The 111,685-nt window shown below is 71.2% G+C and carries 101 protein-coding genes, 1 tRNA gene and 2 pseudogenes (2 of these 104 only partly in view); 52 read left to right on the forward strand and 52 right to left on the reverse strand.

What is annotated here, in order from left to right:
- Positions 1–629 carry the 3' portion of an SLATT domain-containing protein gene (locus ACIGA3_RS16855; protein WP_399715826.1) on the forward strand. 277 nt of this gene lie to the left of the window's left edge, so 629 of the gene's 906 nt are visible here — the last part of the coding sequence; its start codon lies beyond the left edge, outside the window; its stop codon occupies positions 627–629.
- 136 nt (positions 630–765) lie between these two features.
- Here ACIGA3_RS16855 and ACIGA3_RS16860 read toward each other — a convergent pair whose 3' ends face one another.
- Positions 766–1,161: a hypothetical protein gene (locus tag ACIGA3_RS16860; RefSeq protein WP_399715829.1), complete on the reverse strand. Its 396-nt coding sequence runs from the start codon at positions 1,159–1,161 to the stop codon at positions 766–768.
- Between the two features lie 543 nt (positions 1,162–1,704).
- Here ACIGA3_RS16860 and ACIGA3_RS16865 point away from each other — a divergent pair.
- Positions 1,705–3,090 (forward strand): aspartate aminotransferase family protein, encoded by a 1,386-nt coding sequence (locus tag ACIGA3_RS16865; protein ID WP_399715832.1) that lies wholly within the window; start codon positions 1,705–1,707, stop codon positions 3,088–3,090.
- 5 nt (positions 3,091–3,095) lie between these two features.
- Here the strand turns inward: ACIGA3_RS16865 and ACIGA3_RS16870 are convergent, their stop codons facing one another.
- Positions 3,096–4,565 carry an FAD-dependent monooxygenase gene (locus tag ACIGA3_RS16870; protein ID WP_399716656.1) on the reverse strand — a complete coding sequence of 490 codons (1,470 nt, stop codon included), beginning with the start codon at positions 4,563–4,565 and terminating at the stop codon, positions 3,096–3,098.
- Between the two features lie 62 nt (positions 4,566–4,627).
- On the opposite strand from ACIGA3_RS16870, the gene ACIGA3_RS16875 reads away from it, so the two are divergent.
- The 6 genes from ACIGA3_RS16875 to ACIGA3_RS16900 all read left to right on the forward strand — a co-directional run bounded on the left by ACIGA3_RS16875 (position 4,628) and on the right by ACIGA3_RS16900 (position 9,438).
- Positions 4,628–5,335 carry a TetR/AcrR family transcriptional regulator gene (locus ACIGA3_RS16875; protein WP_399715835.1) on the forward strand — a complete coding sequence of 236 codons (708 nt, stop codon included), beginning with the start codon at positions 4,628–4,630 and terminating at the stop codon, positions 5,333–5,335.
- A 152-nt stretch (positions 5,336–5,487) separates the two neighbouring features.
- Complete coding sequence (locus ACIGA3_RS16880) at positions 5,488–6,180, forward strand: GntR family transcriptional regulator (protein WP_399715838.1); 693 nt, start codon at positions 5,488–5,490, stop codon at positions 6,178–6,180.
- A gap of 340 nt (positions 6,181–6,520) precedes the next feature.
- Positions 6,521–7,045, forward strand: a complete 525-nt coding sequence (locus ACIGA3_RS16885) for an Imm1 family immunity protein (protein ID WP_399715841.1) — start codon at positions 6,521–6,523, stop codon at positions 7,043–7,045.
- Positions 7,046–7,645: 600 nt separating this feature from the next.
- Positions 7,646–7,936 (forward strand): hypothetical protein, encoded by a 291-nt coding sequence (locus ACIGA3_RS16890; RefSeq protein ID WP_399715844.1) that lies wholly within the window; start codon positions 7,646–7,648, stop codon positions 7,934–7,936.
- Between the two features lie 63 nt (positions 7,937–7,999).
- A complete protein-coding gene (locus ACIGA3_RS16895; protein ID WP_399716659.1) occupies positions 8,000–8,143 on the forward strand; it encodes an Imm1 family immunity protein in 144 nt (47 codons plus the stop codon).
- Between the two features lie 398 nt (positions 8,144–8,541).
- Positions 8,542–9,438 (forward strand): LysR family transcriptional regulator, encoded by an 897-nt coding sequence (locus tag ACIGA3_RS16900; RefSeq protein WP_399715847.1) that lies wholly within the window; start codon positions 8,542–8,544, stop codon positions 9,436–9,438.
- Between the two features lie 25 nt (positions 9,439–9,463).
- On the opposite strand, the gene ACIGA3_RS16905 is transcribed toward ACIGA3_RS16900, so the two are convergent.
- A complete protein-coding gene (locus ACIGA3_RS16905; RefSeq protein ID WP_399715849.1) occupies positions 9,464–10,234 on the reverse strand; it encodes an oxidoreductase in 771 nt (256 codons plus the stop codon).
- A 201-nt stretch (positions 10,235–10,435) separates the two neighbouring features.
- Here ACIGA3_RS16905 and ACIGA3_RS16910 point away from each other — a divergent pair, with 201 nt between their 5' ends.
- Positions 10,436–11,086 (forward strand): hypothetical protein, encoded by a 651-nt coding sequence (locus ACIGA3_RS16910; RefSeq protein ID WP_399715851.1) that lies wholly within the window; start codon positions 10,436–10,438, stop codon positions 11,084–11,086.
- Here ACIGA3_RS16910 and ACIGA3_RS16915 read toward each other — a convergent pair.
- Positions 11,079–11,507, reverse strand: a complete 429-nt coding sequence (locus ACIGA3_RS16915; protein WP_399715854.1) for a hypothetical protein — start codon at positions 11,505–11,507, stop codon at positions 11,079–11,081. The two genes, ACIGA3_RS16910 and ACIGA3_RS16915, sit on opposite strands and share 8 nt — an antisense overlap.
- Positions 11,508–11,631: 124 nt before the next feature.
- Between ACIGA3_RS16915 and ACIGA3_RS16920 the strand changes: the two genes are divergently transcribed.
- Together ACIGA3_RS16920 and ACIGA3_RS16925 are read left to right on the forward strand one after the other, a co-directional pair.
- Positions 11,632–12,471, forward strand: coding sequence for a Scr1 family TA system antitoxin-like transcriptional regulator (locus ACIGA3_RS16920; protein WP_399716661.1), 840 nt, complete (start codon positions 11,632–11,634; stop codon positions 12,469–12,471).
- Positions 12,468–12,710, forward strand: coding sequence for a DUF397 domain-containing protein (locus ACIGA3_RS16925; protein WP_399715857.1), 243 nt, complete (start codon positions 12,468–12,470; stop codon positions 12,708–12,710). Before ACIGA3_RS16920 ends, ACIGA3_RS16925 begins: the two co-directional genes overlap by 4 nt.
- Positions 12,711–12,971: 261 nt before the next feature.
- Here the strand turns inward: ACIGA3_RS16925 and ACIGA3_RS16930 are convergent, their stop codons facing one another.
- Positions 12,972–14,255, reverse strand: coding sequence for an adenylosuccinate synthase (locus tag ACIGA3_RS16930; protein WP_399715859.1), 1,284 nt, complete (start codon positions 14,253–14,255; stop codon positions 12,972–12,974).
- 186 nt (positions 14,256–14,441) lie between these two features.
- On the opposite strand from ACIGA3_RS16930, the gene ACIGA3_RS16935 reads away from it, so the two are divergent.
- Complete coding sequence (locus ACIGA3_RS16935; RefSeq protein ID WP_399715862.1) at positions 14,442–15,230, forward strand: diacylglycerol kinase family protein; 789 nt, start codon at positions 14,442–14,444, stop codon at positions 15,228–15,230.
- Between the two features lie 469 nt (positions 15,231–15,699).
- Positions 15,700–16,380, forward strand: coding sequence for a DUF4097 family beta strand repeat-containing protein (locus tag ACIGA3_RS16940; RefSeq protein WP_399715865.1), 681 nt, complete (start codon positions 15,700–15,702; stop codon positions 16,378–16,380).
- A gap of 7 nt (positions 16,381–16,387) precedes the next feature.
- On the opposite strand, the gene ACIGA3_RS16945 is transcribed toward ACIGA3_RS16940, so the two are convergent.
- Positions 16,388–16,513 carry a hypothetical protein gene (locus ACIGA3_RS16945; protein ID WP_399715867.1) on the reverse strand — a complete coding sequence of 42 codons (126 nt, stop codon included), beginning with the start codon at positions 16,511–16,513 and terminating at the stop codon, positions 16,388–16,390.
- A gap of 339 nt (positions 16,514–16,852) precedes the next feature.
- Between ACIGA3_RS16945 and ACIGA3_RS16950 the strand changes: the two genes are divergently transcribed.
- Together ACIGA3_RS16950 and ACIGA3_RS16955 are read left to right on the forward strand one after the other, a co-directional pair.
- On the forward strand, positions 16,853–17,314 hold the full coding sequence (locus ACIGA3_RS16950) for a glycine-rich domain-containing protein (protein ID WP_399715870.1): 462 nt from the start codon (positions 16,853–16,855) through the stop codon (positions 17,312–17,314).
- Positions 17,315–17,466: 152 nt separating this feature from the next.
- A complete protein-coding gene (locus ACIGA3_RS16955; RefSeq protein WP_399715872.1) occupies positions 17,467–18,159 on the forward strand; it encodes a class I SAM-dependent methyltransferase in 693 nt (230 codons plus the stop codon).
- On the opposite strand, the gene ACIGA3_RS16960 is transcribed toward ACIGA3_RS16955, so the two are convergent.
- A complete protein-coding gene (locus ACIGA3_RS16960; RefSeq protein ID WP_399715874.1) occupies positions 18,139–19,347 on the reverse strand; it encodes a cytochrome P450 in 1,209 nt (402 codons plus the stop codon). The two genes, ACIGA3_RS16955 and ACIGA3_RS16960, sit on opposite strands and share 21 nt — an antisense overlap.
- A 110-nt stretch (positions 19,348–19,457) precedes the next feature.
- Here ACIGA3_RS16960 and ACIGA3_RS16965 point away from each other — a divergent pair, with 110 nt between their 5' ends.
- Positions 19,458–19,682 (forward strand): hypothetical protein, encoded by a 225-nt coding sequence (locus tag ACIGA3_RS16965; RefSeq protein ID WP_399715875.1) that lies wholly within the window; start codon positions 19,458–19,460, stop codon positions 19,680–19,682.
- Positions 19,683–19,684: 2 nt separating this feature from the next.
- Here the strand turns inward: ACIGA3_RS16965 and ACIGA3_RS16970 are convergent, their stop codons facing one another.
- The 3 genes from ACIGA3_RS16970 to ACIGA3_RS16980 all read right to left on the reverse strand — a co-directional run bounded on the left by ACIGA3_RS16970 (position 19,685) and on the right by ACIGA3_RS16980 (position 22,809).
- Positions 19,685–20,578 carry an alpha/beta hydrolase gene (locus tag ACIGA3_RS16970; protein ID WP_399715877.1) on the reverse strand — a complete coding sequence of 298 codons (894 nt, stop codon included), beginning with the start codon at positions 20,576–20,578 and terminating at the stop codon, positions 19,685–19,687.
- Positions 20,579–20,762: 184 nt separating this feature from the next.
- Positions 20,763–21,956, reverse strand: a complete 1,194-nt coding sequence (gene kynU, locus ACIGA3_RS16975; RefSeq protein ID WP_399715879.1) for a kynureninase — start codon at positions 21,954–21,956, stop codon at positions 20,763–20,765.
- Entirely contained in the window at positions 21,949–22,809 is an 861-nt protein-coding gene (locus ACIGA3_RS16980; protein ID WP_389004048.1) for a tryptophan 2,3-dioxygenase family protein, read from the reverse strand. Before ACIGA3_RS16980 ends, kynU begins: the two co-directional genes overlap by 8 nt.
- A 326-nt stretch (positions 22,810–23,135) precedes the next feature.
- Here ACIGA3_RS16980 and ACIGA3_RS16985 point away from each other — a divergent pair, with 326 nt between their 5' ends.
- The gene (locus tag ACIGA3_RS16985; RefSeq protein ID WP_399715883.1) at positions 23,136–24,545 is read left to right on the forward strand and encodes a hypothetical protein; all 1,410 of its coding nucleotides are present in this window, start codon (positions 23,136–23,138) and stop codon (positions 24,543–24,545) included.
- Positions 24,546–24,583: 38 nt separating this feature from the next.
- Positions 24,584–25,003: a DUF3151 domain-containing protein gene (locus ACIGA3_RS16990; RefSeq protein ID WP_399715885.1), complete on the forward strand. Its 420-nt coding sequence runs from the start codon at positions 24,584–24,586 to the stop codon at positions 25,001–25,003.
- On the opposite strand, the gene ACIGA3_RS16995 is transcribed toward ACIGA3_RS16990, so the two are convergent.
- From ACIGA3_RS16995 to ACIGA3_RS17030, 8 genes are all read right to left on the reverse strand, one after another.
- Positions 24,993–26,486 (reverse strand): MFS transporter, encoded by a 1,494-nt coding sequence (locus ACIGA3_RS16995; RefSeq protein ID WP_399715888.1) that lies wholly within the window; start codon positions 26,484–26,486, stop codon positions 24,993–24,995. The two genes, ACIGA3_RS16990 and ACIGA3_RS16995, sit on opposite strands and share 11 nt — an antisense overlap.
- 85 nt (positions 26,487–26,571) lie before the next feature.
- The gene (gene fbaA, locus ACIGA3_RS17000; protein WP_399715891.1) at positions 26,572–27,594 is read right to left on the reverse strand and encodes a class II fructose-bisphosphate aldolase; all 1,023 of its coding nucleotides are present in this window, start codon (positions 27,592–27,594) and stop codon (positions 26,572–26,574) included.
- 150 nt (positions 27,595–27,744) lie between these two features.
- Positions 27,745–28,296, reverse strand: a complete 552-nt coding sequence (gene pyrE, locus ACIGA3_RS17005) for an orotate phosphoribosyltransferase (RefSeq protein ID WP_381098029.1) — start codon at positions 28,294–28,296, stop codon at positions 27,745–27,747.
- Between the two features lie 34 nt (positions 28,297–28,330).
- Positions 28,331–29,119: an aldose 1-epimerase gene (locus ACIGA3_RS17010; RefSeq protein ID WP_399715894.1), complete on the reverse strand. Its 789-nt coding sequence runs from the start codon at positions 29,117–29,119 to the stop codon at positions 28,331–28,333.
- Between the two features lie 51 nt (positions 29,120–29,170).
- Positions 29,171–29,959 (reverse strand): SRPBCC domain-containing protein, encoded by a 789-nt coding sequence (locus tag ACIGA3_RS17015; protein WP_399715896.1) that lies wholly within the window; start codon positions 29,957–29,959, stop codon positions 29,171–29,173.
- A 110-nt stretch (positions 29,960–30,069) separates the two neighbouring features.
- Positions 30,070–31,707: a polyamine aminopropyltransferase gene (locus ACIGA3_RS17020; RefSeq protein WP_399715898.1), complete on the reverse strand. Its 1,638-nt coding sequence runs from the start codon at positions 31,705–31,707 to the stop codon at positions 30,070–30,072.
- An 80-nt stretch (positions 31,708–31,787) separates the two neighbouring features.
- The gene (locus ACIGA3_RS17025) at positions 31,788–32,315 is read right to left on the reverse strand and encodes a DUF2617 family protein (protein WP_399715901.1); all 528 of its coding nucleotides are present in this window, start codon (positions 32,313–32,315) and stop codon (positions 31,788–31,790) included.
- Positions 32,316–32,707: 392 nt separating this feature from the next.
- On the reverse strand, positions 32,708–33,049 hold the full coding sequence (locus ACIGA3_RS17030; protein WP_399715904.1) for a hypothetical protein: 342 nt from the start codon (positions 33,047–33,049) through the stop codon (positions 32,708–32,710).
- Positions 33,050–33,374: 325 nt separating this feature from the next.
- On the opposite strand from ACIGA3_RS17030, the gene ACIGA3_RS17035 reads away from it, so the two are divergent.
- Together ACIGA3_RS17035 and ACIGA3_RS17040 are read left to right on the forward strand one after the other, a co-directional pair.
- Complete coding sequence (locus ACIGA3_RS17035) at positions 33,375–33,794, forward strand: hypothetical protein (protein ID WP_399715907.1); 420 nt, start codon at positions 33,375–33,377, stop codon at positions 33,792–33,794.
- A 218-nt stretch (positions 33,795–34,012) separates the two neighbouring features.
- A complete protein-coding gene (locus ACIGA3_RS17040) occupies positions 34,013–35,200 on the forward strand; it encodes a pyridoxal phosphate-dependent aminotransferase (protein ID WP_399715910.1) in 1,188 nt (395 codons plus the stop codon).
- Positions 35,201–35,267: 67 nt separating this feature from the next.
- On the opposite strand, the gene ACIGA3_RS17045 is transcribed toward ACIGA3_RS17040, so the two are convergent.
- From ACIGA3_RS17045 to clpB, 4 genes are all read right to left on the reverse strand, one after another.
- Entirely contained in the window at positions 35,268–35,798 is a 531-nt protein-coding gene (locus ACIGA3_RS17045; protein WP_389004029.1) for a YbjN domain-containing protein, read from the reverse strand.
- A 135-nt stretch (positions 35,799–35,933) separates the two neighbouring features.
- Entirely contained in the window at positions 35,934–36,524 is a 591-nt protein-coding gene (locus tag ACIGA3_RS17050) for an RloB family protein (RefSeq protein WP_399715913.1), read from the reverse strand.
- Entirely contained in the window at positions 36,449–37,807 is a 1,359-nt protein-coding gene (locus tag ACIGA3_RS17055; protein ID WP_399715916.1) for an ATP/GTP-binding protein, read from the reverse strand. The genes ACIGA3_RS17050 and ACIGA3_RS17055 overlap by 76 nt, the downstream gene beginning before the upstream one ends.
- A gap of 133 nt (positions 37,808–37,940) precedes the next feature.
- Positions 37,941–40,538: an ATP-dependent chaperone ClpB gene (gene clpB / locus ACIGA3_RS17060; RefSeq protein ID WP_399715918.1), complete on the reverse strand. Its 2,598-nt coding sequence runs from the start codon at positions 40,536–40,538 to the stop codon at positions 37,941–37,943.
- Between the two features lie 114 nt (positions 40,539–40,652).
- Here clpB and ACIGA3_RS17065 point away from each other — a divergent pair, with 114 nt between their 5' ends.
- Positions 40,653–41,066 carry a pyridoxamine 5'-phosphate oxidase family protein gene (locus ACIGA3_RS17065; protein ID WP_399715921.1) on the forward strand — a complete coding sequence of 138 codons (414 nt, stop codon included), beginning with the start codon at positions 40,653–40,655 and terminating at the stop codon, positions 41,064–41,066.
- 138 nt (positions 41,067–41,204) lie between these two features.
- Here the strand turns inward: ACIGA3_RS17065 and ACIGA3_RS17070 are convergent, their stop codons facing one another.
- Positions 41,205–41,540 (reverse strand): hypothetical protein, encoded by a 336-nt coding sequence (locus tag ACIGA3_RS17070; RefSeq protein WP_030816552.1) that lies wholly within the window; start codon positions 41,538–41,540, stop codon positions 41,205–41,207.
- A 349-nt stretch (positions 41,541–41,889) separates the two neighbouring features.
- On the opposite strand from ACIGA3_RS17070, the gene ACIGA3_RS17075 reads away from it, so the two are divergent.
- Positions 41,890–42,903 (forward strand): helix-turn-helix transcriptional regulator, encoded by a 1,014-nt coding sequence (locus tag ACIGA3_RS17075; protein WP_399715924.1) that lies wholly within the window; start codon positions 41,890–41,892, stop codon positions 42,901–42,903.
- Positions 42,904–42,912: 9 nt separating this feature from the next.
- Here ACIGA3_RS17075 and ACIGA3_RS17080 read toward each other — a convergent pair whose 3' ends face one another.
- The 6 genes from ACIGA3_RS17080 to dnaK all read right to left on the reverse strand — a co-directional run bounded on the left by ACIGA3_RS17080 (position 42,913) and on the right by dnaK (position 49,801).
- On the reverse strand, positions 42,913–43,941 hold the full coding sequence (locus tag ACIGA3_RS17080) for a LuxR C-terminal-related transcriptional regulator (RefSeq protein ID WP_399715927.1): 1,029 nt from the start codon (positions 43,939–43,941) through the stop codon (positions 42,913–42,915).
- A gap of 219 nt (positions 43,942–44,160) precedes the next feature.
- Positions 44,161–45,267 (reverse strand): sugar ABC transporter substrate-binding protein, encoded by a 1,107-nt coding sequence (locus ACIGA3_RS17085; protein WP_399715930.1) that lies wholly within the window; start codon positions 45,265–45,267, stop codon positions 44,161–44,163.
- Positions 45,268–45,603: 336 nt separating this feature from the next.
- Positions 45,604–46,062, reverse strand: coding sequence for a heat shock protein transcriptional repressor HspR (locus ACIGA3_RS17090; protein ID WP_399715932.1), 459 nt, complete (start codon positions 46,060–46,062; stop codon positions 45,604–45,606).
- 5 nt (positions 46,063–46,067) lie between these two features.
- The gene (dnaJ, locus tag ACIGA3_RS17095; protein WP_399715935.1) at positions 46,068–47,252 is read right to left on the reverse strand and encodes a molecular chaperone DnaJ; all 1,185 of its coding nucleotides are present in this window, start codon (positions 47,250–47,252) and stop codon (positions 46,068–46,070) included.
- A gap of 45 nt (positions 47,253–47,297) precedes the next feature.
- Positions 47,298–47,948, reverse strand: a complete 651-nt coding sequence (grpE, locus tag ACIGA3_RS17100; protein WP_399715938.1) for a nucleotide exchange factor GrpE — start codon at positions 47,946–47,948, stop codon at positions 47,298–47,300.
- Positions 47,945–49,801, reverse strand: coding sequence for a molecular chaperone DnaK (gene dnaK, locus ACIGA3_RS17105; protein WP_399715940.1), 1,857 nt, complete (start codon positions 49,799–49,801; stop codon positions 47,945–47,947). The genes grpE and dnaK overlap by 4 nt, the downstream gene beginning before the upstream one ends.
- A 293-nt stretch (positions 49,802–50,094) precedes the next feature.
- Between dnaK and ACIGA3_RS17110 the strand changes: the two genes are divergently transcribed.
- Complete coding sequence (locus tag ACIGA3_RS17110) at positions 50,095–52,377, forward strand: (Fe-S)-binding protein (RefSeq protein WP_399715943.1); 2,283 nt, start codon at positions 50,095–50,097, stop codon at positions 52,375–52,377.
- Between the two features lie 258 nt (positions 52,378–52,635).
- Positions 52,636–53,391 carry a hypothetical protein gene (locus tag ACIGA3_RS17115; RefSeq protein ID WP_399715946.1) on the forward strand — a complete coding sequence of 252 codons (756 nt, stop codon included), beginning with the start codon at positions 52,636–52,638 and terminating at the stop codon, positions 53,389–53,391.
- 82 nt (positions 53,392–53,473) lie between these two features.
- On the opposite strand, the gene ACIGA3_RS17120 is transcribed toward ACIGA3_RS17115, so the two are convergent.
- On the reverse strand, positions 53,474–53,800 hold the full coding sequence (locus ACIGA3_RS17120; protein WP_399715949.1) for an antibiotic biosynthesis monooxygenase family protein: 327 nt from the start codon (positions 53,798–53,800) through the stop codon (positions 53,474–53,476).
- Between the two features lie 200 nt (positions 53,801–54,000).
- Here ACIGA3_RS17120 and ACIGA3_RS17125 point away from each other — a divergent pair, with 200 nt between their 5' ends.
- Complete coding sequence (locus ACIGA3_RS17125; RefSeq protein WP_399715952.1) at positions 54,001–54,936, forward strand: YIP1 family protein; 936 nt, start codon at positions 54,001–54,003, stop codon at positions 54,934–54,936.
- A 70-nt stretch (positions 54,937–55,006) separates the two neighbouring features.
- Here ACIGA3_RS17125 and ACIGA3_RS17130 read toward each other — a convergent pair whose 3' ends face one another.
- The 3 genes from ACIGA3_RS17130 to ACIGA3_RS17140 all read right to left on the reverse strand — a co-directional run bounded on the left by ACIGA3_RS17130 (position 55,007) and on the right by ACIGA3_RS17140 (position 56,337).
- On the reverse strand, positions 55,007–55,504 hold the full coding sequence (locus ACIGA3_RS17130; protein ID WP_393594093.1) for a phosphoribosyltransferase: 498 nt from the start codon (positions 55,502–55,504) through the stop codon (positions 55,007–55,009).
- Positions 55,505–55,517: 13 nt separating this feature from the next.
- Positions 55,518–56,093: a dCTP deaminase gene (gene dcd / locus ACIGA3_RS17135; protein ID WP_399715955.1), complete on the reverse strand. Its 576-nt coding sequence runs from the start codon at positions 56,091–56,093 to the stop codon at positions 55,518–55,520.
- Positions 56,094–56,178: 85 nt separating this feature from the next.
- Positions 56,179–56,337, reverse strand: a complete 159-nt coding sequence (locus tag ACIGA3_RS17140; RefSeq protein ID WP_399715958.1) for a hypothetical protein — start codon at positions 56,335–56,337, stop codon at positions 56,179–56,181.
- A gap of 218 nt (positions 56,338–56,555) precedes the next feature.
- Here ACIGA3_RS17140 and ACIGA3_RS17145 point away from each other — a divergent pair.
- Positions 56,556–56,629, forward strand: a tRNA-Gly gene (locus ACIGA3_RS17145).
- Between the two features lie 148 nt (positions 56,630–56,777).
- Positions 56,778–57,395, forward strand: a complete 618-nt coding sequence (locus ACIGA3_RS17150; RefSeq protein ID WP_399715961.1) for an SUKH-4 family immunity protein — start codon at positions 56,778–56,780, stop codon at positions 57,393–57,395.
- 39 nt (positions 57,396–57,434) lie between these two features.
- Here the strand turns inward: ACIGA3_RS17150 and ACIGA3_RS17155 are convergent, their stop codons facing one another.
- Entirely contained in the window at positions 57,435–57,878 is a 444-nt protein-coding gene (locus ACIGA3_RS17155) for a PIN domain-containing protein (RefSeq protein ID WP_399715964.1), read from the reverse strand.
- Complete coding sequence (locus ACIGA3_RS17160) at positions 57,875–58,141, reverse strand: CopG family transcriptional regulator (RefSeq protein WP_399715967.1); 267 nt, start codon at positions 58,139–58,141, stop codon at positions 57,875–57,877. The genes ACIGA3_RS17155 and ACIGA3_RS17160 overlap by 4 nt, the downstream gene beginning before the upstream one ends.
- Before the next feature lie 371 nt (positions 58,142–58,512).
- On the opposite strand from ACIGA3_RS17160, the gene ACIGA3_RS17165 reads away from it, so the two are divergent.
- The 3 genes and pseudogenes from ACIGA3_RS17165 to ACIGA3_RS17175 all read left to right on the forward strand — a co-directional run bounded on the left by ACIGA3_RS17165 (position 58,513) and on the right by ACIGA3_RS17175 (position 62,392).
- Positions 58,513–58,578, forward strand: coding sequence for a hypothetical protein (locus ACIGA3_RS17165; protein WP_399716664.1), 66 nt, complete (start codon positions 58,513–58,515; stop codon positions 58,576–58,578).
- Positions 58,563–58,997, forward strand: a pseudogene (locus tag ACIGA3_RS17170) (LuxR C-terminal-related transcriptional regulator); the annotation flags it as partial. The gene ACIGA3_RS17165 and the pseudogene ACIGA3_RS17170, both read left to right, overlap by 16 nt.
- Positions 58,998–59,161: 164 nt before the next feature.
- Positions 59,162–62,392, forward strand: coding sequence for an FG-GAP-like repeat-containing protein (locus ACIGA3_RS17175; protein WP_399715969.1), 3,231 nt, complete (start codon positions 59,162–59,164; stop codon positions 62,390–62,392).
- A 69-nt stretch (positions 62,393–62,461) separates the two neighbouring features.
- Here ACIGA3_RS17175 and ACIGA3_RS17180 read toward each other — a convergent pair whose 3' ends face one another.
- Positions 62,462–63,616 carry a helix-turn-helix domain-containing protein gene (locus ACIGA3_RS17180; RefSeq protein ID WP_399715972.1) on the reverse strand — a complete coding sequence of 385 codons (1,155 nt, stop codon included), beginning with the start codon at positions 63,614–63,616 and terminating at the stop codon, positions 62,462–62,464.
- Between the two features lie 226 nt (positions 63,617–63,842).
- Between ACIGA3_RS17180 and ACIGA3_RS17185 the strand changes: the two genes are divergently transcribed.
- From ACIGA3_RS17185 to ACIGA3_RS17195, 3 genes are all read left to right on the forward strand, one after another.
- Positions 63,843–64,385: a DUF4232 domain-containing protein gene (locus ACIGA3_RS17185; RefSeq protein ID WP_399715975.1), complete on the forward strand. Its 543-nt coding sequence runs from the start codon at positions 63,843–63,845 to the stop codon at positions 64,383–64,385.
- A gap of 138 nt (positions 64,386–64,523) precedes the next feature.
- Positions 64,524–65,282 carry a polysaccharide deacetylase family protein gene (locus tag ACIGA3_RS17190; RefSeq protein ID WP_399715978.1) on the forward strand — a complete coding sequence of 253 codons (759 nt, stop codon included), beginning with the start codon at positions 64,524–64,526 and terminating at the stop codon, positions 65,280–65,282.
- Between the two features lie 93 nt (positions 65,283–65,375).
- Complete coding sequence (locus ACIGA3_RS17195) at positions 65,376–68,435, forward strand: FG-GAP-like repeat-containing protein (RefSeq protein WP_399715980.1); 3,060 nt, start codon at positions 65,376–65,378, stop codon at positions 68,433–68,435.
- Between the two features lie 81 nt (positions 68,436–68,516).
- Here ACIGA3_RS17195 and ACIGA3_RS17200 read toward each other — a convergent pair whose 3' ends face one another.
- Positions 68,517–69,887 (reverse strand): phosphatase PAP2 family protein, encoded by a 1,371-nt coding sequence (locus ACIGA3_RS17200; RefSeq protein ID WP_399715983.1) that lies wholly within the window; start codon positions 69,885–69,887, stop codon positions 68,517–68,519.
- Between the two features lie 248 nt (positions 69,888–70,135).
- On the reverse strand, positions 70,136–70,399 hold the full coding sequence (locus ACIGA3_RS17205) for a hypothetical protein (RefSeq protein ID WP_399715986.1): 264 nt from the start codon (positions 70,397–70,399) through the stop codon (positions 70,136–70,138).
- Between the two features lie 513 nt (positions 70,400–70,912).
- On the opposite strand from ACIGA3_RS17205, the gene ACIGA3_RS17210 reads away from it, so the two are divergent.
- The 4 genes from ACIGA3_RS17210 (at position 70,913) to ACIGA3_RS17225 (ending at position 75,218) form a co-directional block, all read left to right on the forward strand.
- Positions 70,913–72,652, forward strand: coding sequence for a SpoIIE family protein phosphatase (locus tag ACIGA3_RS17210; protein ID WP_399715989.1), 1,740 nt, complete (start codon positions 70,913–70,915; stop codon positions 72,650–72,652).
- 155 nt (positions 72,653–72,807) lie between these two features.
- Positions 72,808–73,011: a cold-shock protein gene (locus ACIGA3_RS17215; RefSeq protein ID WP_161148376.1), complete on the forward strand. Its 204-nt coding sequence runs from the start codon at positions 72,808–72,810 to the stop codon at positions 73,009–73,011.
- Between the two features lie 178 nt (positions 73,012–73,189).
- Entirely contained in the window at positions 73,190–74,644 is a 1,455-nt protein-coding gene (locus ACIGA3_RS17220; protein WP_399715992.1) for a DEAD/DEAH box helicase, read from the forward strand.
- 259 nt (positions 74,645–74,903) lie between these two features.
- Positions 74,904–75,218, forward strand: coding sequence for an SCO5918 family protein (locus ACIGA3_RS17225; protein WP_399715993.1), 315 nt, complete (start codon positions 74,904–74,906; stop codon positions 75,216–75,218).
- Between the two features lie 166 nt (positions 75,219–75,384).
- Here the strand turns inward: ACIGA3_RS17225 and ACIGA3_RS17230 are convergent, their stop codons facing one another.
- Both ACIGA3_RS17230 and ACIGA3_RS17235 read right to left on the reverse strand, forming a co-directional pair.
- On the reverse strand, positions 75,385–76,443 hold the full coding sequence (locus tag ACIGA3_RS17230) for an LPXTG cell wall anchor domain-containing protein (RefSeq protein WP_399715995.1): 1,059 nt from the start codon (positions 76,441–76,443) through the stop codon (positions 75,385–75,387).
- 195 nt (positions 76,444–76,638) lie between these two features.
- Positions 76,639–77,505, reverse strand: a complete 867-nt coding sequence (locus tag ACIGA3_RS17235) for a PhzF family phenazine biosynthesis isomerase (protein WP_399715997.1) — start codon at positions 77,503–77,505, stop codon at positions 76,639–76,641.
- Between the two features lie 92 nt (positions 77,506–77,597).
- Here ACIGA3_RS17235 and ACIGA3_RS17240 point away from each other — a divergent pair, with 92 nt between their 5' ends.
- A complete protein-coding gene (locus ACIGA3_RS17240; RefSeq protein WP_399716000.1) occupies positions 77,598–78,488 on the forward strand; it encodes a LysR family transcriptional regulator in 891 nt (296 codons plus the stop codon).
- 39 nt (positions 78,489–78,527) lie between these two features.
- On the opposite strand, the gene ACIGA3_RS17245 is transcribed toward ACIGA3_RS17240, so the two are convergent.
- Positions 78,528–80,516, reverse strand: coding sequence for a TerD family protein (locus ACIGA3_RS17245; protein ID WP_399716003.1), 1,989 nt, complete (start codon positions 80,514–80,516; stop codon positions 78,528–78,530).
- 281 nt (positions 80,517–80,797) lie between these two features.
- Here ACIGA3_RS17245 and ACIGA3_RS17250 point away from each other — a divergent pair, with 281 nt between their 5' ends.
- A complete protein-coding gene (locus tag ACIGA3_RS17250) occupies positions 80,798–81,559 on the forward strand; it encodes a GltA (RefSeq protein ID WP_399716005.1) in 762 nt (253 codons plus the stop codon).
- Between the two features lie 84 nt (positions 81,560–81,643).
- On the opposite strand, the gene ACIGA3_RS17255 is transcribed toward ACIGA3_RS17250, so the two are convergent.
- From ACIGA3_RS17255 to ACIGA3_RS17270, 4 genes are all read right to left on the reverse strand, one after another.
- The gene (locus ACIGA3_RS17255) at positions 81,644–83,725 is read right to left on the reverse strand and encodes an ATP-binding protein (protein WP_399716007.1); all 2,082 of its coding nucleotides are present in this window, start codon (positions 83,723–83,725) and stop codon (positions 81,644–81,646) included.
- A 246-nt stretch (positions 83,726–83,971) separates the two neighbouring features.
- A complete protein-coding gene (locus tag ACIGA3_RS17260; RefSeq protein WP_399716010.1) occupies positions 83,972–84,991 on the reverse strand; it encodes an MIP/aquaporin family protein in 1,020 nt (339 codons plus the stop codon).
- 216 nt (positions 84,992–85,207) lie between these two features.
- Positions 85,208–85,627: a hypothetical protein gene (locus ACIGA3_RS17265; protein ID WP_399716013.1), complete on the reverse strand. Its 420-nt coding sequence runs from the start codon at positions 85,625–85,627 to the stop codon at positions 85,208–85,210.
- A gap of 132 nt (positions 85,628–85,759) precedes the next feature.
- Positions 85,760–86,446 carry a DUF6445 family protein gene (locus ACIGA3_RS17270; protein WP_399716015.1) on the reverse strand — a complete coding sequence of 229 codons (687 nt, stop codon included), beginning with the start codon at positions 86,444–86,446 and terminating at the stop codon, positions 85,760–85,762.
- A gap of 279 nt (positions 86,447–86,725) precedes the next feature.
- Between ACIGA3_RS17270 and ACIGA3_RS17275 the strand changes: the two genes are divergently transcribed.
- The gene (locus ACIGA3_RS17275) at positions 86,726–87,472 is read left to right on the forward strand and encodes a DUF4142 domain-containing protein (RefSeq protein WP_399716017.1); all 747 of its coding nucleotides are present in this window, start codon (positions 86,726–86,728) and stop codon (positions 87,470–87,472) included.
- On the opposite strand, the gene ACIGA3_RS17280 is transcribed toward ACIGA3_RS17275, so the two are convergent.
- Complete coding sequence (locus ACIGA3_RS17280) at positions 87,469–89,115, reverse strand: glycoside hydrolase family 13 protein (protein WP_399716019.1); 1,647 nt, start codon at positions 89,113–89,115, stop codon at positions 87,469–87,471. The two genes, ACIGA3_RS17275 and ACIGA3_RS17280, sit on opposite strands and share 4 nt — an antisense overlap.
- A 76-nt stretch (positions 89,116–89,191) precedes the next feature.
- A complete protein-coding gene (locus ACIGA3_RS17285) occupies positions 89,192–90,157 on the reverse strand; it encodes a nucleoside hydrolase (RefSeq protein WP_399716022.1) in 966 nt (321 codons plus the stop codon).
- Positions 90,158–90,340: 183 nt separating this feature from the next.
- Here ACIGA3_RS17285 and ACIGA3_RS17290 point away from each other — a divergent pair, with 183 nt between their 5' ends.
- Positions 90,341–91,129: a hypothetical protein gene (locus tag ACIGA3_RS17290; RefSeq protein WP_399716025.1), complete on the forward strand. Its 789-nt coding sequence runs from the start codon at positions 90,341–90,343 to the stop codon at positions 91,127–91,129.
- A gap of 27 nt (positions 91,130–91,156) precedes the next feature.
- On the opposite strand, the gene ACIGA3_RS17295 is transcribed toward ACIGA3_RS17290, so the two are convergent.
- Positions 91,157–92,500, reverse strand: coding sequence for a tetratricopeptide repeat protein (locus ACIGA3_RS17295; protein ID WP_399716028.1), 1,344 nt, complete (start codon positions 92,498–92,500; stop codon positions 91,157–91,159).
- Between the two features lie 110 nt (positions 92,501–92,610).
- Between ACIGA3_RS17295 and ACIGA3_RS17300 the strand changes: the two genes are divergently transcribed.
- The 3 genes and pseudogenes from ACIGA3_RS17300 to ACIGA3_RS17310 form a co-directional block, all read left to right on the forward strand.
- On the forward strand, positions 92,611–92,814 hold the full coding sequence (locus ACIGA3_RS17300; protein ID WP_399716031.1) for a hypothetical protein: 204 nt from the start codon (positions 92,611–92,613) through the stop codon (positions 92,812–92,814).
- Positions 92,815–93,131: 317 nt separating this feature from the next.
- On the forward strand, positions 93,132–94,679 hold the full coding sequence (locus ACIGA3_RS17305; RefSeq protein WP_399716034.1) for an LCP family protein: 1,548 nt from the start codon (positions 93,132–93,134) through the stop codon (positions 94,677–94,679).
- 44 nt (positions 94,680–94,723) lie between these two features.
- Positions 94,724–94,999 (forward strand): annotated as a pseudogene (locus tag ACIGA3_RS17310) (SUMF1/EgtB/PvdO family nonheme iron enzyme); the annotation flags it as partial.
- A gap of 44 nt (positions 95,000–95,043) precedes the next feature.
- Here the strand turns inward: ACIGA3_RS17310 and ACIGA3_RS17315 are convergent.
- Positions 95,044–96,093 carry a hypothetical protein gene (locus ACIGA3_RS17315; RefSeq protein WP_399716037.1) on the reverse strand — a complete coding sequence of 350 codons (1,050 nt, stop codon included), beginning with the start codon at positions 96,091–96,093 and terminating at the stop codon, positions 95,044–95,046.
- A gap of 77 nt (positions 96,094–96,170) precedes the next feature.
- A complete protein-coding gene (locus ACIGA3_RS17320) occupies positions 96,171–97,355 on the reverse strand; it encodes a PP2C family protein-serine/threonine phosphatase (RefSeq protein WP_399716666.1) in 1,185 nt (394 codons plus the stop codon).
- Positions 97,356–97,565: 210 nt separating this feature from the next.
- Here ACIGA3_RS17320 and ACIGA3_RS17325 point away from each other — a divergent pair, with 210 nt between their 5' ends.
- From ACIGA3_RS17325 to ACIGA3_RS17355, 7 genes are all read left to right on the forward strand, one after another.
- Positions 97,566–98,033, forward strand: a complete 468-nt coding sequence (locus ACIGA3_RS17325) for a hypothetical protein (protein WP_399716039.1) — start codon at positions 97,566–97,568, stop codon at positions 98,031–98,033.
- Positions 98,034–98,100: 67 nt separating this feature from the next.
- On the forward strand, positions 98,101–99,021 hold the full coding sequence (locus ACIGA3_RS17330) for a hypothetical protein (protein ID WP_399716042.1): 921 nt from the start codon (positions 98,101–98,103) through the stop codon (positions 99,019–99,021).
- Between the two features lie 253 nt (positions 99,022–99,274).
- Positions 99,275–101,212 carry an FUSC family protein gene (locus tag ACIGA3_RS17335; protein ID WP_399716044.1) on the forward strand — a complete coding sequence of 646 codons (1,938 nt, stop codon included), beginning with the start codon at positions 99,275–99,277 and terminating at the stop codon, positions 101,210–101,212.
- A 71-nt stretch (positions 101,213–101,283) separates the two neighbouring features.
- A complete protein-coding gene (locus ACIGA3_RS17340; protein ID WP_399716046.1) occupies positions 101,284–103,563 on the forward strand; it encodes a VWA domain-containing protein in 2,280 nt (759 codons plus the stop codon).
- A 119-nt stretch (positions 103,564–103,682) separates the two neighbouring features.
- On the forward strand, positions 103,683–105,398 hold the full coding sequence (gene metG, locus ACIGA3_RS17345) for a methionine--tRNA ligase (protein WP_399716048.1): 1,716 nt from the start codon (positions 103,683–103,685) through the stop codon (positions 105,396–105,398).
- A 186-nt stretch (positions 105,399–105,584) separates the two neighbouring features.
- Complete coding sequence (locus ACIGA3_RS17350; protein WP_399716051.1) at positions 105,585–105,755, forward strand: hypothetical protein; 171 nt, start codon at positions 105,585–105,587, stop codon at positions 105,753–105,755.
- Positions 105,756–105,786: 31 nt separating this feature from the next.
- Positions 105,787–106,467, forward strand: a complete 681-nt coding sequence (locus tag ACIGA3_RS17355) for a hypothetical protein (protein WP_399716054.1) — start codon at positions 105,787–105,789, stop codon at positions 106,465–106,467.
- Positions 106,468–106,527: 60 nt separating this feature from the next.
- On the opposite strand, the gene aspS is transcribed toward ACIGA3_RS17355, so the two are convergent.
- Positions 106,528–108,291 (reverse strand): aspartate--tRNA ligase, encoded by a 1,764-nt coding sequence (gene aspS, locus ACIGA3_RS17360; RefSeq protein WP_399716056.1) that lies wholly within the window; start codon positions 108,289–108,291, stop codon positions 106,528–106,530.
- 171 nt (positions 108,292–108,462) lie between these two features.
- Here aspS and ACIGA3_RS17365 point away from each other — a divergent pair, with 171 nt between their 5' ends.
- Positions 108,463–110,646: a SpoIIE family protein phosphatase gene (locus ACIGA3_RS17365; RefSeq protein ID WP_399716058.1), complete on the forward strand. Its 2,184-nt coding sequence runs from the start codon at positions 108,463–108,465 to the stop codon at positions 110,644–110,646.
- On the opposite strand, the gene ACIGA3_RS17370 is transcribed toward ACIGA3_RS17365, so the two are convergent.
- On the reverse strand, positions 110,643–111,685 hold the 3' portion of the coding sequence (locus ACIGA3_RS17370) for an AI-2E family transporter (protein WP_399716061.1). 1 nt of this gene lie beyond the right edge of the window; only the last 1,043 of its 1,044 coding nucleotides appear in the window; only part of the start codon is in view: it crosses the right edge, with 2 bases visible at positions 111,684–111,685; the stop codon is at positions 110,643–110,645. The genes ACIGA3_RS17365 and ACIGA3_RS17370 overlap by 4 nt on opposite strands.

Raw genomic sequence — 111,685 nt, forward strand, 5'->3', positions numbered from 1 at the left:
GGGGGGAGCCCGCGGAGCGGCTGGACGAGTTGTACCGGTGGGTGGAGCGGGGGGCGCTGCGTACGGCGGACTGGTATCTCGCGGACCGGGTGTGGCGCCGCCGGGCGGCACGGGGCCTGCGGGGCGGTACGGCGGCGGGGGTGGTGGTCGGGGCGGCGCTCCCCCTGCTGGACGCGACCGGCGCGGTGTCGGGGTGCGCGCCCTGGGGCTACCTGGCGCTGCTGCTGGGGGCGGCGTGCGCCGGCGTGGACCGTTGCTTCGGGCTGACCTCTGGCTGGATGCGGGACCTGGGCACGGCGCAGGCGGTCCAACGGCGTCTGCAGGCACTCCAGTTCGACTGGGCGTCGGAGAGCGCGCGTGAGGTGCTGGGTCCTGCGGAGGGCACCTCGGGAGAGGCGGCGGAACGGTGCCTGGCCATCCTGCGCCGCTTCTCGGAGGACGTGACGGAGCTGGTCCGTACGGAGACGACGGACTGGATGCAGGAGTTCCGCAAGGGCCACCCCCCGGTGTCCTCACCCCCGCCCCTCCAACCCGCCCGCCCGGACCCCACCCCCGTCTCCCGCTACTTGTCCCCACCCCCCGGCACCCGCCCCAACATGCCCCGCCAACGCCCTCCGGACCCCCGCTAGCGGCTCCGCCGGGGGGCGACGTACGGGATTGGTGTCGCCCGGTGGGACGTAGCGGTCGGTCTCGGTGTGGGGGTCGAGCCGTCGGATCTTCCCGGGCGCCGCTTCACCTGTCGGGAGACGCGGACGGAGTACGGCGTCATTCAGTCCTGCTTCCGACCGGGCTGACGCGGCTGTATGTCACGGCTTCCGCACCGGCCGGCCCCGTTCGCTTCAGGCGGCCGTCCGGGAGGAGGGTGAGGGTGGTGGGGATGTCGGGGGCGCAGGAGGAGAGGGGGGCTCCGGAGGTCACCGTGGCGGCGGTGAGCCGCAACTTGCCCTCGGCGCCCGGTTTCCGGGCCAGGGACGCGGCGAACACGCAGTGCTGGACGGCCCCGTCCGCGACCAAGGTGAGTACGCGCTCGCCGACCCGCCCCTGGGCCAGGGTGAGCCGGTGCGTGCCTGCCCCGTCGACACGGGCTTCCCACCTGCCGAGGTAGCGCTCCGGAACGTCCCCTCCAGTGGAGCCGGGCGCAACGGTCGCCGTGTCCGACACCCCGCCACCCCGTAGCAACGTGTACAGGGTCCCCCCGGCCCCCAGGGCGACGACCAGCGCGACCACGACGAGCAACCACGTCGACCGCCGGTCCCGCGCACCCCCCTCCGCCTCGGCCCCGACCGGCTGCGGATGCCCATGGGCAGCGACCGCCCACCCCCGCCCGTCCCCCACAGCCGCATGCTCCCGCCCCCCGCCGGCACCACCCGCATCCGCATCCGCATCCGCATCCGCATCCGCATCCGCCGAGGGTTGCACGGGTGGAAGCGCGGACCCGGCCGGAGGCCGAGTGCCCGCACCCGCGCCCGCGCCGAACACCCAGTCCCAGTCCTCCCCCGGCCCCAACTCCCGCATCCCACAACCGCCTTCCCCCGAAGCGCGCCAACGGCCCGAGGATAGTGCGGGCATACGGGACAGGGCTGCACCCCGCCTGACATCCCGCGAAACACGTCCCCACTCACGACAACCTGTCGCGCATCCCGCCCCCGCCCGCAACAGACCGCCGATGTCGCCGGCCCGCCCGCACCCCCTACCCTCACCCGCATGACGCCTCAGCCGAACCCGGAGCAGACCCCCACCCCCGACCCCGAGACCGGCGCCGCCGTGAAGGCCGCCGACCGGGCGCACGTGTTCCACTCCTGGTCCGCGCAGGACCTGATCGACCCGCTGGCCGTCGCGGGCGCGGAGGGCTCGTACTTCTGGGACTACGACGGCAAGCGGTATCTGGACTTCACCAGCGGGCTGGTGTTCACGAACATCGGCTACCAGCACCCGGAGGTCGTCGCCGCGATCCAGGAGCAGGCGGGGCGGATGACGACGTTCGCGCCGGCGTTCGCGGTGGAGGCCCGGTCGGAGGCGGCGCGGCTGATCGCGGAGCGTACGCCGGGCGACCTGGACAAGATCTTCTTCACCAACGCGGGCGCGGACGCGGTGGAGCACGCGACGCGGATGGCGCGGCTGCACACCGGCCGGCCCAAGGTGCTGTCGGCGTACCGGTCGTACCACGGCGGCACCCAGCAGGCGGTGAACCTCACCGGCGACCCGCGCCGCTGGCCGTCGGACAACGGCAGCGCGGGCGTGGTCCACTTCTGGGCGCCCTTCCTGTACCGCTCCCGCTTCTACGCGGAGACGGAGGAGCAGGAGTGCGCGCGGGCGCTGGAGCACCTGGAGACGACGATTCGCTTCGAGGGGCCCGGCACGATCGCGGCGGTCATCCTGGAGACGATCCCCGGTACGGCCGGGATCATGGTGCCCCCGCCGGGTTACCTCGCCGGGGTCCGCGAGATCTGCGACCGCCATGGCATCGTGTTCGTCCTGGACGAGGTGATGGCCGGGTTCGGCCGGACCGGCGAGTGGTTCGCGGCGGACCTGTCGGGGGTCGTCCCGGATCTGATGACCTTCGCCAAGGGCGTGAACTCGGGGTACGTCCCCCTAGGGGGTGTCGCCATCTCCGGGGCCATCGCGGAGACCTTCGCGAAGCGCCCGTACCCCGGCGGCCTGACGTACTCCGGGCACCCGCTGGCCTGCGCGGCGGCGGTCGCCACGATCAACGTCATGGCCCGCGAGGGCATCGTGGAGAACGCGAAGCGCCTCGGCGAGACGGTCCTCGGCCCCGCCCTGGCCACCCTCGCCGAGCGCCACCCCAGCGTGGGCGAGGTACGCGGTACGGGCATGTTCTGGGCCCTGGAGCTGGTCAAGAACCGCGAGACCCGCGAACCCCTGGTCCCCTACAACGCCGCCGGTGAGGCCAACGCCCCCATGGCCGCGTTCGCCGCCACCGCGAAGAAGAACGGCATCTGGCCCTTCGTGAACATGAACCGCACCCACGTGGTCCCGCCCTGCAACATCACCGAGCCCGAACTGAAGGAGGGCTTGGCAGCGCTGGACGCCGCGCTGGCCACGGCGGACGAATACACCACGTCTGGCTGACCAGGTCAGAACCCTTCCCCAGCCCACTGGCGGAGGGCTGGTTCCAGGCCGACGGGGTCGGTGGTGTCGGAGGCCCACGCCACCACCCCGTCCGGCCGGACCAGCACCCCCGAGACCCCCGCGCTGTCGTCCCGGACCACCCGCGCCCGGCCCTTCGCCAGGTTGGCGAACGAGCCCTCCGGCGTGCGGTCCAGGAGGAGGAAGCCGCCCTCGTGGGCGTGGTCGGCCAGGCGGGTGCCGTTGCTCAGAACCACGTCGGGGACGTAGCGGCCCGTCCACGGGTGGGTGCCCGGCAAGGGCACCCGTTGCGTCACGCCCGCGATCTGCTTCACCGCGTACGTCGTGCCGTCCCGCGTGGCCAGCAGGTCCGCCAACACCCCCCGCAGCGCCCCCGACTTGGGGTCGCCCCGCAGGATGCCGATCTGGGCCCGTGTCCAGTCCAGGACCCACGCGCCCACCGGACGGCGTTCGGCGTCGTAGGTGTCGAGCAGGGCGTCCGGGGACCGGCCGGAGATCACCGCCGCCAGCTTCCAGCCCAGGTTCACCGCGTCCCCCACTCCCAGGTTCAGGCCCTGGCCGCCGAAGGGAGGGTGGACGTGGGCCGCGTCGCCCGCCAGCAGGACGCGGCCCGCGCGGTACGTCGACGCCTGGCGGGTGTTGTCCGTCCAGCGGGTCGGGGTGGCGCGCAACCCCGTCAACGTGACGTCGGTGCCCGAGACCCGGCGAAGGCTCGCCCGGACGTCCGCGAGGGTGACCGGGGCCGCGCGGTCGGCCGGTCCGCCGTCGAACTCGACGGTGGCGACGCGGCCGGGCTGGGGGCCGTAGCGGTAGACGCCGTGGGGCGACCACGACCAGCCGTCGGCCAGTTTCTCCGGGTCGGCGATGTCGACGACCGCCTGGTAGCCGGTGATCTCGGGGGCGGTGCCGGGGAAGGCGATGCCCGCGAGGCGGCGTACGGCGCTGTGGCCGCCGTCGCAGCCGACGAGCCAACCGGTGCGCAGCGGGCCGGAGCTGGTGCCGACGAGGACACCTTCACCGGTGTCCTCCAGCGCGGTCACCTCCACACCGCGCCGCACCAGAACCCCGAGCCGTTCGGCGTGCCCGGCGAGCAGCGCCTCCAGCCGCGGCTGGGGCACCATCCGCGCCCCGTCCACAGCGGTGTGGGCGGCCAGCTCGGGGTCCGCCCAGTCCACCAGGCCGGGATCGAGGGGCATCCCCGCGAAGTGCCCGGTGAAGCGGAAGCCGCCGGAAGATCCCAGCGTCTCCCGCTGGATCTGCTCGACGGCGGGCAGCAGCCCCCGCCGGTCCAGCGCCTCGGCCGTCGGCACGTTGATCGACTGCGCCTTCATCGCCGGGTCGGGCGAGTCCCGCCGTTCGAGTACCTGTACCGAGATCCCGGCGAGCGCCAGCTCGGCGGCGAGAGCAAGCCCCACCGGGCCGGCGCCGACCACGGTCACATCCACGTCCACATCCATATCCGCGTTCACGAACAGTGTTCTATGTACGAACATCGTTCGTGTCAAGTTATAGTGATCCCGTGAACGCGAGAGAGCGCCGCACGGCACGCCACCAGCCGCCGTCCCCCGAAGAGGCCAGGCCCCGCCGCCGCAAGGACCCGATCACCGTGGAGCAGGTGGTCGACACCGCGCTCGGCATCATCGCCACGGAGGGCTACGACGCCCTGACCATGCGCCGCCTGTCCGCCGCCCTGGACACCGGCCCCGCCTCGCTCTACGCCCACGTGGTCAACAAGGCCGACCTGGACGAGCTGCTCATCGGCCGCCTGTGCGCGAGGCTCGCCCTCCCCGAGCCCGACCCGGCGGCCTGGCGGGAGCAGATCAGGGGCGTCTGCGAGGAGCTGCGCGACCAGTACCTGAAGTACCCCGGCATCTCCCGCGCCGCGCTCGCCATGGCCCCCACCGACCTGGAGGCCCTCCGCGTCAGCGAGGGCATGCTCGCGCTCCTGCTCACGGCCGGCATCGCCCCCCAGCGCGCCGCCTGGGCCATCGACGCGCTGCTGCTGTACGTGGCCGCCTACTGCCTGGAACTCTCCGTGGCGCACCGCAGGGCCGAACAGGGCGACGCCGTCTGGCCCGCCGACCGCGACGAACTGGTACGCCGGATCACGGCCCTCCCCGCCGCCTCCTTCCCGCACACGACCCGCCACGCGGCCGAGCTGACCTCGGGCACGGGTCACGACCGGTTCGACTTCACGGTGGGCCTGATGATCGACGGCCTCGCCTAAAGCAACTCACACACCATCCCCCCACACATAAAGGGCACCGGGGCTGATGCCCGGCAGGGTTGAACGCGTAAGGTGACGTGCTCGTAAGGGGTAGTGGAAATAGGCACGTACGTACGAGACCGGCCCCATTGGTGTGAGGAGAACCCGGGACGATGCCCGGCTACGGCGCTGTGACGCGCAGTACCTTGCGGCAGCAGATCGCCGACGCGCTGCGTGACGAGGTGCTGGCCGGGCGGCTGCTGCCGGGGCGGGCGTTCACCGTGAAGGAGATCGCGGACCAGTACGGGGTGTCCGCGACGCCCGTACGGGAGGCCCTGGTCGACCTGTCGGCGCAGGCCCTGCTGGAGGCCGACCACCACCGGGGTTTCCGGGTGCCGGAGTACTCCCTCGCCGACTACCGGGGCATGATCGAGGCCCGTTCACTGGTCACCGAGGGCATGTTCCACGTGCTCAGCCAGGGGCACTCCGCCTTCGCGCACCCCGACGACCCGAACACCGCCGCCGCGCTGGCGACCGTGCGGCGCCGGGGCGAGGAGGCCCAGCGGGCGAACTCGGCGGGCGACCTCACCGTGCTCATCGGCTACGACCTCCGCTTCTGGCGCGAGCTGAGCGTGCTGTTCGGCAACCCCTACCTCGCCGAGTTCCTGCACCGCCTCCGCGTCCGCTCCTGGGTCTGCGCGGTCCAGCACCTCCGCCGCCTCCCCGAGGTACGCGGCCGCCTGTGGGCCGGCCACATAGACCTGGTCGACGCCCTGTCGAACCACGACCCCGAGGCCGCCCGCGACATCGTTGCCGCGGCCAACGCCCACGCGTTGGAGATGGTCGAACAACTCGCGGACGGCTAGGCCCACTTCCGGCGTGAGCGCGGTACCTCTCCGTAAGTTCCGTGCAGAAGGTGCCCCACCGTGAACGCGGTCTGGGCCCACAGGCACTACCGGCTGGCCGGGACCGACGGAAGCAGCAGGGGCCACTCCGAAACTCGGCGTGGCCCACCAGAAAGAAGCTGTCTCTCTGGAGACCCACGATGCCACGGCCTTTGCGGACCCGAGAACCGTATTGCCGCTCGCTTCCCTAAGGTTAGCAATCGAAGAGTACTGCCTTACTGAACCGAGATTCCGGCCGGAAGCTATCCCGCGTATCCTGTCGGGAGGTTAGTAAGGTCTTGCACGGAAGAAGGTAGCGATAGTGGCGCTCAAAGTACTCGGAGACGAGCCGATATACCTGGAGACCGAACGTGAGATGCGCCAATATCTCGACTCGATCTTTTCCAAAGGCTCGCACTCCGAATCCCTTGCGAACGTCGACTTCCAAATCGTGCAGAACACATCGGCCGACAGGGTCGCCCGCAATATTATATCGGCTCCAGATAACGTACTCTCAATCGGAATCGACCACTGCACGGGATACGGAGGTATCCTCTGGTACTGCGACGGCGAGATGATCGATCGAGTAGCAGAATCCTCCGGCACTGACGTCGCGAGAAACGCCTGGGTTTCATTGAACGAGAATCCTCCGAAAACAGATCCACGGGTCCTCTCCGATCCCTCGTGCCCTAGTTTTTTCGACAGAGTCAGCGCACTGCCGCTATTGGTCGTTCGCTTGACAGTCGAAGACTATTTCCGCGAAGGAAGTGGATTTAGACCGAGGCTGATCCAATGGACGAAGGGACACTTCACGGGCGAACTTTATACACAAACGGAAGGAGCGTAACAACACCGGTACTACACTTGAGGTTAGACTGTTTATGTGGTGGGAACAAGAAATCCCGGCGGAATCGAATCGGCCGCAGTGGAGCTGGTGCCCGCTTGAAAGCGTAGGCCCATTGCGGTTCGGCCAGAGTGTCCATGAGGTGGCTGAAGCTCTAGGGAAGCCGATTAGCGGATGGGGACCTAAGTCGCAGTGGGCTCCTTTTTCTTCTCTGGGTATTGACACCTATTATTCTCTGGAAACTGAAAAGCTGGCCGCAGTCGCTATCGACCCCTTCTGCGGACCTCAGGTCTCGTACGATGGAACACGTCTAGTGAGCCGGCTTCCTTCGGAGCTCAATCCGTGGATTGAAAAGACCGCAGAATCCCTCAAGGATACGCCTCAGGGCCTGAACGGCCTGCGCGTCGGCCTGAATGGTGAAGTTGGCCTTCCCGGCCTAGGTCTTGTTTTGCGTTGCCAGCAAAATGGTGATTACGCACGAACTCGCCCCGTTTTCGTCGCACCCGAATGGGCGGAATCTTGCACAGATAGCTGGGAAGGGTCTATCCCCCAAAGGGAATGGGGCGTTTACTGAGCCTCTTCCATCCTGTACTGAAGGGTGAAATGGTCATCGAGTACTGGGTAAACGGCACGATGAACCGCGTATCCGGACTGGGCGAAGTCGATGCCGTCGTTGCGGGGGTGTTGGGCAAGCTTGAGTCAGAGAGGTCGGTTCCCATCGGGTTCGACCCTGGTTCGACCGCCACCTTCCACGTTTTCGATCTCCCCTCGGAGTCACTCCTTCCCGACCAGGCCGAAAATTCGCTCACTGTCGGATTGAATCGGGCAACAGGCTTTGGGGGAATGATCTGGTGGGGTGAGGAAATTCCAGAAGACCCGGAACAATTCTTCTAGGTAACCAAAGGCAGAGTCGTCCCAGAATGCGATCCTCGCGTAACTGCCGACCCTGGGTACCCGCTGTGGTACCAGCATAGGAGCGTAGTTCCGTCTGCTGACGTGAAGGCGGCTATTTTGGAGTTCTGCCACAACAATGGCAGACGGCCAACGAATGTTGGGTGGGAACCCAGCACTCCGAGCGGTCAGCCGTTGCGGCCCGAATAGGCTGCTATCAATGTTGGCGCAAGATCCGCTCAGGGAGGCAGGGGCGAGCGGTGTCGGCCGTCGCCGGGGGCCGTGCTCCAGCTCGGCCCCCGAGCGAAAGATCGCCTTGTACGCGCACCTGCTCTTGAGGTCGGTGGTCCTGCGGCCGGAGTAGAGCCTGCCGCCCCCGGTAGCGACCGTCTCCGTGGTGATCGTCACCGAGCCCAGCGCCTTCATGGTGCGGTCGGCCGAGTCGAGCAGCTGCCCGGCCGGTCAGGCTAGTACCTCACCGTCTGTCACAGCGGGCGCTGACCGAATTCACGCCCGCACGGTCGCCAGGTCGGGGACCGACCGGGGAATCCGGGAAGCCGCGCGGGAGTTGCCCCGAGGGTGCTGACCCCACGGAGGGACGGGAGTCGATGAGTCTGCGGCAGTTCGAGTATGCGTTGGCTGTTGCCGAGGAGGGGTCCGTCACGGCGGCGGCGGAGCGGTTGCGAGTGGCTCAGCCGTCGATGTCTCAGCAGATCCGGGGGCTGGAGCGGGATCTCGGGGTGGAGTTGTTCGCGCGGACTCCGAGCGGGCTGACGCCCACCGTGGTCGGGCGGGCCTTTCTGCGAGAGGCGCAGGCCGCCGTGAAAGCGGCGCGTCGGGCTACGGCGACCGCGCGGGCCGGTGCGGCCGAGCTGGTCGGGGAGGTGACCGTCGCCGTGCAGATGGGCTTCGGCACACGGCAGCTTCCCGAGGCGCTCGGCGCGCTGCGCCGCCGCTTCCCCCGGCTGGAGGTCACCCTCTCCGAGGAGCCCAGCTCCGCCGAGCTGGACCGGCTGTGCCGCCGGGGCGTGCTGGACCTCGCCCTGATGGCGAAGTGCGACCGGACACCCGCCGACGCCCACCGCCTCGGGGAGGAGGAGTTCATCGTGGTGCTGCCCGCCAATAGTCCGCAACTCGCCCACCCCCGTATCGAGTTGCGCCACCTCAAAGGCGAGCCCTGGGTCCGGTTCGACCGGGACAGCGCGCTCGACGGCGTCCTCGTGGAGGCCCTGCGGGAGACCGACCCGGACCCCGACACCGTCGCCCGCGTCTCCCAGACCGCGACCGCCGTCCGCTGGGCCGCCCAGGGACTCGGCGCCACCCTCGTCCCCGCCTCGGCGGTCCCCCCGGGCCACGAGCATCTCGCGCGCCCGGTGTCCCCCGCCGTGTCCCACCCCGTCATCGCCGTGGTCCGGCACCCGGCGGGCCCGGCGGAGACGGCCCTGCTGGAATTCCTCCGCCAGGAGAACTGGGGCGGGCCGAATTCCCCCGCACCGGCCCCCTGACCGGAATTCACAGCACCTTTTTCACTCAGCCCCTCCGAAATTCCCCGCCGTCGATGACGAAATTGCTCCCGGTCACCCAGCTCGCCTGGTCGGACGCCAGGAACAGGACGGCCCGCGCGATGTCGTCGGGCAGCCCGTCGCGCCCGAGCGGTACGAGGGACTCGGCCCCGGCCTGCGTCGGGTCCAGCCGGGCCCACTGCTCCCGCGTGGCCTCGCCGCCCGGCGTGGAGACCCGGCCCGGCGTGACCGTGTTGACCCGCACCCCGGCAGGGGCCAGCTCGGCGGCCAGACCCCTGCTGTAGTTCTCCAGCGCCGCCTTCGCCGCCGTGTAGTGCAGGAACGGCGGGAAGGCGACGGGCACGGCGGCCGAGGAGATGTGCACGATCACCCCGGAACCCCGCTCCCGCATGGCTGGTGCCAGCAGCGAGTCCAGCCGCACCGAGGCCAGGAGGTTCAGGTTCAGCGCGTCCAGCCACTCCTCGTCGGGGATGGCGGTGGCGGACGCGTGCGGCTGAGCCCCGCCCGCGTTGTGGACCAGGATGTCCAGCCCGCCGAGCACATCCACAGCCGCCGCCGCGAGGTCCTCCGCGCCCCGCCGGCTCCGCACGTCGGCAGCGACGAAGCTCGCCCCCTCCGGCACCGTGCCGGACGACGAGCGCGCGGTGGTGAGCACCTCGGCGCCCGCGTCCAGGAGCCGGTGCACGATGCCCGCCCCGATGCCCCGGGAACCCCCGGTGACCAGGGCCCGCTTTCCCTTGAGTTCCGGTGTTCCCGTTCCGTTCTGGGTGGTGGCCATTTCTGCGGTCCTCTCCTCGGACAATTCACGGCGGACTTCTCTTCGAGTCGCTTCACCGTAGGTCCGGAAAAGAAGAGGAAGCAAAGACCTAATAGCAGCAGGGGGCATAGGGCTTTCCTATGCCCCGCCGTACGGACTACGCTTCCTGGTCCACCCGTGTGCGAGGGGCACCCCCGTACCGGACGATGCGAGGAGTTTTTCTTGGCCTGTGACCTGTGGCTGGTGCCGCTCGTGGATGTGCTGTGCCATACGCCGGACAACCCGTTCGCCGAGGAACTCGCGGTCTACAACAACGCGTTGGCCGCCGCCGGGCTCCCCCCGGTCCCGGTCTACCAGTACATGCCGGGGCTCAACGGCGAGGTCGCCCCGGTGGCCGGATTCGACTACGACGCCCTGCACTTCCTGCGCCGCGCCCACCTCCTCCAGCTCTGCGGCCTCCCCGTCACCCCTGTGGGGGAACTGGGCGGCGATTACGAGCAGTTGCTCGAAATGTTCGAGTCAACCGCCCAGCAGTCCCACCTGGTCTGGCACTACGACCACGCCGGCGCCTACGTCCCCCTGGACTTCCCCCAGCCCCTCTCCAGCGACGAACTCCTCGCCGGTGGAGGGCCCCTGGGCTCCTCGCACGCCCTGCTGCGCGAGCTGGAGCAGGTCGCCCCGGCCATCGGTATCGACCCGGCCAACCCGCCCGCCGCCCCGGCGCCCCCCTCGGCCCCCACCGAGCTGGAGGAGCCCGCCGGCCCCGCGCCCTACGACCCGAGCCCCTTCGCCCGTGAACGGCATGTCTGGCTCGGCCTGCACGCCGCCGCCACCCGTTCCCTCGCCCAGGGCTCGATGATCGTCTTCAGTTGAGCCCCTCGCACGGCGGCCCCTGGTCCCCGTCGAGCAGCGCCGTCCGCAGCAGCAGCGTGTGCACGAACCGGTCCGGCGCGGTCGGCGGGAACCGCCACCCCAGCGGCCACGTCTGCCCGTCCAGCGCGGGCACCGGGATGTAGCTGACGCGGTACGGGCCGCTGGTCAGCCGGGTGACCTCGGCGGGCCAGGCGTGGTGCGCCGTACTCCCCGGCGCGACGAGGAAGTAGACGCACCTCCGCCCGCTCCCCGACTCCACCACCGGCCCCGGATCACCCCCGGTCATCCGCGCCATCCGGTCCGCGATCTCCCGCCCCCGGTCCCCGTCCAGCCGGACCGCGTCGAACTGCACCCCGGCCTTGCGGAGTTGGATACCCATGGCGGGAACCCACTGGATGCCCGCGTGACTTTGCGTATTCATGCAATCAGTTTCGGCAGGCGAGGCTACGGTTTCCATGACTCTCCGTCGACTCATCGGAACGGTCGGCAGTCGGGGGCAGTCGTTGAAGACCGGTTGAGTTCGGTTGAGTCCAGGGGTGATCGCAATGGCGCGAGCGGCGAACAAGGCAGCGGCGAGCGGGACGGCGCGGATGATCGCCGCCTTCGCGAAGGCCCGGCGTGAACAGATGGGGCTGACCCAGGAAGAACTGGGCCGCCTCATCGGCTACACCGCGTCCGCGATCAGCGCGATGGAGACGTGCGCGCAGCCCGCCAGCGACAAGATGCTGATGGAACTGGAGCGGGTGCTCGGGGATGGCATGGGCATCTTCGAGATGGCCCGCAAGTTCATCCTGATGGACAAGTACCCGGCGCAGTTCCAGGACTTCGCGCTGATGGAGGCGGAGGCTGTCACGCTGTCCTCCTACCAGACCTACGTGATCGACGGTCTGTTCCAGACGCCGGACTACGCACGTGCGCTGATCGGCGGCAGCTTTCCCAAGCTCACCGACCCGAAGCTGGAGGAGTTGGTCGAGGCCCGCATCGCTCGGAGGGCCCTCTTCGATCGCGACCCGGCCGCCATGATCGAGCTGATCCTCGACGAGTCCGCGTTGAGGCGGCCGTTCGGTAGCTGGGAGATCCAGCGAGAGCAGTTGCGCTCACTCGCCGAGGACGCCGATAGGGACAACGTCAGCGTTCAAGTGCTGTCTTATGACCGGGGGTTGAAGGGTAGTCACGCCGGGGCAGCGGGAAACATGGTGCTGGTGGAGACGATGGAGCACCACCACGTTGTGTACCTGGAGAACCAGGAGCAGAGTCAGTTGGTGAGCGACCCAGCAACTGTGGCGCAACTCAGCCACCGGTATGCGAAGATCCGCACACAGGCTCTGAGCCCGGAGGACTCGGTGAGCCTCATTCGAAAGTTGGCGGGAGAAGAGCGAACATGACCAGCACCCTGCGGTGGTTCAAGTCGAGCTACAGCGACAGCACCGGTGGCCATTGCGTCGAAACCGCATACACCTGGCGCAAGTCCTCGTACAGCGACAGCCAAGGCGGCCAGTGCGTCGAAGTTGCCTCCTGCCCCGACACCATCCACGTCCGCGACTCCAAGCAGAGCAACGGCCCCCTCCTCGCCGTGACGCCCACCGCGTGGACCGCCTTCCTCACGGACGCCCGACAAGGCTGATCTCCGGCGGCCACAGCACCCCCGTACCCACCAACAGGGACGGGCCGAGGTGGAGCGGGCAGACCGGCAACGGTGACCGGTTGTGCCGCCCGACCTCGAACACCGCGGGGTCCCCGCACTCGGACACCTCGCCGTAAGGCCCCCCGCACGTTTCCCGGTCGCTGCTCATACAAGTGATTCCACCGCGCCGGACAGCGGAACGCCCGCCGAGCGCGCCCATAGGGCGGACCGGCGGGCGTACCCACGTACAGACCGTGCGGCCTAGAGGAACGAGTTGATCTCGATCGTCTCGTCGCGGCCCGGGCCGACACCGATCGCGGAGATCGGCGCGCCGGACATCTCCTCCAGCGCCTTCACGTAGTTCTGCGCGTTCTTCGGCAGGTCGGAGAAGGACTTCGCCTTGGTGATGTCCTCGGACCAGCCCGGCAGGGTCTCGTAGATCGGCTTCGCGTGGTGGAAGTCGGTCTGGGAGTAGGGGAGTTCCTCGACGCGCTTGCCGTCGATCTCGTAGGCGACACAGACGGGGATCTCGTCCCAGCCGGTGAGCACGTCGAGCTTGGTGAGGAAGAAGTCGGTGAGGCCGTTGACGCGGGTGGCGTAACGGGCGATCACCGCGTCGAACCAGCCGCAGCGACGGTCGCGGCCGGTGGTGACACCGCGCTCGCCACCGATGCGGCGCAGCGCCTCGCCGTCCTCGTCGAACAGCTCGGTCGGGAACGGACCGGCGCCGACACGCGTGGTGTACGCCTTGAGGATGCCGATGACACGGCTGATCTTCGTCGGGCCGACGCCCGCGCCGGTGCAGGCGCCTCCGGCGGTCGGGTTGGAGGAGGTGACGAAGGGGTACGTGCCGTGGTCGATGTCGAGCAGGGTGCCCTGACCGCCCTCGAACAGCACGACCTTGTCGTCCTCCAGGGCCTGGTTGAGGACCAGGACGGTGTCGGCGACGTAGGGGCGCAGCTTCTCGGCGTAGCCCAGCAGCTCCTCGACCACCTGGTCGGCGGCGATGGCGCGGCGGTTGTACAGCTTGGTGAGGACCTGGTTCTTGACGTCGAGCGCGGCCTCCACCTTCTGCTCGAGGATCGACTCGTCGTAGAGGTCCTGGACCCGGATGCCGACGCGGTTGATCTTGTCGGCGTAGGTCGGGCCGATGCCGCGGCCGGTGGTGCCGATCTTCCGCTTGCCGAGGAAGCGCTCCGCCACCTTGTCCATGCTGACGTGGTACGGCGTGATGATGTGCGCGTTACCGCTGAGCAGGAGCTTCGACGTGTCGACGCCGCGCTCGTCCAGACCGCTCAGCTCGGAGAGCAGGACCGAGGGATCGACGACGACACCGTTGCCGATGACCGGCGTACAGGTGGGAGAGAGGATTCCGGAGGGGAGGAGGTGGAGCGCGTACTTCTGGTCGCCCACGACGACCGTGTGGCCGGCGTTGTTGCCGCCCTGATAGCGCACTACATAGTCCACCGAGCCACCGAGCAGGTCGGTCGCCTTCCCCTTGCCTTCGTCACCCCACTGAGCACCGAGCAGCACAAGTGCGGGCACGCGCGTACACCCCTTCCGGGCGGGGCATGTCCATGGTCGGGGTGTGGGCGTACGCCGCTTACCCGCGACCGCCTTTGGCCGCACGACCGTCGGACCGGATGCCCCGGAATAGACGAAGCCCCTGGCGCAATAGCGCAAGGGGCTCTTGCACAAAGATGCTACCCGAGGAAGCGAGGCAGGACCGAGGTGGCGACTTCCGCGACGTCCGATCAGCTCCTTGTGATCATCGATCCGATGGCCCGGCACACGGACGGGGAGTCCGTGCGGATAGCGAAAGACGTGCTCAGCGCGGGTGCGGCGGCGAAGGTGTGCCTGCCGGACGGGCCGGAGGAATTCGCCCGCGCGCTCGGCAGAAGGGGGTCGCGGCGGCTGGTGGTCGTCGGGGACGATCGAGCACTTGTTCGAGCGGTGGGGTGGCTGCACCGGAACCGTGAGCTGGCCGGATGCGCGCTGTCCGTGGTGCCGGTCGGCTCGGCGGGGCTGGCCCGCTCCCTGGGGGTGCCGGGTGGGCCGGTCGCCTCCGCGCGGGCGGTGCTGGACGGGGTGTCCCGGCAGCTGGACCTGCTGGTGGACGACAGCGACGGCGTCGTGCTCGGCTCGCTGGGCATACCGCCCGCGTCCGTCCCCGCCGAGCCGGTGGGTGTGGGTGCCCGCCCCTGGCTGCGCACCCTGGTCCGCACCCTCGCCGTCCGCCCGGCCCGGCTCCGGGTCGAGATCGACGGCGTCACGGTGATCGACCTCGACCGCCCGGTGGAGTCGGTCTCGGTCACCCCGGGCACGCGGGGCGTCGCGGAGGTCGAGATCCGCCCGGTGTCTTTGGGCGCCGAGTCCACCCCTCTCCGCTCCTGCGGCCGCACGGTCACGGTGACGGGCGAGGACTTCCACTACCGAGCCGACGCGGACACCTCCGGCCCGGTGCGGAGGCGGACTTGGCGGGTGGCGGAGGGGGCTTGGGGGCTGGTGGTGCCGGGTTAGGGCCTGTCCGGCGGATCAGGGTGCGGGTAACCGACGGTGCGGATCGACCAAGGTGAGCGGGGGCTGGTACGTCCAGGTGCAAGGCGGAGGAGGGGTACAGGAACGGGGCGGACCCGATGGTGTGCCCGTCGGGCAGGGCGGGCGTCAACTGCTGGCACACCAGCCCCATCACCCGGTGGTAGTAACCCCTCGACCACGGCGGCAAGACGATGTTCCCCTTGATGATCTCGGCCTTGTAGCCGACAGGCACGACGAGGTCGTCGAGGTCGCTCAGCAACGCCTCGAAGTTCCGGGGTCCGGTGCCGCCTATCGTCGGTCGCTCAGTCATCAACGTCATGATGCGCCCTCCCTGTGACCCGGACCAGTCACGACGGTTTCCGTCATTTTGGGCGTCGGGATCAAGCCGTTCCTCCTCGCCGTCAGGCGGTAGCTGCTACCTGTGAGGGGCAGGCTGAACCAAGGGGGAAGCATGAACGCGAAGCTGTTGGTGGCCGGGGTGGCCGTAGCCATGGCGGGGGCGGCGCTCGGAGGCTGCGCCATTCAGGACAAGTCGGCGACGTCCCAGTACGGGATCGACGCGAAGGTGACCGCGCTGAGCGTGACGACGAAGGGCGGCAACATCGACGTCGTAGCCGGCGACGGCACCGGCGCCCGCGTCACGGAGAAGATCCGCTACGCCGACGACAAGCCCCGCACCGAGCACTCCGTGAGCGACGGCCGCCTCACCCTGACCGCCCCGAGCTGCGACGACTGCGGGGTGAACTACACCGTCTCCGTGCCCCCCGGCACGACCCTGACCCTGGACACGGAGGGCGGCAACATCACCGTCCGGGAGGTCGACGGGGAGATGAAGGCGCGGACGGGCGGGGGAAACGTACGCGTGACCGACGCGGCCCCGAAGACCCTCTCCGCCCAGACCGACGGCGGAAACATCGAAGCGTCCCTGACGAAACCCCCGTCCACCCTGAGCGCGGAAACCGGCGGCGGCAACGTGACGGTGAGCCTCCCCCGCACCCCCTACGCGGTGGACGCCACGACGGACGGCGGCCGGAACACCATCTCGGTCCCCACGGACCCGTCCTCCCCGCACCACGTGACCATCCGCACCGGCGGCGGAAACATCAAGGTCAACCTGGCGCCGGACTCGTAGGGGTGAACTAGGAGAGCGCCGCGGGCGCCGTCTCGTACCCGGCGAGGTACAGCCGAAGCCGAGTCACATCCTCGGCCTCCACGAACACCCGCTGCCCCCACCACTCCCCCAGCCGCGCCGCCACCTCGACCAACCGCCGCCGCTCCTCAGGCGAATGAGCCGGATACCGCACCCACCCCCGCTCAGAAATCACATTGCCAAGCTCCCTGAACAAAAGCTCCCGATAACGCCGTTCCTCGTCATCGGTGAGCAAAGCTCCAGAATCCTCAGAACTTGGCACCTGAACATCGTGAATCTCCCGCACTGCCCCACACTCCACAATTCCCGAACCTCACCGAATTCCCCGAGACCCTACCGCCCCACTACACCGACCGCCCTCTGTACACAAACGCTCCGTAGCGGCACGGTTACCCCAGCGGACATTGCTCCCGGCGGCATCCGGCAGCGGCATCCGGCAGATTCGGAGGGCACCATGGCAACAGCGTGGGTCACCCGCGACCCCGAGCACGACGAGCCCACCCGCGACCCGCGGGACTACGTGACGCCGGAGGTGTGGGACCGCGAGGTCACGCTCCTCATGCGCGACAACCCGTTCGACAAGGTGATGGCCGAGCGCCTGTTCGCCGCCGCCATCTCCTACCTCATCACCGCCATGGAGAAGTGGGGCCAGGGCCTGGAGATGTGCTGCGGCCGGATCGTGGACATCGCCGTCCACACGTTCATCCTGGACACCCGCAACTACCGGGAGTTCTGCGCCCGCCACTTCAACGGCGGCTTCCTGGAGCACATCCCGGAGATCGCCTTCAAGCACGACGGCTCAGTCGAGCGCACCGCGCACATCATCGCCGACAACGGCTTCCCCGTGGACTGGTCGTTGTGGGAGGCCGACTACGCCAAGTGCGGTCCATGCAGGCCCGGTTCGGATTGTCACTGACCCGGTAGGGTCCAACAGGCCCGAGACCGCCATCGGACGGCCTCGGGCCTTTTTGCGCGCATATGTGACAGCTTTCGGCCTTCCGGGGTCGGCGCGGGAGGCAGCCGGGTAGCTTGGCGGCTCCGGAAACGCTCCCGCCCCGGAGGCCCCATATGAGCAGCGCCGCCCCCACGACCCCGGCCGAGTACTGGGACAAGTACCGGCCGCACCGGGGTGAGGGGGAGCAACCCCGGCCGGGAGCCGAGCGCTTCGAGTGGACCGGGGTGCCTGGGCAGGGGCCCGGTGCCGAGGTGCTGGGGGAGCCGGGGAGCGCGCTCGATCTGGGGCCGGCCGAGGGGGAGAACGCGGCCTTCCTCGCGCGAAACGGCGTACGGGTGACGGGCGTTGACTTCTCGGCCGCCCAGGTGGCCCGCGCCCGGCGGTTCTGGTCCGACCTCCCGGGGCTGGAGTTCGTGCACGCCGAGGTCTGCGCGTTCCTCGCCACCGACTCCCGGCAGTGGGACGCCATCTACTCGACCTGGGGTGCGGTCTGGTTCACCGACCCCGACACCCTCTTCCCCCTCATCGCCCAACGCCTCGCGCCAGGCGGCGTGTTCGCCTTCTCCCACCGCGAGCCAGTCGTGGGGCAGTACGGCGCACAGGAGATGGGTGGGCGATGGCTGGAAGGCCGTTCCGCCGAACTCGTCGTCCATCGGTGGCAGTTCACCGCCCCCCAGTGGGCCGACCTCCTCAAGCGCCACGGCTTCCTCGACGTACAGGCCGAGGTGGTCCCCGGCCGGGAGCCAGGGGAGCTGGGCACGCTGGTCGTTCGGGGGAGCCGGCCCTCAGGCGACGGTCACCTTTAGTTCCCGCAAGCCCCGCATCACGAAGCCCGGCTTGCGGGGTGGGTCCGCTGCCAGGGTCAGGGTGGGGGCGAGAGTGAGCAGCGCCTCCATGGAGGCCCCCAGTTCCAGGCGGGCCAGGGCGGCGCCGATGCAGTAGTGGGTGCCCGCGCTGAAGGAGATGTGGGGGTTGTCCCTGCGGGTGAGGTCCAACCCCGTCGGGTCGTCGAAGACACGCTCGTCGTGGTTCGCCGAGCCGAAGAGGAGGGCCAGTTCGGCGCCTCGGGGGATCGTCGTGCCGGCGAACTCGATGTCGTCCAGGACCCAGCGTTCGAAGAGCTGGAGAGGGGTGTCGTAGCGGAGCAACTCCTCGACCGCCGTGGGGATGAGGGTGTGGTCGGCACGGAGGGCGGCCAGCTGGGCCGGGTGGTGGAAGAGGGCCAGCCAGCCGTTCGTCGTGGCGTTCACCGTCGCCTCGTGGCCCGCGTTCAACAGGAGTACCGCCGTGGAGATCATCTCCTGCTCGGTGAGGCGGTCGCCCTCGTCGTGGGCCAGGATCAGCGCCGAGATCAGGTCGTCCGCAGGGTGCGCACGGCGCTCCGCGATCAGCCCCCGCAGGTACTCCGAGAACTCCACCGACGCCCGCACCGCGCGCCGCGCCACCTCCGGGGACGGGTTCAGCTCGTACATCCCGCAGATGTCCGCCGACCAGGGGCGCAGCGGCGCCCGGTCCGACTCCGGGATGCCCAGCAGTTCCGCGATCACCGCGACCGGGAGGGGCTCCGCCAGGTCGGCCAGGAGGTCACCGCCGCCCGCCGCGACCAGGTCGCCGACGAGGGCGTCCGCCAGCCCGTGCACGTACCCCCGCAGCCGCTCCACCGTGCGCGGGGTGAACGCCTTCGAGACCAGGCGCCGGATGCGGGTGTGGTCCGGCGGCTCCAGGTCGAGCATGCCGTGGTCGTTGAGCGTGTGGAACGGCTCGTGCTCCGGCGGAGGCACACTCCGGCCGAACTCCTCGTGCGTGAAGCGGTGTTGGTACGTGCGCCCCAGCCGCCGGTCCCGCAGGAGCGCCGACACGTCGGCGTGGTGCGGCACCAGCCACTGGTCCGTCGGCTCGTACCGGATCACCCGGCCGCGCGCCCGCAGCTCGGCGTAGGCCGGGTAGGGGTCGGCGAGGAACTCCGGTGACCAGGGGTCGAAGGTGGTGCCCATGGGGGGACGCTAGTCCGTGCGGGCACCAACGGGGTAGATGACATGTGTCATCCCCAGGACGTGCCCCTCGGCACTGCCCGCGCGTCCCCTCGCCTTCCTAGGCTCGACCCATGTTCAAATCCCGCAAACCCGGACAGGACGACGCCTGGGAAGGCGTCGTCACCGACAAGTCCCGAGGCATGCTCGACGGCGCGAACATGTACCACTTCGTCGAACTCCGCCTGATGGACGGCGAGTCCACGAAGGTACGGATCGGCCGCCGCCTCTGGAAGGACGTGGCCGTCGGCGACCGCCTCGTCAAGCGGCCCGGCACCTCCGACCCGGTCAAGGAGTAGCCCTACCAGGCCAGTTGGGAGATCTCCTCCGCCACCACCGCGCAGGCGTCCGCCGCCGGGTCGATCAGCGGGAAGTGGCCCACGTCCTCCAGCAGCGTGATCCCCACGACCTCGCCCGACCTGGCCGCCGCGTCGGCGTACGACTCCGCCACCCCGTAGGGGACATCCCGGTCGGTGCGGCCCTGGACCAGGGTGGTGGCGATGCCGGTGGGGAGGAGGAGAGCGGGGTCCGCGTAAGGGGCACGCTCCGCGAACAGGTGTTGCCCGCCCAGGAGTTGGACACCCGCACCGTCGCACACCTCCAGCTTCGCCACCATCGTCAGGTCGGCGGCCGGGGCCAGCGCGACGACCCCGCGCAGGGGAGCCGGGCGGTCGGTGCGCCAGGGCGAGTCGGCGGGCAGTACGTGCCGGGCCGCGGCCCACAGCGCGAGGTGGCCGCCCGCCGAGTGACCGGTGAGGACGATGCGCCGGGCGTCCGCGCGCGGCAGCGCCTCGCGGGCCAGCTCCGGCAGCGCGTCCAGCGCGGCGGCGACGTCGTCGAAGGTCTCCGGCCAGCGGCCCGCCGGGGGTACGGGCGCCGGCTCCGCACCCGTGTTCTGCGCCGGGATGTCGGGCCCGCCGCGCCGGTACTCCACGTTGGCCACGGCGAACCCGCGCCGCGCCAGGAAGTCCGCGAACGGCGTGATGTGCCGCCGGTCGTACCGCGCCCGCCACGCCCCGCCGTGCAGGACGACGACCAGCGGCGCGGACGCCGTCCCGGTGCGCGGCGCGTAGAAGTCGATCACCTGGTCGGGGTGGTCCCCGTAAGGGGCGCTGGCGTCGGGGTCGACGGGCGGATGGGAGAACGCCGACTCCTCCTCGGCGGCGGCGCGGGCTGCTGCTGCGTCCTCCGGCATGCTCCAACCTTCCAGCTGCGTAACGGGTTTGGCGGACCAGGGCCAGGGTGGGGAATCGGCCGTTGGCCGGGACGGTATCAGGCCCGTGACGTGCGCGGACACGGGGATGTCACGCAGGGTGAGGGAAAAGGGGGCTGTGCGGAGTTTGTACTCCGCACAGCCCCCCGGCGTCCCGCGCGAGCGTCTACGCCAGCACTTCTCCGAGCACCCGCGCCGCCCGCTCCGCGTCCGCGAAACCGACGTACAGCGGGGTGAAGCCGAAGCGGAGCACGTCCGGGTGGCGGAAGTCGCCCACCACGCCCCGGTCGATCAGCCGCTTCATCACCTCACCGGCGTCCGCGCAGCGCAGCGCCACCTGACTGCCCCGCTCCTCGTGCCGCAGCGGCGTCACGCACTCCACCCGGCCGGGCTCGGTGTACGCCGTCACGCAGTCCAGGAAGAAGTCCGTCAGGGCCAGCGACTTCGCCCGTACCGCGTCCACCGAGACCCCGTCCCACACGTCCAGCGCCGCTTCGAGCGCCAGCATGGAGAGGATGTCCGGGGTGCCGACCCGCCCGCGCCGCGCGCCCGGCACCGGGGTGTACTCGGGGTTCATCCCGAAGGGTTCGGCGTGCGAGTTCCAGCCCGGCAGGGGCGAGTCGAAACGGTCCTGGAGGTCGCGGCGGACGTACAGGTACGCGGGCGAACCGGGGCCACCGTTCAGGTACTTGTAGGTGCAGCCGACCGCGAGGTCCACGCCGTGCTCGTCCAGTCCGACCGGGAGAGCGCCCGCGCTGTGGCACAGGTCCCAGACGACCAGCGCGCCGGCGTCGTGCACGGCGGCCGTGAGTGCGGGCAGGTCGTGCAGGCGGCCGGTGCGGTAGTCGACGTGGTTCAGCAGGACCGCCGCCGTGCGCGGGCCGAGGGCGGCCGGGATCTCGGCCGGGGTCAGCGGGCGCAGCTCGCAACCCGTCATCCGGGCCGCCGACTCGGCGATGTACCCGTCCGTGGGGAATGTCGTCGCGTCGACCAGGATCTCGTCCCGGCCCTCCCCCGCCATCCGGACGGCGGCCACAAGTGCCTTGTACACGTTGACACTTGTCGAGTCGCCCACGACAACCTGGCCCGGACCGGCGCCGATCAGCGGTGCGATCCGGTCCCCGATCCGCTCCGGTGCGGTCCACCAGCCCGACTCGTCCCAGGAGCGGATGCGCAACTCGCCCCACTGGCGGGCCAGTACGTCCCGCATCCGGTCGGGAACGTGCGCGGGGAGAGCGCCGAGCGAGTTGCCGTCCAGGTAGACGCCCTCGTCGAGGACGAACCGGTCGCGCAGCCCGGCCAGTCCGTCGGCCGCGTCCAACTCCTTGGCGCGCAGCGCCAGTTCCGTACGGTCAGACATGGGACCTCGCCGTCCACAGCTCAGGGAACACGTTCTTGCGGGCCCGCTTCTCCAGCCAGGCCACTCCGGCGGAGCCGCCGGTGCCGGCCTTGGCTCCCATCGCGCGGCGGGTCGCCACCAGGTGGTCGTTGCGCCATCGCCACACCAGCTCGGCCACGTCGGTGAGCGCTTCCCCGAGCCGGGCGAGATCGGTGTCGGGGTCACCGGAGTACACGGCCGTCCAGGCGGCCTCGACCGCGTCGGCGGGCTCGTACCGCTGGGACAGGTCCCGGTTCAGCACCTCGGCCGGGATCGCGTGGCCCCGGCGGGCGAGCAGGCGTACCGCCTCGTCGTACAGGCTCGGCTCGCACAGCGCCTTCTCCAGCTCGGCGTACGTGCGCGGGGTGCCCCGGTGCGGGACGAGCATCGACGCGGACTTCTCGCCGAGCAGGAACTCCATGCGGCGGTACATCGCCGACTGGAACCCCGACCCTTCCCCCAGGGCGGAGCGGTAGGAGTTGAACTGGGCCGGGGTGAGCTGGGCCAGCGGGCGCCAGGAGGCGTTCAGCGCGTCCAGCTCGCGTACGGAACGCTTCAGCGCGGCGACGGCGGTGGGCACGTCGTCCGAGCGGAGCGCCTTCGCGGCGGTCTCCCACTCGTGGGTGATCACCGTGAACCACAGCTCCATGACCTGGGTCGTGACCAGGAAGACCATCTCTCCGGGGTCGTCGGAGAGGGTGTGCTGGAGGTGGGTGAGCACATCGGCGCGGACGTAGTCCTCGTACGGCGTCGTACCGGCGAAGTCGAGATGCGGGGTCTCGGGCTCAGCGGCCTCTTCGGCGGCCTGGGAAGGGGGGTGAGCCTGGTGGGACATCGCTGTCTCCTGCTTTGAACTCCGGGTAGCGGTCCGCCCCTGCCGATGCCGGCACGGGGGCCCCGGTCCCCACCCGGAATCCTCCGCAATTGCATGGGATACGGCAAGGCGGGACGGATCTCCAGTCACGGTTGCGGCGCCGGACTGACCGCAAAAGACCATTCTCTTCCCGATTGAGATCACCTATGGTCACGGACGGGGCGTGAGCACCGGTCGGTGTCATGGGGGCACGGGGGGCTGCGGGTTCACGCGTACACGGGGGAGGGGTACGGGCGATGCCGCGCGCGGGGCTTGCCGTGCCGCCCCGTAGGGGTGGACCCCGATGGATGCCCCTGTGGGTGCTTCCGGTGCTGTGGACCGTGGGGCTCGGGCTGTGGGGGCTGTCGCGGCGGCACAGCGTGTGGCGGGACGAGGCGGCGACCTGGCAGGTGGCCCGACGCTCGACGGCCGAGATCTGGCAGCTGCTCGGGCAGGTCGACGCCGTGCACGGCCTGTACTACCTGCTGATGCACGCCCTCTTCACCTGCTTCGGCCCCGGCACCACGACCCTCCGCCTCCCCTCCGTACTGGCCATGGCCCTCGCGGCGGCCTGCGTGACGGTCATCGGACAGCGCCTGGCCGGGCCCTGGGCCGGGCTGGGCGCGGGCATGACCCTCGGGCTGCTCCCGGCCGTGCAGTTCTACCTCCAGGAGGGGCGGCCGTACGCGCTGGTCATGGCGGGGGCGGCGGTCTCGACGCTGCTGCTGGTGGGGCTGCTGGAGCGTCCCGCTCCCTGGCGGTGGGCCGCGTACGGCGGGACGGTCCTGCTGTGCGGGCTGCTGAACTGGCTCTCGCTGCTGGTGCTCGTCGCGCACGCGGTGACGCTGTGCTGGACGCGCGCCCGGCGGGGTACATGGGTCCGCTGGGCGGTGGCTGCGGCGGGCGCCGTTTCCGGGACGGCACCGCTGATCCTCTTCAGCCGGGGCCAGTCCGAGCAGATCTCCTGGATACCGCCCCTGACCTGGCACATGCTGATCGGCCCGGCGATCCTGCTGGCGATCGGTTCCCTGGGGGCCCTACTGGACCGCCCCCGGCCGGGTGGGCCCTCGGTCGCGTCGGTGGGCCTCCCCCTACTGGCGGTCCCCCTCCTCGCCCTGACAGGGATCTCCCTGATCAAGCCCCTGTTCCTGGACCGCTACATCCTCTTCGGCCAGCTCGGCCTGGCCCTGCTGATCGGCACGGCGCTGGGGCGGGCGATCGGCGCCGCGCGCCCCCGCTCCCCCCGGGCAGCGAGGCTGATCCTCCCGCTGGTGCTGGCAGCGGCAACCGCCTCCCTCCTCCCCTACTCCCTGGCCAAACGCTCCCCCAGCAGCCGCGTGGACGACGTGCTGTCGGCCGCCGACCGCGTCCATCGCCTGAAGCACCCCGGCGACGCGGTCCTCTTCATCCCGGCCGCCCGCCGCGACACGGCACTGGTGTCCCCGGACGCCTTCACGGGCCTGCGGGACATAGCCCTGGCCGAGGCCCCGGTGGCCTCGGGCACCCTGAAGGGCGTGGAGGCGGACCCGCCCGCCATAACGGCCGCGATCCCGCACTGCGCCCGAATCCTGCTGGTCACAGACGCGCCAGGAGTGGCAAAGCCGGCCTCGGCCCGCCGGGACAAGGCCAAGAAGGCCGCCCTGCGCAGGTACTTCACCCCGGTCGCGGACGAGACGGTGCGGGGCCGCCGGGTGACGGTGTACGAACGCCTCCCGTAGCCCGGCCGGGACCCGTCCCCTAGTGGCAGACTTCAGCCATGACTACGCACAAGAACCTGCTCGGCGGCCCGGACCCGACGCAGCTGCCCGAGAACGAAGAGGCGTACCGCCTGCTGAGCGAGGACTCGGCGGCCCCGGCCGAGGTCGTGGCGAAGTACCCCACGTTCTCCCTGGCCTGGGCGATGCTCGCCGACGACGCCTTCGAGGGCGGCCGCGTGGTCGAGTCGTACGCCTACGCCCGCACCGGCTACCACCGCGGCCTCGACGCCCTGCGCCGCGCCGGCTGGAAGGGCCACGGCCCCATCCCCTGGTCCCACCGCCCCAACCGAGGCTTCCTCCGCTGCCTCGCCGCCCTCGCCCGCGCGGCCGACGCCATCAACGAGAAGGAAGAGGCGGACCGCTGCTGGCAGTTCCTGCAGGACAGCAGCGAGGAAGCGTACGAGGAGCTCAAGCGCTAGGTGCCGCTCGGCCGGGAGCTGCCTCCCGGCCGACCGCCCCCTGCTCCAGCGGCGGAGTCGTCAGGCTGCAATGCGTCCGGCACTCCGGGTGGGGGCAGTTCGGGGTGGGGCGGTGGCGGATCTGGGTGAAGGCGAGGATCGCGCCCAGGACGAGGACCGCCGCGCAGATCGGCATCGCCTTGTCGAAGGAGCTGTTGAAGGATGCCGGGGCCCGGTAGGCGTCCGGGCCCATGTCCGTCAGGAGCGGGAGGGCCGCCACCGCCACCAGGCCCGCCGCCCTCGCCGCCGCGTTGTTGATGCCGCTGGCCAGGCCCGCGCGGGCGGTGTCGACCGAGGCGAGAACCGTCGCGGTCAGGGGCGCCACCAGGGTGACCATGCCGGTACCCATGACCAGGAGAGCCGGCAGGACGTCCGTCAGGTAGTTCGCGTCCGGGCCCACCCGCAGCATCAGCAGCATCGCCGCCGCGCACAGGAGCGGCCCCACCGTCAGGGGGAGGCGGGGACCCGTACGGTCCGCGAGGGCGCCTGAGCGGGACGAGAAGAGCAGCATCAGGATCGTGGGCGGCAGCAGGGCCGTACCGGCGGCCAGCGGGGAGTAACCGGCCACCACCTGGAGCTGGAGCGCGGTGAGGAAGAAGAAGCCGCCGAACGCCGCGTACACGCACAGCGTGACCAGGTTGACCGCGGTGAACTGCCGCGAGGCGAAGATGTCCGGCGGGAGCATCGGGTTCGGCCGGTGCCGCTCGACGTACACGAAGGCCACCGCCGCCGCCACGCCCGCCACCGCCGTCACCCACACCGCGACGGACGCCGACCGCGCCTCGATCAGCGCGTACGTCAGCAGCGCCAGCGACGCCGCGCCCAGTACCGCGCCGAGCACGTCGAACCGCCCGCGCGCGGGCCCCCCGTCCGACTCCGGTACGTGCCGCAGCGCCACCGGTACGCAGACCAGCGCGAGCGGCACGTTCAGCAGGAACACCCAGCGCCAGCCCGGCCCCTCCACCAGCCAGCCGCCCAGGAACGGCCCGATCGCCGCGCCGACCCCGCCGAACCCGGACCACATCCCCACCGCGCGGCTGCGGTCGTCGGGATGGAAGGACGCCTGGATCAGCGCGAGCGACCCCGGCGTGAGCAGCGCCCCGCCCACCCCCTGGAGGGCCCGCGCGACGATCAGCACGTTCGGGTCAGGAGCCAGCCCGCACATCAGCGAGGCCGCCGCGAACCACACCACCCCGATGACGAACACCCGGCGCCGCCCGTACCGGTCGCCCAGCGAACCGCCCAGCAGGATCAGCCCGGCCAGCGTCACCATGTACGCGTTGACCGTCCACTGGAGCGCGGCGAGGCTCGCGTCCAGATCGCGGCCGATGCGCGGCAGCGCCACGTTGACGACGGTCGAGTCCAGCAGGGCCATGCTGGAGCCGAGCACGGTGGTCAGCAGAATCCACCGGCCCTTGGGGGAGGCCACCCGGATGTCGGGCATGCCCCCAGGTATACCCCGGATACCCGTAGGGGGCCCGGCCCCTGGGAATCAGGGTGCCGGGCCCCCTACGGGAGACCACCGAGGGTCACTTCATCTTGTTGCCCGCCGACCGCAGGTTGTTCGCGGCGACGACGACACGCGCCGCCATGCCCGCCTCGGCCAGCTTGCCCCAGGTGCGCGGGTCGTACTGCTTCTTGTCACCGACCTCGCCGTCGACCTTCAGCACACCGTCGTAGTGACGGAACATGTGGTCGGCGACCGGACGGGTGAAGGCGTACTGGGTGTCCGTGTCGATGTTCATCTTCACGACGCCGTTCTCCAGCGCGGTACGGATCTCCTCCTCGGAGGAACCGGAACCGCCGTGGAAGACGAAGTCGAACGGCGACTGCTTGCCGAACTTAGCGGCCACGCCGTCGTTCAGCTCCTTCAGCAGCTCCGGGCGGAGCACGACGTTGCCCGGCTTGTACACGCCGTGCACGTTGCCGAAGGACGCGGCCAGCAGGTAGCGGCCCTTCTCACCCAGGCCGAGCGCCTCGACGGTCCGGATCGCGTCGTCGACCGTGGTGTAGAGGGAGTCGTTGATCTCGTGCGTGACGCCGTCCTCCTCACCGCCGGTCGGGGTGATCTCGACCTCCAGCACGATGTTCGCGCGGCGGGCCTGCTCCAGCAGTTCCTGGGCGATCGACAGGTTGTCGGCGAGGGTCTCGGCGGAGCCGTCCCACATGTGCGACTGGAACAGCGGGTTGCGGCCGGCCTTCACCCGCTCCTCGGACAGCGTGAGCAGCGGACGTACGTAGCCGTCCAGCTTGTCCTTGGGGCAGTGGTCGGTGTGCAGCGCGATGTTGACCGGGTACTTCTCGGCGAGGATGTGCGCGTACTCCGCGAGGGCGACCGCGCCGGTCACCATGTCCTTGCTGTACTGGCCGCCGAGGAACTCCGCGCCGCCGGTCGAGATCTGGACGATGCCGTCGCTCTCCGCCTCCGCGAAGCCGCGCAGCGCCGCGTTCAGGGTCTGGCTCGACGTGACGTTGATGGCCGGGTAGGCGAACTTGCCCGCCTTCGCCCGGTCGAGCATCTCGTTGTAGACCTCGGGAGTTGCGATGGGCATCTGTCCGCTCCTCGTGTTGCGGGTTGGCGTTCTGCGTTATGCGGCCCTGACCTGGACCCTGGGGGCGACGTCAGCGTCGGCCCCATCTTTCCAGACCGGCCCTGCCGGACGGCCTGGCGGCCGGGGAGAAGTCCAGCCCCAAGCGGACCGTCAGTCCAGACCCAGTTCATCCTTCGAGAAGGCGAACCGGTACGGAACGCCCGCCCCGGCCTCGATCTTCTCCGCCGCGCCGGTCGCCCGGTCCACGATCGTGGCGACCCCGACGACCTCGGCGCCGGCCTCCCGCACCGCCTCGACGGCCGTCAGCGGCGAACCGCCGGTGGTGGACGTGTCCTCGACGACCAGCACCCGGCGGCCCGCGATGTCCGGCCCCTCCACCCGGCGCTGGAGGCCGTGCGCCTTCGCGGCCTTGCGGACCACGAACGCGTCCAGCTTCTGTCCGCGCGCGGCCGCCGCGTGCAGCATGGCGGCGGCCACCGGGTCGGCGCCCATGGTCAGACCGCCCACCGCGTCGAAGTCCAGGTCGGCGGTGAGGTCCAGCAGCACCTGGCCGACCAGCGGGGCGGCCTCGCCGTCCAGGGTGATGCGGCGCAGGTCGACGTAGTAGTCGGCCTCCAGACCCGAGGAGAGGGTCACCTTGCCGTGCACCACGGCCTTGTCCTTGATCTGCTGGAGCAGTTCGCCACGTGTGCCTGACGGCATTACTTCGTTTGCGTCCGTCGTCATACCGCCCAGCTTAGAGGCGGCGCCAGCTCCAGGTCGTGGACGCCTCCAGCGGCTCCAGCGGGGTGACCAGGCGCTGCGCGGTGTTCAGCCCGTTGGGCGGGCCGGTCTGCGGCTCGACGCACACGGCGGCGTCCTGCTCGTCGTAGACGACGGCCCACTGCTCCCGGCTGGCCACCTTCAGCTCCAGCTGTCCGGGCCAGGTCAGACGCACGTCGACACCGTCGGGCATGCCGAAGCAGTCGTCCCAGGGGCCGGGCCGCGGCTCGACGCGGTTGCCGGTGGGCAGGTGGTCGTCGCCGCGCTCCTCCTGCCAGGCGGGATGGAAGTCGATCCGCACGTCCTCGCCGCCCAGGTTCCGGTTGAACCAGGGGTGCCAGCCGATCTGCGCCGGGAACGAATCCTCGTACGTCTCCACGGACATGGTCAGCGTCAGACTGTCCTCACCGAGGCTGACGACCTGCGTGATCCTGCCGGAATGCGGCCAGGGGTCGGTCAGTTCGTACGTGAGGACCGCCTCGTCCGCCGACTTGCGCGCGGTGCGCCAGGCGCCGTCGCGGGCGGTGCCGTGGATGGCGTGCGGCGGGGAGTTGAGCGGCATCTGCCGTACGACCCCGCCGTCCAGGAACTGTCCGTCCCTGATCCGTCCGCACCAGGGGACCATCGGGAAACACCCGAACCGCTCCCCCTGCCGCAGCAGCTCGGTGCCCCCGACCAGCAGCCCGCCGATCCGCCCCCCGTTACCGGGCAGCACCCGTACCTCCGCGTCACCCGCGGCCAACGTGATCTCTCCGTTACTCACGGAACGACCCTACTGGTCCCTCCGGGGGCGGGGCGGGGCGGTGGGGGTTGCTCAGTGGCGCTTGCGCAGGGCCCGGGCCACCACGATCGCCGAGGCCACGGCCACCGCCGCCGCCGGGGCGGCCCAGCGGAGGGCCGGGTTGGCGGTGATGGTCTGGGGGGCGGGGACGGGGGCGTAGCGGCCGCGCGGCGGGGCGTGGTCGACCTCCTCCGCGCTGCGGCCGATCATCGTCCGGCGGGCGTGGGCGGCCTCGGCGGGGGGCTCGGCACGGACCTCCAGACCGTCGGGGACGGTGTCGGGGATGTCGGCCTGCGCCTCGGGGTCGAGGGAGGGCGGGGGGACTTCGGCTTCGAAGACGGTGGGGGGCGGGGCGGAGTCGGGGGCGGCGTCGGCCTCGGGGGTGCTGGTGGCTTCCGGGGGGGAGCCCGCCGCCAGGGTTTCCAGGGTGCGGGTCAGGAGGCGGCTGGCCGCCGTCGTCACCGCGTCGCCGGGGAGTTCGGCGAGGCGGCCGTCCGCCTTGGCGGTGCCGCCCACGGTGACCGTCGTACCGCCCTCGGTGGTGGCGAGGCTCAGGGTGAGGGCGAGGGTGACCGTGCCGGTGCCCCGGGACTCGGTGCCGTCACCGCGCACCGCGTACGTACCGTCGGCCCGCGCGCTCACCGCGAGCGTCCCCCGGTAGGTGACGGAGTGACCGCCGACCCGCAGTTTCAGCCGCCCGGCGACGGGTTCCGCCCCGGCGTCCTGCTGGAGTCCCGGCACCGCGCGGGCCACCCTCACGGCATCCGCGAGGGCCTCCCTGAGCCGGTCGGCCGGAACCGGAACGAAGACCTGGAGCTCCATGTTGGCCGAGCCTACCCAGTAGGGGCCGGAATTCACCCGCCCTCGGGCCGAACGGGGAGACCTGCCCCTTAGGCGTGCCCGCGGGCCCGTTGCGAAAGTCCCGTAGGGGTTCAGTACCGGGGATGGGCCAGGGTCGACGGGGGCAGGCCGGGGACGCGGGTGATCCGGGCCGCCGCCACGTCCGCTCTCAGGTCCGGCTCGGTCAGGGTGCGGGGCCGGGTCCCGTAGGGGTCGAGCCGGGGAAGGGGGGCCCTCGGGCCCGGTGCCGCCAGGAGGAACCCCCAGTCGTGGGGGCTTCCGGAGGAGCCCGCCGAGCGGTCGGGGCCGGTGGCGAAGCCCGAGTCGTGGCCCAGGACGCGGTAGGGGGTCGACGAGAAACCCGCCGCGCGCAACGTCTCCGCGACCGTCCAGAAGACGCGGGGGCGCGCGGTCACCGGCCCGGCATGCACGGCGAGGCGTCCGCCGGGGGCGATGACGCGGCGGGCGAGGCCGTAGAACTCCTGGGAGTACAGCTTGGTGCTCGCCGTGATGCCGGGGTCGGGCAGGTCCGCGAGGACCACGTCGTACCGCCCGGCCGGCGCCCGCCGCAGCCAGCTCAGCGCGTCCGCCGTGGTGACGTGCACGCGCGGGTCGTCGTACGCGTGGGCGTTGAGGGCGGAGAGGCCGGGGTCGCGGCGGGCCAGGCGGACGAGGCCGGCGTCCAGTTCGACCACGTCCACCCGCGAGACCCCCTTGTGCCGCAGCACCTCCCGCGCGGCCAGCCCGTCCCCGCCGCCGAGGATCAGCACCCGCCGGTGCGGGCCGGACAGCGCGGGGTGGACCAGCGCCTCGTGGTAGCGCCGCTCGTCCCGGCCGCCGACGCGCAGCCGCCCGTCCAGGAAGAGATCGAGCGGCTTGCCGTCCGTACCCCCGGCGAGGACCACCTCCTGTACGTCCGTCTGCGCGGCCACCCGCACGTCCGGCCCGTACACGGCGCGCCGGGCGGCCGCCTCGAAGTCACCGGCGAGCGCGGCGGCCGAGGCGAGCACCCCGAGCACCGCCAGCCCGGCGGCGAGCAGCGTCCAGCGGGCGCGCCGGGTCAGATCGCGGCGGAACAGCCCGAGCACCAGCGCGCTCCCGGCGACCACGTTCACCGACCCGGTGAGCAGGGCGCCGGTCAACTGGCCCAGGAACGGCAGCAGTACGAAGGGGAAGGCCAATCCGCCGACCAGTGCGCCCACATAGTCGGCGGCGAACAGGTCGGCCACCGCGCCGCCCGCGTCCTGGCGCCGGATGCGCTGGATCAGCTCCATCAGCAACGGCACCTCGGCACCCACCAACAGGCCGATGGCGAGGGAGAAGCCGACCAGCAGACAGCGCGGGCCGTCCGCCCACACCCCGCCCCAGCCACCGGTCCACGCGAACACCGCGTACAACGCCATCGCGCTGCACCCGCCGACCAGCGCGAGCGCGGTCTCGATCGCGCCGAAGCCCACGGCCGCGTGCCAGCGCAGCCGTTTGGCGGCGAGCGAGCCGATGCCCATGGCGAACACCATCACCGACAGCACCACGGACGCCTGGGTGACCGAGTCACCGATCAAGTACGAGGCGAAGGCGACGAGTTCGAGTTCGTACACCAGCCCGCAGGCCGCGCAGACGAAGACGCACGCGAGCACCAGGAACCGCCCGGTACCGGGCTCGACGGGCAGCCGCGCGGGCTCGGTCCAGGGCGGGGCACCCGAGGACACGGGGGCGTGCGAATCGATCACGCTGCGACGTTACGTCACCACAGCGGGACGCTTCGTCACCCACACGTGTGGAAACTCCCTGTCAGGCTGGCCCTGTTGGTTTACCAGGCACCCCGCCCGGCCGGGACCCGGACCCCGACGCGGGTGCGGGTCGCCACCAACTGGCCGTCCTGCGGGTACGCGTGCCAGGTGCGCCAGCGCACCTGGCCCTCGTGCCGCTGGGCGAGCATCGCGGTGAAGGCGTGCGGGCTGCCGGGGAACACCCCGGCGAGTCCGTGCGGATGGTCGGAGACGAGCGCCAGCAACTCCTGGGCGCGGCCCGCGAAGGAGCCCGGCGTGAGCATCTCCACCCGCGCCGCGAACTCGTACTCCCAGTCGCCGACCCGCTTGGCGACGCCGAGGGGAAGCGGGGTGCTGGAGCCGGTGATGCACGCCACCGTCTCCGAACAACTGCCCCGGCCCTCCTCCAGAAGGACCTGGTGGGAGGCGCCGAGCAGTCTCAACTGCAACTTCGCCCCGCTCAGTTCGAGATCGAGGGTGGCCAGGGCCGGGAGTGGTTCGCGGCCGAGGGCCCAGGCGAGGTCGGCAGCGCGCGTATCGGTGTAGGACGTTTGCAGGGTCGTGAGCATGGATCGGCTCCGCTAACACACGAGGAGAGGGGTGGTCCGGCGCACCTCGGTGACACCGGGCGATTCGGCCAGGTCGGCCCGGCTGGCGAAGCGGTGTCCATCGGACGTCCGAGGGCTTGAGGTGGTGTTTTAGAGGGAATCACGAACACTGGCCGTGCCACAGCGTTTTTACCCAAGTTCGGAGGGTTTCCATCCCTCAGAGGGCTCCACAGCTCAACTGTTCAACTACGGCGTACGCCAGGCGCGGAGCACTGGGCTCCGCCCCCGGTGTGCGCCCCGGCCGCAACCCCGGCGAGATTTCGTCACCTCCGGCCGCGCGGCCCCGGCTGGATTCCGCCGGTGCACGCCCCCCTGGGGCACGCCCGTAGGGGTCGTGCCCCAGGGACCTGGGATCAGTTGCCGCCCCCGCAGCCCCCGCCACCCCCGCAGGACGAGCCGCCGCCGCACGAGGACCCGCCGCCGCAGGACGAGTGGCCGCCCCCGCAGGACGAATGCCCGGAGTGCCCGCCGCCCCCGCCGTGGTGCCCCCCGGAGGACCCGGAGTCCCCACCCCAGACCCACCAGCTGGACCCGCTGTCGTACGACCCCGAGGACGACGACGAACCGGACCTGCCGCGCAGCGAACGCGCCGTCCCGGCCGAGACCCGCTGCCGCCCCCACCTGCGCCGGCGCCGCGTCCGCAGCGCGGCCGCGCCGACCAGGACCACCACGACGAGGATGATGCCGATGACCATGGCGTCCCCCCCTCCTTCCGTTCCCCCGAAGCGACCCCCCGTGGGCGCCCCGTCCGTACCCACGCATCGCGCGGTGACCGGGGGATGCCCGCCCGCGGAGAACGCCAAAGCCGATTTGAGGAAGTTCTGAGGGTCTATCACCAAAAGGGCCCTGACCTACATGGATCAGCAGGGTCAGTGGCCATTGGAGACTCCCACGCATATGGCGACAAATTGACCAGCTAGCTCAATTCTTCCTCAGAAGAACAGGAATTCGGTTGTCGTAATTTTTTGAAGTCCTACCGTGTACCGCACTGGTTCTTTCGGATCAACGGGTGGAGAACGAATGAAAAAGTCCTCGGCGATCAAGGCTGCGATCACCACGGCGTTCGCCGCAGCACTGGCGTTCAGCATCGTCACGCCGGCGCAGGCCACGACCACCAAATGGTGCACCCTCATGCAGGGCACTGCGGGTTACGGGTGTTTTTACTCGGATGGCGACAAGTTCGCGGTCCAGGACTACATCGCCGACGGTAAGCGCGTAATTCTCTGGTGGACCCTCATCAATGGCCCGCAGGAGGGCAGGTCGGGGTCCTGCACCGACGCCGATGGTGCCGCCAATGGATTCACCTGGTGCGACTACGACTTCCCCGAGGGCAGCAACTATGCGGTGACGTTCGCGACGACAGCTCGCGATGGAGCGAACGGAAAAGATGAGCACCCGAACAACCCTCTGATCATCGGGTACGTCTCCGGGCACGCCTGACCAACCCTTCGGGTCGGAGATCAAACGATCCCACTCGATAAAGGCATTCCCACCGCATTCCTGACACAGGCTGAAGAGACCATCCCGCCGGGCGGGGTGGTCTCTTCAGCGTTGCTCCCGACGACGGCTGACCCCCTGCTCAGAGGCGGTGCGCCGCGTTCCGTCACGGGGCTCGAACCCCATGGGCAAGTTGAGGAAGTCCAGAGCTTGGGCGGAGGATGGCCCGCATGACCTCCAGCGCACGTCCGTACCTCAACCGCCGGCTCGCCGAGTTCGGGACGACCATCTTCGCCGAGATGTCCGCCCTGGCCACGGCCACCGGCGCGATCAACCTCGGCCAGGGCTTCCCCGACACGGACGGCCCCGAGGAGATCAGGGAGGCGGCGGTACGGGCGCTGCGTGACGGCCGCGGCAACCAGTACCCGCCGGGGCCGGGCGTGCCGGAGCTGCGCCACGCGATCACCGCGCACCAGCGGCGCCGGTACGGGCTGGCGTACGACCCCGACACCGAGGTCCTGGTCACGGCGGGCGCCACGGAGGCCATCGCGGCGACCCTGCTCGCGCTGGTGGAGCCTGGCGACGAGGTGGTGGCGCTGGAGCCGTACTACGACTCGTACGCGGCGAGCATCGCCATGGCGGGCGGGCGGCGCGTACCGGTGACGCTGCGCCCGGCGGAGGGCCGCTTCCGGCTGGACCTGGACGAGCTGCGCGCGGCCGTCACCGACCGGACCCGGCTGCTGCTGATCAACACCCCGCACAACCCGACCGGCACGGTCCTGACCCGCGATGAGCTGGCCGCCATCGCCGAGCTGGCGGTGGAGCGCGACCTGCTGGTGGTGACGGACGAGGTCTACGAGCACCTGGTCTTCGACGACGCCGAACACCTCCCGCTCGCGAGCTTCCCCGGCATGCGCGACCGCACGGTGACGATCGGCTCGGCCGGCAAGACCTTCTCGTTCACCGGCTGGAAGGTCGGCTGGGTGACGGCGGCTCCCGCCCTGGTCAGCGCGGTCCGCTCGGCGAAGCAGTACCTCACCTACGTCTCCGCGGGCCCCTTCCAGTACGCGGTCGCCGAGGCCCTGGCGCTGCCCGACTCCTACTTCGACGGCTTCCGCCGCGACATGCTCGCCCGCCGCGACATCCTCGCCACGGGCCTCGCGGAAGCGGGCTTCGGCGTCTTCCGCCCCGCGGGCACCTACTTCATCACCACCGACATCCGCCCCCTCGGCGAGAAGGACGGCTTCGCCTTCTGCCGCGCCCTCCCCGAACGCGCGGGCGTCGTCGCCATCCCGAACGCCGTCTTCTACGACGACCGGGAAGCGGGCGCCCCGTTCGTCCGCTTCGCGTTCTGCAAGAAGCCGGAGCTGCTCCAGGAGGCCACCGACCGCCTGCGCCGCCTGGCCTGACACGGCTGAGGGCCGGGGCGGCGAAACGCGCGCCCCGGCCCTCAGCCGTCGTTCGGTCCGGCGTGGACTACTCCACGTCCCCGCCCGAGTCCTCGGCGTCGTCGATCTCCTGCTCGAGGCCGAGCTGCTCGGCGAGCCACTTGTCGAACTCGATGGCCGCGCGGACCCAGCTCACCGTGGAGGAGACGAAGTGGTTGAGGTCGACGCCCGTGCCGATCAGCATCTGGGCCTCGCCAATGAGGCGGACCGTGCCGTCGTCGTGGGTGTGGGTGTAGACCTTGGGCCACAGGGTGCGACGGTTCCAGTCGTCGATGGACTCCAGCAGCCGCGCCTTCTCCTCGATCTGGTGCGGGCGGTCGTAGAAGGTCCGCACCGAGAAGACGCGCTGCTCGTCCTCCCCACGGAACATGAAGTACGTGCGGAACTGCTCCCAGGGCGCCGCGAGGTCGCCCTCCTCGTCCACGACGTACTTCAGCTCCATCTGGTCCAGGAGCTGCTTCACGAGGTCCTGATCCGGGAGGACGGGGCCCGCCGGTTCCTGCGGCTGCTGCTCGGGCTGGCCCCCGAAGTTCGGAATCGAGGACGGGTCGATGCTCACCGTGGTTTTCCCTTCGTACGGAATTCCGCCATCCTCCCCCAGAGGGGGAGGTCCGTGGCAAGCCCCGACGCGGCCTGTCAGCCACGGGCGGACATGCCTGCGCCGTACGGGGCTCTCAGCGGCGAGTACCCACCCTCAGCGCTCTTCCATCCGCTCCACGAGCTGCCATACACCGGTCGACGGATTCCGGGTGTAGTCCTCACCGGTGGAGTCCAGCTTCCGGGCACGCTCCACCGCGTCGGTCCGGCCGTCTCGGTACACGGCGAAGTCGATGCGCGTCTTGTCGTACTCCGGCACGTGCTTGCGCAAGATCGGCAGCAGGTCCTTGTACGTCGCCGCGTGGGCCGTGTGCGCGGCGAAATGGAGGAGCAGCCACAGCTCGAAGCACGGATGGGAGACCGCCACCCGGATGCCCGCGCGGCGCGCGGCGGTCACGGCCGCCGCCACGTCCGGGAACTGGTCCACGTCGAAGACGCACCAGACCTCGTCGAAGCTGTCCTTACCGAGGCTGCGCTGAGTCTTGGCATAGCTGACCAACTGCGTAGGGGAGCACGCCTTGCCCCGCACGACGACGGACACGGCGGGATTCCGCAACTGTTCGCGCAGCCCCTGGAAGTACTGGCGCTCGGTCTCCTTGCTGCCGCAGACGATCAGGAGCGTGCGCGCCGAGCGCCGGACGGGACCGCGGCGGCGGCCCGATCCCTCACGCGGAAACGGCCTTGCCACGTGCCCCCCCAGTACTGCTTGACCATGTCCTCGAAGGCTCCGTCGGGCAGCAGTGGCACAGCGCCGTAGCTTCCCGCCAGATACCGCCGCTCGAAGTTCTCCCCCTTGCGCGGCTTGAAGTCACTGAGCGGATACAGCTCGGAGGCTCCGGTCGCCGCGTCCTTCTCCACGAACCAGATCTGGTCGCGGCGCAGCACCTCTTCACCGAGCATGGTGCCAAGGAGTGAGGCATCGTGCGTCGTGAACATCAACTGAGCTCCGAGCGGATTCAGTTGAGTGCTCTGGAAGAGCTTGACGAGCTTGGCGGTCAGCAGGGGGTGCAAGCTGACATCGATCTCGTCGATCCACAGTTGCGAGCCACGGCCGATCGCGAGCAGCGCCCAGGTGACCAGGGTGAGCCAGGTCTTTGTTCCGGCAGACTCGTCTTCGGCCGTCAGCAGGAACTCCTCGTCTCCGACCCGGTGGACGAATCGAAGCGACTTGCTCACGGACCGCATGAGCAATGCCGTCACCTCGTCGTCGAGGCCCTCCTGAGTCTGCCGTCGCATGAACTCGTGGGCGTAGCGCTGGAGTCCTGGATCATCGTCCTGGCTAGGCCGCACGCCATGCACTCCGAGATCCGCGGCCGCCAGCAGCTCCTCGGCCCGCGCGATACCCACCCTCTCGAAAAAGTCGAACACTTCCGCGGTGATGGAGCCGGCCGTCGGCAGCGCCTGCCGTGTCTCGTCATCGACAACCGTGACCCACTGCAGGGCCTCCCACACAGCGCCCAGCACCTTGTGTCCTGACTGTGCGGCGGCGGACAGATACAGGCTGTTGCCCCGCATGATCCGCTCGGCTGCCGCGCGCTCTCCGGTGAGCGAGGCTCCGAACGCCACCGCACCGCCCTTGCGCTCGAAGAGGACACGCTTTCGGGCCTTCGGATAGGAGTAGAGCCATTCCTCCTCGATGGCCCGGTCACCGGCGCTGAAGCCGTATACGTGGCGGACGCCGTCGATCAGCAGGTCCACCGCATAGCTCGACGGTTCGCGCCTGCTGTCGTGATCCAGGAGGAAGGGACGACGCTTGACCGGCTCGTCCGGCAGCCACCGGGCCTGCGAATCACGCACGGCGCCCAGGAAGAACTGGTACGCCTTCATCACCGTCGACTTGCCGGAGGCATTGGCGCCGTAGATCGCGGCCACGGGCAGTGCGGGGCGGTCGGCGTCATAGGCGGGGACCAGGTTCAGCTCCTGGGAATCGCGCAGCGAGCCATGATTAGCCACCCTGAAACTCAGAAGCACGCTACGACCCCCACTTCCCACTTTGTGAACAAGTGAATCTCTCATCAACCGCTGAGCAAAGGCTAGCCTCCGGTTTTCCATGCGGAAAGGCCCGCCACCCAAATGGGGAGACGGGCCTTTGGACATCATCCAGTCAGAGCGACTTTCCCGTCGCCGGACCCACCTTCAGGCCCTCTTCCGCGCGGTCCACGCGGATCGTGTCGCCGTCCTTGATCTCGCCGGAGAGGATCTCCTTGGCGAGGCGGTCGCCGATGGCCGTCTGGACCAGGCGGCGCAGGGGGCGGGCGCCGTACGCCGGGTCGTTGCCCTCCTCCGCGAGCCACGCCAGGGCCTCGGGGGTGACGTCCAGCGTGAGGCGCCGCTCCGCCAGGCGCCGGCCGAGCCGGTCGATCTGGAGGCGGGCGATCCGGGCCAGCTCCTCCTCGTTCAGCGCGGAGAACACCACCAGGTCGTCCAGCCGGTTCAGGAACTCCGGCTTGAACGAGGCCCGCACCACGTCCAGCACCCGCTGCCGCTTCTCCGCCTCGTCCAGCGCCGGGTCGACCAGGTACTGGCTGCCCAGGTTGGAAGTGAGCACCAGGATGGTGTTGCGGAAGTCGACCGTGCGGCCCTGGCCGTCCGTCAGACGGCCGTCGTCCAGCACCTGGAGCAGGATGTCGAAGACCTCGGGGTGCGCCTTCTCCACCTCGTCCAGCAGCACCACGCTGTACGGGCGCCGCCGCACGGCCTCGGTGAGCTGGCCGCCCTCCTCGTACCCCACGTAGCCGGGAGGCGCGCCGACCAGGCGGGCCACGCTGTGCTTCTCGCCGTACTCCGACATGTCGATGCGGATCATGGCCCGCTCGTCGTCGAAGAGGAAGTCCGCGAGCGCCTTGGCCAGTTCGGTCTTGCCGACGCCGGTCGGGCCGAGGAAGAGGAAGGAGCCGCTGGGCCGGTCCGGGTCGGCGACCCCGGCACGCGAGCGCCGCACCGCGTCGGAGACGGCCTGTACGGCCTCGCTCTGGCCGATGAGCCGCTTGCCCAGCTCGTCCTCCATGCGCAGCAGTTTCTGCGTCTCGCCCTCCAGCAGGCGGCCGGCCGGGATGCCGGTCCAGGCGGCGACGACGTCCGCGATGTCGTCGGAGCCGACCTCCTCCTTGACCATGGTGTCCCGCGCGGCCTCCTCCTCGGCCTCGGAGGCGGCCTCCAGCTCCTTCTCCAGCTCCGGGATCTGCCCGTACAGCAGCTTGGAGGCGGTGTCGAAGTCGCCGTCGCGCTGGGCGCGTTCGGCCTGGCCGCGCAGGTCGTCCAGGCGCTCCTTCAGCTCACCGACGCGGTTGAGGGACTGCTTCTCCTTCTCCCAGCGGGCGGTGAGCCCGCGCAGCTCCTCCTCCTTGTCGGCGAGGTCGCGGCGCAGCCGCTCCAGGCGCTCGCGGGAGGCCGGGTCGGTCTCCTTGCCGATCGCCAGCTCCTCCATCCGCAGCCGGTCGACGCCGCGCTGGAGTTCGTCGATCTCGACGGGTGAGGAGTCGATCTCCATGCGCAGCCGGGACGCGGCCTCGTCCACGAGGTCGATCGCCTTGTCGGGCAGGAAGCGGGAGGTGATGTACCGGTCGGACAGGGTCGCGGCGGCCACCAGCGCGCTGTCCGCGATCTGCACCTTGTGGTGCGCCTCGTACCGCCCCTTCAGACCGCGCAGGATGGCGATGGTGTCCTCGACGCTCGGCTCGGCCACCAGCACCTGCTGGAAGCGCCGCTCCAGCGCGGGGTCCTTCTCGATCCGCTCGCGGTACTCGTCCAGCGTGGTCGCGCCGACCATGCGCAGCTCGCCGCGGGCCAGCATCGGCTTGAGCATGTTGCCCGCGTCCATCGCGGAGTCGCCCCCGGCGCCCGCGCCGACGACCGTGTGCAGCTCGTCGATGAAGGTGATGATCTGCCCGTCGGAGTCCTTGATCTCCGAGAGCACGGCCTTGAGCCGCTCCTCGAACTCACCGCGGTACTTCGCGCCCGCGACCATCGCGCCGAGGTCCAGGGAGACCAGCCGCTTGTCCTTCAGGGACTCCGGCACATCGCCCTTGACGATGCGCTGGGCCAGCCCCTCGACCACGGCGGTCTTGCCCACGCCCGGCTCACCGATGAGGACGGGGTTGTTCTTGGTGCGGCGGCTCAGCACCTGCACGACCCGGCGGATCTCCTGGTCCCGGCCGATGACCGGGTCGAGGCGGCCCTCACGGGCGGCGGCGGTGAAGTCGGTGCCGAACTTCTCCAGGGCCTTGTACTGACCCTCGGGGTCGGCGGTGGTCACGCGGCGTCCTCCTCTGGCCTTCTGAAAGGCGTCTTGCAGCTTCTTGGCGGTGGCTCCCTGCTTCTGGAGCACTTCCCCGGCGGCGCCGCCCTTCGCGGCGAGGCCGGTCAACAGGTGTTCGGTGGAGAGGTAGTCGTCCCCGAGTTCCCCGGCGCGCTCGTCCGCGTCCGCGAGGACGGCGAGCAGCTCCCGGCTGGGCTGCGGGGGCGCGACGGTGGAGCCGGTCACGCTGGGCAGCGCGGCGAGGACGCGCTCGGCACCGGCGCGCACGGCGGCCGGATCGGCTCCGACCGCGGTGAGCAGGTCGGTGATGTTCTCGTTGTCCTGCCCCGCGAGCAGCGCCAGCAACAGGTGAGCGGGCGTCAGATCCGGATGCCCCTCCGTCACGGCCCGCTGGCTTGCGGCGTTGATCGCGTCCCGGCTCCTGTTGGTCAGCTCGGCGTCCACGTGCGTGTTCTCCTCCTCCACACTGCTCCACTGATGACTTAACCAGTGTACACAAACTTGAGTCGGGTGCACTCAATTAAGCGGCGGGAACTTCAGGTTGGCTAGGTTTCAGCCATGGCCTCATATTCCGTGGACCTGGACACACCGGATGATTCGTACGTCGCCTTCTGGCGGGAGCGGCATCTGAGCACGCTCACCACCCTGCGCCCGGACGGCAGCCCGCACGTGGTGCCGGTCTGCGTGACCTGGGACCCGGAGGCCGGGATCGCCCGCGTCATCACCAGCGGCACCAGCACGAAGGCGGCGCTCGTGCGCGCGGCCGGGGCCGAGGGGGCACGGGTGGCGGTGTGCCAGGTCGACGGCCGGCGCTGGGCCACGCTGGAGGGCCGGGCGCGGGTGCGCGAGGACCGGGAGTCGGTCGCGGAGGCGGAGCGGCGCTTCACCGAGCGGTACGGCCGGGCCCCCAGGGAGAACCCCCTGCGGGTCGCCATCGAGATCGAGGTGGAACGCGCGCTCGGGCGCGGCTGAAGAGTTTCGGCCACGTGGCCGGATAGCCGATACCCCGAAATATGCGCAGAAACTGCAGCGGCGTCACCGTGTTCAGGTCACGGTGACGCCGCTGCGGGGGGAAGCGCCTGAGCGATCTTTTACGACGGGGGAATCGCGTCAGGCACTGCGGGGGGTGGCAGTTGTGGTCCTGAGGTCGGCGACCTCGGGCTCCGCGAGACGGTGGTCCCGCTGGTCGAGATTGACGAAGATCATGCCGTACCGGACGGCACACCGCACCGGCTGCGGCGCACCACGGGGCTTGCGCAGACAGCGGTACGCCCGTACGTCCTCGTCCTCGTCCCGGGTGACCACGACCGGTTCGCCGAACACCGTCACCATCAACGAGTCGCCGCTGTGGGGGATGGCGGTGACCAGATCGATGAAGTGCCAGCCGGAACGGTAGGCGGTGGCCATCTCACGACGGAAGGAGCGGTCGTCGGGAGGCGTGGTCATGGTGATCAGTCCCACCGCGTGTCGAGCGGGGCGACGTCCCACCTCGTATCCGCCGGCGTGCTGTCCCACCTGGTGTCCAGCGGGGCGGTGTCCCACCTGGTGTCCTGAACGCCCGCCGCTGTCACGGTCCCCCCGGCACCCGGCTCGTGCACGCTCGCCGCACCGGAGAGGCCCGCCAGAGTTCCGACGGCCGCAACGGCGGAGAGAGCGGCAACAAGCGCCGAGCGAAGCATTCTGTTACGCATGGTCGGCTTCGTCCTCACTTGAAAGTCCCCTCTTCCCCCGTCGAGTTAGACGATGGCTCATTCAGGCACATCATCGCCACACGATCGGTGCATCATGTTCCTGCATGTTCAGGACCCTGGGGGGTGGAGATTTGGTAACAAACGGGACAGAGGCGACACATCCCCACGCGGTGACCGAGATGTGCGCGGAAGGAAGCCGCCTCTACGCGAGTGCCCTGCGCACCGGCCGCATCCCGCGCGCGGACGCCGAAGCGGCCCCGTGCCTGATGGAGTTCGCCCTGCTCCACCCCGACCCCGACGACCCCGGCTGGCTGCGGCCCGTGGCGCCGGCCGTCGCGCTGGCCCAGCGGCTGAGCCCCATCGAGCGGGAGATCGCCGATCGGCGGCGCCGGTCCATCGTGCTGTCCGAGATCTTCGAACCCTTCATGACGCTGAGCGCGCGTGAGGACGCCCCGACCCACGCCATCACCGTCCTGGAGGGCCTGGACCGCATCAACGCGGCCCTGGACCTGGCGACCGGCCAGTGCCGCACCGAGGTGCTCACCGTGCAGCCTGGTGGGCGCCGCAGCCCCGAGAACCGCCTCCTGGAGGCGCTGGAGCGCGACCAGCCGCTCATCGAGCGCGGGGTGCGCATCCGGACCCTGTACCAGCACACCGCCCGCTACAGCGCCGACCGGCTCGCCTACGTGGACCGCTTCGCCGACGGCAAGGCGGAGTACCGCACCATCGACGAACTGGTCGAGCGGCTGATCATCTGCGACGAGACGGTGGCCTTCATCCCGGTCCGCGATGACCGCCAGGTCGCCCTGGAGCTGCGCCACCCCGGCCTGGTGCGCTACCTCGTCAAGGTCTTCGAGTTCATGTGGAGCCGCGCGGTCCCGCTGAGCGCCGGCACGCCCTACGAGACCGCACCGGACGGCATCACCGACATCCAGCACTCCATCGCCAAGCTCCTGGTGGAGGGCCATGTCGACGAGGCGATCGCGCGCCGCCTCGGGATGAACGTCCGCACCTGCCGGGCCCACATCGCCAAGCTGGCCACCGCGCTGGGCAGCGGCAGCCGGGCCCAGCTCGGCTACCTCATCGCCCGCTCCGGCATCCTCAACGAGGAGGAATGAGCGCGTAGTTCAGGGTGCGTGTACACCGCCCGCGGGCGCCGGAGCCGGTCCGTGCGACGGGCCGTCCAGCCCCACCTGGGCCATGCGGACGCCGAGTTGGGTACGGCTGGTCGCGCCCAGGGTCTCCGAGAGCCGGGCTATGTGCGCGCGGCAGGTGCGCACGCTGATGCCGAGCCGCTCGGCGATCACCGCGTCCTGGTGGCCCTCGGCGAGCAGCGCGGCGATGGCGCGTTCACGGTGCGAGATGCCTTCGATGCCGGTGTCGGGCAGCGGGGCGGTGAGCGGGATCGCCAGTCGCCACAGCCGCTCGAAGACGGTCACCAGGTACTCCACCAGCGCCGGGTGGCGCAGCTCCAGGGCCATGGTGCGGTCGGTGTTGGCGGGGATGAAGGCGACGGTGCGGTCGAAGAGGATGAGCCGGTCGATGACCTCGTCCAGGGTGCGGGCCTCCACCGCGTCGCCCATCAGCTCCAGGTAGTTGAGCAACCCCTGCCCGTGCCGGGCGACATGCGTGTACAGGTCGCGCATCCGCACGCCCCGGCCGCGCAGTTCCAGCGCCCGGTGCAGTCCCTCGGTCAGCTCGGCCTCGCGCCGGATGCCGCCGGGCTGCACGGTGAGCACCTCGGTCGCGCATGCCTCGGTCGCCTCGTCCATCGCGGCCTGGATACGGGTGAGCCCGTCCAGCACCCGGATCGCGGTGCCTTCACCCTGCGGGGCGAGGTCGGGCAGTTGACGGCCGAGCCCGGCGTACCAGTCGAACGCGGCGACCGCCGAGCCCATCCGGCGCTGGCTCTGGGTGACCTCGTCGTAGACCCCGCGCAGCAGCCGGGTCATCACCTCCTGCGGGGAGGTGGGGACCAGCCAGTCCATGTCGTCGGGGTCGGGGTGCAGCAGGGCCAGCTCCAGCAGGCAGGGCACCGGCTCGGCTTCGGCGCGCGGCACCCGGCCCCGGCGTACGGCGCGGGAGTACACGCGGTCCCCCGGCGCGCACAGCCGGTCGGCACCATGGGGATGTCTCTGCGTCGCGTGCCCGGCCATCGCCCATTCCACCCCCGGTCGCCGCCACTTCGCAGCGCAACTATGCGCGGCCCCGCCCGCCTCCGCAACACGGCTCCCCGCGCCCCGCGGGCCGCGAAACACCGGTATGCCCGGATCGTTGGGGGCCGCCGGGGCGCGAAAAAGGGAGGTGGCCCCGCCGTCACCGGGGCCGCCTCCCTCACCTGCCTCGGGGCCGTGCCCCGACCGCGCCGCGCGGTGTCAGCGCAGGCCGACGGCCGCGCAGGCCGCCTTGTAGCCGGCCGTGCAGATCTCGTCGACCGAGTAGATGCCGTCCGCGACGACCGTGTCCTTGATCTTGCTCTTGGTCAGCGCGCTCACCTGGACCAGCTTGGCCGGGATCTGCTTGTCGGTGGGGCTGTCGATGCGGTCCTGGGTGAGGGCGTCGAACTGGATGTCCTTGCCCTGCACCTTGGCGACGGCCATCTGGGCCGCGGCCTCGGCCTCGTCCGGGTAGGACTTGTAGACGCTCATGTACTGCTCGCCCGCCAGGATGCGCTGCACGGCGTCGAGTTCGGCGTCCTGACCGGTGATCGGGGGCATGGTGGTGACACCGGCGTTCTTGAGGGCCTTGATGACCCCGGCCGCCATGCCGTCGTTGGCGGAGTAGACGGCCGCGATGTTCGCCTTGCCTATCTTGCCGATCGCCTCGGTCATGTTGGCCTCGGCGTTCTCCGGCTTCCAGTCCTTGGTGTCGAAGCTGTCCGCGATCGTCACCTTGCCGTTCAGCTCGGAGAACGCACCCTCCTTGAACTGCTTGGCGTTGGGGTCGGTGGGCGAGCCGTTCATCATCACGATCTTGTCGGAGAGCCCGGCGCCCGAGCCCAGCCGCTCCAGCAGGGAGCGGCCCTGCACCTCGCCGACCAGCTCGTTGTCGAAGGAGATGTACGCGTCGATCGGGCCCTCGGCCAGCCGGTCGTAGGCGATGACCGGGATGCCCGCGTCCTTGGCCTTCTTCACCGTCGACGCGATGGCGTGCGAGTCGACCGCGTCCAGCAGGATGACGTTGACCTTCTCGTCGATCATCCGCTGCATCTGGTCGGCCTGCTGGCCGGCGTCCGCGTCGGCGTTGGCGTACTCGACCTTCCCCTTCTTGTGGGTCAGTTCGGACACCTTGCTCTTGATGATCGGGTAGTCGAACTTGTCGTAGCGGGTGTTGGCCTTCTCCGGGAGCAGCAGGCCGACGGTGACCTGGTCGCCCATGGTGGGGCTCGCGCTCGCGTCGTCACCCGCCGAGTTCAGGACGCCGCAGCCGGCGAGCGGGAGGACCATCGTGGAGACGGCCACGGACATGGCGATACGACGCATTCGAGGGCTCACTTCAGGTGCGTTCCGACGGGGTGCTGCGTGCGACCCAGGTGTCTGAAAAGACAACGCGGAGGCGCCCCATGGCGTCAAGCAAAACAACTTAACGAGATGGCAACACCACGCTGCGTTCAGCCGGTGAAGACCTGGCGGAGCCTTGCGCAACCCTCTGTAAACACGCTTCACACCCTCCCCGCCCGACCCACGTGTTACGTACACACTGTCGAATGAAGTCAGCCAGCCTGTGAACGCCGCTGTGAACGCTCCCGTGAACGACCGAGGGGCCGGGAGGCGTTGTGCCTCCCGGCCCCTTCGAGGGTGCTCGCCGGACGCGTCCGGTCAGTCCGCGGACTGCTGCCGCTTGGGCCGCCACACCACCAGCGCGCTGGTCTGCTGGACCTCCTGGTACGGGACCAGGTCGCGGCGGTAGGAGGCGTGCACGGCGGCCTCGCGCTGACGCATCGTCGCCGCCGCGCCGTCCAGGGCCGACTCCAGCTCTGCCACCCGGGACTGGAGCGCGACGACCTGGTTCTCCAGCTCGATGATGCGCTTGATGCCGGCCAGGTTGATGCCCTCGTCCTGCGACAACTGCTGCACCTGGCGGAGCAGTTCGATGTCACGGGCCGAATAGCGCCGCCCGCGCCCCGCCGTGCGGTCCGGGGAGACCAGACCGAGGCGGTCGTACTGCCGGAGCGTCTGCGGATGGAGTCCGGAGAGCTGCGCGGCGACCGAGATGACGTAGACCGGGGTCTCCTCGGTCAGCTCGTACGGGTTGCGCCGACGACCGGGTGTGTCCATCGGGCTCATTCTCCCTTCGCGGCCTCGAACAGCTCCGCCCGCGGGTCCTCGTCCGCGGTCGCCTCTCGATACGCCTCGAGCGCGTCACGAGCCTTCCCCGAGAGGTCCTTCGGGACACTCACCTCCACGGTGATCAGCAGATCACCATGGCTGCCGTCCTTGCGCGCCGCGCCCTTGCCCCGCGCCCGCATGGTGCGGCCGTTGGGCGTGCCGGGCGGCAGCTTCAGGGTGACCGGGGACCCGCCGAGGGTGGGTACCCGCACCTCGCCGCCGAGGGCTGCCTCGGCGAACGTCACCGGGACGGTGACGGTGAGGTTGTCACCCTTGCGGCCGAACACCTTGTGCTCGCCCACATGGACGGTGACGTACAGGTCGCCCGCCGGGCCGCCGCGCTCGCCGGGCGCGCCCTTGCCGCGCAGCCGGATGCGCTGCCCGTCGGTGACGCCCGCCGGGATGCGGACCTGCATGGTGCGCGAGGACTTGGCCCGGCCGCTGCCGCTGCACTCCATGCAGGGGTGCTCGGCGATCAGGCCGCGGCCCTTGCAGTCGGGGCACGGGTCGGTGAGCGAGAAGCCGCCGCCCGAGCCCCGCGCGACCTGTCCGGTGCCGACGCAGGTCGGGCACACACGCGGCGTGCCGTTCTTGTCGCCGGTGCCCGAACACGCCTTGCAGGGCGCCTGCGAGGTCATCCGGAGCGGTACGGTCGCGCCCTCGATCGCCTCGGTGAAGCTGAGCGTCACCTCGGTGTCGACGTCCTGCCCCCGGCGCGGCTGGGTACGGGTGGTACCCGCGCCGCCCCGGTTGAACAGGCCGCCGAAGACATCGCCGATGCCGCCGCCGAAGCTGCCGCTCTGCGCGCCGCCCGCCCCGCCGGCGCCGCCGAAGAGGTCGCCGAGGTCGAAGTTGAACTGCCCGCCGCCCGCCGCGCCCGGCCCCGGCCGGAAACCGCCGTTGCCGAACAGGGCGCGCGCCTCGTCGTACTCCTTGCGCTTCTTGGGGTCGCCGAGGACGTCGTTCGCCTCGGAGATCTCCTTGAAGCGCTCCTCGGCGCGGGTGTTGCCCTTGTTGGCGTCCGGGTGGAACTCGCGGGCGAGCTTCCGGTACGCCTTCTTGATCTCCGCCTCGGTGGCGTCCTTGGGGACGCCGAGGACCTTGTAGAAGTCCTTCTCGATGAAGTCCTTGGTGCTCATCCCCGACGTCCCTCCTTCCGGTACTGCGTGATCTGCGTGATTACGTCAGCCCTCCTCCGGGCCACCGTTCTCCTTGTCGTCGGCCGCGCTCTCCTCGGCCTCCTCCGCCTGGACGGTCTGCGCGCCGGGCTGCGGCTCGGCGACGGCCACCCGCGCGGGGCGGATGGTGCGCTCACCGATGCGGTAACCGGGCTGGAGGATGGCCACGCACGTCGTCTCGGTGACGTCGGGCGCGTAGGAGTGCATCAGGGCTTCATGGATCGTCGGGTCGAAGGGCTCGCCCTCCTTGCCGAACTGCATGAGGCCCATCTTGGCCGCGACGGACTCCATCGACTCGGCCACCGACTTGAAGCCGCCGACCAGTTCGCCGTGTTCCCGCGCGCGGCCGATGTCGTCCAGCACGGGCAGCAGCTCGGTCAGGAGGTTCGCGACGGCGACCTCCTTGACCGCGATGCGGTCGCGCTCGACGCGGCGGCGGTAGTTCTGGAACTCGGCCTGGAGGCGCTGGAGGTCCGCCGTGCGCTCACCGAGCGCCGTGCGTGCCTGGTCCAGCTGGGCCACCAGGGCCACGTCTGCACTTGCGTCCCCAGCCGGGGCCGCCCCCTCCTCGGAGGCGGCCTGCGGCTCGGCGTCGTCGGGGTTCGCGCCGGAGGGGACGTCGGGCTTCTCCTCGAAGCCCGGAGTCTCCTCCGTCACGCGGCACCGTCCTTGCGCTCGTCGTCGACGATCTCGGCGTCCACGACGTCGTCGTCCTTGGCGTCACCGGCGTCGGCGGAAGGACCGCCGGCGGCCTGGGCGCCCTGGGCGTCGGCGTACATGGCCTGGCCGAGCTTCTGCGAGACGGCGGCGACCTTCTCGGTGGCGGTGCGGATCTCGGCGGAGTTGTCGCCCTCGGCGGACTCGCCCTTGAGCTTCTCCTTCAGCTCCGCGACAGCCTCTTCGACCTCGGTCTTGATCTCGCCGGGGACCTTGTCCTCGTTGTCCTTGAGGAACTTCTCCGTCTGGTAGACGAGCTGCTCGCCCTGGTTGCGGGTCTCGGCGGCCTCGCGGCGGGCGTGGTCCTCCTCCGCGTACTTCTCGGCCTCCTGGCGCATGCGGTCGACCTCGTCCTTCGGCAGCGAGGAGCCACCGGTGACGGTCATCTTCTGCTCCTTGCCCGTGCCCAGGTCCTTCGCGGTCACGTGCATGATGCCGTTGGCGTCGATGTCGAAGGCGACCTCGATCTGCGGGACGCCACGCGGGGCCGGCGGCAGACCGGTCAGCTCGAACATCCCGAGCTTCTTGTTGTACGCCGCGATCTCGCGCTCGCCCTGGTAGACCTGGATCTGCACGGAGGGCTGGTTGTCCTCGGCGGTGGTGAAGATCTCGGACCGCTTGGTCGGGATCGTCGTGTTCCGCTCGATGAGCTTGGTCATGATGCCGCCCTTGGTCTCGATACCGAGGGACAGCGGGGTGACGTCGAGGAGCAGGACGTCCTTGACCTCGCCCTTGAGAACACCGGCCTGGAGGGCGGCACCGATGGCGACGACCTCGTCCGGGTTCACGCCCTTGTTGGCCTCGTTGCCACCGGTCAGCTCCTTGACGAGCTCGGCGACGGCCGGCATACGGGTGGAGCCACCGACGAGAACGACGTGGTCGATCTCGGACAGCTGGATGCCCGCGTCCTTGATGACGTTGTGGAACGGCGTCTTGCAGCGCTCCAGCAGGTCGGCGGTCAGCTGCTGGAACTGGGCGCGGGTGAGCTTCTCGTCCAGGTGCAGCGGGCCCTCGGCGGACGCCGTGATGTAGGGCAGGTTGATCGAGGTCTCCGTGGAGGACGACAGCTCGATCTTGGCCTTCTCGGCGGCCTCGCGGAGGCGCTGGAGGGCCATCTTGTCCTTGGCGAGGTCCACGCCGTGGCCGGCCTTGAACTGCTGGACCAGGTAGTCGACGACGCGCTGGTCCCAGTCGTCACCACCGAGGTGGTTGTCACCGTTGGTGGCCTTCACCTCGACGACGCCGTCACCGATCTCCAGCAGCGAGACGTCGAAGGTGCCGCCACCGAGGTCGAAGACCAGGATGGTCTGGTCGTCCTTGTCGAGGCCGTACGCGAGAGCGGCGGCGGTCGGCTCGTTGACGATGCGCAGGACGTTCAGACCCGCGATCTCACCGGCTTCCTTGGTGGCCTGACGCTCGGAGTCGTTGAAGTACGCCGGGACGGTGATGACCGCGTCGGCCACCTTCTCGCCCAGGTACGCCTCGGCGTCGCGCTTCAGCTTCTGCAGGATGAAGGCGCTCATCTGCTGCGGGTTGAAGCTCTTGCCGTCGAGCTCGATCTTCCAGTCCGTGCCCATGTGGCGCTTCACGGAACGGATGGTCCGGTCCACGTTCGTGACCGCCTGGCGCTTGGCGACCTCGCCGACGAGCACCTCACCGTTCTTCGCGAAGGCGACGACGGACGGCGTGGTCCGGGCACCCTCGGCGTTGGTGATGACGGTGGGCTCGCCGCCCTCCAGAACGCTGACGACGGAGTTAGTCGTGCCCAGGTCGATGCCGACCGCACGTGCCATGGTTGATTCCTCCAGAGAACTTGAGTGGGACTGGCTCAAGTGTGCCACTCCGGCTGCGGTGAGTCAACAGACATGAGTCAACCGGGCTCAACTCTTATATGGCTCTTATATGCAAGGAGCGCGAGGAGCCGGGTGAACGAGGCTGAGCCAGACTCCGCCGTCCCGGCGAAGGTAACCCTCAGCGACTCACGTCACCCCGCACCCGCCTGCATCCCGCAGGAAGATGGGGGTAGTCTCAGACGGACTGCATAAGTTACCGCTTAGTAATTTCGAGGCCGCCTCAGGAGCCCCTCATGCAACTCGCCGCGATCATCGTGTCGCTGGTCCTGACCGTGGTCGGTGTCGCGCTGCTCGCCCGGGCCATCGGACAGTTCGTCCGGTACTTCAAGCTGGGCCAGCCCGTCCCCGCCGGTACCCGGACCGACAACCCGTACCAGCGCAGCGTGACCCTGGTGCGGGAGTTCCTCGGCCACACCCGGATGAACCGGTGGGGCATCGTCGGAGTGGCCCACTGGTTCGTGGCCGTCGGCTTCCTGACGCTGCCGCCGACCCTGGCCCAGGCGTTCGGCCAGCTCTTCAAGGCCGACTGGACGCTGCCCTTCATCGGCGACTTCCTGCCCTTCGAGCTGTACATCGAGTTCATCGGCGTCATGACCGTCCTCGGCATCGCCGTGCTCATGGTCATCCGGCTGCTCAGCCTGCCCTCCCGGCCGGGCCGCAAGTCCCGCTTCGCCGGCTCCAAGGCCGGCCAGGCGTACTTCGTCGAGTACGTCATCCTCACCATCGGCCTGGCGATCTACACCCTGCGCGGCCTCGAGGGCGCCCTGCACGGCGTCGATCACTACGAGGCGGCCTACTTCGCCTCCTACCCGCTGGTCCTCGCCTTCAAGACGCTGAGCGTCACCACCCTGCAGAACCTGGTCTACCTGGTCGCCATGATCAAGATCGGGACCTCGTTCATCTGGATGATCGTGGTCTCGCTCAACACCAACATGGGTGTGGCCTGGCACCGCTTCCTGGCGTTCCCGAACATCTGGTTCAAGCGGGACGCGGACGGCGGTGTCGCCCTGGGCGCGCTCCAGCCGATGACCTCCGGCGGCAAGCCGATCGACTTCACCGACCCCGGTGACGACGACGTCTTCGGCGTCTCCCAGGTGGAGCAGTTCTCCTGGAAGGGCCTGCTGGACTTCTCCACCTGCACCGAGTGCGGCCGCTGCCAGTCGCAGTGCCCCGCGTGGAACACCGGCAAGCCGCTCTCCCCGAAGCTGATGATCATGTCGCTGCGGGACCACGCCCACGCCAAGGCGCCGTACCTGCTCGCAGGTGGCGGCAAGACCATGGAGGGCGAGGAGAAGGCGTCCGAGGAGCAGCTGGCCGGCGTGCCCGCCGCGGCTCTCGCGGAGGCCGAGCGCCCGCTGATCGGCACCGCCGAGGAGAACGGCGTCATCGACCCGGACGTCCTGTGGTCCTGCACCACCTGCGGCGCCTGCGTCGAGCAGTGCCCGGTCGACATCGAGCACGTCGACCACATCGTCGACATGCGCCGCTACCAGGTGATGATCGAGTCCGCGTTCCCGTCCGAGGCGGGCACGATGCTCAAGAACCTGGAGAAGAAGGGCAACCCCTGGGGCCTGGCGAAGAAGCAGCGCCTGGAGTGGACCAAGGAGGTCGACTTCGAGATCCCGGTCGTCGGCAGGGACATCGAGGACCTCTCCGAGGTCGAGTACCTCTACTGGGTCGGCTGCGCCGGTGCCCTGGAGGACCGCGCCAAGAAGACGACCAAGGCGTTCGCCGAGCTGCTGCACATCGCGGGCGTCAAGTTCGCCATCATGGGCGGCGACGAGAAGTGCACCGGTGACTCCGCCCGCCGCCTCGGCAACGAGCCCCTGTTCCAGGAGCTCGGCATGGAGAACGTCATGTCCCTCAACGCCGCCTTCGGCGAGGAGATGGACGAGGACGGCAAGGTCGTGCCCGAGTCGGCGAAGCCCAGGTCGGCCAAGAAGATCGTCGCCACCTGCCCGCACTGCCTCAACACGCTCGGCAACGAGTACCCGCAGCTCGGCGGCGACTACGAGGTCGTCCACCACACCCAGCTGCTCCAGCACCTGGTGGACGAGGGCAAGCTGATCCCCGTCACCCCGGTCGAGGGCATCATCACGTACCACGACCCCTGCTACCTGGGCCGGCACAACAAGATCTACACGCCTCCGCGCGAGATCATCGGCAAGGTCCCGGGCCTCAGGAACGAGGAGATGCACCGCCACAAGGAGCGCGGCTTCTGCTGTGGCGCCGGTGGCGCGCGGATGTGGATGGAGGAGCGGATCGGCAAGCGCATCAACAACGAGCGCGTCGACGAGGCCCTCTCCCTCAACCCCGACATCGTCTCCACCGCCTGCCCGTTCTGCCTGGTCATGCTGACCGACTCGGTCAACGGCAAGAAGAACGACGGCAAGGCCAAGGAGTCCATCCAGGTCGTGGACGTCGCCCAGCTCCTGCTGGACTCCGTCCGGACCCCGGTGGACCCGGCGGACGACGACGAGCCCGCGACCGAGCCGGAGCCCGAGCCGGTGAAGTAGCCGGCCGCACGACGAGACGGTGCCCCCTGACCACTGGTCAGGGGGCACCGCCGTTTCTCCGTGGCTTACACCGGCAGCGCGCCGGGGCGGCGGACGCCCGCCGGGAAAACACCCGTACAGCACACACCCGGACGGCATATGCAGATCCTATATGCCCCTTTATCTCCCTATACGTTGAGAGTGCCGCGCCGGCCGAGGAGCCGGCGCGCGCCTCGTCTCGACACGAATCAGGGAGTGAGTGTGAAAGCTCGCTTTGGCGTGAGCCGCGCAAAGGCGCTCACGATCGCCGCACTGTCCGCCCTCGCCGCCACGGCCCTCCAGGTACCGGCCTCGGCCGCCGGCGGTGGAACCGGCAGCGCGGACCACTGGGGCGTCATCACCCGCAACACCATCGGCTCACCGGTGGCCGCGCTGCGCGAGGGCCCCTACGGCTCGTTCGGCGTCACCGGCGCCGCCGCCCGGCCGCCCTTCGGCACCGGAAGCCTCGGCATCGAGGTGGCGGACAACTCCACCTCGCTGACCCCGCCCAGCGAGAAGGTGGACTTCGGCAACGAGGTCGACTTCTACGGCAACCCGGTGCTCGGCCTCACCCAGGTCGGCTTCCGCGTCTTCCAGACCGGCGAGAACGTCACGTACGGCGGCAACCGGAACCTGCCCAACATCAAGTTCGAGATCAACCCGAACGTCGCCGCCCACCCCGGTGACACCTACTCCACGCTGGTGTGGGTCCCCGGCCCGGTCACCACGACCAACCGCTGGAGCGGCTACCTGGACGCGACCACGACCGGCACCTGGTTCCTGACGGGCGGCGAGACCGCCTGCACACAGGCCGCTCCCTGCACGTTCGCCCAGGTCAAGGCATCGCTGAACGACGGCGGCGCGGCACCGGTCATCTACACGGCCGCGGTCGGCAAGGGCCGCGACCACCTGTGGACCGGCGCGGTGGACGGCCTGCGTATCAACAGGAACATCTACGACTTCGAGGCCGGCGGGGTGAGGGTCCGCCGCGCCTGACCGGGCGCGCCCGGACCACGCGACGGCGCCCCCCGCTCCCGTACTCGGGGCAGGGGGCGCCGTCGCGTGCGCGGGGCGGGTGTCAGGCGTGCTTCGGGGCGGCCTGCTGGACCACGTCGAAGGACCACAGGGTGGAGCCGCTGGCCGCGGGCTTCGGCCGCTCGCCGCCCTCGCCGCCGCCCTGGTGGGCGGCCTTCATCGGACCCTCCATCCATGCCTGGAACGACTCCTCGTCGCGCCAGCGGGTGTAGACGAGGTACTGCTCGGTGCCCTCGACCGGCCGCAGCAGCTCGAACCACTCGAAACCGTCGGAGTTCTCCACGGCGTGCGCCCGCGAGGCGAAGCGCTTCTCCAGCATCTCCCGCTGCTCGTCGGGAACGGTCAGCACATTGATCTTCACTACGCTCATGCCCCCATCCTGCCCCCCACGGCCCGGCGATGCCCCATGGGCACGAACGCCCCCTCTGCTCCGCGTCCTCACCGAAACCCCTGCCCGCCCCCTGTCTTCCCCCTGACGGTCCCTTAGGGGATGTCACAGGATGGCCGCAATGCCGGGCCCGAACCCCTGGGCCCGGCACGCGGACGGCCGGGAGCAGGTACGTTCGACGGGTGGCTGGATTCAGGATGGGACGCGGGGACCGGGACAACCGCACCGCGCAAGGACAGCAGGCGCACGCGCCCCAGGGACCGTCGTACGGCGGCCAGGCCCCGCACCCCGGGCAGCGGGGGCCCGGCTACGGCTACCCGCAGGGCCAGCAGGGCTACCCCCGTCCGGGGCACCCGCAAGGGAACCCGCAGGGGCACGGTTACGGGTACCCGGGGCCGGTGAACGACGGGCCGGAGTACTTCGGCGACCACGGGCACGCGCCTCAGGGCGGTGGGCACGACCCGTACGCGGCGAACCAGCCGGGCCACACCCAGGCGTTCTCCATCGACGAAGCGTCCGCCTACAACCAGGGCGAGACCTACCACGCGGGCTCGGCCGCCCCGGCGGGCCCGTCCGGCCCGCCGCTGCACTGGAAGAAACTGCTGAAGGGGATCATCCTCTCCCCCGACCCGACCTTCCTGCGCATGCGGGACTACACGATGTGGGGCCCCGCCCTGATCGTGACGTTCCTCTACGGCATGCTCGCCGTCTTCGGCTTCGACGGCGCCCGCGCGGACGTGATCGGCGCGACGCTCACCAACGCGATCCCGATCGTGCTGGTCACGTCGGTGGCGATGGTGCTGAGCGCGTTCGTCCTGGGCGTGGTCACCCACACCCTGGCCCGCCAGCTCGGCGGCGACGGCGCCTGGCAGCCCACGGTCGCCCTGTCCATGCTGATCATGTCGCTGACGGATGCCCCGCGCCTGGTCGTCGCCATGTTCGCCGGCGGCGACGCGAGCTTCGTCCAGGTCATCGGCTGGATCACCTGGCTCGCCGCGGGCGCCCTGCTCACCCTGATGGTCTCCCGCTCCCACGACCTGCCCTGGCCGAAGGCGCTGGGCGCGTCCGCGATCCAGCTGATCGCGCTGCTGTCGATCGTGAAGCTGGGGACGTTCTGACCAGCTCCTGACGTGAGAAAGGGCCCCCGGAGCTCGATGCTCCGGGGGCCCTTTCCTGTGCGGGGTGCTCTCAGGCGTCCAGGACCTGCCCGGTCCGGCGCACGACGGGCGGCTCGACACTCCACGGGAAGTTGATCCAGTCCTCGGTGCGCTTCCAGACGTACTCGCACTTCACCAGGGAGTGGGACTTCTCGTAGATGACGGCGGAGCGGACCTCGGCGACGGTGTCGAGGCAGAAGTCGCGCACCAGCTTGAGCGTCTTGCCGGTGTCGGCGACGTCGTCGGTGATGAGCACCTTCTTGTCGGAGAAGTCGATCGCGGCCGGGACGGGCGCCAGCATCACCGGCATGTCGAGCGTGGTGCCGACGCCGGTGTAGAACTCCACGTTCACCAGGTGGATGTTCTTGCAGTCCAGGGCGTAGGCCAGGCCGCCGGCCACGAAGACGCCGCCGCGCGCGATGCTGAGCACGATGTCGGGCTCGTAGCCGTCGTCCGCGATGGTCTGCGCCAGCTCGCGGACGGCTGTGCCGAAGCGCTCGTAGGTGAGGTTCTCCCGCACGTCACTCATATCTTCGTCGTCCTCATACCTGGGTCCGGTGGAAGTTCAGGAAGGACCGCGAGGCGGTCGGGCCGCGCTGGCCCTGGTAGCGGGAGCCGTAGCGCTCGCTGCCGTAGGGGTGCTCGGCGGGCGAGGACAGCCGGAACATGCACAGCTGGCCGATCTTCATACCGGGCCAGAGCTTGATCGGCAGGGTGGCGAGGTTGGACAGCTCCAGGGTCACATGACCGCTGAAGCCGGGGTCGATGAACCCGGCGGTGGAGTGGGTGACCAGGCCGAGCCGGCCGAGGGAGCTCTTGCCCTCCAGGCGGGAGGCGAGGTCGTCGGGCAGCGAGATGACCTCGTACGTGCTCGCCAGCACGAACTCACCGGGGTGCAGGATGAACGGCTCGTCGCCCTCGGGCTCCACGAGCCGGGTGAGGTCCGCCTGCTCGACCGAGGGGTCGATGTGCGGGTACCGGTGGTTCTCGAACACCCGGAAGTAACGGTCCAGCCGTACGTCGATGCTCGAGGGCTGAACCATGGATTCGTCGAAGGGATCGATCCGGACCCGCCCGGCGTCGATCTCGGCCCGGATGTCCTTGTCTGAGAGAAGCACGTCCCGAGGATACGCAAGGGGCGCGGACCGCCGACAATCGTGACGAGTCCGCGCCCCTTGTACTGCTGTGCCTACCGCTTCCGCGTCACCGCTTTTGCAGGGCGACCGGCACCACGCTGCGCAGCCGGGCGCAGCGCGGACACCGGACGAGCCGGCCGGGGCCGAGCCGCTCGGCCTGCTGCATCGGGAACGAAGCGGCGCTGAAGACGTGTCCGTCCGCGCAGCGGACGACGGTGCGTTCCATCAAGTCCCTCAAGTCCCTTCCCCAGGAGCCGCGTCGGGCTCGCTCCCCCGACGCCGAAAGGCACATTACGGGATCAAAGAGACGACCTTCCAGGCGGCACTCCGGGGCGCCCGACGCCCCCACCGTACCCCCGGCCCACCCCTCCCCGACTCGACCATGGGGTACAGTGAGCGGGCGTTCAGACACCGACTGCACCCTGGTCGATATGTCCGTATTGCGCGGGTGTAGTTTAATGGTAGAACATCAGCTTCCCAAGCTGAGAGCGCGAGTTCGATTCTCGTCACCCGCTCCACGAAACCCCCAGGTCAGTGACCCGGGGGTTCTTTGTTGTCCGGACCAGTGGACGGGCAGCCATGGACCATCGTGCACTTGTTGTCACCGATTCCGTCCGCTGAAAGTCCCACGGCGCCCGTCCCGCCGCCGAGTTCGGAGTTCCGAGAGTGCTTTTCGACGTCACCCGCAGCGAACTCGTCGACGTCTTCGGCGACGACCGCATCACCTCCCTGCCCGCCACCGCCTTCCCGCCCGCCGTCGCGGACACCGAGGGTCCCCGCCTCCTGTGGACCGTCGGCGTCCCCACCGGGACGCTCCGGCTGCGTGAGCCCGACGCGGACTCCGGCCGGCTGCCCCTCGTACGGGACGTCGTCGACGTCGAGGACTTCGAGGACGCCTCGGAGGACGCGGGCGAGTGGCCCGTCATCGGCTGGCTGCTCAACGCCCACCTCGCCCTCGACCCCGGTTCCGGCAAGGTGCACGCCTTCGACGCCGACGAGGAGACCGCGCAGGAGCTCCACACGGACGTCTCCTCCCTCATCCAGGTCACCCTCCGGTTCCAGCGCCTGCTGGACGAGTTCACCTTCAGCGGTGGCGACGATGACGAGGAAGCCGGCTTCGAGCGCTTGGAGCGCGAGGTGGAGCAAGTCCGTCAGCAGACGAGCAGCATCGATCCGCTCCCCTTCCAGGACGACGAGACCGTCTGGTCGGTGGTCGGTGAGGAGATCGCCGCGGGCCAGCGCTTCAAGGGCGACAGCTCGGGAGCCCGCTCGCTCTACGGGTGACCGGCGACCGATGGCGTCCAGGCACCGGTGAGCAGGCCGTCAGAGCGGGAGGTCGTCGGGGAGTACCCGGAACGCCTTGTGGCGGCCCAACGGACGTACGGCCCGGAAGTCTCGTCGGTCCAGGGTGAGAATCGCGTCCGTGTCGTAGTCGGCGGCAAGCGCCACGTTCACCGCGTCGGCGAGGTCGAGGTTCAGCGCCCGGTAGCGGACACGGACAGACTGGGCGGCGGCCAGGTGGTCCTCCGTGATCTCCGGCAGGATCACACGACCCCGGCTCATCCAGCGCCGCAGGTCGTCGACCGCGCTGAGGGCAGCCTCCCTGCCGAGCTCACGCGTCGCCACGTGATCCAGTTCGGCCAGCAGGAGCGGGGACATGACCAGCAGACCCGCCGCCATGATCGCCTCGTTCGCCGCCCGGTGTTCCGGATGAACCGAGTCCAGGGCCGCCAGGAGGCCGGACGTGTCGGCGATGACAATGATCACGCGGCGGATCCGGAACTCGAGCCGGTCTCACTCCGGACGGCCTCGGCGACCGTGTCGCGGACCTCCGACCTGGGCAGCGTCCGCCCCGGCCCCTCGAAGGTGCGCGAGAACAACGGCTCGTCCCAGACGCGATTGGCCATGGCTGCGAGGTGGATGCCCTGACGAATGATCTCGGCCTCGCTTATACCCCGGCGCTTGGCGGCCTCCTTGATGATGGCCAGGTCCTCGGGGTCGGCGTAGACGTTGGTGCGCTTCATGGACATGTACCAAGGGTAGTCCATGTACCGGATTGATGTATCCCGGCGCGTTCGTCTTGGTGTTCATGGTCACGCTGCCGCACTACTGGATGTTCGGCAGGACCCCGAGGGCCTCGATGGGGTTTCTGGGGCTCGCCACGGCCGGCACCCTGGCCGGGAGCGTCCTGCGGCAGGACGGCTGGTCGGTCGAGTTCTTCACCGAGACGCTCGTGTCCACGCTGATCGTCGTCGCCGTGGGTGTGCTGATCGGGCTGTGGGCGCACTCGGTGGTGGCGCAGAGCACGGAACGGGCGCGGCTCATCGTCGAGTTGGAACGGACCCAGGCACAGCTGTCCGAGGCACACCAGCGCCAGGGGGCGGCGGACGAGCGGGAGCGGATGGCGCGGGACATCCACGACACACTCGCGCAGGGCTTCGCCTCCATCATCGTGCTCGCGTGCTGATCCTGACGACGTACGACACCGACGCGGAGACCGAGCGCGGGGTGGAGGCCGGAGCCATCGGCTACCTCCTCAAGGACACCAGCCGTGAGCAGCTGGCCGACGCGATCCACGCGGCGGCCCGCGGTGAGACGGTGCTGGCACCCCGGGTGGCCGAGCGGCTCGTCGCCCGGATGCGGCAGCCCGCCCAGGCCCCGCTGACGGCCCGCGAGGCGGACGTGCTGAACGCGGTGGCGGATGGTCTGACCAACGCGGAGATCGGGCGGCGGCTCGTCATCGCCGAGGCCACGGTGAAGACCCACCTGCTCCGTCTGTTCGCCAAGCTCGACGTGAACGACCGGACGAGGGCGGTGGTGGTGGCGATGGAAAGGGGGGCGCTACAGAGGGCGCCCGGCGGGCAGGACCCCCGCTCCGATTGGTGACCCACGCGATATATCCGCCCAGGTCAACCGCCTTCTTGAACGGGTTCGAAACCCGGATGTCGGTCTACGATCCCTCCTGCTACTGTCACCCTGCTCACGCAGGGACGAGCGGCGGTTCATTGAGCGCCCCCCTTGCGTCGATCGCCCTGGGGAGGGACTGTTTCGTGTTTCGTCCGCTGAACAAGCGGGTCGGGCGCCGCCAACGCGCGCTCGGCCGTATCGCTCTCACCGTCACGCTCTCCGTGACCGCCGGAATCGGCGCCGCCGCGGGGACGGCCGTCGCCGACGGTCCCGGCACGTCCACCGACCCTGTCGTCGTCACGCCGGGCGCGCGCTTCGTGCCCCGCGCCACCATCGTGCTGAACGCCGGTGAGACCGGCTTCCTCGCCGCCCAGGAGGGTGACGACCGCCTCCGCTGGACCGACTACGCCACCGGGGCGACGACCGTCCTCGACCAGCGGCTGCCCAAGCCGCTCGAGTACGACGTGGACGACTACCGCTTCGCCCAGTACCCGGCGGACTTCGGCCACGGCTCGGACACCGTCGCCCTCTACTCCACGTCCCCCGCACCGCACGTGACCCTCCAGCAGCGGGCCGGTGGCGGCGCGTCGGTCACGGTGCCGGTCCCGGCGGGCCAGACGTACGTGGCGACGTACGGGGACACCGTCATCACCCGGACCGGCGCCGAGAACTCCGTCACCGACCTGCACCTCCTGCGTCTGGTGGACGGCGAGGTGCGGGACCAGCGGCTGGAGGGCCTGCCGGAGGGGTGGCACCTCAGCATCAGCGAGGGCGACGCCCGGTCCGTCGCCGTGCGCGGCATCAAGTGGGAGGACACCACGATGTCCCAGGGGTGGTGGGTCGTCGACCTCGCCACCGGGAGCGTGAAGGCGCTCTCCACGCACGGCGAGAGCGTCTCCTTCGACCGGGACACCGTCTTCCAGCTCGGCGCCCCCTCCAACGACGCCGCCCTGGTGTACCGCCGTGACGACCTGGACGCCGAACCCACCACCGTCGACCTGAGAGACGTGGCCGGATACCAGGACGTCGTCCGCCGTCTCGGCGACCGCTTCGTCACCGTGACACCGCCCAACCCCGGCGACAACGAGTACCGGGGCAACCAGCTCGTCCTCCGCGACACCACGGGGAAACCGCGGCAGTTCCTGCTGGATGTCGCCTCACCCACCATCAGCCGCACGCCCGACGGCTCGCTCCTGGTGGCCGGAGCGGAGAAGAGGACCGACTTCGGCGCCCTCGACTGGGGGTACTACCTCTTCACCCCCGCCGCCGACGGCACCGTCACCCGCAAGCGCCTGGCCGACATCGAGGACCGGGAGGCCAAGCCGGTCGGCATCTCGCTGGGCAGCGGCATCCTCACCACGGCCGACGACTCGCAGTACTACAGCCCCTACACCTACATCGGCGGCTACCGGAGCACCTGGCTGAAGACCTCGGGCCGTCCCGAGGAGCTGAAGTCGACCACCGACGGCCTCGTGTCCGGCCGGGACGACGACGGCTGCAACCCCAACGACGGCAGCTACTGCGTGACCATGTTCGCCGGCGGCGACGGCCACCACGGCCGCAAGGCGGCGACCGAGCAGAACGTCACCATGCTCTACCGCAACGGAGCAGCCGCATGGGGCCCGCAGGTGACCTCCGGGCTCTACAACCCCGAACTCGTGGATCTCTCCGGCCGTTTCGGCGTCGTGAACCAGGCGGCCGGGGGCACACAGGCGATCCTGGACCTCGAGGACCCCGACACCGGCAGCGTGCTCACGAAGCGTGAGCCGGTCGCCGCCGCCGTCTGGGGCAACACCCTGTGGAGCGCCCTCGGCCGGTGGGACGACACCACTTCGGGCGTGCCGACCGGGGTGACGTCGAAGAACCTGTCGACGGGTGCCGCGGCCGAGTCCTTCGACGCCGGCTGCGTTCCCAGCGATCTCCAGGCCGTGGGGCGTTGGGTGTACTGGCGGTGCAGCAACTACTGGAACGACTTCAAGGGAGCCGGCGTCTACGACCGGCAGACCAAGCGCTCCCTGAAGCTGGGCGGCGACGAGACGCTGCTCGGGGACGGCTACCTGGTCCACCGCTCGGACGCGGCCGGCCTCACCCTCGTCGACCTGCACAACGGGCTCCCGGCCAGTGCCAAGGAAGCGGACCTGCCGCAGCGGGTGATCGTCACCGCCGCCCAGCTCGGCGACCGGACCGGGCGCCGGTCCGGGTGGACCGTCGACCGCTTCGGCGGCCATGTCGCCTACACGGGCGAGGACCGCCGGGTGCGGATCGTCCCGTCGGGCGTTCCGGCCTCCCAGATCGCCGTCATCGACTCCGACACACCCGCCCTGGACATCAAGGACGGTGTGTGGAAGCCGCGTTGGTGGCTGTCGAAGCCGGCGGCGTCGTGGTCGCTGACGCTGAAGAACAAGGCGACCGGGAAGACGGTGCGCACGCTCACCGGCGGGGAGGCCCGCGGCCTGATCTCGACGACGTGGGACGGCAAGGACGCGGCCGGGGCGTACGTGCCGAACGGGGCGTACACCTGGACCCTGGCCGCGAAGCCCGCCGACGGCGTTCAGGCGGATCTCTCCGTCTCCGGGACGGTGCCGGTGACCGGCGGCGCCGCCGTGTGGCGGGACATGGCCGGTGACGACGGGTTCGGCGACCTGCTGGCGACGGACGCGGCCGGAGCCGTGTCGCTGTACCGGGGCACCGGCTCCGGGGGGCTGTCGTCCCGGATCGCCGGGTCCGGCGACAACTTCGCCGCCGGCTCCGTGCTCGTGCCCGTCGGGGACGTGGACGGGGACCGGTGCGCCGATGTGCTCGTGCGGGTGGGCGACCAGCTGCGGGCCTACCGGCCGGGCTGCGGGAAGGTCGTCACCGCCTCGTCGCCGTACACGGCGATCGGCTCCGGCTGGGCCCAGTACGACCAGCTGACGTCGCCGGGCGATGTCAACGGAGACGGCTTCGCCGACCTGATCGCGCGCCAGACGTCCACCGGTGACATCTACTTCTACGCGGGCACGGGCGACCACCGGCTGAAGTCCCGGCTGCGCATCCAGACGAACTGGAAGCTGTACAAGCAGATCGTCGGCGCCGGGGACCTGAACGGGGACGGGCGCGGCGACCTGCTCGGGGTCGACTCCGCCGGTGTGCTGTGGGAGTACTACGGGACCTCCACCGGCGGCGTGACCACGCGGGTGCGGGTCGGCGGCGGTTGGGACGTCTACTCCGCTCTCGTCGGCACCGGTGACGTGTCCGGGGACGGTCGCGCCGATCTGCTGGCGCGGGACACCGCCGGGAAGCTGTGGCGGTACGCCTCCACGGGGGCCGGCACCTACGGCGGGCGGGTGCTGGTAGGCACGGGCGGCTGGAACGGGTTCAAGGGCCTCTTCTGAGCCGAAAGAATGAAGGCCCAGGTCGCTGACCTGGGCCTTCTTCGCTTTTCCGGGGGCTGCCGGCCGGTCTCAGGCGTCCTTGTACCAGTGGGTGCCGCCGAGGAGGTACTCGTAGACAGGGCGCCCCCGGCTCCCGCTCGTGCGGAACGGGGTTCCGCGGTCGCTGATCCGGATGGTTCCCTGACGGCCACCGCTGTTCCACTGCAGATCCACGTACCACTTCACGTCGTGGGTGTCGGCATGGGCGGTGATGTACAGCACCTCGGGGTCGGACCGGCTGACCTTGTAGGGGAAGCCGCGCTGGCCCGCCTTCGGCACGAGGACGGGGTGGACGGCGTCGAGATCCGTGTCGAACGACCTCGTCTCCACCCCTCCGCCGCAGCCCGACGACCCCAGATACGCGTTCCAGGCCGGCGGCGCGCTCGAATCGACCACGCCGACGTGCATGGACTCGATGACGACGGCCTCGTCCCCGGTGCCCTGGACGGTCAGCGCCACCCGCTGCCCGTCGGCGGCGACGGCGCGGTGTGCCTTCACCCAGCCCGGCACGTACTGGCCCATCACCGGCGGCGCGACCTCGGCGGGAGGCCGGTCGATCAGGTACTTCCCCTCGCACTGCGGGTCGTCCCAGCCGTAGGTGCGGGTGCTCACCGTGAGGGGGACCCCGGCGCCGTCCCGGGCAACGCCCGTGGCGGTACCGGGCGCCGACGGGTCGGCGTCCCGGCCGTCCCGGTCGACGGTGAGCGCGGTGGCCACGGCGACGACGACGGCGACGACGGCCGCGACCAGGACCCACCGCCTGCGGGCGGTCCGGCGGCCGGGGGCGGTCTCCTCCAGCAGGACGGGAGGAGCTGGGGGAGTGCTGGGCTGCGCGGAGCGCGGCTCCGGGTCCGCGCCGGGCGCTTCCGCCGGCTCCTCCACCGGGTTCGCCGCAACCCGCCGCCCCCGCTCCCGTGCCGCGTCCGCCAGGACCCAGCGGCGGTGCAGCTCGACCAGTTCGTCCGGGGTCGCCCTGCACAGGCGGGCGAAGCGGGAGACGGCCGCGTAGTCGGCCGGTACTCCGTCCCCCCGGCAGTAGCGGTGCAGCGTCGAGGTGCTCATGTGCGCACGCTTCGCCAGACCCTCGTAACTCAGCCCGGACCGCTGCTTCAACTCGCGTAACAGCGCGGCGAAATCCGCGATCTCCTCAGCCGCCCCCACCAGGTTCCCCATTCCGTTCGGCATCCCAGGGCGGTCACGTTTCCCCAGGTCAGAGCCGGTGCGGGCATCCCAGCGTCCCGAAAATCCCGATGGAATGGCGGATGGGACGCCGCGTGGCACAGGCTCTGGTCATCCAAGCACGGCGACCCACCGGACACGGTGACGGCCCCGCTCGGCTCCGCTTCCCCCGCGCCCCGGGCGCGTTGCACTCACGGAAGCGCCACTCCCTTACAGACAAGGCAGTCCACTCATGCGTATCGCCACTCGTTCCACGTCCCGCGCCACCGCCTCCTCCATGGTGGTCATCGCCGCACTCGCACTCCTCGGCGTCCAGGCCGGCGCGGCGACCGCCTCCGCCACCACCAAGGCGTCCCCGGTCACCTGCACCACGGCGAACACCAAGCTGACCGTCACCGAGGCGACCCGCCCGATCAACCACCTGCTGCTCAAGGCCACCAACACCGGCACCAAGTCCTGCTACGCCTACAGCGCCCCCTTCCTGCGGGCCGGGGCCGACGCCCAGGCCCCGCTGGCCTGGGTCGAGGAGAGCACCCCGCAGGCCGTGGTGACGCTCGAGCCCGGCCAGTCCGCGTACGCGGGCATCGCCACGTACTCCCCCGACGGCGAGGGTGGCGGCACCGTGAAGACCCTGGGCGTGCTCTTCACCGACCGGAGCGGGAGCGGGACCGACAAGGAGAAGACCCTGACCCTGCCGAACGGCGGTGCCTTCTTCAACAGCGCCGCCGCCGTCACCTACTGGCAGGACAACGCGGCGGACGCCCTCACCTGGTAGGGACGTTGTCCGGGGAATCCCCCGGAATCGTCCGTGATCGGTAACACGCGCATCCCCCGGCCGCCGCTTCCCGTCCTGACAAGTGGTCGCGACGCGGCCGGGGTTCGGCGGGGCGGCAGCGGAAGCGGGGAAACGGGCATGGCACGGCACAACGGAACGCGGGGCTGGTACGGCAAGGTGGTCGGGGCGGCGCTCGGGGTGACGATGCTCGCCGTCGGTGCCTCCATATGGACCGCGCAGGCCGACACCGCGGGCGGACCTCCGCCGAAGGCGGCGACGAGCAGCGTCAAGACGGTCGACGTGACCATCGCGCACGCCTCCGACAAGGGCGCGCGCGGCGTCAACATCACCATCGACGACGGCCCAGACCCCAACTGGACCCCTCAAGTCCTCGACGTACTGCGGGAGTACGGGGTGAAGGCCACGTTCTGCATGGTGGGGACCCAGGCGCAGGCCCACCCCGACCTGGTGAAGCAGGTCGTCGCGGCCGGGCACCGGCTGTGCGACCACACGGTGTCGCACGACACCACCATGGACAAGAAGTCCGTGGCCTACCAGTCGCAGCAGATCCTCGACGCCGAACGCATGATCACCAAGGCGTCCGGGGGCGTACGGCCGATGTACTACCGGGCCCCCGGCGGCGCCTTCACCCCCGACAGCCGCAAGCTCGCCGCCTCCCGGGGCATGCGCCCGCTGGGCTGGAACGTGGACACCAAGGACTTCGAGCAGCCGGGCACGGACGCCATCGTCGCCACCGTCGAGCGTGAACTCCCCAATGGCCCGACGCTGTTGTTCCACGACGCGGGAGGCGACCGCTCCCAGACCGTCGAGGCCCTTCGCCGCGTCCTGCCCCGGCTGAAGGAGCAGGGCTACTCCTTCGGCTTTCCCGTGCGCTGAGCCCCGGTAAGAGCCCACCCCCACCTCGGGTAACTGCTAAGATCCGCCCGCTTGTTCGGGGGGATGGGGCCCTCCGCAGGGGAGGGGTGGCAAGTGACTCGTCGTAGGTTCGCGCGTGGCTCTCTGGCTGCCGTCATCGGCCTGGCGCTCTCCGCGTCCGCCGTGACGGTGATGGCGCCCGCGTACGCGGAGGGCGCGTCGGAGATCGTTCTGCCGGCGACGATGCGGACGACTCCGCGCACGGTGTACCTGCAGAGCGCGGGAACCTCCGGCTTTCTGGAGTATCGCTCCACCGCCGACGGCTCCGGGCTCTGGTGGACCGGGTACGACGGCAGCCGTAAGCCGGTGGATGGAGGCGAGGGGCTCGGGCCGCGCACCCTGGGCTCGTACGGCACCGGTTCGGATGTCGTCGCCCTGAGCCCGTCCCAAGCCACTGGCGGCAAGGTCGTCCTCCGCGACATGGGCACCGGTGCGACGGAGACCGTGACGGTCCCGGCGAGCCAGAGCTATATGCAGACGTACGGGCACACCGTCCTGACCAGCACGTCGAAGGACGGGGCACGGAACCGGCTGTTCCTGCTACGCGACGAGAGCGGCAGCACGGTGCAGACGCCCGTCACCGGTCTCCCGGACGGGGTGGCCTTCCTCTTCTTCACCAGGGGTTCCGCCTCCGGCATTCTCGTCAATTTCCAGGGCCCGGACGGAGTCCCGCACTACGCCTGGGTCGATCCGCGGACCGGTGCCGCCACGGTGCTGCCGCCTGGGGTGGCGAGCGTGGACTCCGTGGTGGGCGCCGGCTACCTGGCCTCCCGGTACGGCACGTCGCGGGTGCGGGTGTACGCCGACAGTTCCTACGACGCGCCCGCGCACGAGGTCGCGTTCACGTCCGACCCCTCCCACAAGATTCTCGGCGTCGTCGGTGACGCGCTCGTCGTCGCGCGGCGCGACAGCTCCTCCGTCTGGAGTGTCTCCGCGCTCCCCTTCGACGGCTCCGCGGAGCTGCCCCTGCTCAAGCGGGCCGACCCCACGACCGTCGCCACCCCGGACGGCGACCTGGTCGTCGCCGGCGGAGAGTCCTCCCAGGACTACGGCATCGCCAGGATCGAAGCGGGGCCCGACGGTCTGCCCAGGGCACGCCGGATCGTGGACGTCCCGCCCAGGCCCATGGGCGTCGAGTCGCTGGACCTGAGCGGCGGTGAGCTGCTGACCTACGAGTCGGGCGACGGCGCGACGCATCTGTACAGCCGCTCCCTGACCACGGCCGGGACCCTGGCGGCGGGCCCGCGCGCGGACCGGGGCGGAACCACGCGGTGCGGGGTGCTGAACGGGGACTACGGGAGCTGTCCGACCCTGACGGGCACGGGTGACGGCCGGGCGGTGACGCTGGACGTGCTCGGGGAGATCGCCGTCCTGGACCGGGACAAGTCCCTCCCCGGCACCGTGCTGGCCTCCGGCCTCCAGGACAACCACGAGCTCTTGGACGCGGCGGGCCGGTACGCGGCCTGGACCGGGCCCACGCCCAAGGGCGACGGCCTGAACGTGGCCGACCTGGACACGGGGAAGGTCGTGCTCACCCGTACGGGCGCGGCCCAGCCGGCCTCCGCCGCCCTGTGGGGCGAGACGCTGTGGACGGCGGCCGGCGACGGCACCGTGACGGCCACGGAGGTGCGTTCGGGCAGCGCGGTCACGTCGTTCCAGGCACCCGCCGGCTGTGCTTCGGGGGGCGTCCGGGCGGTGGGACGCTGGGTGTACTGGTCCGGTTGGTGCGACCTTCCCCAGGGCGGCACGGCGCAGAAGGCCGTCGTGTACGACACCCGTGGGAAGACGCTCGTCGCCGTACCCGCGGCGGCGGACAGTCGACTGGGTGACGGCTTCCTGGTCTCGCGCGACCCCGGTTCCGGTGCGCTGATCCTCACGGACGTCAGCCGGGGCTCCGCGGTGAGCCGGATGCTGGTGGCCAAGGCCGGGACCTGGGACGTCGATCCGTACACCGGCCTGGTCGGTTACGTGGAGTCCGCCACCCAGGACATCCACGTCGTACGCGGTGGCGTCCCCGCCACGGACCTCGCGGTCATCGGCGCGAGGACGGCCGCCTCGGTCGGCCTGGTGAGCCCGTCGTCCTCGTGGGACGGCACGTGGTGGCTGTCGCGGCCGGCCGCGTCGTGGACCCTGGTGTTCCGGAACAAGGCGACCGGCGCCACCCTGCGCACCCTGTCCGGCGGCGCGGCGACCGACGCGGTCCACGCGAGCTGGAACGGCAGGACGTCCTCGGGGGCGTACGTACCGAACGGCACGTACACCTGGACGCTGACGGTGATCCCGGCCGACCGGCACGGCGCGTCGGCGGCTTCGTCCGGCTCGCTGAAGCTGACCGGTGGCGCGGCCGTGCGGCGCGACCAGATCGGCTCCGACGGGACCGGTGACCTGCTCACGCTCAACTCCGCGGGCGGGCTGACCTTCCACCGGGGCGACGGCGCGGGGAAGTTCTCGGCGAAGACCTCGGCTTCGGGCTGGCCGGCCTCGATCAAGGCGGTGCCGTTCGGTGACCTGAGCGGTGACCGGTGCAACGACGTGCTCGTGCGGTTCAGCGGCGGCGAGTTGCGCGCCTACCGGCCCGCGTGCGGGGCGGCGGTGAAGCCTTCCACCGCGTACACCGCGCTGGGCACGGGCTGGAACCAGTACGACGTGCTGACGTCGCCCGGCGACCTCAGCGGTGACGGCCGGGCCGACCTGATCGCCCGCCAGTCCTCGACCGGCGACGTCTACCTCTACAAGACGACGAGCACGGGCAGGCTCTCCGCCAGGGTGAAGATCGCGTCCAAGTGGACGGGCTACAAGAAGATTCTCGGCGCGGGTGACCTGGACGGCGACGGTCACGGCGACCTGCTGGTGCAGGACAGGTCGAACGAGCTGTGGCGTTACGGCGGCACCGCGGCCGGCACGTTCAAGGGCCGCGTGAAGGTCTTCAGCGACTGGGGCTCGTCGTACGACGTGATCGTGGGCGTGGGCGACATCACCGGCGACGGCCGAGCCGACATCGTCTCCCGGGACACCTCCGGCGCCGTCTGGCGCAACAACGGCAACGGCAAGGGCTCCTTCGGCGGCCGCACCAAGATCGCCACCGGCTGGCAGGGGTACAAGGGCCTGTTCTGAACCGCCCTCCGCCACACCGCCCCCGGGCCCGGATGCCGTGATGCGTCCGGGCCCGTTCAGGTCGCCCTCAGGCCGTGAACATCACGGGGTTGCCGCTGCCGCCCGCACGGTCGTGGACAGCGGCACGGGCTTCGGTTCCCACCGGCTGGTGGTCCGTACGTAGCCGTGGATCATCGTGGCCAGCGCCAGGAGGAGGAGGGGGCCGGCCACCAAGGGGTGCTTCGCCATCTCCACCGGCACGTAGCGGACCGAGAGCAGGAGCGCGGTGAAGACGCCCACCCCGTAGGCGATCAGCCGGACGGCCGGACGCTCCCAGCCGTGGTCGTATGCGCGCAGGGCCGTCTCGATCGTGAGCGTGAACACCACGCCGGCGATGAGGTCGATGCCGTAGTGGTAGCCGAATCCCAGCGTCGCGACGAGGGTGGCGACGAGCCAGAACGTGCCCGCGTGGCGCATGAGGCGTGGGGCCCTGCGGGAGTGGATGAAGATCGCGGTGGCCCACGCCGTGTGCAGGCTGGGCATGCAGTTGCGGGGCGTGATCATGTCGTACGTCACCGGGTGCGGGGAGCCGACCGGCGGCGGGGTGTGCGGCCACAGCTCGGCGACCGCCCAGTGCGCGCTTCCCGTGCCGAACGCGCCGGTGCCGTAGGCGAAGACCGGGCCGACCACGGGAAAGATCATGTAGATGGCCGGCCCGAGCAGGCCGATCACCAGGAACGTACGCACCAGATGGTGTCTCGGGAAGCGGCGCTCGGCCGCCACGTTGCGGAGCTGGTACAGCGCCACGACGACCGCGGCCACGGCGAGCTGACCGTAGACCGCGTGCAGGACATGAGCGCCGACCGGGCCCGTGGCCCCGACGATCCGGCCCGCCACCCACGACGGGTTGCCCAGCGCGTGATCGGCGGTCGCCACGTACGGGTCGAGCACCTCCGGGCGGGTCTTCGACGTGATCAGCAGCCAGGTGTCGCCCGTCTTACGGCCGGCCACCAGCAACAGGCCCAGGCCGACGCCCTTCAGCAGCAGCACGCGTTCCCGGCCGGTACGGCGGGTGAAGGCGATGACCGCGCAGCCCAGCATCACCCACAACGCGCCGTTGCCGAAGGGGTAGCCCTCGGTCCCCCCGACCCCGAACGCCCAGCGTGCCAGTGCGAGAACGACGTCGATACCGATCGCCGCTCCGACCGCGATGAAACGTTGCCGCCAGGTGAGCACCACCATCGTCAACGACATGCCGGCGTACAACAGGGCAGCCGATTTGGGACGCCATATCAACTCAGCGACCTGGTTGGTGAGCGGCCCGGGCAGGCCGTAGCGACGCGTGGTCAGCTCCAGCACGACGAGGAACCCGAGAGCCGTCACCGCCGCCACGGCCCAGAGTCTGTGCCGTGGCCGGCCCCACACCGAGGACGCCGTGCTGCCAGATATTCGCGAAAACCCCCGTGACAACATGCGCCTCGATCTCTGTTCGGTTTGCCGGGATTCCGGTGGATAAAGGTGTAATTGGCCGCGCGAGCGGTGAAGCCGCGCTCAACTTAGCGACCCCGGGCCGGAGTCGGTATGCCGGGCATGACAGCACCACACCGCCCCGAAGCCAATCAAAGGTGGCATGGAAAAGCGCCCCTGGGGACTGAAATCGATCACCCAGGGGCGCCGACGCGGTCCGCGTTACGAAGAGCGCGTCGTAGAAGGTCGTAGAACTAGGACGGCAGCCCGGTCCGGGGGCGGTCCTCGGTGGACGGGGCGGGATGCGTCTGCGTGCCGTCAGCGGGAACGCCGGGGGCGCTCGGCCGGCGCCGCGCCGTGGAGCCGTGACGTCCGCGGAGGCGGCGGCCGATGCCCGGCAAGGCGTTGCTGTAGCGGAAGTCCGCTATACGCGCGTCGTGTTGGGCGTTGAGGCGACGGATCAGGAAGACGCCGATGACGATCAGGATGAGCAGTACGGCCACGCCGATGAGCGTCATGGCCCTCACCTCCTCGGTCCCCGGGACCGCGGCGGCGGAACAGCTCCGCCCTCGGTCTCCCACGCCGCTTCGCGGCTTCGGACCTCGGGGCTCTCCCGGCCCTCCGGGCTCGCGGTCGTCCTCATGCGGCGCGCGGCCGGGCTCGATGCCGTCAGGGAGTAGCGCTGGGGCGGCGCGTGGGCGCGCCCGGCCGGTGTCATACGGTCGATGGTCACGTTCATGACGCGAACCTGTCCCCGGGCTCGTCCGTGACGGCCCGGCATTGCCGATCACCGGGAACTGCACCTGCGGGAACGCCGATGTTCGAGTGGCTCCCGATACCTTCAGCCTACTCCGGCCGTACCGTACGAAATGCGCCCGGCAGGCGGGCGCAGAGTAGCGTGGGGTCGATGGGCATGTGGAGCAGGATGCCCTCGCCGACAGGCAGGTGAGTTCCATGGCCGTCTTTGATCTCCCAGGCCCGTCACGCGGCCCGGCCCGGAGCGCGACACAGGGGACGGGCTGCCGACGCGGATGAGGGCCGACGGAGAGAGCGAGCGGCGGCTAGCGGCGGCGGCGCCGGGGCTGTGGCGGCAGGTCGTCGAGCAACTGCGCACGGCCGTGGCCGTGGTGGACCGGGACGGGCGGATCGTCGCCGTCAACCCGGCCACCGAGCGGCTGCTGGGGCGCGCCGGGGCGGCCATGTACGGGCAGGACATCCATGACCTGTGCCATCGGGACCCCGAGGGCGTCCGCATCCCGCGGGAGGAGTGCCCCCTGCTGCGGGCGCTGGCCGAGGGACGTACGGCGCGAGCGGAGGACGACCGGTGCCTGCGCGGCGACGGACGGCTGGTCCCGGTCTCCTGGTCCGCCTCGCCCCTTCACGACGGCGGCACCGCGACGGGCATGGTCGTACTCGTCACCGAGACCGCGACGGACCACGACACGCGGCGCAACGACGCGGAACAGGCCGAACAGGCGGCTCATACGAGCGCACTGCAGAGCCTCGCCGAACGGCTCACGCTGGTCGCGGAGATCAGCGACGTACTCGGTCAGACCCTGGAGGTCGACGAGGCGCTCGCCCGGCTGAGCCGGCTGCTGGTTCCACGCCTGGCCGACTGGGCGGCGGTGGACCTCCGCATCGGTTCCCGCCAGGTGCACCGGGTGGCGGTGACCGGTCCCGAGGGCCGGGACGCGGGGCAGGAGGACTGGCGCGGCCGCCTTCCCCCCGCCGGGGAGAAGACCCGCTCACCGGTGGTCCAGGTCCTGCACGGCGGCGACCCCGTCCTGCACGACTCGCCGGACACGGCCACCCCTCCCGAGTCCCCGCTGGCCGCCGTGCACACCGGCTTTCTCCGGGCAGCGGGCGCGACATCCGTCATCACGGTGCCGCTGGGTACCAAGCGCCAGGTCACCGGCGCCCTGACGCTGGTGCGCACCGACCCGGAACGCCCCTTCGACGCGGGCGACCTCGAGGTGGTGAGCGACATCGGCCGCCGGGTCGGCCTCGTCATCGACAACGCCCGCCGGTTCGGCCGCCAGCGCGCCGTCGCCGAGGCCATGCAGCGCAACCTCCTCCCCCCGCTGCCCCGGCACGGCCTGCTCCAGCTGGCCGCCCACTACCAGCCCGCCCCGGCCGGCTCCCAGGTCGGCGGCGACTGGTACGACGCGTTCGTGCAGAAGGACGGCTCCCTCGCGCTGGTCATCGGCGATGTCGTGGGCCACGATCTGACCGCGGCGGCCGGCATGGCGCAGCTGCACGGCATCCTGCGCTCCCTCGCCTGGGACCACACCGGGCCGACCGGTGCCGTCGTGGACCGCCTCGACGACGCCATGCCCGCCATCACCACCGTGCCGATGGCCACCCTCGTCCTCGCCAGGGTGGAAGGCCCGGACACCGGCCCGTGGACGCTGCACTGGACCAGCGCCGGGCACCCGCCGCCCCTGTTGCTGACCCCGGACGGGAACGCGCGGTACCTCGAAGCCGGGCAGGGGCTCCTCCTCGGAGCACGCCTGGGAAGCACGGCCCCACGGCCGAGCGCCTCGCACGTCCTGCCGCCGGGCTCCACTCTCCTGCTCTACACCGACGGGCTGATCGAGATCCCCGGCAGCGACCTCGACACCGGGCTGCGCCGACTGCGCCGGCACGCCCTCGCGCTCGCCCACGAACCGCTGGACACCCTGTGCGACCGGCTGTCCGCCCGCATGTCACCGGGCAGCACCGACGACATCGCGCTGCTGGCCCTCCGTCTGCCGGCGACAAGCGGAGCGTGATTTTTTTCCCGGACAGGCCGACCCCACCGTGCTAGTGTCGATCCAAGTTGCGGTTGTGGTTACCAAAAGGTCTTTTTCCGACGGGCTGATCATCGCGGCGACACGGAGTCCGCACAGGGCTGATTCCGAGCACCGTTTTCCGAAGGAGAAAAGACATGGCCACCGGTACCGTGAAGTGGTTCAACGCCGAAAAGGGTTTCGGCTTCATCGCGCAGGACGGCGGCGGCGCCGACGTCTTCGCCCACTACTCCAACATCGCCACCCAGGGCTTCCGTGAGCTGCAGGAAGGCCAGAAGGTGTCCTTCGATGTCGCGCAGGGCCAGAAGGGCCCGACGGCGGAGAACATCGTTCCCGCCTGACACCGGCACCGATGCATTTTTCGCAGCTGGGGCCCGCACCTTGGGGTGCGGGCCCCAGCTCGCTGCATTTCCAGGGAAATTCATCCCTGCCGCCTTCGGCTCGTTCTGGCGATTCTCCGCGCCGTTCATTTCATTGCGGAAATTCCTTGGTACGCGCCCGCATCAAGGAAGGTTCCATATGAACCGCGCGCGTGCCGCACGCACGACCCGTACCGACGACCGCTTCGGCTCCCCGTCCGTCAGGCGCTCCGCTCCCGCGCAGCGTTTCCGGGGCGGCGGACGCCGACAGAGCGCGCCGCAGGGCGAGTTCGCGCTGCCGAAGACGATCACCCCGGCGCTGCCCGCCGTCGAGTCGTTCGCCGACCTCGACATGCCCGCGCCGCTGCTGGCCGCGCTCGGACAGCAGGGCGTGACCGTGCCGTTCCCGATCCAGGCGGCGACCCTGCCGAACTCCCTGGCCGACCGGGACGTGCTCGGCCGCGGTCGCACCGGATCGGGCAAGACCCTCGCCTTCGGGCTGGCGGTGCTGGCCCGTACGGCGGGCCGGCGCGCCGAGCCGCGGCAGCCGCTGGCCCTCGTCCTCGTACCCACCCGGGAACTCGCCCAGCAGGTCACCGACGCGCTCACCCCGTACGCCCGTGCCGTACGGCTGCGGCTGACCACCGTGGTGGGCGGGATGCCGATCGGCCGGCAGGCGAACGCTCTGCGGGCCGGGGCGGAGGTCGTCGTGGCGACGCCGGGACGGCTCAAGGACCTCATGGACCGCGGCGACTGCCGGCTCGACGACGTCGCCGTCACCGTCCTGGACGAGGCCGACCAGATGACCGACATGGGCTTCCTGCCGCAGGTCACCGCGCTGCTCGACCAGGTGCGGCCGGGGGGCCAGCGGATGCTCTTCTCCGCCACCCTGGACCGTAACGTCGACCTGCTGGTCCGCCGCTTCCTGACCGACCCGGTGGTCCACTCCGTCGACCCCTCCGCGGGCGCGGTCACCACGATGGAGCACCACGTGCTCCATGTGCACGACGCGGACAAGAACCGTACGACCACCGAGATCGCGGCGCGGGACGGCCGAGTGATCATGTTCCTGGACACCAAGCACGCGGTGGACCGGCTGACCAGCCACCTCCTCGGCAGCGGTGTCCGCGCGGCCGCCCTGCACGGCGGCAGGTCCCAGCCGCAGCGCAACCGCACCCTCGCGCAGTTCAAGAGCGGTCAGGTGACGGTGCTGGTGGCGACCAATGTCGCGGCCCGCGGCATCCACATCGACAACCTCGACCTGGTCGTCAACGTCGATCCGCCGGCCGACCACAAGGACTACCTCCACCGTGGCGGCCGTACCGCTCGCGCGGGTGAGTCCGGCAGCGTCGTCACCCTGGTGACGCCCGCCCAGCGGCGCGCGATGAGCCGGCTGATGGCCGCGGCGGGCATCAGCCCGAGGATCACGGCGGTGCGTCCGGGCGAGGCGGAGCTGAGCCGGATCACCGGGGCGCAGGCGCCGTCCGGTGTGCCGGTCGTCATCGCGGCCCCGGCCGTGGAGCGTCCGCGCCGTGCGTCGTCGTCCGCCTCGGCTCGGGGACGCCGCGGCCGTCCCGCTCAGGCACGGTCGACGGAGAAGCGCCGCGCGGCATGACGTGACCGTCCCGGACACTCGTAGCGCTCCCCGCCATGACGCTCACCCTTCGCACGGGCGCGGTTTCGACACCGGTTCAGGTGGAGTACCCGCTTGTGTGCGATGGTGACGACGAGTGCACGGGCTCGGTGCCCCGTTCCGAACCGGCCGTACACCGCGACGGCTCCCGCCACACCGACCGCGTCCGTCTGCGGTCCGCACCCTCATCCAGTCCGACTTGCCCTGGCTCTGCTCCTTTTCCTTCCGTCTGTGAGGCAACATGCGCTGTGTCATCGCCCGGTATCCGTTCGAACTGACCAAGGACGGAGTGATCGCCTCGATGGCGGGCATCGCGCCCGAACTCATCACCGGTGACTCCGTGACGATCGGGCGCCGCCGTTACCCCGTCAAGCAGGTCGGCGAGGTCATCACCCGGCAGGACCGCCGTGACTTCAGCGGCGGCGAGGTCAGCCGCGCCATGGCTCGCCTCGGCTTCACCTGCCACACCCCTGCCGACGCGGCGCCGCCCGCGCGTCCGGGTGCCACCAACCCGGTCCAGGCCGCGTCCGACCTGCTCGGGGGGCCCAGCCTCTGAGGAGCGGGCGGAACGTACGGAGCAGGCCCGGACGGGATCGTCCGGGCCTGCTCTGTGTGGTGCGGGGTCTGTTCTGTGTGGTGCGGGGGCCTAGGGGAAGCGCCCTACGGGGTCGGCTCTAGGGAGCCTTCCCTACGGGGCGTTTCCCAGGGGCATCGGGTCCTTGTCAGACCGCGACGTTCCCGCCCTCGTTGCGACGCCGCCGCACGACGAACATCGCGCCGAGGCCGAGCGCGACCGCCGCGCCGCCCGTGAGGGCGATGGCCGGGAGGGCCGAGCTGGAACCGGTCTCGGCGAGGTGGCCCTGGGGGACGATCTCGGTGTTGCCGGCGGGCTTGGTGGTGGGCAGGGGCTTACGGCCACCCTGCGGCTTGGGGGTGGAGTCGTCGACGGGGCCGGCGGAGGTACCCGCGGCGAGAACGTCGAACTCGTAGAAGCTGTCGTCCGGGGCGGCGACGCAGTTGCCCTTGTCGTCCAGGTACATGCCGGTGCTGACGGCGAACCCGAAGCCGGCGGGGGCCTTCTTGTCGACGGCCACGCGCAGGTCGATGGAGAACGACTCCTTGGCCTTCACGTCGGTGTAGCCGAGGTAACCGGCGGCGTCATCGTCCAGGTCCACGGAGATGTCGTTCCACTTGCCGGTGGACGGGTCCTGGTACTGGAGGGTGAGGTGGTTGGTCGGGTCGGAGAAGTCGTCGTCGTCGGCGCTGATCGTCGCGGCGAAGACACCGAGGTCGACGCGCTTGTAGGAGTGGCTGCCCGAGTTCTTCACGTTCAGCTTGAAGGCGTGGAAGCCGCTGCCCGCGACGATCTTCGACGGCAGCCCGGAGAGCGTGGTGCTGAGGTCGTCGTCGAACTTCTCGACGTCGCCGGCCAAGCAGTCCTCCGGGTTCGCCGACGCGGAGGCGGACGCCGAGGCGGAACCGCTGGGCGACGCCGAGGTGGAGGCCGAGGAAGAGGCGGCGTCCTTGGCGGGCGCGGCCGAGGTGGAGTTGGCGGCGAGCGGGGCCGAGCTGGCGTCCGTGGCGGGCGAGGTGGTGTCCTCGGCGGCCGGGGTGGTGGTGACGTTGCTCTCGGGCTCGGTCTCACTACCCGTCGTGGCCGACTCGGTGACAGTGGACGACGGTCCGCCCTCCTCCGCCTGCGCGACCGAGGCCGTCATGAGCACGACCGGGGACAGGACGGCGGTCGCGGCAGCGAGAGCCAGGGAACGACGCAGCTTCATAACGAACCTCAGGGCAGGAAGGATCAACGTTTTCGCATAGCTGACTCACAACCGGGGAAAAGAGTTGCCCAAAAAGTTTCGAAATCTCTACGCGAACTGCCTTAGTTCCGCACAGATATTGGGCATTGATGATTGTTTCGGGGCGATACGGGCGGGACTCAAGAGGCGGTTGTCGCCTCGGATGGTGGAGCCGCCTCAAGGTGCGGGGATCGGCACGGCCCGCCCCGTCACCCTTACGGGAGTCTCGTACGGGTCCACCTCGATGGTGAGGTCGCTCGGGCGGCCCATGTCCTCGCCCTGGCGGATGGCGATCGTGCTCGGGGCGGTCACCAGGCCGAGCGTGCGCAGGTAGCCGCCGAACGCTGCCGCCGCCGCGCCGGTGGCCGGGTCCTCGACGACACCGCCGACGGGGAAGGGGTCTCGGGCGTGGTAACTGCCTTCGTTCTCACGCCAGATGAGGTGGACGGTCGTCCACCCGTGGGTGCGCATGACAGTGGTGAGGGCGTCGAAGTCGTAGGCCAGGTCGGCCAGTCGGGCGCGGGAGGCGGCGGCGAGGATCAGGTGGTCGTTGCCCGCGAAGGAGACATGGGGCGGCAGGGCCGGGTCCAGGTCGGAGGCGTTCCAGCGCAGGGCGGCGAGCGTGGCGTCCAGCTCGGCGGCGTCGGCCGGGCGGGAGCGGGTGGGGACGCTGGTGAGGGTCGCCCGTACGGTGCCGTCCCGGTCGGCCACCGTCTCGACCCTGATCTCCCCCGCGGGGGTGTCGAAGAGGAGTTCACCGGCGCCGATGCGCTCGGCGAGGGCCACCGCGGTGGCGACCGTGGCGTGGCCGCAGAAGGCGACCTCGGCGAGGGGGCTGAAGTAGCGCACGGTGAAACGGCGCCGGGCCTCGTCCCGTTCGGTGACGAAGGCCGTCTCGGAGTAGCCGACCTCGGCGGCGAGCGCGAGCATCCCCCGCTCGTCGAGGCCGGTCGCGTCAAGGACGACCCCGGCAGGGTTTCCCCCATGAGGGTCGGGGGTGAACGCCGCGTAGCGCAGGACATCGGAAGCCGTGGAGTGAGCCATGCGTTCATGCTGGCGTCCCTGCGGCATCAATACCAACGATTGTTTTTCATACGAGCCATCGGAAATCTCGATGGCATCGCTAGGCTTCCGCCATGGAAACCCGGCTGCTCCAGACCTTCGCCACGCTGGCCAGAACGGGCAGCTTCACCGCCGCCGCGGCCGAGCTGCGGCTCGCGCAGTCCACGGTGACCGTGCAGATCAAGGCCCTGGAGAAGGCGCTCGGTACGCGGCTCTTCGACCGGCTGGCCAGGGGGGCGCTGCTCACCGAGGACGGGCGGCGGCTGCTCGGCCCGGCCGAAGAGGTGCTGGAGACGGAGTCACGGCTGTTCGCGGCCGCAGCCGAGGACGGGCCGGTCAGCGGGACGGTGGTCGTGGGTGCGGGCGAGACCCTGTGCTCGGCCCATCTGCCGCGCGTGATCGCCGCGTTGCGTGAACTCCACCCCGAGGTGGAGGTCCAGCTGGAGCCCCGCGGCACGTCCGCCGCGCTGGCCGGGCTGCGGTCCGGCCAACTGGACCTCGCCCTGCTGCTGGAGGAGTGCGTGGACCACGTGGACATCACCGCCGAGTACATCGCCGCCCAGCCGCTGGACCTGCTGTGCGCGCCCGGGCACCGCCTCGCGGACCGCGACCGTCCCGCGACCTGGCAGGAACTCGCCCAGGAGGACTTCTTCCTCCACGAACAGGGCTGCTCCTACAGCGACTGGCTCGCCGGACAACTCCAGGCGGTCCCCGGCGCCCACCCCCGCATGACCCGCTTCGGCAGCATCGAGGCCGCCCGCTCCTGCGTGACGGCCGGCCTCGGCCTGACCGTCCTCCCCCACGCCAACGTCGCGGAGGCCCTCGCCGAGGGCCGCCTCACCCTCATCACCGGCCCCACCCTCCCCGACGTCCCCATCCACCTCGCCCACCACCGCCGCCGGCATCCGACGCGGGCGGCCCGGGCGGTGGTGGGGGAGGTCGTGCGGCATTTCGGGGCGGCGTAAATCGGCCGATCATCAACGGCGTCGAGGCCGACGACGACCTCACTCCAAATGCGCCACCACACTCCGATGGAACCGGTGCACCGCCTCGTCCACGCTGCGGATGAAGCTGGACTGGGCGTTTCCCCGGGTGCTGCCCATGGTTTTGAGGAGGGAGAGGCGGAAGCCGGTCACCGGGGTGCCGGACTTCGGGAGCATGTCGCCCGGCTCGGGGCGGAGGCGTTCCAGGGTGCCCCGGGGGCCGCCCGCCCCGCCTTCCACCAGGGTTTCCACGTGGAGGTCGGCCGGGGCCTCGGCGAGACGGCGGATGAGGCGCTTCGCCGAGGTCAGGGGGTAGCCCTGGGTGGGCGCGGGGATCTCGATCGAGGTGCGGAGGCGGCCGGTGCGCAGGTCGGCGGTGAGGGCCAGCACACCGGGCGTGCCCTCGATGCGCAACTCGGCGCCGAGACGGCCGTCGTGGCAGAGCTGGTCGGCGAGGAGGGCGCGGCGGGCGGCCGGGTCGGCGCCACGCCGGGAGCGCTGGACGGGCAGCACCTTGTGGCCGAGTTCACCGCCCAGGCGCAGGCAGACCTGGCGGACCAGGCGCTCCCAGCTCTCCACCACCTCCAACGCGCGCGGGTCGCCCTGGCAGAGGGTCTCGTCGTCGATGCCGTTGCGTACCGGAACCCACGCCGCGCCCATGTTCTGAAAGCCGTGGCAGCCGGAGTTCTCGTGCTGGACGTAATGCAGCAGTTCGCGGAGCAGCCAGGCGTGCGCGGCGTCGTTCACGCCCTCGTGCTGGATCAGCATCTGCGCCTGGTGCGCGACCTCGGCCCAGGACAGGTGCCGGAGCGCCACCTTGTGCTTGCGCCGGCCGTCGATCTTGACGTCGACCAGCGGGCGGCCCTCCAGCTCGACGTCGTTCGACAGCGTGATGACGGCCTCGTAGCCCCGGCGCGCGGCGATGTCCATGTACGCCTGGACCTGGTCGCCCCTGAGGGCGTTGCCGTTGGTCTTCGTCTCGACCAGGGCCGTCCACAGCTTGCCCGCCCGCTCGACCCGGATCACCCCGTCCGGGCGGCGCGGGGAGTCGCTGTGCGGCAGCGTGACCTCGGTGAACGTCTCCATGCGCCCCGCCGGCGCGCCGAACGCCGCGGTGAGCCGCCGGCCGAACTCCGGGATCTGCGCCATCACCGACAGCAGCACCGAGGTGGCCCGCGCCTCCCGGTCGCGGTCGCTCTTGAGGGCGGACACGGGGAACAGCCGCGCCTCGCGCCAGGAGTCGTTCTCCGCCAGCGTCCGCCTGGGCGCCTTCGGCAGGGTGACCTTCTTCTTGGCCGTACGGGGGCGGGCGGGAGCCTTGTCCGGGACGGCGGGCTCGGCGGCGCGGGGCGCGGGGACCTGCGCCCGTACGGGCTCCCCTACGGCTCCTTCCCTACGGGTGTCCGCCGGCGCCTGCTCCACGGGCGGGGCCGTTGCGTCCTGCGGTACCGCCTCCGTGCCCGCGTCGTCGTCGATGTCCACGCCGAAGTCGGTGGCCAGGCCCGCCAGGCCGGAACCGTAACCCTGGCCCACCGCACGGAACTTCCACGCGCCGTCACGCCGGTACAGCTCGCCGAAGATGAACGCGCTCATCGGACCCGTGTCGGCGATCGTGAAGCCGACCAGGTCCGCGCCGGAGCCGTCCGTCAGCGTCAGGCGGAGGTTCTCCAACTCCCCGAAGTGGGCGCCCTCGTACCGGCTCGCCGCCACCACGATCCGCGTGACCTCGTCCGGGAGCGCGGTCAGGTCGAAGCCGATGCGGTCCTGACTGCCGTCCCCCGTGGGCGTCTTGCCCAGCAGCTGCACGCTGCCGTCCGGGGCGACCGGGTTGTTGTAGAAGTAGAAGTCGGCGTCGCTGCGCACCTTGCCGTCGGAATTCAGCAGCAGGACGGAGACATCCGCATCGCCCTCGCCCGTAGGGCTCGTCCAGTCCAGGGCGACGACGACGGAATCGACGCTCTCGCTCAGCGCCGCCAGCGTCACATTGGCTCCCTTGGCCAACTCCTGCATGACCCCACCCCCCAGTAGTGCCTGCGGACGCGTCTCCCCCCGGCATCGACCTGCGCCGATGACACCGTGCGACGCGCCGCACACTCAATGCTCAAGAACGTTAATACGCAACGAGCTGTGCCGCGCCTGTCCGGCCGAAAGAAATACCCAGGGTTTCCCGGACCGTCTGCGCGGGTGGGGAAGCAGGGGGACCCAAGGGCCTCGTTATGGTTTCAAGGCTTCGGGGCCGTCGATCCGTGCGCGGCCCCCAGGGGGTGTTGTCGAAGGGGAGCGCGTTCCGTATGCCTACGCTCAGCGTCCTGACGCCCGTCCATGACGGTGGGCACACCTATCTGCGCGAGCTGCGCGACTCGTTGCGGGCGCAGCGGCTGCCCGACGGGTGGCGGCTCCAGTGGGTGGTGCAGGAGGACGGGCTCACGGGGCGACCCGCGGCCGTACTGGCCGACGAGCCCTGGATCTCCACGGGCACCGGCCGCCACGGCGGAGCCGCCCGCGCCCGCACCCTCGGTCTGGCCCGCGTCACCGGCGCCCTGCTGCGCTGCGTCGACGCGGACGACCTGCTCCCCGACGCCGAGGCCCTCGCCCGTGACATCGAGGTGCTGTCCGCCCACCCCGCCCACGCCTGGACCGTCGCCCCCTGCCTCGACCTGCACCCCGACGGCCGCCTCGAACCGGGCCCCTACGACCCCGCCCCCGGCCCGCTGCCCGCCCGGACCCTGCTGGACGGGGCCGCGCGCGGTGCCATGCCGGTGGTGGGCACCACCCAGACCGTCCACACCGAACTGGTCCGCCTGCTGGGCGGCTGGCCCGCCCTCCCCGCCTTCGAGGACGGCGCCCTCCTGCTGAGCTGCGAGGCGGTCAGCCCCGGCTGGATGCAGTCCGAACCCGGCACCCTCTACCGCAAACACCCCACCCAGCACACCGCGTCCGAAGCCTTCCGCGACCGGGCGGAGGCCCGCCTCCGCGTCCAGATCGCCGTCCAGCGGGCGGAGGCCCTGCACGCGGCCGGGTGGCGCTGGCGGCCGACGGCCATCAAGGGCTGACCCGCCATCAAGAGCTGACCCGCTCACCTATGTGTTTCACGTGAAACCACCCGATTGCCCATGACGGCACGCCCACACCGCCCGTCATCCCGTAGCCCGGCTCGACGTTCTGCTCGGTGTCGGCGTATCCGTCCGGGGTGCCGGCACCGTAGGGCGAGCCGCTCGCGGTGTGCGGGGGGACTCGATGTCGGCCAGCAGGCGGTGGAGCGAGGCGCGTACGGCCGGGAGGTCGGGGGAGTCGGGGGTGCCCGGCAGGGTGACGCGGGTGTCCAGGGTGGCCAGGGCCCGGTGCGCCCGGTGCCAGGCCCGGGACGTGTGGCCCTGGTGGTGGTCGGTGTAGGCGCGGGCGTAGCGGGCGAGGGCCGTCGCCCACGCGTCGTCGCGTACACCGGGGTACGCCAGTGCGCGGCGGGCGCTGCGGCCCGCCGCGCCGGGGGAGGTGCGGGCCTGGGCCACGGCCAGGGCCGCCAGGCTCACGGCCGGGGCAGGCCCGCCGGGGGCGTACGCGGGAACGGTGTCGGCGGCCTGCCGGAAGCAGTCGGCGGCGGTACGGGCGTCCCCGCGCTCCCACGCCAGTACGCCCTGGACGTGGGCCACCCGGCCGATCAGCGCGTCGTCCCCGGCGAGCACCGCCGCCGTCCAGACCTGGCCGAGCAGGGCGCGGGCGGTGGCCGGGTCGCCGGGGGCGTTCAGCCAGGCGGCGAGCCAGCGGGCGCGGGCGGCGAGGTGGTCATCGGCGTCGTGGCGGGGCAGCAGGCGGGCCAGGTGCGCGCGGCCCTCCTCGCCGTGGTCGTGCGCCGTCCACCAGAACCACAGGTCGGCCACCGTGGCCAGCGCCGCCATCACCTGCGCGGGCGGGGCGTCGGGGCGGGCCGCGTACTCCACCAGGGCGGTCAGGTCGGCCGCGTTGTCCCGGACCAGCCGGGCCGCCTGGCGTTGGTCGCCGGCGTTCCACAGGTGCTCGGCGACCTCCGCGAGGCGTCGGTGATGCAGTACATGGCGCTCCACCGCCACCGTGAACTCCCCTGCCGCGAGCAGCCGTTCGGCGCCGAAGTCGCGGGCGGCGCGGGTCATGCGGTAGCGGGGCGGGCGCAGGCCCCCCGGTTCGTCCAGTGTCTCCAGCACCCCGGCGGCGGCCAGTTGGGCGAGGCAGGCGGAGACCTGGTGCGGGGCGACACCCGCGCCCGCGCAGAGGTAGGCCGCCGTCGGCTCGGTGAACGCCCCCTGGAAGACGCTGCTCCGGCTCCACACCGCGCGCTCCGGCCGCTCGCACAGCAGATACGCCGACCCGACCGCCGAGCGCAGCGAACGGTGCCGGTGCAGCGCCGGTCCGGGCGCGGCCAGCCAGCACTGGTCCCGCTCCAGCCGGTCGGCCAGCGCCCACGCGGACGGCTCCCGGTCCAGCTGCCCGGCCGCCAGCTCCACGGCGAGCGGTACGCCCTCCAGCACCCGGCAGATCCGGGCCACGGCCGCCGCCTCGGCGCCCTCCGCCCGGAAACCGGGGGCGGTGGCACGGGCCCGCGCGAGGAACAGCTCCGCCGCTGCGTCCACCGCCAGCGGGGCCAGCCGCAGCACCCGCTCCTCACCGAGCCCGAGCGCCTGGCGGCAGGTCACCAGGACGCGCACACCGGGTACGTCCATCAGCAGCCGCTGCACCAGTCCGGCGCACTCGGTGCGCACCGCGTCGGCGTCGTCGAGGAACAGGAGCACGGGGCGCCGGCCGGCCGCGTGGCCCAGGGCCCGCAGGGCCGGGACCAGGTCGGTGAAGGCGGGACGGGCCTTCGCACGGGCGCCGGGCGTACCGGCCGACGTCCGCGCGTCCGGTACGGCCCCCGCGCCGACCGTCCGCCGCCCGGCCGTGCCCCGGGGCCCCAGCACCACTTCCGCCACCCGGGCCGCGAGCGCCCCCACCGCGACGGGTCCCCCACCCCCCGGGCACCGCACATAGATCACCCGGGCCCAGGGCCCGGGCTCCTCCGCTCCCCCCACGGCGGCAGCCGCCAGCGCGCTCTTCCCCGCACCCGCCGCTCCCGTCACCGTGACCAGCCGGTTCCGGGCCAGGCCCGCCCGGAGATCCGTCGTCTCCTCGTCCCGGCCGATCAGACCGTCCGGCCCACAACGCCCCGCTGCGGACGCCCACTCGGCGTCCTCGGCGTATGCCCACACTGTTCTGCGCTCCAGAGCTCGCGGCGGTGCGGCACCCGTGGCCGCACGCTCAGAGAGGGGGCGCGACGCGCAGAGAAATCGTTCCTGCACGGCGCCGCCTTCACGCCAAGTCCAACGGCCGCCCGCGACCTCGGGTGCGGACGCGGGCCAGGGATCACACGCCGCACTGAACCCTCGTACACAGGTGCACATACCAATGGGCGGCCCGGAGTCCGGACCGCCCGTCCCGCCGGACCGCCGCCAGACCTAGTACTCGTCCTCGTCCGGCCCCTTCTTCCCGCCGCCGCCCCGGCCGGTCTCGTCGTCCCGGCCGGTCTCGTCGTCCCGGTCGATCGTCTTGACCGGGCGGGTACGGCCCGCCTCGGGGAGTTCGCCCAGGTCGTGGCGGAGGTAGAGGACGTCGCCGACGAAGAGGTCGTAGAGGAGGATGCCGACGATGCCGCCGATCAGCGGGCCGACGATGGGAATCCACCAGTAGCCGCTGAACTGGCCCGCCACGCTCCCCGGGAAGGCCAGGCTTCCCCAGCCCGCCGCCCAGGTGAACAGCCGGGGGCCGAAGTCACGGGCGGGGTTGATGGCGTAGCCCGCGTTGGCGCCGAAGGACATGCCGATCGCGGCGACCACGAGACCCACGATGAAGGGGGCCAGATTCGCCTTCACCGCCTGGTTGCGCAGGTCCAGGATGGCGACCACGAACATCACCAGGAAGGCCGCGCCGACGATCTGGTCGATCAGCGGGCCCCAGATGCCGCCGTGGAAGTAGGGCGCGGGGAAGGTGGCGAAGATGGAGAACGAGGCCAGGGTGTGGCCGTCCGTCTTGGGCCCCTTGACCGCGGAGTCGAAGGTGTCGATCGCGTTGTGGTAGACGAGGTACACCAGCGCCGCCCCCGCGAACGCGCCCGCGACCTGGGCGAACCAGAACGGCAGCACCTTCAGCCAGGGGAAGCCCCGCCGTACGGCCATGGCGAGGGTGACCGCCGGGTTGAGGTGGGCACCGCTGACGCCGCCGGCCACGTAGATACCGAAGGTCACGGCCAGCGCCCAGCCCCAGGCGACCAGCAGCCAGTCACCGGCGGCGAGGAAGATCGTCGTGGTGGTGGCGGCGCGGCCGGAGCCCGGCAGCGCGGCGACCGCCATGGCGACCACACCGCAGCCGAACGAGATGAGGACGAAGGTCCCGATGAACTCCGCCATGAGCTCGCCCGCCAGACCGCCCCGGTGCCGGAGCCGGGACGGCTTGATGAGTGGGGGAATTTCGACAGCCATTGAGGCCCCCTAGCAGAGGAGCGGTAGGGCAAACATCCTCATATTCACCCACCGCACCCCGGCCCGCAGGGCGGGAAACCCGTCTGGCCTAAGGGTTATTGCAGGGGGCGACCCTCAAGGGGAGTCGCCCGAGCCGGCAGGGACCGTTGCGGGCATGAGGAGGCCGGTGCCGCGCGGGAGAGCGTCGCGGCACCGGCCCGTGCTGGGATGCGGCGGTCAGACCGCCGTACGGCGGTCCGGGTGCCAGGTCGCCAGCGCCCAGATGATGAAGAAGTCGATGCCGATCAGGATCAGCGACCAGATCGGGGCGTACGGCAGGAACAGGAACTGAAGGATCAGGCCCGCGGAGGTCAGCACGATGCCGACCACCCGCGCCCAGGCGGCGCCCATCAGCACGCCCGCGCCGGTCGCCACCACGAGCACGCCGGCCGCCAGCAGGATCCAGCCCCAGCCGGTCAGGTCGATCTTGTAGACGTAGGCGTTGATACGGGCGTACACGTCGTCCGCGGCGATCGCCGAGATGCCCTGGAAGATGTGGAGGATGCCGTTCACCAGCATCAGCACACCCGCGAAGACCGCGCCTCCCTCGGCCAGCCCGTTGTGTGCGGGCCGTGCCGACTGCGTCTGCTGGGTCATGGCTGTTACCTCCGACGTCTCGTCCCCCATGAACCCCAGGTGGGGTCGTAGGTACGACGATCCGGCGCGCGGCGCCCGGCTACCACGGGGGCTAGGCCATACGGGTGAGGCCACGCATCGGCGCAGGGCGGCTCAGGCCATCCAGAAGAAGACCGCCGTCATCCGCTTCTCCTCCAGCGTGCGGCCGGTGTAGGCGGTCGCGCTGTGCACCAGGTTGGCGTTGTAGAGCAGCAGGCGGCCCGCGCGGTGCGGGACGCGGACGTCCTCCTCGAAGGCGTCGGGGGCGACGAAGCGGGTGCCGAGGGCGTCGACCAGGTTGTTGTGCGGGGCCTGGACGACATTGCCGCCGAGCCGGCCGCCGGGCAGCGACTGACGGTAGAAGCTGGTGCCGCAGGACTTGGGCACCGCCGGGTTGAGGTAGAGCACGGCCGCGTACCGGCACAGCGCGCGGGAGTCGGTGTGCGGGCGGGGCTCGCTCTCGCCCTCGCCGACGACCTGGACGCAGTTGTGGTTGAGGGTGCCGCCGCCGGGCGCCCGCTGCACCCACAGCTCCTTCGCGCCGGTCGCTTTCTTCACCAGCCGCTCCACACGGGCCAGTTCACCGGGTTCGAGGCCGGGCATCGCGCGCAGTCCGGGCCAGGTCTCGGAGGTGTACGGGTAGCCCTTGGCCCAGTCCTCCTTGGCGAGGCACCGCTCACGCACCGCGCCGGTGTCGGGCAGGGCGTCGTCCAGCACCCAGTAGTCACGGCCCTCGGTGGGCTTCCGGTAGGGAAGTACGTGAAGAGCGACGGGAGTTCTGGGCGGTGGCAGTGGGGGCATGCGGCGAAATCTAGGCCGGTGACCTGGGACGCTTCGCCCGAGGAAGGGTCAACCTCTGGCCAACGTCCTCTCATACACTGGTTGTTCGCGGGTCAAGGGCGCCCGCGCGGCACACCCCGGGAAACCGGCGCGGAATCTTTACGGCGGACATCGAGACGAATCGGCTCCGCGTCCGTACTGCTGTGTGTCTGAACCGCCTGTCGGCGGAACCACGACCGGGCAGGAGGAACAGTGCGCTTTTCGCGGAACGCGACGGGAACTCTCTTCGTGGGCGGTGCCATGGCACTGACCCTCGCGGCGCTGGCCTACCCGGGCATGCTCGGGCTGGACACCGTCTCCACTTCGCAGACCCGCATCATCGCCAACACCCAGTGGGGTCCGCTCACCGAGCAGGACCGGGACTTCGTGGTGAAGGTGCGCGCGGCCGGGCTGTGGGAGTACCCGCTCGGGCAGATCGGGCTCCAGAAGGGCGCCTCCCCGGGGGTCAAGGAGGCCAGCAAGCACCTGGTCGACGGGCACGCGGCGCTGGACGCCTCCTGCCGCAAGATCGCGCCGATGCTGAACATCACGATCCCCAACGTGGCGAGCCCCCAGCAGGAGGGGTTCGTGACCCAGTTGAAGGGCGAGACCGGCAAGGCGTTCGACACCGACTTCGCCAACATCCTGCGGATGACGCACGGTTCGATCTTCAACGCCATCGCGAAGATCCGGTCCACCACCAAGAACTCGCTGATCCGCTCGCTGGCCGACCAGGCCAACGACACCGTGCTCGACCACATGACGGTGATGGAGAAGACCGGTCTGGTCGACTTCGACCAGACCATCTTCCAGCAGACCACCCCGCCGAAGCTGCCCACGGACAACCTGACGCCGCCCGCGCCGGACCCCGGTCAGCCGCAGGTCGTGCTCACGCCGCCGCCGAACGCCACCTCCACCCCGCTGGCCATTCCCGGCGTCACCGGCTCGAACAGCACCCGCGAGGACTCCACCCCCGCCGAGCCGAACCCCAGCCCGACGATCGGCTAGCCGAGCCAGACCGTGGTGTCCGGCGGGAGTACGTCCGGTTCGGTCAACGGCACGCTGGACAGCAGGAGTTCGCCCGCCGGGCGGACGACGGGCTCGGCGGTGAGGTTGGTCAGGCAGCGCCAGCCGGGGGCGCGGGTGAAGTCCAGGACGCCGGGCGGCGTGCCGGGCGTCCAGGTCAGCTCCTCCCCCTGGAGCAGCTTGCGGCGCAGCCGCAGCGCGGTGCGGTACAGCTCCAGCGTGGAACCCCCGGTGCCGGCCTGCGCCCGCACGGCGTACCGGGCGAAGGACTCCGGCTGCGGCAGCCAGGCCGGTCCCGGCCCGAAGCCGTACGAGGGTCCCGTCGTCGTCCATGGCAGGGGCACCCGGCTGCCGTCCCGGCCCTTACGGGTGTGCCCCGACTGTTCCCAGACCGGGTCGCGCAGTGCCTCGGCGGGCAGGTCGGCGACCTCGGGCAGGCCCAGCTCCTCGCCCTGGTAGAGGTAGGCCGAGCCGGGCAGCGCCAGCATGAGCAGGGTCGCGGCGCGGGCCCGGTGCAGCCCTGCTTCGGGGTCGGTCTCGGGGTCGGTGCCGCCCGAGCGCAGCCAGGCGTCCAGGTCGGTGCCGGGCGGCAGGACCAGCCGGGAGGCGTGCCGGACCACGTCGTGGTTGGACAGCACCCAGGTGGCCGAGGCGCCGACGGTGTGCGCCTCCGCGAGGGAGGCGGTGATGGCGCGGCGCAGCCGGTCCGCGTCCCAGCCGGTCTCCAGGTACTCGAAGTTGAACGCCTGGCCGAGTTCGTCCGGGCGGGCGTACAGGGCGCGCCGGGTGTCCGGGACCCAGGCTTCGGCGACGGCGGTGCGGGGCGGGTCGTAGGCGTCCAGGAGGGTGCGCCAGTCGCGGTAGATGTCGTGGACCTCGTCCCGGTCCCAGTAGGGGTGGCTGCCGGGGGCGACGCGGGGCAGGGCCTCCTCGCCGGTGGCGCCGATGCCGCCGACGTCCCGTAGGGGTTCGGTGAGGTCCTTGGCCAGGCCGTGGGCGACGTCCACGCGGAAGCCGTCCACACCCCGGTCGGACCAGAAGCGCAGGGTGGTGCGGAAGTCCTCGCGTACCTCGGGGTGCGACCAGTCCAGGTCGGGCTGCTCGGGGGCGAACAGGTGGAGGTACCAGTCGCCGTCCGGGACGCGTTGCCAGGCGCTGCCGCCGAACACGGACTGCCAGTCGGTGGGCGGGAGTTCGCCGTACCGGCCCCGGCCGGGGCGGAAGACGTAGCGGGCGCGGGCCGCCGAGCCCGGCGCGGACAGCAGGGCCCGCTGGAACCAGGGGTGGCGGTGCGAGGTGTGGTTGGGGACGAGGTCCACGATGACCTTCAGGCCCAGCCGGTGCGCCTCCGCGACCAGGGCGTCGAAGTCGGCCAGGGTGCCCAGGCGCGGGTCGACGCCCCGGTGGTCGGCGACGTCGTAGCCGCCGTCGGCCAGTTCGGAGGGGTAGAAGGGGCTGAGCCAGAGGGCGTCGACGCCGAGCGTGGCCAGGTGGTCCAGGCGGTCGGTGACGCCCGCGAGGTCGCCCAGGCCGTCGCCGTCGGCGTCCGCGAAGCTGCGGGGATAGACCTGGTAGATGACGGCCTGCCGCCACCAGTCGGGGTTCCTGGACGAGAGGTCCGCCATGCGGGCTCCGTTCGTACGGTTCACCTAGGGGTGTCGACAGAAAGCTGTCCAGGCCGCCCGGCGCGGGAAACCTGGGTCAGGGCCGCTGCACCGTCTTCAGATACAGGTCCACGTACCGGGCCACGTCGACGTCCAGCGCCACGTCCACCAGGGGTCGCGCGCGGGCGCCCCCGTGGATCTCGGACTCGCCGGGGCGGTGGCGGCGGTCGACGACGGTCTGGCCGCGGGCCGGGCCGGGGGCGAGGCTGACCTCGACCGGGAGCGGGCGGGTGGTGAGCCCGGCCGGGTCGGCGACCGCGCAGACCGCGCCCGCGTCGCCCAGGCCGCCCGCCTCCTCGTCGTCCGGGGTGGTGCCGGGGGCGCTGGGTCGGTGGGACAGCAGGTCTCCGGCGAGCCTGGCGCCCGGCTCGTCGCTGGCGCGCAGGCGGCGCACCTCGGTGCCGGGGACGACGACCCGGGTGAACACGTCCAGCCCGTACATCGTGATCGGCACGTCCGCCGTGAGCAGGATCGCGGCCGCCTCCGGGTCGTGCCAGACGTTGAACTCCGCGACCGGGGTGGCGTTGCCGACGCCGACCGCGCCGCCCATGAACACGATCCGCTCGATGTTGCGCGTCACCTCCGGGTGGGTGCGCAGCAGCAGGGCGATGTTGGTCAGGGGCGCGGTGGGGATCAGGGTCACCGGGCGCGGGGAGGCGAGGATCTCCCGGTACAGCAGGGTGACGGCGTCCACGGCGGCCGGGGCGCGGGTGGGGGCGGGCAGGCCGAGGTCGGCCATGCCGTCATGGCCGTGCACATGGCGGGCCGGGCGTGCGGGCTCCAGCAGCGGGCGTTCGGCGCCCCTGGCCACCGGGATGTCGGGGGCACCGGCCCGTTCCAGCACGGTGAGGGTGTTGCGGACCACGCCGTCCACGTCGGTGTTCCCGGCCACGCAGGTCACCGCGCGCAGGTCGAGTCCGGGGTGGCGGACGGCGAGGAGCAGGGCCAGGGCGTCGTCGACGCCGGTGTCGCAGTCGATGATCACGGGAACGACGGGCTGCACGGCGGCCTCCTGCCGGCCTGACGGCGTACGGACGCCTCGACCCTAGACGAGCGCCCGGCCGACGGCCCCGGGCCCTCACCCGAACGGACCGGAGCGCTGGTGGGCCGTGATCGCGGGTGGTGCCGTAGGGAGTGCCCGACCTAGGAGCAGGCAGCGGCCGGAACGATCAGGAGGCACCCCCCGATGACCGGAGGCATACGTACCCGCGGCGCCCGTGTCCTCCTGCCGCTGGGCGGGCTGCTCGCGCTGAGCGGCTGCGCGACCCTCGGTCTGGAGCATCCGGCGACCGCGAAGTACCCGCTGCCGACGATCGAGAAGCCCGCGGCCACCTCCAAGGCGGCGCCCAGCGGCAGTTCGGCGCTCACCGACGCGCAGGCACAGGCCGCGCTCGTCACCGAGTCCGACCTCGGCTCCCCCTGGGCCGCGACACAGGGCACCGCGACCTGGCGGGACGGCATGCTGAAGGCAAGGTCGGAGGTGGCGGAGTGCCAGCGGCTGCTGGACGCGCTCTACTCCGACCAGGTGCTCGGCGCCCCCGCCCGCGTGGCCGTCGCCCTGGACGATCCCGGCTCCGAGGCCCAGCTGCGCTACCAGATCGGCGCGCGCCGGCCCGCCGACGTGGACGCCGACCTGAAGTGGCTGAGCGAGATGCCGGCCAAGTGCGCGAGGTTCACGGCGACGACCCAGACGGCCCTGAGCGAGGACGTCCAGGTCTCCGACCTGCCCCTGCCCGAGGTCGGCGACAAACGCCAGGGCCTGCGCCTCACCCTCACCGCCACCGACCCGGAGAACCCCGACGCCGACGAGCAGGTACTCACCCTGGAACTGGCCGCCGTACGCGTGGGCGAGGACGCCTTCGCCCTCACCAACGGCGGGCCGGGCGACGTACCCAACGACGCGACCCAGGCGGCGGTCCAGATCGGCGCGCTGCGGCTGGCGGACGTGCGCAGGCAGGGGCGGGCGCAGGTCTAGGGCGCGCCGCCGGTTGCGAAGGTGCCCTCAGAACGGTGGGGCCGCCGGTGCGGGCCCCAGGGTGGTCGTGCCCGGAGTGGTTCGGTGGCCCAGGCCCGTCCGGTAGGCGTCCAGTGCCGCTTCGGTGCGGCCCGTGCGGCGGAGGAGGTCGCCGAGGAGGCGGCAGAGGTCGGCCAGGTCGCCGGCCGCTCCGGCTCGTTCCAGGAGGCTGAGGGCTCGGACGTAGTGTTCCTCGGCGGAGTCCGTCTCGCGGGCGTCCTCCGCGATGATGCCGAGCAGGCGGTGGGCGGCGGCCGCGTGGACGGCGCCGCGTTCGGAGGAGAAGTCGCCGAGGACACCGTCGAGGAGGGCGGCGGCCTCGGTGGGTCTGCCCCGGCGGTGCAGTACGTCGGCCAGTTCGACCGCGGCCTGGCTGCGGTACAGCGCGGCGCGGGTCTCCGCCAGCATCTCCAGCGCCTGCCGCAACTCCGTCTCGGCGCGCTCCAGTTCGCCCGCCTGGGCGTGCACGTACCCGCGCATCCAGTGGCAGTTGGCGAGTTCGGTGCGCAGCCGCAGCTGACGGTAGAGCCCGGCCGCCTTGGCCAGGGAGGCATCGGCCTCCGCGTGCCGGCCCTCGGCGAGCAGCGTACGGGCGACCGAGCGGTGCATACGGGCGATCAGCGCGGGATCGGCGGCGCGAGGGGCGAGCGCGAGTGCGAACTCGGCGGCCTGGGCGGCACGGGCGTGGGCGCCCATGTCCATGTAGGGGCCGATCACGGCGGTGTAGAGGTGGAGCAGGGCGTCCGGGTCGTGCAGGCCGCCCCTGTTGAGTTCGTCGAGGGCGGTCTCCAACAGGTAGACGGCGTAACGGATTTCCCCGGCCAGGTAGTGCGCCACGGCACGGCCGCGTACGGCGGGTACCCGTACCGGGAGCGTCTCGCCGGACAGCCGCTCCTCCGCCTGCTCGAAGTGGCCCCGTGCCGACTGGAGTTCACCCGTCTCCAGCGCGCATTCGCCAAGTCCCAGCAGCGCGGCGGCCTGTTCGGGTACGAGACCGTGCTGCTCCGCCTCGGCCAGCAGGGCCGCGTACCGCTCCACGGCCTCCTCGGCCCGGCCGTCCGCCAGTACCCGCTGGGCCTCGGTGAGCCGTAGCCGCAGGGCGGTGGCGAGGTGGGCGGGGCGGCCGGAAGCCAGTTCGTCGAAGGTGACGCCGAGCCGCCCGGCGATGTGCCGGAGGGCGTCGTCGGAGGCCCGTACCCGGCCCGCCTCCAGGGTGGAGATGTAGGCGGGGGTGTAGGCGGGCTCGGCCAACTGTCGCTGTGTCATGCCGCGTTCGGCGCGCAGCCGCTGCACACGCCGCCCGACCACCTCCGGCACGTCCCGCTCCGACATCCTCGCGCCTCCCCAACTCCCTTGGTACCCCTTGTCGTTCGGGTCCCACAGCCCTAGGTTAAACGGCGGCTCAAGTCCCCTTGACTCGTCGCTGATGTTGCGAGGTCGCCGTGCCAGGACGCACCCCCGCCCCCGTCGCACGCCCCCATGCACCCGCCCGCACCCGGCCCCGCCCGGCGGGCGCCACCCCGATCGCCAGAGGCGTCGCCGCGGCCGTGGTGGCCGTCGCCGCCCTCGTCACCGCCGCCAACGCGGGCCCCGCCCGCGCCTCGGACACCGCACCGGAGCCGGTCGCCCGGCACGCCCAGCACTGAACCCCCGCCGCACCGAACGACACCCGCCGGTCCCGGCGCGCACCCCGCAACCCCCAACACCCCTGTTGCGCAAGGGGGTTTCCAGAACAAGCACGGGTAAAACCCACCCCAAGCCCGGCCGCCAATCACCCCAAATCCCGCCAATAGACCGGTTGTACGGGAGTGGAATATCTCACCGTCAACAGTTGACAGCGGACCACGCCATTAGGGTGAGCGCGATCCGGCCAGGCCCACGCCCTCGAGCGCACCGCCCGGCCGCTGAACGGGGATCTCTTTTCGGTGGCCGGGGTCGGGGCCAGGGGCGGAAGGCACGGGGGATGACGGGTAGCAGCCTGCGCGCGGAGGAAACCGGGACACCGGACACCGCGACCGAGACCGTGCGGCCGCCCAGGAGACGAGCGCCGCGCGTCCTGCGCTGGACCGCGCTCGCCCTGGCCCTGCTGCTGCTCGGCACGGCCACCGCCGGCTACTTCTACTACCGGCACCTCAACGGCAACCTCGCCAAGGCCCCGCTCGACCTCGGCGACACCCGTCCGCCCTCGGCGACCCCGGACGCGGCGGGCCGTACCCCGCTGAACATCCTGCTGATCGGCTCGGACAGCCGGAACACCGCCGACGACCTCGAACTCGGCGGTTCCAAGGGCGATGTGGGGCGCCCGCCGCTGGCCGACGTACAGATGCTGCTGCATGTGTCGGCGGACCGGAACGACATGTCGGTGATCAGCCTGCCCCGCGACACCATGATCCCGATCCCCCGGTGCACCGACCCCGTCACCAAGAAGGTGTACCCGGAACTGAGCCTGGCGATGGCGAACGAGTCGCTCGGCCGGGGCGGCCCCGGCTGCACGGTCGCCACCTGGATGCGGCTCACCGGCATCCCCGTCGACCACTTCATGATGGTCGACTTCTCCGGTGTGGTCGCCATGGCCGACGCCATCGGGGGCGTCCCGGTCTGCGTTGAGGAGAACGTCTATTCGCACACCGCGAGCGGCCACGGCTCCGGGCTCAAGCTGGAGGCGGGCACCCACCCGGTCAAGGGCAAGCAGGCCCTGCAGTGGCTGCGCACCCGCTACGGCTTCGAGGACGGCACCGACATCGGCCGCACCCACGCCCAGCACATGTACATGAACTCGATGGTCCGCCAGCTGCGCGCCAACGCCCGCCTCGGCAACCCCGCCGAGATGCGCCGGCTCGCGGAGGCGGCGACGAGCGCGCTCACCGTCGACGACGGGCTCGGCACGGTCAAGGAGCTGTACGACCTGTCGATGGAGCTCCAGAAGGTGCCCACCGAGCGGATGACCATGACCACGCTGCCCACCACCCCCTGGGCGCAGGACGGCAACCGCCTGGTGCCCGCCGCCGAGGACGCCGACAAGCTCGTCTCCATGGTCCGCGACGACGTCGCGCTGGACGGACGCGACACCAAGGAGCCGAAGCCGGAGGAGACCGACCCGGCCGCGCCCGCCGCCGACATCGCGGTACGGGTCCAGGGCGGCACCGGCGCGGGCCTGGAGTCCCCCACACCCGACCGCGCCGGGGCCGTCGCCGGGCTCCTGCGCGACCACGGCTTCACCCGGACCACCGCCGACCAGGCGGCCGCCACCGAGCCCGGCACCTCCGTCCTCTACTCCGGCACCACCCTGAGGGGCGACGCCCTGGCGGTGGCCGAGGCGCTGGACATCCCCGCCGCGCGGGTCCGCGAGGTGGACGACGCGAGGGACGTGACCCTCGTCGTGGGCGCCGACTGGCCCTCCGGCGACCGGTTCCCGGAGCCGGAGAAGCGCGAGGTCCCGAAGTCGGCGTCCGTCCTGAGCGGCGCCAGGACGGACGCCTGCATGAAGATCCAGCAGGGCTTCACCTGGTGAACGGGCGGGTCGCCCGGCCAGGATCTCGCTACGATCCTCTGCTCATGGACGTGCTCACGGGATACGAGATGGCCGACATCCCGCCCGGCAGGGTGACGTTGTCGGACCGGCGGACACAACGCAGCTGGCCGGTATAGCTCGCGCCCTGCCAGCTCGCGGCCTGCCCGGTAACCCAGACGCTGTACGCACAGGTCACCGGCCGGCGGCCGAGCACCTCCCTCGGGGGCCGGCTGCCCGTCGAATGCGTCTCCTGGTGGGACGCGGTGCGGTTCTGCAACGCGCTGTCCCGACGCGACGGGCTGCCGCCCGCGTACCGCGTCCCCGATGTCGCACGCTCCGTCGCGCACTGAGCCGCCAAATGACGCTAGTCCCGCTGGAGTTGTTCCAGCCGGTCCCGCACGTCGTCCAGGGCGCCGTCCCGGCGTCCTGGTACGCGCAGCCTCAACTCCACTAGCCGGACGCCGAGTTCGCGGGCCCGTCGCTGGTCCTCGATGCGGCCCCACTGGTGGTGGGCGCGGTCCGCGGCGGACTCCACGGAGGGGGCGTCCGGGGCGTGGCCCGAGGCGAGGCGGAAGCCGGCCACGCCCAGCCAGGCGCGGCAGCTGCGCACCGGGTCGCCCGCGAACATCGCCAGGTCGGCCCGGACCTCCGCCCAGTGCAGGGCGTCCTCGGAGGCGGGACCGTGCTCGCGTACCGCCGCCTCCTGGTGCCGGGCGGCCAGCCGGTCGGCCTCGGCGTGCCGGCCGGCCCGTACGGCGGCGCTCAGCGCGGCGTGCGGATCACCGGCGTCGGGCGCCGTGAGCACCAGGTTCGACGGCAGCTCGCCCGCGATCCGGTCCAGCGCCCGCCGGTGCAGCTCGGCGAGCGGCGGCCGCTGACCGCCCCGCAGCAGCACCGCCACCGCCCGCATGTACGTCGGCTCCGCGACCCTGCGCCGGCCGGGCGGCGGCGCGATCCGGCCGTGCACGACGGCCGTACGGCCCGAGTCCAGCGGCCGTCCGGCCAGGTCCGCCCAGGTCTCGGCGTCCGCGTGCAGGTCCAGCAGCAGCTGCGTGGTCCCGGCCGGGCGCAGCCGCAGCTCGTCCTTGAGCCAGTGCCAGGGCAGCGCGGTGTAGCGGGCGGTGGCCGGGGTGGTGCGGGCCAGCGCCAGATGCGGCAGCCGCTGGCGCCGGTCCAGCAGCAGCTGCCCGGTGACGTACACCGTCAGCGGGCCGGACGCCGCGGCGGCCGCGCGCAGCCGGGACAGCACGCCCTGCGGGTCGAGGGGGTCGGCGAGTTCGACCACGTTCGCCGTGTCGGTGCCCGCCAGTACGGACGGTGCGACGGCGCCCAGCACGGGCAGCACGGCCGCCGCGTCCACCAGGCGGCCGCGGCCCAGCGGCGCGGCCGCGAGCAGCAGCACGGTTCCGGGCATCGCGCCTCCCCCTGTGGTTCGCCGGACAGGTTCGCCGGACAGCCAGCACCGTAACTCCGGGGACGGCCGTGCGGGGCTCAGGACGGCGAAGGTCGCCCGGTCGTGGACGCGGGCCCGGGCTCGGGGCCGGTCTCGGGCTCCGGCAGCCGCCGGACGGCGAAGACGGTGGTGTCGTCGCCGAGCCGGCCGCGGGTGTGCCGCAGCACCCCCTCGCGGACCAGGCGCACCAGCCGCCGGGGAGCGGCCCGCCCGGGATCGGCGGCCACCGCCCGCGACACCTCGCGCAGCAGCGGGTAGTACTCCCCTGCGCGGTCGCGGGCCTCGGTCACGCCGTCCGTCACCATCAGCAGCGTCTCGTCCCTCCCCAGCCGCTCCCGGCAGGCCGGCGCCCCCGTGGGTGCCGCGTCCCCCGTGAGGTCGCCGAAGCCGATCGGCAGCCGCTCCCCGCCGGGCAGCGGGCGCACCCCGCGCGGGCCCACGGCGAGCGGCGGTTCGTGCCCGAAGTTGATCACCTCCACGACGTCCCGGGCGTCCTGGGGGAAGGCGAGCAGCAACGCGGTGGCGAACCGGTCGCCGTCGTACCGGCCGAGCGCGGCGGTGTGCCCGCGGTGGCGGCACATCCGCACCTCCAGCCGGTCGGCGACGGTCACCAGATCGGGCTCGTGGTAGGCCGCCTCCCGGAAGGTGCCGAGCAGCGCGGCCGCCGTCTCCACCGCGCCGAGCCCCTTGCCCTGCACATCCCCGAGGAGCACACGGGTGCCGTGCGGGCTGGGCTGGATGTCGTAGAAGTCGCCGCCCACCCGAGCGTCCATGTCGGCGGCCAGATACACGCCAGCGTGCTCCAGACCGGCCCAGTTCGGCGGCAGCGGGCGCAGCACCGTACGGCGGGTGGTCTCGGCGATGTCCCGCATGTGCAGGCCCTGCCGCTCCCGGCGCACCCGCACCACGGACGCGATCACCGCGAGCGCGCCGCCGAGCGCGAGCAGCACGAAGTCGGCGGTCCCCGCCCGGTACCGCTCGGGGAAGGCGGTGTCCACGGCGAGGTAGGTGACGAGCGACAGCAGGGCGAATGTGATGGTCGCGCCGACCCCGCAGACGGCGGCGGCGATGCTCGGGACCAGGATGATCCAGGAGACGACGCGGAACTTCTCCCCGGTCTGGAAGTCCACCGCCACGATGAGCGCCAGCAGCACCAGCGGCACCAGCCAGGCCGAGCCCCGGTCGAAGATCCGCCGCTGCTCGCGCCGGCCCCGGTACTCCATCTCGGTCACGAGCCCCCTCTCCGTCCCGGGACCGCGCGTAGGCCGCGGCGGGCCGTCGTCCTCGGAAACCTCAGGGGAACACGGACCGATCGCGGCCGCATCCGGGCCCCGTCACCCACCCGGCCGAGTTGCCGGGCCGTCGCCGCAGGTGTGCCCTGGAAGGCGGGGCCGGCGACTCGCGGCCCGAAGCGGCGAGAGAGGAGCGCTCTCATGGCTCACGCGGCACCCGCGCCCGGCGCGCTGCCCCGAGGCGGCCGCAAGGACGCCCCGGCCACGGTCAACCTGCCCCCCGACATCCTCGACGCCCGCACCCACCGCATGGCCAGGGTCGCGGTACCGGTGCTGCTGGCGCTGGTCTACGGCTACTGGGCGGCCGCCAACCGGCGCGGCGGCGGCCCCATCACCGGCTGGAACCTGCTCTTCGGGTTCCTCACCGCCCTGGTGTTCGGGGTCGTGCTCTTCGCCGTGCTGACCGTCGCGCCCCGGCTGCGCCGTGAACTGCACGCGCTGACGTGGGCGGTGTTCATCGGCGTCTCCTTCGGCTTCCTCTACAACCAGGCGGGCGCCTCCCTGGTCCGGTCGGTGGGCATACCACTGCTGGTGGCGGCGGTGACGTTCATCGTGTGCTTCTACCGCTTCTACACCCGCGAGGACGCCGTCGGGCACCGCGTCCACTGAAGGGAGCCGTCCCCCGAACGCACCCCCACCGCTCGCGCCCCGCGGCCGCCGGGACTTGCCTGGAAGCGTGCACCCCCGCCTCAGGAGTGCCCTGTCGGCCACGCTGATCGCCCTGTCCTGCCTCCTCGTGCCCTTCGGCGCGCCGGCGGCCTGGGCGGCGTACACGCTCACCGACACGGGCCGGTACGTCACCACGATGGCACCGCTCGCCGCCGACCCGGCCGTGCGGGACGCCGTCGCGGAGACGGTCGGCGACGGCATCCTGCGCGAGGTGGACCAGCGGGCGGACGTGAGCCCCGTACACGGCTCGGTGGGCCCCTTCGTCCGGGACGCGGTGCGCTCCTTCACCCACACCCGCGCCTTCCGGCTCGCCTGGGACACCGGCAACCGGGTCACCCACGACGCGGTGCTGCGCGCGCTGCGCGAGGACGCCCCGGCGGGCGGCGTCCCGCGCGCCGTCACCGTCGACCTGGCTCCGATCACCGCCCAGGTCAAGGCGCAGCTCGCCGAGGACCACATACCGCTCGCCGCCCGCATCCCGGTCCGCCACACCGAGGTGCCGGTGCTCCCGGCGGGCGAGCTGACCCGGTACCGCAAGGGATTCCACATGCTCGAAGTCGCCGGTCTGTGGCTGCCGGTGGCAGCCGTCGTGTTCGCCGCCGCCGGGATCGCGCTGGCCGTGCGCCGCCGCCGCGCCGTCGTCGCCACCGCGCTGGGCACCGCGCTCGGCGGCGCCCTGCTCGGGCTCGCCCTCACCGCGGGCCGCGCGCTCACCCTGGCCGACCTCCCGGCCGACGTGCCGCACCCGGTCGCGGGCGCGGTCTACGACGCCCTCACCTCCGGCCTGCGTACCGTCTCCTGGCTGCTGCTCTTCCTCGGCCTCGCCGTGGCCCTGACCGCCTGGCTCACCCGCCGCCGCTCGGCCCGCCGACGGGGAGCGGGGACGAAGTCGGCCGGGACAGCCACGCGGACCCGGGCACGGGTCTGAGCACGGTCGACCTCGGGTCGAGCGGGCCGGCCGGCTGCTGCTCTCCGTCGCCCTCGGGTCCAGCGGGCCGGTCGGCTGCTCTCCGTCGCCCTCGCCCTCGCCGTGGCCCTGACCGCCTGGCTCACCCGCCGCCGCTCGGCCCGCCGCAGGGGAGTGCCCGCGCGGACACCGGGTCCGGGTCCGAGCACGGTCAACCTTTCGCTCGAGCGGGCCGGTTGAGAGCCCGCCCGCCCACACCGGACATAATGGGCGCATGCCCCGAGAGTTCCCCATCGGCCTCACCCCGCCCGACTGGCTGGTCCGGAACTTCCGCCCGCAGCAGGCGCCCGTCAACTGGCCCGCCGTCGCGCGGGCCGCCATCGCGATGGCGCTGCCGCTCGCGATCGGGTTCGCGGCCGGGCGGCCCGCGCTCGGCGCGCTGGCGTCCATGGGCGCCCTGAACGGCGTGATCGGCGACACCGCCGACGCCTACCGGATGCGCGTCATCACCATCGCCGTCCCCCAGCTCACCGGCGCCGTCGGCGTCATCCTCGGTCAGCTCGTCTTCGGGCAGGGCTGGTACGCCGTCGCCGTGGTCACCGGGGTCGCGCTGGTCTCCGGGATGATCTCGACCATCGGCGCGGTGGCCTCCGTGTCGGGACTGCTGCTCCTGCTCAACTGCGTGCTCGGCGCCGGGCTCCCGCTGCCCCACCCCTGGTGGCTGGCGCCGCTGCTGATGACCGGGGGCGGGCTGCTGGTGCTGGCCCTCGCCCTGCTGGCGTGGCCGCTGCGGGCCGGGGTGCCCGAGCGGGCGTCGGTGGCGAACACCTACCGCAGGGTGGCCGACCTGCTGGCCGCCTGCTGCGACGAGGACCGTTACATCGGCGCCCGCTTCGACGTCACCCGCTCGCTGAACCAGGCGTACGACCTGATCCTGGGGCACCGCGCCCGGCACCACGGACGCAGCGAGGAACTCACCCGGCTGCTGGCCCAGTTGAACGCCATCACCCCGGTCGTCGAGGCTGCCCCCGCCGTCCACCTCACCGGCCGCCCGCTGCCCCCACAGGTCCCCGAGGCGGTGCGCGAGCTGGCCCACGCGGTCGAGACCGGCGACACGGCCGGCCTGCGCCTGCCGAGACTCCCGCTCGCCCTCACCGAGACCGAACGCGCCGTCGACCATGCCCTGCGGCACACCGCCGAGGTGGTCACCTCACCCTCGGTGGACCCGCGCGGCATCGACGAACGCACCGTCGCCCTCCACGTACGCACCGCCCGCGCCGCCCGGGACGCGGTGCTGTCCGCGGGCTCCTGGCGCTACGGACTCCGCCTCGCGGTCTGCATCGGCATCGCGCAGGCCCTCGTCTCCCTCGTGCCGGTCTCCCGGTCCTACTGGGTCGCGCTGACCATCACCTTCGTCCTCAAGCCCGACTTCGGTTCGGTCTTCTCCCGTGCCCTGCTGCGGGCGCTGGGCACGGTGGTGGGGCTGGTGCTCGCGGCGGCGGTCCTGGCGGAGGTGCCGATCGGCTGGTGGGACGTCCCGGTGATGCTGCTGCTCGCGCCGCTCGTCCCGGCGCTCACCCCGCGCGGCTACGGCTTCCAGACCGCCGCGATCACCCCGGTGATCCTCCTCCTCTCCGACATCCTCAGCCACCAGGGCACCGCCCTGCTGCTGCCCCGGCTGCTGGACTCCCTGCTGGGCTGCGGGATCGCCCTGGTCGCGGGGTACCTGCTCTGGCCGGAGAGCTGGCACACCCGCGTCGGCGACCGGCTCGCGGACGCGGTCGAGGACACGGCGTCCTACGTCGAGACGGCGTTCGGCACCGACCCCGGCCCCGACCCCGCCCGCCGCACCCGGATGCGACGCCGCCTCTACCGCGACCTGTCCACCATCCGGACGGAATTCCAGCGCGCGCTGACCGAACCACCGCCCACCGGACGGCGCGCCGCGGCATGGTGGCCGCTGGTGGTCGCCGTGGAACGGATCGTCGACGCGACAACAGCGGCCCGCGTCCGCGTCCACCACGGCGCGCCGCCTCCGTCCCCGGCCGAGGTGCACCAAGTGGTGCGCCAACTAGGTGAATTGGCGGAGGGCGTCCGCGAGGCCGACACCCTCACCGCCTTCCCCACCCACCTGACCGGCCCGGCGGGCAGTGTGCTGGAACCGGTACGACAAGAAGTGGCGGCCGCGAGAGCCATCGCCACACCACACTGACGGGCCGCTAACCTAACGTGGCCGTCCTGGCCAGGGATCTACGGCGACAACTCTCGCGAAGGGGTGCGCACATGGGCATTCTCACTGTCCTGCGGAACGCGTTCGGCCGAGGACGCAAAGGGCGTCCCGCCGAGACGGAGAGTGCGGACCACCTTCCGACCCCCCGCCAGGAACACGACCTGGTAACAGAGGCGTTCGACACTCCGCGGGTCCCTGCGCAGGGGGTTACGCGGGGTGGGGCGACGGAGTCGGAGGCGGCGACTGCGACTGCGGCTACGCCGGAGACAGAAGCGCCGAAGACGGAGACCACGCCCGCGCCGGAAGCACCGGCCACGGCGGAAACGCCGGAGGCGGAGGCCGCGCCCTCGCCGGAGGCGGCCGTGCCGGAGGCGGAGGCCGCGCCTGCGGCGGAGCCCCTGGCCTCGGCGAAGACGCCGGAGGCGGAAGCCGCGCCTGCGCCGGAGGCCCCCGCCACGGCGGACTCGGCGGAGACTGCGGCCGCAGCGGAGACCCCGGCGGAGGCGGCGGCAGCAGAGCCGCAGGCCGGGTCGGTCACGCCGGAAGCCGAGGCGACCCCGCAGGCTGCGGCGGAGACCGCGACTGCCCCGGAGGCCCCGGAGGCCCCGGAGGCGGAGACGCCGGAAGCGGAGAAGTCGGCACCGGAGGCCGCAGAGCCGGTTACCCCGGAGGCGGAGGCCCCGGCGGCGGAGCCGGTCGAGCCGGAGGCAGCGCAGCCACAGGCAGAATCAGCCACGCCGGAGGCGGATGCCCTGGCGGGCGACGAGGAAGCGCCGGAGGCGGAGGCCGCGCAGGGCACGGCGGAGACCCCGGAAGCGGACGCCCTGGCGGGCGGGACCGAGGCCGAGAAGGTCGAGCCGACCGAGGCAGAAGCCACGAACGCGGACGCTCCTGAAGCGGCCGAGGTTCCGGAGATCGAGCCCCTGACGATGGAGCCCTCCATCATCGAGGCGGACCCGACCACGCCGGAGACGGACGCGGAGGTACTGGTCCCCCAGCAGCGCACCGAGCCCCTGCCGGAAGCCGAGGCGGAGACCGACCAGCCGGCCATCCCCGAGCAGGCCACGGAACCGAACGCCGACGCCCTGACCGAGCCGGAGCAGGAGGCCGCCGCCGAGGCAACGGAGCCCACCCCCGCGCCGGAGACCGCCACGGAGCCGGAGCCCACCCCCGCCCCCGAGGCCAACGCCAAGCCGGCGAGCAGCCCCGCGCCGGAGGTGAACACCGAGCCGGAGGCCACCCCCGCCCCGGAAGCCGAAGCCAAGCAGGAGTCCGCCCCCGCGCCGGAGGCGAAGAGCACCTCCGCCCCCGAGGCCGACGCCGAGCCGGAGAGCACCCCCGCCCCGGAGGCCAAGGCAGAGCCGACGGCCATCCCCGGCCCCGAGGCCGACGCCGAGCCGAAGGCCATCCCCGCGCCGAAGGCCGAGGCCGAGTCGAAGGCCACCCCCGCCCCGGAGGCCAAGGCCGAGCCGAAGGCCACCCCCGCCCCGGAGGCTCACGACGAGCCGGAGCCGGAGGCCGAGGCCGAGGCCAAGCCGGAAGCCGACGCCACCCCGGCCCCCACGCCCCAGCCCGAGGCCGCCGGCGCCCCCGTACCCCCGCCGGCGGCATCCGCACCCGACAACGCATCCCGCACGGGTGGTGCGGGTGGGAACACCACCGAGGCCGAGGGCGAAGCCGAGGCCGAGCCCCTCACCAGCACCCCCTCCCTCACCACAGCCCACACCGCCGCGGCAGCGACCCTCACCCACACCAACCTCACCGGCACCGCAGCGAAGCTCTACCTCGTACTGGACCGCTCCGCGAGCATGCGCCCGTACTACAAGGACGGCTCGGCCCAGGCCCTCGCCGACCAGACCCTCGCCCTCGCGGCCCACCTGGACAAGGACCCCCAGGTCCACGTGGTCTTCTTCTCGACAGAGGTGGACGGCACCACCGACCTCACCCTCACCGAGGACCACGCCACCAAGATCGACGAGACGCACGCGTCGCTGGGCCGCATGGGCCGCACCAGCTACCACGCCGCCGTGGAAGCCGTACTCGCCCACCACGACAAGCACGGCACCCCGGAGGACAACGTCCTCGTCGTCTTCCAGACGGACGGCGCCCCGGACGCCAAGACCCCCGCCACCCAGGCCCTCACGAACGCGGCGAAGACCCACCCCAAGGTCTTCTTCTCGTTCGTCGCCTTCGGTGAGCCGGACAACAAGGCGTTCGACTACCTCCGCAAGCTCAAGTCGGACAACACGTCCTTCTTCCACGCGGGCCCCACCCCCCGCGAACTGACGGACACCGAGCTGTACGAGGGCGTACTCGCGGCCTGGCGCCCGTAACCCCCCGCAGCTCCCCGTATGCCGCCCGCGTCCCACCTGTAAAACGGGAGGCGGGCGGCATACACACGTCGGCTACGATTTCAAGGTTCGTACCCGTAGCGACCTGGGAGCAGCCCCCGATGGCTCGACACCTCATCACCAGCGCCCTTCCGTACATCAACGGGATCAAGCACCTGGGCAACATGGTGGGGTCCATGCTCCCGGCGGACGTGTACTCCCGGTACCTCCGCCAGCGCGGCCACGACGTCCTGTACATCTGCGCGACCGACGAGCACGGCACCCCCGCCGAGCTGGCCGCGAAGGAGCGGGGCCTGCCGGTGGACGAGTTCTGCGCCCAGGCGCACGACGCGCAGAAGGCGGTGTACGACGGCTTCGCGCTGGCCTTCGACTACTTCGGCCGCAGTTCCTCCGCCGAGAACCGCGACATCACCCAGCACTTCGCGCGGAAGCTGAACGAGAACGGCTTCATCGAGGAGCGGGCGATCCGCCAGGTCTACTCGCCCACCGACGGCCGCTTCCTCCCGGACCGCTATGTCGAGGGCACCTGCCCGCACTGCGGCTACGACAAGGCCCGCGGCGACCAGTGCGAGAACTGCACCCGCGTGCTGGACCCGACCGACCTGATCGAGCCGCGCAGCGCGATCTCGGGCTCCACGGACCTGGAGGTCCGCGAGACCAAGCACCTCTTCCTCCTGCAGTCCAAGCTCCAGCACGAGGTCGAGGAGTGGGTGGCCCGGCACGAGGCGGACTGGCCGCAGCTGGCCTCCTCCATCGCCCGCAAGTGGCTGACCGAGGGCCTGCACGACCGCGCGATCACCCGCGACCTGGACTGGGGCGTGCCGGTCCCGGCCGACACCTGGCCGGAGCTGGCCGCCGAGGGCAAGGTCTTCTACGTCTGGTTCGACGCCCCGGTGGAGTACATCGGCGCGACGAAGGAGTGGGCGGACCAGGACCCGGCGAGCCGGGACTGGAAGTCGTGGTGGTACGAGGCGGACGACACCGTGCGCTACACGCAGTTCATGGCGAAGGACAACGTCCCGTTCCACACGGTGATGTTCCCGGCCACCGAGCTGGGCGTGCGCGAGCCGTGGAAGAAGGTCGACTACGTCAAGGCGTTCAACTGGCTGACGTACTACGGCGGCAAGTTCTCCACCTCGCAGAAGCGCGGCGTCTTCACCGACCAGGCCCTGGACATCCTCCCGGCGGACTACTGGCGCTACTTCCTGATCGCCAACGCCCCCGAGTCGGACGACTCGTCCTTCACCTGGGAGCACTTCACGGCCACGGTCAACAAGGACCTCGCCGACACCCTCGGCAACTTCGTCAACCGCGTCCTCTCCTTCTCCCGCAAGCGCTTCGGCGACGAGGTCCCGGCGGGCGGCGAGCCCGGTGAGGCGGAGACGCGCCTGGGCGAGGAGATCGCCTCGCTGCTGGCGGAGTACGAGACCCAGATGGAAGCGCTCCAGTTCCGCAAGGCGGCCTCCGCCCTGCGCGCCCTGTGGTCGGCCGGAAACTCCTACCTGGAGGAGAAGGCCCCCTGGCTGGAGATCAAGACCGACAAGGACGCGGCGGCGCTCACCCTGCGCACCGCGATGAACCTGATCCACCTCTACGCGGTGGTCTCGGAACCCTTCATCCCGGCGTCCTCGGCGGCGATGCGAGCAGCCTTCACCCTCCCGTCGGACACGGCCACCTGGACCACCCAGGAAGAGGCGCGCACCCTCACCACCCTCCAGCCGGGCATCCCCTTCACAGTCCCCCCGGTCCTCTTCGCCAAGCTCACGGACGAAGACCTGGAGGCATACAAGGAGCGCTTCGGCGGCACGGAAGCCTGACCCACCCCTGCGGCGGCGCCGCCCCCCTCTCGGGGCCGGCGCCGCCGCATGCCATCGCCCTCGGGACGACTCCCGCAGGCGAAAAGTGGAGGAGCATCGTGACGTTCGTGAACTTCTTTCCCGGTCGAGGCACCCTGCTGGAGCGCACCTACCCTGGAAGGTGAGGCCAAAGGGGAGGCCAAGGGTGTGCTGCGGGTACTCGAGGTGCGTGGCATCGTCGTCCCCGACGACATTCGCGAGCGCATCACCGCCTGCACCGACCCGGCCCGTGTGAGCGACTGGCTCGACCGTGCCGGAACCGTCCCACGCGCCGAGGACCGCTTCACCGACACCCCGGAGACGCCGGAGTCGGTCTGACCTGGGCCGGTTCTGGCAGAGTACGGGTGCCGTGAGCATCTCCGAACTCCACCAGCGCCTCCTGGCCGATGTCGTCAGTGCCGGGAGCCCCTATGGGCTCGTGCTTGCCGGGGGTTATGCCCTTGAGGGGCACGGGCTGGTCCAGCGGGCGCATGGGAATCTCGACTTCGCCACCGAGAGCGGGGAGGCGATGGAGGGCATCGCCCACGGGCTCGCCGCCGCGCTGGAGGTGCGGGGGCGAACCGTGCGGGTGGAGGCGGTCCCCGCGCTCACCGCTCAACTCGTCGTCGGCGATCCGCCGACCGGTGAGACCGTCGGTCTCACGCTGCACAAGGAAGCCTTCTGGCAGCCGGCCGAGCTGACCGGACACGGGCCCGCCCTCTCCCTCCCGGATGCCGTCGGGACCAAGATCCGGGCGCTGTACGACCGGGGCGCGGCCGTCGACCTGATCGACGCGCGGGCCGCCGCCGAGCGGTTCTCGCTGCCGGAACTGGAGGAGCTGGGCCGCCGGCACGCGTACGACGCCTTCGACCTGCCCACCCTCCAGTCCCGCCTGACCGGCACCGACTTCTACTCCGACCTGGAGTTCCTCCGCTACGGCCTCCCCCGCCACGAGGTCGGACCCCTCCGCGCCTGGGCCCAGCGCTGGTCCGACGACATCGCGGAACGTCTGCTGGAGGACGGCGCCTCCCCCGATGACGACGGGGAGTGAGCAGAACGAAAAGACCGGCCCGCTCCCTCAGGAGCTGGGCCGGTCTCTCGTAACCGCTTACTACTTCGGCTGCGGCTTCCTGATGTTCAGGTGCAGCTCGCGCAGGCGGGACTCGTCCAGCTCGGTCGGGGCGCCCATCATGAGGTCCTGGGCGTTGCCGTTGAGCGGGAAGGCGATGGTCTCGCGGATGTTCGGCTCGTCGGCGAGGAGCATGACGATGCGGTCCACGCCCGGCGCGATGCCACCGTGCGGCGGGGCGCCGAGGCGGAGGGCGCGCAGCATGCCGGCGAACTTCTCCTCGACCGTGTCACTGTCGTAGCCCGCGATCTCGAAGGCCCTGAGCATGATGTCCGGCTCGTGGTTCCGGATGGCGCCGGAGGAGAGCTCCACACCGTTGCAGACGATGTCGTACTGCCAGCCGAGGATGTCCAGCGGGTCCTGGCTCTCCAGGGCCTCCATGCCGCCCTGCGGCATGGAGAACGGGTTGTGGGAGAAGTCGAGCTTCCCCGTCTCCTCGTCCCGCTCGTACATCGGGAAGTCGACGATCCAGCAGAAGCTGAAGACGCCCTCCTCGAACTGGCCGGCCCGCTTGGCGGCCTCGACGCGCACGGCGCCCATGATCTTCGAGACCTCGTCGAACTCGCCCGCGCCGAAGAACACCGCGTGGCCGGGAGCCAGCGAGAGACGCTTGGTCAGCTCGGCGACGTTGTCCTCGGTGAGGAACTTGGCGATCGGGCCGGTCAGCGAACCGTCCTCGCCGACACGGACCCAGGCCAGGCCCTGCGCACCCTGCGAGACGGCGAACTCGCCGAGCTGGTCGAAGAACTTGCGGCTCTGGCCCGCGACGTCCGGCACCGGAAGAGCGCGCACGTGCTTGCCCGCGAAGGCCTTGAACGCCGAGCCCTCGAAGATGTCGGTGATGTCGACGAGCTCCAGCTTGGCGCGCAGGTCCGGCTTGTCGGAGCCGTACTTGAGCATCGCCTCGCGGAACGGGATGCGCGGGAAGGGGGAGGTGACGTGACGTCCGTCGCCGAACTCCTCGAACAGCTCGGTCATGAGCTTCTCGATCGGCTGGAAGACGTCCTCCTGCTCGACGAAGCTCATCTCGACGTCGAGCTGGTAGAACTCGCCCGGCGAGCGGTCGGCGCGGGCGTCCTCGTCGCGGAAGCAGGGCGCGATCTGGAAGTAGCGGTCGAAGCCGGAGATCATCAGCAGCTGCTTGAACTGCTGCGGGGCCTGCGGCAGGGCGTAGAACCGGCCCGCGTGGACGCGGGAGGGGACGACGTAGTCGCGCGCGCCCTCGGGGGAGGTGGCGGACAGGATCGGCGTCGCCATCTCGTTGAAGCCCATCGCGGCCATCTTGTGGCGCATCGCCGAGATGACGGACGTACGCAGCATGATGTTGCGGTGCATGCGCTCACGGCGCAGGTCCAGGAAGCGGTACTCCAGGCGCCGCTCCTCGTTGACCCCGTCCTCGGCGTTGATCGTGAAGGGCAGCGGGGCGGCGGCGCCCAGCAGCTCGACCTCCGCGACCTCGACCTCGATCTCACCGGTGGGCAGCTCGGGGTTCACGTTCTCGGTTCCACGTGAAACAACGCGGCCGTCGACGCGGACCGTGGACTCCTTGGAGATGGAGTCCAGCGCCTCGTACGCGGGCGTGCCGGGACGGGCCACGAGCTGCGTGATGCCGTAGTGGTCACGCAGATCGATGAAGAGGATGCCGCCCAGGTCGCGCCGATTGTGCAGCCAGCCACTCAGCCGGACGTCGGTACCGACGTCGGAGGCGCGGAGCTGGCCGCAGGTGTGGGACCTGTACCGATGCATCGTCGTTCATCGTCTTTCGTTCGGGGTGACCGAGGCTGCTCTCCTCGGATACGTACGGGCGCGGGGCCCGGACCCGTCAAGGGTACCGGGCACCCCACGATCGGCTCCCCTCCATTACCCTCCGCCCACCTACGGTGGCAGTACCCATAGATTCCTTCTTAAAGTGGGGCAATGCGCACAGGCGAGCCACTGCCGTCCGTGGGGGATGTCCTCGTCTCCCTCGCCACCGGTCTCTGGCAGTGGGACACGGCCACGGAGCTGGTCACCGTGGACGCGGAGGCGGCGCGGCTGCTGGGGCTGCCCGCCCGCCCCACCACCCTCACGGAGGCCCAGGCCCGCGCCCGGATGCACCCCTCCGACTGGAACGAGATCACCGGGGTCATCCCGCTCGCCGTGGCCAAGGGCACGCTCGCCGAGGTGCGCATCCGGGTCGTGGACGCGGACGGCCGCACCATCCGGGTGGTGCGCAGCCGCTCCAAGCCGGCCTACGACCCTGAGCGACGGGCGTACGAACTGATCGGCACCCTTCAGGAGGTCATCGAGCCGGCGCCGGGCACGTCCTCGGCGCGCAGCGCGATCACCGGTGACTGGCGGCGCTCCCGCGAGGCGTTCCTGCTGGACGCGGGCCGCGCGCTGGCCGAGGCGCGGTCGACGGCGGAGGTGCTGCGGGTCGCGGCCACGCTGTCGATGCCGGGGTTCTCGCCGGACGGGCTCGCGGTGTTCGGCGTGGAGGGCGACCGGCTGACGATCATCGGCCACCACGGCTACCAGCCCGGCGACGACGGCCCCTTCACCCATATGCCGCTGGCCACGGACTATCCGGCCGCCGAGGTGGTCCGTACCGGCCAGGCCGTCTATCTCTCCACGCCCGGCGAGTACCGCGACCGCTATCCGACGACCTGGCCGCTGGCCGAGCAGTTCGGGCGCCGCTCGTGGGCGTTCCTGCCGCTGACGCTGGGCGGGCAGACGCGGGGCGCCTGGATGGCGGCGTTCAGCGACCGGGTGGCGTTCACCCCGGACGAGCGGGCGGTGCTGACCACGGTCGCCCGGATGCTCGCCCAGGCGCTGACCCGGGCGGGCGACGCGGAGACCCAGCGGGAGCTGTCGGAGGGGCTCCAGCGCTCCATGCTGCCCTCGCTCATCCCGGAGATCCCCGGCATGAGCGTGGCCGCGCGCTACATCCCGACCGGCGGCGGCCTCCAGGTCGGCGGCGACTGGTACGACATGATCCCGCTGCCCGGCGGGGTGTCCCCGACCACCGCCCAGGGCGGCCGGTTCGCGCTGGTCATCGGGGACGTGCAGGGGCACGACGTACGGGCGGCGGGCCTGATGGGCCAGCTGCGGATCGCGCTGCGCGCCTACGCCGCCGAGGGTCACCGCCCGGACGCGGTGCTCTCCCGCGCCTCCCGCTTCCTGCACGGCATCACCCACGACGAGCACCTGACCGACCTGCGCTTCGCCACCTGCCTGTACGCGGAGGCCGACCCGGCGACCGGCCGCCTGGAGGTCGCCCGCGCCGGGCATCCGGAGCCGGTGATCCGGCTGGCCGACGGCACGGTGGTGCTGCGGCCCACGGCGGGCGGGCTGCCGCTGGGCGTCGACCCGGACGGGGACTATCCGACGACCCGGTTCACGCTGGAGCCCGGCGAGACGATGATGCTGTGCACCGACGGCCTGATCGAGACCGGCGGCCACGACATGGAGAGCGGCTGGCGCCGCATCCGCGCCATCCTGGAGCGGTACGACGGCAAGGAGGCCGAGCGCGAGAACGGTCTGGAGGGGCTCGCGGACGCGCTGGTGCAGGGGGTGCACGGGCCCTCCTCGCACCACACCACCGGCCCGCTGACCGACCGCCGCGAGGACGACATCGCGCTGCTCCTGCTGTTCCGCTCCGGGGAGAGCTGGGGGCTCAGCGACGGCCCGGCCGCCACGGCCCGGACCCGGGTGCGCAGCACGCTGCTGTCGGTGGCGCAGGACGAGCCCGAGCGGATCGCGGAGGCCCGCCAGCATCTGCGCGAGCTGCTGCACGACTGGACCCCGGCCGAGCAGGTGGACGCGGCGGTGCTGCTGATCTCCGAGATGATCACCAACGTGCTGGTGCACACCGACGCCGACGCGCTGCTGCTCGCGGAGATCTTCGGCGAGCACGGGCACCGGCGGCTGCGCGTACAGGTCACCGACGGCGGCGACGACCTCCCGCACAAGCGCCGCCCCGGCGAACTGGCCTCCTCCGGCCGCGGCCTGATGCTGATCGAGATGCTCGCCGACGCGTGGGGGGTCGAGCCGCGCGGCGAGGGCAAGAGCATCTGGTTCGAGCTGTACGAGCGGTCCGAGGACGACGTCCCGAACGATTAGGGCTGCTCGTGCGGGGTTCCGTACCGCTCGCGGAGTTCCTGTACGACGCCGAAGACGGCCGCGGTCAGCGGGACCGCGAGGAGCATGCCGAGGATGCCCGCGACGGAGGCTCCGGCGGTGATCGTCAGCATCACCACCGCCGGGTGCATCTGCACCGTCCGGCTCTGGATGGCCGGCTGGAGTACGTGCCCCTCCAGCACCTGGACCGCGAGCACCACCCCGAGCGCCCACAGCGCGATCACGACGCCCCGGTCCGCGAGGGCGACCAGGACGGCGACCGCGCCGGAGAGGAAGGCGCCGAGATAGGGGATGTAGGCGGCGACGAAGACGAGCGCGCCGAGCCCCACCGCGCCGGGGACGCGCAGGATCAGCAGACCGACGGTGATGCAGACCGCGTCGATGAGCGCGATGATCGTCGTGCCGCGCATGAACCCCTCGACCGCCTCGAAGGCCCGGCGCGCCATGGCCTCCACGACATCGGCGGTACCGGAGGGCGCGAAGCCGCGCAGTGAGCGCAGGGCCCGCTGGGAGTCGCGCAGGAAGAAGAAGACCAGCAGCAGGGCCAGTACCGCGATGGCGATGGACTCGCCGACGACGCTGACCCCGCTGATGACGTTGGACACGGCGGTGCCGCCGAACTTGCCCAGCAGGTCGCGGGCGTTGCCGGCCAGGTCGTCAAGACCGGTGCCGGCGGCGCCGAAGTGCCGGGCGATGGCCTTGGCGGCGTCCCGCAGGGAGGCCACGATCTCGTCGCCGGTGCCGACGAGGGCCGCGACCACGATGTAGACCGCGCCGCCGACGACGGCCACGACCGCTACGCAGGTCAGCGCGGCGGCGAGGCTGGGGTTCAGCTTCATCCGCACCAGCCAGCGGTACAGCGGACCCAGCAGGGCGGTGCCGAGGAGGGCGAGCAGTACGGGGGTGACGGCGGTACGCAGCTCCGCGCACAGCCGGATGCCGACCCAGCCGAGGCCCGCGGCCAGCAGCAGTACGGCACACCAAGCGGCGAACCGGCGTACGGGTACGGGGAGCAGGTGCA

The organism is Streptomyces sp. NPDC085596 (assembly GCF_044541565.1).
Classification (GTDB): domain Bacteria; phylum Actinomycetota; class Actinomycetes; order Streptomycetales; family Streptomycetaceae; genus Streptomyces.

What these genes read in the sequence shown, in the direction of transcription:
- ACIGA3_RS17035 (WP_399715907.1), top strand. Translation starts at nt 33,375, where the DNA reads ATGAAAAAGTCCTCGGCGATCAAGGCTGCGATCACCACGGCGTTCGCC.
- ACIGA3_RS17025 (WP_399715901.1), bottom strand. Translation starts at nt 32,315, where the DNA reads ATGCTCACGACCCTGCAAACGTCCTACACCGATACGCGCGCTGCCGAC.
- ACIGA3_RS16990 (WP_399715885.1), top strand. Translation starts at nt 24,584, where the DNA reads ATGACTACGCACAAGAACCTGCTCGGCGGCCCGGACCCGACGCAGCTG.
- ACIGA3_RS17335 (WP_399716044.1), top strand. Translation starts at nt 99,275, where the DNA reads ATGCCCCGAGAGTTCCCCATCGGCCTCACCCCGCCCGACTGGCTGGTC.
- ACIGA3_RS17030 (WP_399715904.1), bottom strand. Translation starts at nt 33,049, where the DNA reads ATGGTCATCGGCATCATCCTCGTCGTGGTGGTCCTGGTCGGCGCGGCC.
- pyrE (WP_381098029.1), bottom strand. Translation starts at nt 28,296, where the DNA reads ATGCCGTCAGGCACACGTGGCGAACTGCTCCAGCAGATCAAGGACAAG.
- ACIGA3_RS16870 (WP_399716656.1), bottom strand. Translation starts at nt 4,565, where the DNA reads ATGGATGTGGACGTGGATGTGACCGTGGTCGGCGCCGGCCCGGTGGGG.
- ACIGA3_RS17320 (WP_399716666.1), bottom strand. Translation starts at nt 97,355, where the DNA reads ATGGAGTACCGGGGCCGGCGCGAGCAGCGGCGGATCTTCGACCGGGGC.
- ACIGA3_RS17160 (WP_399715967.1), bottom strand. Translation starts at nt 58,141, where the DNA reads ATGTCCATGAAGCGCACCAACGTCTACGCCGACCCCGAGGACCTGGCC.
- aspS (WP_399716056.1), bottom strand. Translation starts at nt 108,291, where the DNA reads ATGCATCGGTACAGGTCCCACACCTGCGGCCAGCTCCGCGCCTCCGAC.
- ACIGA3_RS17270 (WP_399716015.1), bottom strand. Translation starts at nt 86,446, where the DNA reads ATGCCCCCACTGCCACCGCCCAGAACTCCCGTCGCTCTTCACGTACTT.
- fbaA (WP_399715891.1), bottom strand. Translation starts at nt 27,594, where the DNA reads ATGCCCATCGCAACTCCCGAGGTCTACAACGAGATGCTCGACCGGGCG.
- ACIGA3_RS17235 (WP_399715997.1), bottom strand. Translation starts at nt 77,505, where the DNA reads ATGGCTCACTCCACGGCTTCCGATGTCCTGCGCTACGCGGCGTTCACC.
- ACIGA3_RS16980 (WP_389004048.1), bottom strand. Translation starts at nt 22,809, where the DNA reads ATGTCCCACCAGGCTCACCCCCCTTCCCAGGCCGCCGAAGAGGCCGCT.
- ACIGA3_RS17250 (WP_399716005.1), top strand. Translation starts at nt 80,798, where the DNA reads ATGCCTACGCTCAGCGTCCTGACGCCCGTCCATGACGGTGGGCACACC.
- ACIGA3_RS16985 (WP_399715883.1), top strand. Translation starts at nt 23,136, where the DNA reads ATGCCCCTGTGGGTGCTTCCGGTGCTGTGGACCGTGGGGCTCGGGCTG.
- ACIGA3_RS17365 (WP_399716058.1), top strand. Translation starts at nt 108,463, where the DNA reads ATGCGCACAGGCGAGCCACTGCCGTCCGTGGGGGATGTCCTCGTCTCC.
- ACIGA3_RS17180 (WP_399715972.1), bottom strand. Translation starts at nt 63,616, where the DNA reads ATGCCGAACGGAATGGGGAACCTGGTGGGGGCGGCTGAGGAGATCGCG.
- dnaK (WP_399715940.1), bottom strand. Translation starts at nt 49,801, where the DNA reads ATGGCACGTGCGGTCGGCATCGACCTGGGCACGACTAACTCCGTCGTC.
- ACIGA3_RS17090 (WP_399715932.1), bottom strand. Translation starts at nt 46,062, where the DNA reads ATGGACACACCCGGTCGTCGGCGCAACCCGTACGAGCTGACCGAGGAG.
- ACIGA3_RS17190 (WP_399715978.1), top strand. Translation starts at nt 64,524, where the DNA reads ATGGCACGGCACAACGGAACGCGGGGCTGGTACGGCAAGGTGGTCGGG.
- ACIGA3_RS17140 (WP_399715958.1), bottom strand. Translation starts at nt 56,337, where the DNA reads ATGGAACGCACCGTCGTCCGCTGCGCGGACGGACACGTCTTCAGCGCC.
- ACIGA3_RS17295 (WP_399716028.1), bottom strand. Translation starts at nt 92,500, where the DNA reads ATGTCGGAGCGGGACGTGCCGGAGGTGGTCGGGCGGCGTGTGCAGCGG.
- ACIGA3_RS17040 (WP_399715910.1), top strand. Translation starts at nt 34,013, where the DNA reads ATGGCCCGCATGACCTCCAGCGCACGTCCGTACCTCAACCGCCGGCTC.
- ACIGA3_RS17225 (WP_399715993.1), top strand. Translation starts at nt 74,904, where the DNA reads ATGCGCTGTGTCATCGCCCGGTATCCGTTCGAACTGACCAAGGACGGA.
- ACIGA3_RS17075 (WP_399715924.1), top strand. Translation starts at nt 41,890, where the DNA reads ATGTTCAGGACCCTGGGGGGTGGAGATTTGGTAACAAACGGGACAGAG.
- ACIGA3_RS17215 (WP_161148376.1), top strand. Translation starts at nt 72,808, where the DNA reads ATGGCCACCGGTACCGTGAAGTGGTTCAACGCCGAAAAGGGTTTCGGC.
- ACIGA3_RS17230 (WP_399715995.1), bottom strand. Translation starts at nt 76,443, where the DNA reads ATGAAGCTGCGTCGTTCCCTGGCTCTCGCTGCCGCGACCGCCGTCCTG.
- ACIGA3_RS17085 (WP_399715930.1), bottom strand. Translation starts at nt 45,267, where the DNA reads ATGCGTCGTATCGCCATGTCCGTGGCCGTCTCCACGATGGTCCTCCCG.
- ACIGA3_RS17220 (WP_399715992.1), top strand. Translation starts at nt 73,190, where the DNA reads ATGAACCGCGCGCGTGCCGCACGCACGACCCGTACCGACGACCGCTTC.
- ACIGA3_RS16890 (WP_399715844.1), top strand. Translation starts at nt 7,646, where the DNA reads ATGGTCATCGAGTACTGGGTAAACGGCACGATGAACCGCGTATCCGGA.
- ACIGA3_RS17245 (WP_399716003.1), bottom strand. Translation starts at nt 80,516, where the DNA reads ATGCAGGAGTTGGCCAAGGGAGCCAATGTGACGCTGGCGGCGCTGAGC.
- ACIGA3_RS17290 (WP_399716025.1), top strand. Translation starts at nt 90,341, where the DNA reads ATGACCGGAGGCATACGTACCCGCGGCGCCCGTGTCCTCCTGCCGCTG.
- ACIGA3_RS17340 (WP_399716046.1), top strand. Translation starts at nt 101,284, where the DNA reads ATGGGCATTCTCACTGTCCTGCGGAACGCGTTCGGCCGAGGACGCAAA.
- ACIGA3_RS17280 (WP_399716019.1), bottom strand. Translation starts at nt 89,115, where the DNA reads ATGGCGGACCTCTCGTCCAGGAACCCCGACTGGTGGCGGCAGGCCGTC.
- ACIGA3_RS16970 (WP_399715877.1), bottom strand. Translation starts at nt 20,578, where the DNA reads ATGCCGGAGGACGCAGCAGCAGCCCGCGCCGCCGCCGAGGAGGAGTCG.
- ACIGA3_RS17325 (WP_399716039.1), top strand. Translation starts at nt 97,566, where the DNA reads ATGGCTCACGCGGCACCCGCGCCCGGCGCGCTGCCCCGAGGCGGCCGC.
- ACIGA3_RS17130 (WP_393594093.1), bottom strand. Translation starts at nt 55,504, where the DNA reads ATGAGTGACGTGCGGGAGAACCTCACCTACGAGCGCTTCGGCACAGCC.
- dnaJ (WP_399715935.1), bottom strand. Translation starts at nt 47,252, where the DNA reads ATGAGCACCAAGGACTTCATCGAGAAGGACTTCTACAAGGTCCTCGGC.
- ACIGA3_RS17210 (WP_399715989.1), top strand. Translation starts at nt 70,913, where the DNA reads ATGAGGGCCGACGGAGAGAGCGAGCGGCGGCTAGCGGCGGCGGCGCCG.
- ACIGA3_RS16955 (WP_399715872.1), top strand. Translation starts at nt 17,467, where the DNA reads ATGAGCAGCGCCGCCCCCACGACCCCGGCCGAGTACTGGGACAAGTAC.
- ACIGA3_RS17275 (WP_399716017.1), top strand. Translation starts at nt 86,726, where the DNA reads ATGGCACTGACCCTCGCGGCGCTGGCCTACCCGGGCATGCTCGGGCTG.
- metG (WP_399716048.1), top strand. Translation starts at nt 103,683, where the DNA reads ATGGCTCGACACCTCATCACCAGCGCCCTTCCGTACATCAACGGGATC.
- kynU (WP_399715879.1), bottom strand. Translation starts at nt 21,956, where the DNA reads ATGTCTGACCGTACGGAACTGGCGCTGCGCGCCAAGGAGTTGGACGCG.
- ACIGA3_RS16960 (WP_399715874.1), bottom strand. Translation starts at nt 19,347, where the DNA reads ATGGGCACCACCTTCGACCCCTGGTCACCGGAGTTCCTCGCCGACCCC.
- ACIGA3_RS17265 (WP_399716013.1), bottom strand. Translation starts at nt 85,627, where the DNA reads ATGACCCAGCAGACGCAGTCGGCACGGCCCGCACACAACGGGCTGGCC.
- ACIGA3_RS16925 (WP_399715857.1), top strand. Translation starts at nt 12,468, where the DNA reads ATGACCAGCACCCTGCGGTGGTTCAAGTCGAGCTACAGCGACAGCACC.
- ACIGA3_RS17015 (WP_399715896.1), bottom strand. Translation starts at nt 29,959, where the DNA reads ATGGAGCTCCAGGTCTTCGTTCCGGTTCCGGCCGACCGGCTCAGGGAG.
- ACIGA3_RS16995 (WP_399715888.1), bottom strand. Translation starts at nt 26,486, where the DNA reads ATGCCCGACATCCGGGTGGCCTCCCCCAAGGGCCGGTGGATTCTGCTG.
- ACIGA3_RS17080 (WP_399715927.1), bottom strand. Translation starts at nt 43,941, where the DNA reads ATGGCCGGGCACGCGACGCAGAGACATCCCCATGGTGCCGACCGGCTG.
- ACIGA3_RS17070 (WP_030816552.1), bottom strand. Translation starts at nt 41,540, where the DNA reads ATGACCACGCCTCCCGACGACCGCTCCTTCCGTCGTGAGATGGCCACC.
- ACIGA3_RS16920 (WP_399716661.1), top strand. Translation starts at nt 11,632, where the DNA reads ATGGCGCGAGCGGCGAACAAGGCAGCGGCGAGCGGGACGGCGCGGATG.
- ACIGA3_RS16940 (WP_399715865.1), top strand. Translation starts at nt 15,700, where the DNA reads ATGAACGCGAAGCTGTTGGTGGCCGGGGTGGCCGTAGCCATGGCGGGG.
- ACIGA3_RS17305 (WP_399716034.1), top strand. Translation starts at nt 93,132, where the DNA reads ATGACGGGTAGCAGCCTGCGCGCGGAGGAAACCGGGACACCGGACACC.
- ACIGA3_RS17205 (WP_399715986.1), bottom strand. Translation starts at nt 70,399, where the DNA reads ATGACGCTCATCGGCGTGGCCGTACTGCTCATCCTGATCGTCATCGGC.
- ACIGA3_RS16905 (WP_399715849.1), bottom strand. Translation starts at nt 10,234, where the DNA reads ATGGCCACCACCCAGAACGGAACGGGAACACCGGAACTCAAGGGAAAG.
- ACIGA3_RS17200 (WP_399715983.1), bottom strand. Translation starts at nt 69,887, where the DNA reads ATGTTGTCACGGGGGTTTTCGCGAATATCTGGCAGCACGGCGTCCTCG.
- ACIGA3_RS17260 (WP_399716010.1), bottom strand. Translation starts at nt 84,991, where the DNA reads ATGGCTGTCGAAATTCCCCCACTCATCAAGCCGTCCCGGCTCCGGCAC.
- ACIGA3_RS16965 (WP_399715875.1), top strand. Translation starts at nt 19,458, where the DNA reads ATGTTCAAATCCCGCAAACCCGGACAGGACGACGCCTGGGAAGGCGTC.
- ACIGA3_RS16865 (WP_399715832.1), top strand. Translation starts at nt 1,705, where the DNA reads ATGACGCCTCAGCCGAACCCGGAGCAGACCCCCACCCCCGACCCCGAG.
- ACIGA3_RS16950 (WP_399715870.1), top strand. Translation starts at nt 16,853, where the DNA reads ATGGCAACAGCGTGGGTCACCCGCGACCCCGAGCACGACGAGCCCACC.
- ACIGA3_RS17240 (WP_399716000.1), top strand. Translation starts at nt 77,598, where the DNA reads ATGGAAACCCGGCTGCTCCAGACCTTCGCCACGCTGGCCAGAACGGGC.
- ACIGA3_RS17110 (WP_399715943.1), top strand. Translation starts at nt 50,095, where the DNA reads ATGCAACTCGCCGCGATCATCGTGTCGCTGGTCCTGACCGTGGTCGGT.
- ACIGA3_RS17120 (WP_399715949.1), bottom strand. Translation starts at nt 53,800, where the DNA reads ATGAGCGTAGTGAAGATCAATGTGCTGACCGTTCCCGACGAGCAGCGG.
- ACIGA3_RS17185 (WP_399715975.1), top strand. Translation starts at nt 63,843, where the DNA reads ATGCGTATCGCCACTCGTTCCACGTCCCGCGCCACCGCCTCCTCCATG.
- ACIGA3_RS16915 (WP_399715854.1), bottom strand. Translation starts at nt 11,507, where the DNA reads ATGAATACGCAAAGTCACGCGGGCATCCAGTGGGTTCCCGCCATGGGT.
- ACIGA3_RS16900 (WP_399715847.1), top strand. Translation starts at nt 8,542, where the DNA reads ATGAGTCTGCGGCAGTTCGAGTATGCGTTGGCTGTTGCCGAGGAGGGG.
- ACIGA3_RS17315 (WP_399716037.1), bottom strand. Translation starts at nt 96,093, where the DNA reads ATGCCCGGAACCGTGCTGCTGCTCGCGGCCGCGCCGCTGGGCCGCGGC.
- ACIGA3_RS16880 (WP_399715838.1), top strand. Translation starts at nt 5,488, where the DNA reads ATGCCCGGCTACGGCGCTGTGACGCGCAGTACCTTGCGGCAGCAGATC.
- ACIGA3_RS17065 (WP_399715921.1), top strand. Translation starts at nt 40,653, where the DNA reads ATGGCCTCATATTCCGTGGACCTGGACACACCGGATGATTCGTACGTC.